The following is an 86570-nucleotide window of genomic DNA, read 5'->3' as shown; positions in this document are numbered from 1 at the left end:
AGAGAACAGCTATTCACGGAAGTTATAAAGACTTGCGTCAATCATCTTAATTGAACCGCCGTATACGGAACCGTACGTACGGTGGTGTGAGAGGACGGGAGTTAATCGCTCCCTCCTACTCGATTTTTATATGCTTTTGTGAGTTAATGTTCAAAACCATCAACGTATCTTCCATCTTTCGGAATTGCCAATTCATCGAAGTGATGAACTAATTGGGCTAATCCATTTTCCAATTCTTCACCCGACATTGGAACACCGTGTCCACATAGTGCCACTCTTGGACGAAGATAAGCGAGTTTTGTAACGCTTTCTCTTGCTAATTTCCAATTCGTTGTAAAATATTTAGGCGGGCCAGAGATTTCCTTTTCTTGTACAAAAACTTTAAACAAAGACTCTTGTTTCACCGTAACGAACGCATCACCAGCAATTAGCGCACGGTCCCGTTCACGAAAAAGAGAGATATGACCTGGTGAATGTCCCGGTGTTGGAATCCACTTCCATTCAGGTAACATCGGGATTGTTCCATTTTTCGGCAGTGCATGAACAAAAGAATCTAACTGTATTGGCTGTTTGGGAAAGTATGGTGACATTCTCGCAACGAGTCCACGATCTACCGTAGGATCTGGATTTGGATAGCTTTGTTCTCCTATTAAAAATGGGATTTCTTCTTCATGGGCATATACTGGGACATTCCAATGTTTTACTAAATCAACAATTGCGCCAACATGATCAAAATGTCCATGGGTTAAAAGAATCGCTTTTGGGCGGGCATTTTGACCGAAACGCTGCTCAGCTTCTTCAATGATTGCATTAGCTGATTTCGGCATTCCCGCATCAACTAAAACCCATTGATTGTCTTTATCTGGATCACCAATAAAGCAAACATTGACTACTTGGATTGTAAAATGATATAAATCCTCTGTAATGTTTAGCCCTACCCCACTTAATATAGAAGTGACGGGAATAAATTTATAATCATCACCATAATGTAGCTGTTCGGACATTTCATTACCCCCTTTACATATTATTGAGTATTTCCAATTATGAATTCTTTATTTGTTCAAGAACTTCATTTTGCACTCGCTATTGTCATTCATATGTATGAATTGTTTTATTAATAAAAAAACTGTAAAAATTCTTCCGTGGAAGAAGAATTTTTACAGTTTTCATTAAATATGATAATCAATTGGTTCGTAACCATCGACAAAATGCCAGTCGTAAGGTGTTTCTTGGTAAACATAGTAGTTCAACCAGTTATAGAATAATAGGTGGGCATGTGCTCTCCAACTATTTTTTGGTTTTTTTGTTGGGTCATTGTTAGGAAAATAGTTTGCTGGAATGTCTATTGGTAATCCTTTCTTTACATCACGCTCATATTCTTCGGCAAGGGTTGTTGCATCATATTCCAAGTGTCCTGTAATCATAATGTGTTTATTATCTTTTGATTGAATGATAAAAGGTCCTACTTCTTCAGAATAGCTCAACAATTGTAAATCAGGATGTTGTTGCACTTCCTCTAAGGAAACTGACGTGTATCGAGAATGAGGTGCCACAAATTCATCATTGAAACCACGAACTAAATCGTTTGTTAAGTCTGTTATAGTGTGTGAATAGATACCAGAACATTTTTTCGGCAACTCAAATTTCCCTATTCCGAAGTGATAATATAGTGCTGCTTGTGCCGCCCAACATATATAAATTATCGATGTCACATTGTCTTGTGCCCAGTCTAAAATTTCAGTTAATTCTTTCCAATAATTAACTTCTTCAAATTCCAACCGTTCTACTGGTGCCCCGGTAATGACCATTCCATCAAAACGGCGATGCTTGATTTCATCAAAAGTTTTATAAAACATCTCTAAATGGCTTTTTGACACATTTTTTGGCTCATATGAAGCTGTATTTAAAAATGTTACATTTGTTTGTAAAGGAGTGTTACCGAGTAAACGCAATAATTGTAATTCTGCTTTTTCTTTTTCAGGCATCAAGTTAAAAACCAAAATATTTAATGGTCGGATTTCCTGTGATAACGCACGGTCTTCTTCCATGACGAAAATCTTTTCATTTCTTAAAATTTCTCCAGCTGGTAAATTCTTCGGAATATTAATTGGCATTTCTCATGTCCCCCAATTCTACATTTAATTAATAAAAAACCCTCTCATTCCAGCATAGGAAATGAGAGGGTACAAACATTTCATGTACGCACTCTCTTATCTCCCAAGGCATAGCCTTGCTGGAATTAGCACCTTTCTAACAATCGTTAGAGGTTGCTGAAGCTTCATTGGGCCAAGTCCCTCCGCTTCTCTTGATAAGAAAGTTTTGAATCCTTATAAAATTAAGATAATCCTAACACATTTAATAGGGATTTGCAATATTAGGTTATTTTATTTTACTCTGCATTTTTGTTAGCCATTCCGAGCTCTCTTTCTCATTCAATTCTTGTTCTAATTGTTGATCCCAACTATTAAATAATGTATTCCATACGCGGATAAATAATTCCTTGTTTTCAGCGTTCCAAATAATGAATTCGATACAAGGGACATCATTTACTTGAGTATTTTCCATTGATAGTATGGATTTGATTTCTTGATGATCTTCTTCCAGTTCCGTCGCTTGCATGTTTTGTATTGCTTTCATCATAAAAGGTGCACTTACTGGCCCCTCTTCATTACGTATATAACGATAGATTTGTTCCGGAAAATCATCAAAGTCTAATACTTCCTCAATATCGCCTTCTACGATTTGATGATGTACAGGGCTATATAGTAGCTCTATTGCTACGGGTTCTAATTCCTCTTCAAATACTCCTAGAGAAAATTGTTTCATTCCTTTTTCGGTAAGTTGATAATAGTTATTTTCCCGTATCAACAACCCATTTTTTTGCATTTTCCGTAATAAATCTTCTATAAATAGTGGCTCTACCAGTAAAATTTCACTGAGCTGTTCAGCCCTTTCGAAAGTTGATTTTTGGCAAGAGAAAAGTAAGATTTTCATTAATATATCCATCGTCCTCTTTCGAACTGGCTGATAAGTGATTTCATACGTATGCATCGGAATACACCAAATATCCGTATGAATGATTAAAGCAGATTTTTCTTTTTCAAGCTTTTTTATTAATTGTTGCTGTATTTGATGGAGTTCCATGTTTATGTTAAGAACGTCTCCTTCGTTATTTTTCGAATACCTTGTTGTTTTTCCACTACTTCATATAGATATTGATACATTTCTTTAGTGTTCTTTGCTTTTGGTCGATTCATGAACATTTCTGAGCTGCCAATAATCATCAGTAATTCTCTTGCTCTCGATAATGCAACGTTTAACCGGCGGTAATCTTTTGCAAAACCGATTTCTCCATGTGGATTGTTTCGAACCATACTTAGTAGTATAACGTCCATTTCCATACCCTGGAATTTATCGACAGAGCCTGTCCGAATATGTAAATGGGACAAATTCAACTCTTCTATTAACAAATTAACTCGATTTACTTGCTCTCGATAGAAACTAATCACACCAACGGATTTTAAAGCATCATTTTCAAGTAAGCCTTGTTCTTTTGATTTTGCAGTTGCTTCGTTTAAATCGATTAATAGTTTCCGTATTGTTTCTAGTTCGGAAGAGTTAAATAAACTAGCGCCTTCCTTCATTCTTTCTTCAAAGTAATGTGGCTCGTTTGGTAGATCGAACCATAATAAATGTTCATGGCGTTTTACATAATTTCCATTTAATTTATGATCTCTTGCTTCATCAGAATTATCTAAACCACAATGTAAGGACTCGTTGCCGGTCCTATAAAATGGAGTGATGGTTTGCATAATCTTTTCATGCATTCTGTATTGAATTCCTAGCATTTTCTTATTTGTGCTAGGTAAATTTTTATATAGGCGTTCAAATAATGATTCTTCCAAAAGCTTCTCGAGTTCCCTTTTTTCTTCAAAAGTGTCGCTTTCTTTCATAACTACTTCCAATGTTTCTTCAAATGTATCGTCACCGATTAATGGTGGCAACTGATGGTGGTCACCGACAAGAATAATTTTTTTCCCTTTTAACATTGGAAGTAATAATTCAGGCGGTGTTGCTTTTGATACTTCATCAATAATGACGACATCAAAAATAGGATAATTGTCCATAAAATCTTTATTTGCGGAAGCAACACAAGTTGTACCAATCACATTTGCATGTTTCACATATAGTTTTCGGATTTCATCTAAATCGTGTTCAGTAGAATTATTTAGTAATGAAAACCATTCTTTTTGAATTTCCTTTGTGATTGGCAACAGTTCAATTTGTTGATGTAATTTTTCAATTTTTAATTGGAAATCCTTAATTTTTTCTTTCGTTTGTTCCAGTTCGAACTCAGGATTTTGTTTTATGAGTTGTTGCAACTGTTCAGCTTTTTTCTCTAAAACAATGCCTTGTCGATGTAATTCTTTTAATTCTTTATGTATGGTCGATAATAATTCTCCACCATTGGAAAGTTCTTTTTCAATTGTGGCAATCTCTTGATTGATTTGAGCTTTTTCATGTTCATATGTTTGATAATTGGCTTGTTGTTCAGTTAGTGAAGAAATCTTTTCATTTAATGCGTCGATGATAACTTGTAACTCGTCAATAGATGGTATGAAATCTGTGTTTTCTATTTGGAAATTCTTTAGTTCTTGATGATATTGTTGAATCAATTGTTGCAGTTGCATCTCTTTTTGGCTTAACGATTGAATATGTTGTTCGCTAAGCCCTAATTGTAGTGAATATTGTTCCGCAACTTCCATTTTTAATTTTTCAAAAACGGTTTTCGATTCTTCTGCTAATCCTTTGAATTGCAATAATAGCTCATTGACATAAAGCCTTCTGATATATAGGCCGCGTATAGAAGGAATTCCATTTTGGCGATTGATTTTTTGTTGTTTAAAAGCAAGCGCTAATTTATCTAGAAACTCATTCACTTCATGTAAAGAATATTGATGATTTGGCGGCAGCTGAACGGGCTCTATTTGAATTTTTAATGTTTTTTCATTGTATTCAATGGCTTTTTCAATCCGTTCAGAAATTTGCTTCGCGGGTTTTAATTTCAATATTTGTTGATAAATTTTGTCCATATCAAGCAGCAACTGATTAATGACAAACCCTCTTTTGATTCCATGAGTTTCAATAAATCCTTCTACTTCTTCTAATTTTTTATAAGATTGCAATTGGTTAAACGTATCGCTGAATTCCTCTTGTTTTCTTTTCAATATTGTGATTTCATCTACTACTCGTTGCCATTCAGCTTGTGCTTCATTCAATTTTTGTTCCACATGAACATAGTTGATTAAGTTTTCACTTTCTCGAATGTGTTTTTGTGCGTCTTTAATTTCTTGCTGAATTTGATTAAGACCTTTGCTTGCTATCGTTTCTTCGATTTCTCTGAGCTTTTCTGTCCGTTCGTTTAAAGAGTTTTGCAATGTTTCGATTGATTTTTCGGTTTTTTCTTTTTCTTTATTATTAGAGATAATTTGTTTCTTTAGCTCAGCAATCGACTCAAATATACCTTTTAATTCTTTCTCGGCTTCCTTTTTTCGCAAAATATCACGTTCAAGTTGAGCTACTTTTTCTGTTAGCTGTTCAATTTGCGTTTTGTAATCCTCTATTTCTTTTTGTAATAATTCTTCTTTATGCTCATGTTGGTTAATTTCCTTCGAAATGGCATCAAAGGTTTGTGTTTTCCAATATTCTGCAACATTTTCCTCAATAAATTTTTTGCCTTCTTCTTCAATGCTTTCTGTACGACCGTATCGTAAAATTCGAATATCTTTATTTGCTAGTAGTCTTCCAAGGGCATTATCAACAGCTAAATTTGATTGGGAGGCAATAAGCGTTCTTAGCCCCATTTTGACGTTTTGATAACAAATTTCAGAAATAACGGTTGTTTTACCTGTGCCAGGCGGGCCTTGAATGACAAATAAATCTTCAGCTTCTAGCGCACCCCTTACCGCTTCTCTTTGATATTTGTTTAAATTGTTATGGAATTCAATATCAAGATGGTTATTGCGTTGTGCTACGTTTGGAACATCTTCAAATAAAAAGTTTTCTAGATTAGGATTTGCGGCAAGTCCTTCTTTTAGTCGATCGAAGCCTTTTAAAAGACGATTTAACTGAGATTTTGTCGAGGCATTGCTAAAGGTGATGGAATCCGTATGAAAATCAAAAACATTTTCTTTTGCTAATTTACTTATTTGAGGAGCTAATTCAATTTCGATGGTTTGATGTTGAATATTTGTTTTGACAATTTCCCCAATTTCATTTTTTATGCCATGAACATAAGCGTTCATCCCTTTTAACGATTTCCACTCTTTATCGTGAATACCACGTACCTTTAATGAAACCGTTGAAAAGTCTGAACTGTAAGAAATGGATTGGATATTTGCCTCGATGTCATCGATGTTGGCATTTTTATATAAAACTTTTAAATAACCTTCCCAGCTTGAAATCCGTTTATTTACATAGTCGTATTTTTCTTGTGCTACAGGTAATTGAGCGATGGTTTTTATAAAGTGCTCTGAGTAAGAATGGCCATTGATTCTAGAAGGGACGAAATGGATTCGCATGCCCTTTCGTCTGTTTGTATCAACGGGTGTATGTTTACCCTTTGTTCGGAAACTTTTCGCTATAAGGCCATTTTTTATATCAAATACACAGTCTAAAATCACGACGCGTTCGTTCATTTTTTTCGATAATTTTTCATTTCGACGATTGTCAAAATAAATCGTAAGGGATAGGGATGTTTCTTCTATCGATTGTTTTTCTAAAAAAACAAAAAATGATGATTGTAAACTAAAAAAGGCATGTTCATCGGTAAAATGTTCCTTAATCGCTTCTCGGGCTGTGTTTGTTAAGACGATAAAACATTTTGTTAATTCTACAGTTTGCACCATGAACATCCCTCCTTTTTACTCACAATCGTCATTATATCAAAAATGATTCATCCAATATAGAATTATCGTTAAAAAGGAAAATGACTAGCCATAAAACTAGTCATTCATTTTATTAAGAAGTTTTTTCTTTTTTTGTTCGAGCAATTTCGTTATATTTTGAATCCCATTCAGGATCAACTTTTCGAAGTGGAACAGGTTTGAAATCGTCTTTTTTTACTAAGATATTTACAGTCGTGCCACTTGCGGCAACAGAACCATCTTCGTGTAAAATTTCATAACCATATGTAGTCCGCAATTTGTCATGTTGTTCTACCCATGTACGTACTTTAGCAATTTGTCCATATCTCATTGATTTTTTATACTGGATGGATAAATCGATGACTGGCGAAACATAACCCATTTCTTCTAATTTTGCATAGTTAAACCCTAAATCACGAATGAGTTGGGTTCTGCCCATTTCCATCCAAATAAGGTAGTTTGCGTGGTAGACAACCCCCATTTGATCGGTGTCGGCATAGCGGATTTCTACTTCTTTTTCGCTGACAAACATTTGTATCACCTCTAGTAAATTCTAATGCTTATTTTACAGCATTTTATAAAATATCTATAAAAATTAATTGTTTATTAGAATAATAATATCAAGAGAAATTCGAATCAAATGAAACTTATAAAATTTATGGTTATTACCATTTAGAACACAATAAAACCCACTTTACCCCAACTAATTGGGGTACATTTTGGGGTACTGTTATATATACAAAAAGAGCAGATGACTACATTCTAAATTATATTTAATGAAAATAATACTAAACAGAAGTCAGGTGTTTGTCTACCTGACTTCTTACATAAATAACTCGTTTTTATTTGGTTTTTCAATTTTCTTTACCTTCTTTTTAATGCCTATTTTATTTATCTTTGTGGCCTTTTCAATCATTTCATCGTTCCATCGGTTAAAATATCTATCCAACATATCAATAATAACATCAAAGATATCTCTTTTCTTCAATCACTTTCACCTTTCCACATTTTATTCAGTAACGCACTGATTTTCTTCAGTCTTTCCTCGCTCAAGTGCATTAAATCAAAAGAGAAAATAATGATGGTGATGATAATATTCTTGAAATATGAAAGGATGGATAAATGTCTGATTTTTTACTGCTGTGGTGTTTGTGGGTTCGTTAGCGGTATTTTACCGTATGGGATACAGAAATGGAATTATACGTGGATTGGATAAAATATTAGAAGATTTGAATGAGGATTAAGTCACTCAATTGAGTGACTTTATTTACTGTATTCGGATTTTCGATATGGCAAGCCAAGTAGTCTTTTAGCTTCTTCATTTACCCAATTCCGCAGAGCAATGTTTGAGTACTTTAACTCGAACTTTAATCCTCGTTCCAGAACAATATACTCGGTGAATGATTCATCCAAACGATTTTCTGATTGTATTTTTACTCCAAATTTATATAGTTGCGATTTTACAGTTTTCAAATCATTTTGTAATTCCTTTATTTTAGCGCTAATCCATTCTTCTATTGCATAATGAAGTTTTAATTTTTTTATATATTTACTATCACGCTCAAGTGTCCTGATTGTTAAATCAAGTATGATTTGCTTGTGAATTAAATTATTTGTTTCGCTGTTCATACAACTTCACGCTCGTTTCTTGTTACTGGCATTATTGCAAGAACATTGTTGATAATAAAAGTTCTAGGTGAATGTCTTGTAAAGCAATAAGCAATAAAATCATGATCAAGCACTTTCAAAATTTTAACTTTTCGCTTTGTAATTTCATTTTTCTTAGAAATATAAATAATGTCTACAAGTTGATTTCGTTCTAGGGCATTCAAGATAGATTTTTTCATCTATTCCACCTCATAAGAACATTTGTTTTGTTTATTATAGAACGAATGTTCTTATTTTAGCAACAAAAAAATTACCGCCTTCCTAAAATTTTGGAAGGCGGTTTTATGATATTCAATAAATAATTCATTTACTTTTATTATATTCATCAAGCAGTTCTATTCAAGTAAATAATTGCATAGCTAATTAACTGTGAATCTGTGTAGCTTTTAATACGTTCTTCCGTGTGATATGCAGCATTAAAGATTCCTTGTTTACAAGCTTTACGAATGAGCTCTCTTGCTTCATTGCGTGCTGTTTCAGTTAGCATATATAATTCCTCCTTCTTGCCATCCACAACTGTGGAAGATGATTTTAAGTGGTGTCCAACGTACTCCGCCAATTTTTCCGCAATCGAACGACATATTTTTTCGAAATCCCTACGGTAGATCGATACGTCCACAGTGCTATTCACAAAGCATACCTCTATGAGAATGGCAGGTTTGTTTGTATTGCGTAAAAAAGCTAATTCTTTACGCTCTTTCGCCCCGCGATTAATTAAACCACTCACATCCGATATTGCTTTACTCACTTTTGCTGCAAGTTCTTTTTGGTCATAATAAAGCACTTCAACCCCAAGCCCCTTATCTGTTCTGGTCGCTGAGTTAAAGTGCACTGATACATCAAGTTTTCGGTTTGTTTTATTATGCTGTGTCACTAAATAATTCAGATTTTGCTGTTGATTTTTGCTAGTGTTATCCTCAACATGATTCACTGTGATTCCACTGCTTCTTAATATTTCTATTACTCTTTTTACAACCTTTCGAGCTTCTGTAACTTCGTCGATTAAATCTCGTGCACCAGTGCCAACCGCCCAATGTCCGGGACTGATTGTAATCATTTTATTTCAACCCTTTCTTCTTTAATTCAGCTTCTTGTACTCGTGCTTTTTTCGTTACTACATAAGTGTTTTTCCATACACCATAAAGTACTAAAATAAAAGGCACTGCTGCCATTAACACATTCACAAAAGCGTCAATCGTAGCATCGTTAAACCAAGACAATTCAATTCCTAATGCTTGCAAAAATAAAAGGATTGCAGATAGCAACCCTCCGAATAAAGCTATATATTGTTTTAATTTGTCTGCTGACATTTTTATCATTCCTCCTAATTCGTTTTTAGCACTAATCCTAATAAAGCTAAAATTATTGCACCAATAATTGTCGTGGATGCCCAGTAAATAATTTTGTCTATTTTATCAATTCGATGGTGAGCGCTCTTTGAACTTTCATAAGCCTTTGTTGCGAGATCCTCGGCATTTTCTGCCGTCATTCGAATCCCTTTCACATCATCGACTTTCGCTTCTATTCTTCCAAGACGTTCATAAACATCTCTTACTAATTCCTCACCCATAACTACACCTCGCAAAACAAAAATAACACCGCTCGGCACGGTGTATTTCTCGTACTAGATGCAATAGAAAAAGCACCCTCGGGTGAGAGTGCTTGAAACATACATATTACCAACTAGATGTTTTAATAAATTTACTTTTAATTTCCTCAGGTAAAAAATTATCTAATTCCGCTGCGCCTTTCTTAGATAAGGTGTATGCAATAGCATAATATTTAGTGTAAAGTTCACCTAATTCTGAGGCATCAACTGGTTCTCTGCTAACGTGTAAATTTACTAATTCAATTGCAACATCATAAATGTTTCTTTGTATAGGTGTTGGTTTAACTGAAATTCGTTCAGACATACTCATCCCTCCTTTCGCCAACAAAATTCGGCGTCAGGAAGGATTTTCCTTTAATAAAATTTTGATATTTTTATAACTTATAATTTATGTCACACTTTGAGACAATTACGCTCCTAGCAATTGCGACAACATTTTCTCAATATATGTCTGTTGTGCTACTTTAGCAACAATTCTTTCTACTGTAACTGGCGGCTTTGTGCTATCACCTTCTTCAACGACAATTGTTTCAGAACTAATAGACATTTTCAGCACGTAGTCATTATAAATATACTCGCTTGTAATAATATCGATTTCTCCTGTCCCAGGATTGATTGTTTCTTGTTGTAATAAGATAGTAATAGTCTGTATTTTATTAATATCACTAAAGATAGAATCGATACTATTTAAATCATATTTGTTCTTGTCAAATACAAATTTTAATGTATCTCTATTTGCATTTTGATAAAAAGTTCGTTCGCCATCTACCTTAACAATATCTAATTCTGTCCCATCTATTAATTTAATTTTATTACTCATTTTTAATAACCTCCTATTTTTTATGGAAGATAATCCTTTTAACTTCAAATATACTAGGTTTAGTTGTTGCAGTATTATCCACGACATTACCAATAGAGAAATACCAATTTACTAAATCAGAATGATTTAGCGGCGCGTCACTATTTATAGTTATAAAGACTGCTGATATATCGTCTTCACCTGTAGGATTTAATGGATACCAATACCAACCTCTATTTTCAAAATTAGTAGATACACTTGTTATATAAAACCTGAAATGGTTGCTTCCTCCGCCATTTACTCCTCTATACTGAATCTCAATGGACTTATAATTATTCCATCTTATACCTTCTGCTAATGTAATTACTGATTGTGATTTATTTACTCCGGCGGGCAAGTTCATAATAACAGAATCAGCAGAATAATATGGTTGATAAGTATTATAACTAGAAGAATAAGATGGGTTTTGAACTAACGACTTATAAAATTGCCCATTTAAAAATATAATTTCTCCGGATTTATCTTTATCAAATACTTTTCTATTTACTCCACCTACACCCCTATGAACCTCCACGATTTCACGATTAACCCCATCTACTCCTCTATATATTTCAATTAATTCTCTATTTACTCCATTAATTCCACGATAAATAGACAATCAACTCACCACCTTACTAATACACCATATGAATAGCATCATTCGCTAATGTTCCTTGTGGTGGTGTTTGTGATACTGTAACACTTGTACCTGTATAAACAGGTCTTTGATTACCGTCAACTATTGTTTTATTCGATTTTAGAGTTAATGCATCTGCTCCATCTACTCTAAAAACTAACCCAAAATCATTAGTTGTACTAGCGTTCCAAAATAATCTTGTATCATTCTCTCTACCTGGTACGCCGAAAATTAATGCGGGTATTCCTTTATGGATTGCTAGATTTCCTGTTAATGTTCCACCTGTTTTATCTAATTTATTATTCCAATCATCTTTTTCGTTTTGGGATACATGTTTTACACTATCTGCCAAGTGCGACATAACTTTGTTATCTAACTGCGTCAAATTATCACTAACGACACCGACTTTTTCATCAACATATTTTCGGCTAGCGATTATAACCGAGGGATCCACTTTCATAGTGACAGCACTTGCATTTGTTACTTCGATAATCATTCGTAGCAACAAATCTTTGGTAGCTCCATCATCAAGGGACGGCTTATATGTTTCTGGATATTTACCAATCGCAATCAAGTCGCCAGCATCATCAAATATCCCCACTTCGCGAACTGTAAATCCACCTTGTGTTGCCGGGATATAACTTTCAATAACAATCCAATTTGGATTTTCAGAGTCAATTTCAACCGAACCAATATTACCACGCCATACTTCATTTCTTAGTTGTATATCATTTTGGGTTGGATTGTAATAAGTGCCGCCGCCATCACCAACTGCAATTTCAGTCAAGTCTACTTTTTTCCCAGTAACTTGAGCATTTGCGAGTTTTGCTAGACCCGCAGATGTTAAAATTGAATAAAAGTTTTCAGCCATCATATCTCTCCTTTCGGATAAACCTCAAGTGATTCAATAGTCTGCATTCCGGATGCCGATTTAAATTTTGCTGCTGTTTCAATTTCAGATATCATCCATGGATAAACGGTAAGTTCCTCGCCACTGCTCATTGTTAGAGCGAAATTCTCTTTAACATGAGTTGTTAAATATATCTTTATCACTTCAATCCATGAACGATTATTTTTATAAGTTTTAACAAGTCTTTCTAACAATTCAATGGTTTCTTGGTTCAGACCGCGTTGAGAGACTTCCAATATCTCAACTCTAAAATAATATGGATCTCCGTTATACTCGAACCATTCATTTATAACTCCTCGTAAATTCAACATGTCAAATATACGATTCAGTGCATATTTGGTACCGTTTTTACGATGCATTTCTATTGCATTTCTGACTACATTACATTTTTCTTCAAATGTTAAATCCTCGTAAAAATCCACATGTTTTTCATATGCCAAATAATCAATTAATTCTTCTGGTAAACCTTCAAATTCGTATTTTGCAAGTTTTTCAGCAAAGAAAAGAAACTCGTCATATAATTCTCTTACTTGAATTTCAAAAGCTTCAATTAACGCCACTACAAAATCATCCTGTTGAAGTGATTGAGGAAACAAATGAATTAAGTTACTCATCTATTAACCCCATAAAAGTAATAGTAGGATTTACGTCTTTTGCAATCTGCGTTTTTTCTAATACTGTATAATTAAGCCCTTCAACAGTGATTTTGTAGGCTCCCTTATCTCTTAAATTAGCAATTAATACTGCTGGATTTATGTCTCGTCCTAATTTTGATTTCTGCCACACTAAGTAATTGTTAAATGCCTTCTCAATTTCAAGTATTAATGAATTTGCTACAGTTTCATTACTTCTGCTTAGCCAGTATTTAACTACAGGCGAGTATTCAATTATTTCTGGTTCACTAGCAGTCAAATAATCAGTCAAAGGTCGTTTATCATCTGCAGAGCAAATTTCAATTACTTTTTCAATATGCTCTGTAGTTGGTAGTTGTCCATTTCTTAAAAGAATTGTAATATGAGTTCTTCCAGGACTTGGGGATGTGATTTCAACGTCTATGATGTCTTGACTAGCTGTTAATGCCCAATATTTATATGCTCCTTCTGGTCCTGCAACACTAAACCGCTCAGGAGCCAAGCGTATACGTTCAGCATATGAATAATCATCTTCAATATCTGCTCCGCCTGCGGTTTCAGTAATATTCATTACCGCTATTACATAAGGTAACGGGTCAACCAAGTTTGTAATCTCACCTGGTAAATAACCGTTGCCGATTGTACCCGTTTCAGTACAAACTGCATCAACAACATAAGTATTGATTCCTACGTCTACAACCTGTGTTTCTTCCGTTGCAAAATAGATATTTCCAATTGAAAAACGAGTACCTGCAGGAATAGTTAATGCTGATGGACGGCCTTCATCAAGAACAAATTGAATTTTCGTTGTTGCAGCACTTGCACCTAGTCGAGGAGTATCCATTTCGGCACCTTTATGATCTAATGCATCATCAGTTGCGTAAGATAATAAAGACTGTTTTAATGCATAATCTGCTCTATTTCGTTCAATAGCCACAAAAGCAGCTAAACCCTCAATAATTTTTCTTCGTGGATCTGCTCTTCCATATTCTTGACCAGTAGCTTCAGTCACATGAAAAAGCATTTCCTGAAGTATTTTCTCAGGGGCTTTTTCGAAAAAAATTATTTCCGGTAATCCAAACCTACTCATCTTCTTCAATCACCACCTTCGCAACGGGTTTTAACAAACCTCTTTGTGAATCTTCCGAGTCTTGTTCATAACGGATAGATTCTACTACAGCACGTGGTTCAAACGTGTGTATCGCTTCTACTATTCTCGCTTTATTGATTGCTTGAGCTCGTTGAATGGGGCCGTCTAAATCAGGAATCCAACCGAATTCTCTATCAAGGGGACATGTCATTTGATAAGTGGACAAAATAAAAGCGACGTTCTGGATTACTTCATCCGGACCCGTCGCATTAAAATTTATTGAATTTAGTATTCCGACTTCAGCTGTAATTGCCACTTAAATCACCCCTTTACAAATTTGGAATATTTGTTGTTAGCCGTAATATATTTGCCACCGCCCAAAGAATACCAACCGTTTTTCTCTCCATAAACAGTTAATGTATCGCCTTTAAAAGCATAACCCAGTACCTTATAATTCACTCCTGGTCCAGAGCGAATATGAACTGATTTTACGGTTATTATCATTTTTCCTATTGGTTTCAATGAACTATTTGAGCTAGCTATCTTTACTTGTGGTGGTTTTATCGTTTTTTTACTTGATTGAATATCACTTTTTGGGTATTCCATTAATGTTAATTCAACATCCATACTTATTACATTACCTTTATTATCTATCACTTTATGAACTTCCGTGGCTTTAGTTATTACCCAATGATTGACGGAAATAGGTTGATTTCCCCTAATGAATAATGATGTATGCCCTTTTCTTGCAAACTCCCTTAATTTGGCCATTTCTTTTTCGGGGTCTACTCCAAAGTCGGCTCTAAACTTAATTTGTAAAGTAATTTCATCTACACCTGGACCTCTAAACTCAGGTAAAGGTTTATTTTGTAGTATATCATGCGTGTCCCACCTAGGAGTTGTTTCTCTTTTAAAGTCGCTATAGGTTACATTTTTTAGATCATTAATTTCAAAGACAATACCAGCGTAACTACCAATAACGGGCATTTATTTCCCTCCTTTATTCCGATATTAAAGGAGGTCGTAGTTCATTATAAAATGTTCCTAAAATAAATCCTTCTGATTTACTTGTGTACAAACAAAGTACTGGATCATTAATTTTAGGAATCTCTACATGAGCAAGTATAGGTAACTCTGCAGACACTTTATCATCTAATTGACTAAATCTTACTCTAGCGCTATGTCGTTCTGGATAGATAGCAACTACTTCACCTACTTTAGCTAAATTCATCAATATCCCTCCAGGCATCTTCTTAAATGTAGGGTTATGTTTGATTCTCGATGTATAACTTTTGTAGCAATATACTTTCCGTTAATTCGGCCGAAGCCGATTAAATTAAATGTCATTCCAGCGTCAATGTGAATCAAACTAGTAACTGTTAAAGTGATAGTTGTTGCGTTTTTGTTCTTTTCTCTCAGTCTTTTCTTGGCCAATCTATAAGCTTCCTCATTGCTCGATACTTCTTCGTTTATATATAGAATTCTTCCTATGTTGTTCGGGACGTTTGGAGGTGTGAATGTTGCAGAATATGTTCTATTTTTTCTAGAATTACGATATTTAACTTTACAAGCAGCATAAGTATCAAACAGAGATGTTTTGAAGGCGTAATTTATAACTTTAATAGGATCCGTCGACTTACTATGTCTAATAATTGTTGCTACTGGCGGCTTTGCTTCATAATCTGCTTCATCTAAAATCACTATTGTTTTGTTTGCTAGTTTTAAACAAAGTCCGGCATCTTTACAAATTGAGTATAAATAAGATAAATCTGTTTCGCCCTCTTGTTCCCAACGATCTTTTTTAATCACTTCACTTGATTGATAATAAAGCTTCATTCCATTTGCTTTTGCAATGTCGCTGGCCACGGTTTTTAGTGTTGCTTTTTCCCACGCCCTAGACTTTTGTTGTCCACGTAAACTATTTGCTTCTGTAATTGAAAGAGCTTTGATAACAATCCTTGACGGCGGTCCGTTACCTGTTATTTCATCAATTTCAAACTCCCCTATTTTGGTTTTTAATTCTTCACGATTCCATCTTGTCTTGTATAACGTTGGCTTGATAATTGATCCTTTTCGAGGAAACCAATCATTTAACCAAAGTGCATCACGATCCTGTAATGTTATTTCTAAATTATCTATTTCGCCAGATAAATTGTCTGTATAAGTCCATCCAGTAATAAAGTTTTTAAGTTCTGCAGTAATGTCTTGGTGATTGTATTCGATGAAAAGCGATGTTCTTCTTCCAATATCAGTTGATTGATTCATAGTTCATCTTCCTCTCCTAGCCATGGAGGACGTGAAGTTGTTGATGTAGTCATCTCATCAATTTCTGGAACATTTAAAAGGACACCGCCACTAAAAATGACGGTGCCGTTATGTTTAGGATTGGCTTCGATTAGAAGCGGGAATAAATATTCGCTACCCCATAGCTTATAAGATATTAAATCCCAAGTGTCACCTTGGATAGTAGTATATGTTGAATTAGCTATTGTAGCTCACCCGCCTTTCAACACCGGAGAGGTCTATACTATTAATTCGTGATTCTAGATTATTCAGCGCTTGTGCAACACGCTGACCAGCTGTTTGAATATTCATAAGCGAATAGATCCATCCGCTTGCGTGACCAATATATGAGGCTAATAATTCCATGTTATGTGAGGCGAGTTTTGTTTTCTCCTGAAGTGGATAAAACGAGCCGTAAACCATTCCACTTGCTTGACCTGCGTACATTGTTAATATCGACATATTATTGGAAGCAAGATTCGTTTTCTCTTGCAGAGGGTAGAACGAACCGTAAATCATACCGCTTGCCTGGCCAAGATATTGAGTAAGAAGTGAAGCATTGTTAGTTGCCTTTGCAATCTCAGCATTTAATTTACTAGTGTCAATGGATGCAACTGCTTTATCAGATATTGGCGTTTGTGATGCAGATGCTTTTTGTCCACCGAATAAGTTTCCAATTTTTCCTCCTAGCCAGTCACCTCCAAGACCGCCAATAATACCTCCAACTGTTCCACCGATGACTGTTCCAACTCCAGGTATTACAGAACCTATTGCAGCACCAGCAGCCACTCCTGCTGCTGCTCCGCTTAGTCCTCCAACAGCAGAACCAACTGCTTCCGGTTTATTATCAGAAGTTAATATATCAGCACCATAACCTAAAACAGCGAGAGGTGCTAAAATCTTTCCTGCTCCCTTACCTACTTTTCCTGCCATTGATACAGCCTTCGTAATTTCTTTTTGTTTGGTAAGATTCTTATTACCCTTCAATAATTCAGTAAAGCCTTTTGGTTTTTTCTCAGTTTCTTTTACGGTTGTTGGAATAGTAGCAACAGCCTTATTGGTTTTCTCGCTAGATTTAGCTTTTGAAAAAATGTCTTTTCCTTTCCCGAACAGCCACTTGCCTCCACTAAGACCTCCTTTCATTAATAAACCACCGGTCATCATGTTAGCAGCAGCCGCCATTGCTAAGCCCCCAACAATATTTCCTTCTCCTATACTTTCAACAGAACCTTTTACTGCAGTTGTGAAAGATTTTACCCATGCTTTTCCAGCAAGCGTACCTAATTCTTTAAAAATACTATCTAAAGCTTTTCCACCATCGCCTTGCATCCATTTGTCAATTGTTTCGACAGTTTCATCCAATGCATATTCAACTTTTTCGCTAAAGTCCATACGACCATACAATTCCCAATTTTTAAGATCTTCTTGGTATTTAAGCATGGCTTCTTCAACTTCTCGATGATTCATCTCCGGTGTGATTTCAGGTTTTATTGGCTTTTCGACAACTTGGAATGGTTTTGTGATGTTATCAAGAACATTAGCAACTGCTTTGCCTGCATTTTCAATTGCAGGGAGATTGTTTTCGATTACATACGATAAACCATTGAATGTATCTTCTAATACATCTAATATTGGTGTTCCAAATGCAATTTGAGCAGATTCAATGGCTCCGAAAAATTGCTCTTTTGCTCCTGCAAAGTTTTGCTTCATTTGTCTTGCTACTCTTGCTGCTGCACCTTCACTGTTTTCGAGTTCTCTTGTCATTTCTCGAATTTTATCTGCTCCATTACTGAACAAACTTAACATTGCAGTTGAAGCTTCGGCACCAAAGATATCAGCAGCATATGCCATTTTCTGCGTATCAGATAAATCTTTTGTTGCCTCATTCCACTCTTCTGTAATATCCGCCAAACTTTTAAATTTTTTATCTGAATCGACTGCTGTTATGTTGAGTTTTTTTAATGCTTTTTCAGCAGCTGTAGGGGGTTTGGATAACCTAATCAAAGCCATTCGTAAAGATGTTCCTGCTTGTTCTCCAGCTAAGCCTTTATCCGTTAATAAACCTGTTGCAGCACTTAATTCTTCTAATGATATGCCTAGTGTGTTTGCAGCTGGAGCAGCATATTTAAAGGCATGGCCTAAATCCGATACATCTGCTGCTGATTGGATCGCAGACATTGCGATGATATCAGCAACTCTACTAGCTTCTTTTGCTTCCATTCCAAAAGAATTGATTGCAGATGTTACAACATCTGATACAGAATCTAAACTTTCACCAGATGATTCTGCTGCAGCTATTAAGCCGGGCATTGCATCAATTATTTGTCTAGCATTCATCCCTTTTGCTGCTAGTTCATCCATTCCGATAGCAACTTCTGATGCTGATAAGCTAGATGATGCTCCTAACTTAAGTGCAGTTTTACTTAATGCCTGCATTTCTGCATTCGTAGCTTCAGCTTTTGCTCCGACTTTGGCCATTTGCGCTTCAAAATCAGCTGCAGTGCTGATAGATTTTGCGAATGCAGCAGTAGCTACTGCCCCACCAGTAGCTAGAGCTATACCTGCAACCGCTTTTGTTCTATTCCATGTCTCAGTACCAAATGATTTAATGGCATTAACTCTTTTTTGTGCATTTTCTAGTTTATTTAATTCTCTTGTTAGCTTTTCAGTCTCTTCTCGAAATTGAGATTCATGAATTCTACCTTGCCTAAAATCAGCACCTAATCGATCAATTTCTCTTTGTACTTGCCGAGCTTGTTGTTGAAAGTCTGCTAGTCCTGCTGTTGCTTTCTTGAAAGCACTAGTAAACGAACTACCTATATTACCACTGATTTCAACTGTTAGTTCATGTATTTTTGACATCGTTCTCATCCTCTGCACTCAACGCTTCAGTCCAAGCCTTCAATGAAATTAAAGATTGTTTTTGCCAATATTCGAGAGAAGTGTTTGAATAAGCAGATAAATTTAAGAGCCATTTGCGAATTTCTTTTGCACCGCCTGAACCTACCATTGGATGAAAAAATTTCGAGTTTGAAGAGTAACTTCTAAAAAATCAGCTCCATGCAACCTTTTTAAATCTTCAATTTTCATATTTGCTCCAAAAGATGCAAGTTTTAATAAAACTTTTTGGTTATACAAATGATCAAAGAAACTGCCTTCTAAGCGCAATTGTTCGTCAATTTTTAAAATATCTTCTCCAGTAAAATTAGAAAAATCTAATGTAATAGAATTAATAAGCACCCCGTCGATTTCAATGGGGTGCTTGATAAGGACTGGAATGATACATTTATTTTTTTCTTCAGAATTTGTTGTTAAATCGTTTTTTTCTTTTACTCCCGTCATTCTTTCCCACTCCTTACATTCCTAACGCTTTTCTTAATTCGCTCAATTGATCTACACCATTTACTTTAAAAATGTGGTTCACTTTATCTAATTCGATTAGAACCTTACCGTTGCTTTCCAATCGATAATACATACATTCAATTTCTGTTGAGCCCTCATAAGCAGAACCTTTTGATGCTTTTCCAAATTCGTTGCTAATAACCGGTCCAATTACAACAACACGATCTGCACTAATTTTATGTGTAGAGGAAGCAATATCATAAGATTGGTTTGCTAGACGGCAATCAATTTTATGACTACCAACCTGATATAACAATGCCCTTTCTTCACCGATAGATTTCCAATTCAATTTAATCTTTGCTGATTCAAATTGCCCTAATAGAGGAGAATCGTATTCTCCTAGGATACCGGCTCCTGATACTGTATCGGATATAGCATTCAAAGTGGGCAATTCGATATCAGAAATACCGGGTGATGAATTGTTATCGTCGATATATACTCTAAAATCATTTAATTTTTCAGGTATTCTATTTTTATTCATTTTCTCACCTCATTAAGATTCAAATAATGCGTTGTAATACGTCGCATCAAATTCAATGATATTTTCAATTTCTTGCGCTGGAGCTGATTCTGCAACGTAATATCTAAACACAACTTTTCCGTTTTGTAACTGTTCAATCGGATTATCTTCTGCCAAGAAAACAATACGACCGCCTAATATCACTTCATTTGTTACTAAACTATTAATCCAGTTGTTCATTTTATCTAAGATGTTATCAATCATCCGTGGACGTATTGGTCCATCCACATCAGACCAAGTTGTTAATACAATCGTATTGCAAATCCAGTTATGCATAATTCGAGTTGGGATAAATCTGTTTGGAACATCAAGATGATCTTCTTCTGGATAAGCTGCAGTCATATTCCCCCATGCTACCCAGCCGCCAACAAAGTTTAAAATCGTTAAAATCCCTTGATTGTTAAGCTCGTTTGCAACATCGGGAGGGATAATTACTTCTTGGTATTTTCCAGCGCCTGCTTTTACTACCGCTTTGTTAATAGGTAATGTTTTGTTTGACGGGGATTCGTAAGGATATCCGCCATTTTCGGCAGCGATTTTTGAAATGCTCAAAGCAACCAAAGTAGAAATGTGATAAACCTTATTATTATAAGCCGCCATTGGCCAAGCAATAGCTTCGAATGATGATGTATAGCTATTTTCTAATTTCCAGTTTGAAACATCTGTATATTTTGGTGCTTCTGTTGTATCGGCATCAGTAATTGCAAATGCTTTAAAGTAAGTATTTACAGATGTCGCTTTCGCCCGCATTACCGCAGCGACAGTCGGATTTTCAGAGAATCCTGGGGCTAAAATTATGCCGGGTACCATTCTATGTTGTGGAAATACAAAGTTGATTAACTCTAATCCAGTAACGTCACCAGTATTAACATCGATACCGCCAATAATATCCACTTCCGCAACTAACGAAGTATCTAACACGTTGAAAGTTGCTGATAATGTTGTTGCTTCAGTATTTGTAATTAAAGCAATAATTACTTTTCCTTCGTCATCGAAAGAGGCAACATAATCTTTTCCTTGTTCAAGTTGAGTAGCATTTGCTGTGATATTTAAAGAAGATAAAATAACACCTTCTGTATCAATTTTTGCTTGTCCATCCTTAACAGTTAAGTCCTCTGATTTGCTAGTTTTATGCTTTTCTGGATCTAGTACATTCACTAATAATATTGGTGCAACTTTAAACTTATCAAATGCTGCATCAATAACTTCACATAACGTATATTTCTCCCAATCATCAGAGTAACCGAATGCTTTAACTGCATCATCATATGTGTATGCAAGCACAACTTTGTTAACGTTTTTTTCATCTGCTAAATTCACAGGAGCTGTGCCAAAATATACAGGTAAAGCAGCTGTTGCTTCTGTTGATACCGTTACTGATGGTCGTGATTCTTTCGTTCGTGAACCGTGATAAAACAATTTATTTCACCTCGCTAAAATATTTTTCTACATTCTTATAAAAAGCTGATTCTACCGAATTAGGATTCTTTAATTTTTTCTCAAAGTCAATTAGTCTTTCAGGTTCAATGAATAATGTTGTAAATGCAGGACAATTTTCTTTGTGGGCGTTATGAATTTCTGGATAACCTCCAATAAAAGAACTATATCTCGATAGTCCTTTTACAGTGGGACCTACGTAGATAAGAACGTTTTTTTCTTTGTTATTTTTGGTAGTTTTTCGCGAAGAAGTCATCCTCTATCATCCCTCCTATTTCTTGTTGTGCTGAATGCATTTTAAAATTTACATCCATTACTCCATGCCATGTTGGTTTCATTTGTTCCTCATAAATTGCAGTTTCTATTTTTCCTGTTAGTTCACCGCTACCTATAAATTTCTGACGTTTCAGTAAGAATTTTATTCGAGTCGATAAACCCACAACGTCTTTCCAGCCATTTTGTGCATCATCATTGAACGCACCAAGTAGAATACGAAAGTTTAAGATACACTTTTCTTTATCAGTATCGTCTTCTTCTCCTAGGTACCTAACAATGACAAACGGATAGTCATCAGATTCCTGTTCTTCACCACGTTTAAGGTTCTTTATTGGAGGTAAATAACCTTTATGAACAGTAACCGTTTTTTCAATACCATTTTTTGATGGAAATCTCATGTCTTTTAAGTTTTCTTGTAAAAAAGAAGCAATGGCCGAAACCATCGCTAAAGGTGTATTATCATGCATTAATTGTTACCCCCAAAGTAGCCTAGATAGTTCATGTTCTAGACGTTTGTCTAATATTTCTTGTGCTCGAGTGATAATATCATTTAAAGGTTCTTCGTGACCCATCATTTGAGCTATGGATGGACCAAAATGTCCTTGGATTGGATAACGACTTTGACCAACTCTTGTAAACACATTTACATAATTTTTCTTTGTTCGTGTAACAAAACCTGATCGGATCGGTTTTTTTGTTGAACTTTTCAACACTCTAGCATGAACCGGCATAATATCAGGAAATTTAGGTGTTACATCAAATTTTAGTAGTGGTGTGACAGGTCCGCTTGCTCGTAACTGTGCTGATAAATGACTAGCAGTAGCTTTTCGGATTTTAATTCTACGTTTAATATCAGCAGCTTTTATAATATATCGAGCTCGTATACTAACACTTGCTCTTGTCCTAGCTGCAGTGGCAGCACGGTTTATCCCTCTCCATAAAATAATTTTTGCTTCTTTTGGCGCGATTGAAAAAAGTCGTTCTAATTGTTCAGCGTGATCTACTCTAATCTGTATCAGTTTAAACACCTAGCTTTCATGCGAAGATGCAAGGATTCGAATAATCCCCATATTCTCTTCAGCTTCATCTACGTATAATTCCTCGCCGTCAAGATTAATTATGCTGTCTACTTTTGGAACAAAGTAATCTGCAGCTTTGACATAGATAATTTTTTGATGTTTATATACTTCTTGACTTGCATATAATTGTTCTCTCGGATAGCCAGTAAAATTATCGTCGTTTTTAGAATCAACAACTATTAGAGTGAGAACTTCTCCATCCAACTCATGCTCTTCTCCAAATTCATCTAAATTAAAAAAGACATTCAAATCTTCATTCACGAAGTCTTTGAACGTCTTATTATTCATCTGTATCATCCTCTAACAATTCATCAGCTTTACCTTGGTTAATAATTGCAGCAATTACTTCAGCTTTTGTTGTTGCACCGTTCAAATCAACACCGACTGCTTTTGCCGCGCGTTTTAATTCTTCGGCGTTGTATTCTTCATCTAGTGCCGCGCGAAGTTCCTCAAATTCAGTTGGCGAAATTTCAACTTTATCACCTTTGACTTGTTGCTTCTTAAGTTCCTCTTCTGGTGAAAGTACATATTCTGCAGCTTTTAAAACAACAAGTCTTTCTTCTTCACTTTTACTGAGCCCTTCAATAATTGCCCCTTTTTTATAAGTGATATCGTTGTGACGGATTGTGTGTTTTGCTCTAATCAATTAAATCGCCTCCTATAGCACTTTTGCAACAAACCAGCTATTTACTTCTTTTGGAATTGGAAGTGGCTTAGAGCTTAATTGTAAGATTTTACGTGCAGGGCGTTTTTCTGTCCAAGAATCTGGAACACGATCAGCTTCATAAGTTACTAAATCATCACCTTTAGCAATAGTAATAGCTGCATATGCCATAGTGAATTCAGCTTCTGTCGAAATTAATGCAATTGTTCCATCTGGTACAATTGGTTTTACTTTTTCTTCGATGTCATCATAATAAGTTGCTGAATATTCATAAATATCGCCTACCCCTGAAATTCTACCGATATATGTTGCCCCATTCGGTAAATTTTGAGGTTTGAATTCACCGATATTCACGTTTCTAATGTCTAATAGTTTTAAGATGTCTTCATCTTTTAAAAGGACATCTGTAACATCAGGTGAAATTACAACAACATCTGGATTTACAAAGCCTGTTTGTTGTACTGTACGTACCCAACGTTTTAGATCAGCGTATTTGTTAGATGTTGGTTCGCTCCATAAATTTTGACCAGATAATGTTTCGCGATTTGTATGATTAAAAGAAATGACATAATCTACACCATCGCCTTTTACTTGGATTTCTCCATCGAAAATAGCTTGAGCACACATTACTTCTTCACGACGTGTAATCATGTCGTCTAAATCTTGTAAATCTTTTACTAGTTTTTCAGCAGCACGTTCGTCTGGTGTTCTTGAAGAATAAATATTTTCACCCATTAGTCGTTTTTGTAAATCTGCAGCTGTAGTAATTGTTGTTGGTGCTACTAAAGGTGGTTCAAATGTTTCTGTACGGAATCCGCTGTTTTCGACAACTTTTCCGCCAATTTTTTCACTTACATATGGAGCAACTTTTGCTCTCCCTTTTTTAATATCAACATCAACTTTATTAGTAGGTGACAACTCTTTTTCCTTAAACAAAGTGTCACGAACAAATGTAGTAACACGTGGCATACGTTCCACGAATTTTAACATTGTACGAGTTTCAAATAAATCTACTGCCATTGATTATTCCTCCCCTTGCGGATCAGCCGCGATTGTATTTCTTAATGTGATTCCGATATTGCTTAAAACCTTTTTGTATTCCACTTGGTTTGCACCTTCTGGAATAATAATTTTACGCGCATTAAATTCACCGCGTACATAGCAAACTGCTTCTTTTGTTTCTCCTGCGGATGTTGCTACTGCATCAGCCATAATGCCATAAACATCCGTTACATTGCTTTCAGATGTCATAGCAACAGCTTGTCCTTCTGCATTTAATGCAAAAACCTGACCGACTGACAGTTCTTGACCTGGCGCAACTGTAATCGGTTCAGTTACCACATCCGACTGAAATCCAGCTAAAAGGTTGTCAAACTCTAAAACTCGCATATTACTTACCTCCTAACACTTTATTAATCAATGCATCTACTTCTTCATCTTTTGATTGTGGTAGTGCATTTGCTTCTACTTCATTGATTATCTGTGCATCTTCTTTAATGTTTTGCAACATCATCGATTTTTTTAATGCGTCATTTTTCAGTATTTCAACAGCTACTTCACCTGCAGTTGCACCTGTTTCGAATTTCGCCTTATTAATAATTTCTTCTGCACCAGGCACAGCAATATTTTCAATTTCTTGGATACGTTTGCGTTCCGCAGCAATTGCTTCTTCTTTCGCTTCGTTCTTAATTTGTTCAACTAATTCAGGATATTGATTTTTTAATTCCTGCAAATCCATTTTTTTATTCACTCCTTCTTTGATGTTTTGTTGGACTCCAACACTGTTCACAACAGAAATACCTTTTTCTTGGCTTGCCAACAATTCTCTCATCCGATTAATAACTTCTTCTGGCAACATACCGCCAGATAATTCGGGTATATTCATGCTTGCAACTGCTCCCACTTCACTTTCAAACATGATTTCATCGATGAAACCGGCTTCTTTTGCTTCCTGTGCAGTCATCCATGTTTCTGCATCCATTAATTGTTTTAATTCATCCACCGTTTTCCCTGTTTTAGAGATATAAGCATTCATGATTGAACGGTTCACTTTTTGCAAGAAATCACTGTTATGATTCATCACTCGATAATCGCCTTCTGCGCTATTCATTGCATTATGAATCATCAATTGCGATGTTGGAGCCATTGCAATATGGGTCCCAGCCATCGCAATCACACTGGCAGCGCTTGCTGCAACCCCAACAATTTCTACTTTGACATTGCCAGCAAATTTTTTTAATTCGGTATAGATTTCAGATGCACTAAAAACCGAACCGCCACCGCTATTGATAACAACATTTAATTCTTTGACATTGTTTCGAATAGCATTTTCAACCACTCTCGAAACTTTGGATGGACTAGTTGCTGGTATTCTGAACAAGTCATACACCCATTGGTGGCTGTCTGGAATAATTGGTCCTTTGATTTCAATCTTCATCTCCCTCTCTCACCTCCTTTTGAAGTTCTTCATATTTAGCGTCTAATCCAGATTCCCTCCGTGCCTTTTCTTCGCGAATACGAAGCAAATGATTTCTCCAGAAATCGCCTCCAGTTAATTCGACCGTTTCTTTTGTACGGGTACTAAATCCATTCTCCACACGTTTAATCGCTGCATTCACTTCTTTGAGTGGGTCCAATTGTCCTTGGCTTGGGCCGTTCCATTCAGCTTTACAGTAAGCTTTACGTATCATCGGGTCATTAAAAAAGCCAGGCGCTTGAATACGGCCTAGCAAAACAGCTTCTGTTAAGAATTCTTCATATATTGGTTGGCAAAATCTTTTTGCAATCCACTCTCGACGCATTTTGAACATTTTCCATGCTTCCAACAACGCGCCGCGAGAAGCAGAATAAGAGCTTGTAAAGTGTTTTAACAATAATTCATAAGGCAGTTCTAAAGCTGACCCAATTTGTCTACAAATTGATACAACAAACGGATCAAATGAAGCATTATTACGAGCAGGGTTAGCTGTAGTTGCTTTTTCACCTTCCCCTAAAGCAACAATAGCACCTGGCCCTAATTCATAAGATGTTTCATCATCATGATCAACTTGCTCTTGTTCTGGAATTGCGTCATCTAATGGCGGACCATCATATCCCGAGTCTTCCATTTCGATGAAAACTGTAAATAACGATGATACTAAAGCTGCCATTAATTCCGCTTCTGTGTATCGGTCAAGCTGTTTCAACGATTCTATAACCGGCGCTAATATCGGCACCCCTCTGCGTTGCTCCGGCCGTTCCGACTCCATAAGATGAAGCACATTTTGCCTTCCAGTTTTTTTACCGAATTTTTCTATACGGATCCATTCATTTCTACTTGATGAAAGCGCCAATGGATGTTGTTTGGAAATGTGATAAGCTACCACTTCACCAAACTTACCGAGTTCAACACCATTGATAATATTTGGATTGTTGCCTGGTGGGGCACAAACTCTATCTGCTTCAATTAATTGGACTCTCAAAGAATACGGATTTTGCGGATTATCTCGATAAGGCAACAAAGCAAAAACTTCCCCAGACATCAAAAATGACAGGAAAGCCAATTGCTGCAGCTCGTAAAAATCATGCATCTGCATGGCATCACACATCAAACTTTCAGACCACAACTCAAATTCTCTTTCTGCTGCCGCTTCCCACTCATCAGCTTCTTCTTCTGTTAACCCTAGAAATTCATAATCAATCTGAGCATTTAAACGTAGGCCAGCGCCAACTACATTCGTTCGAATCGTTTTTAATGACCCGGTTGCAAGAGGAGTATTCATATAAAGGTCACGGGATCGTTGGCGTAAGGTATCTAAATTATCATCAATATCCTCTTTTGTACTTCCACCTTTAAAAATCCAGCCAAGCATGGATTTTTTTCGCTTACTTGCTCCGCCGTTTGAATACCCAGAATTCAGCAATTCTAATTTTCTTCTTGCATAATTTCTTTTCAACGCTCTCTCTGGGGAAACCACCGAAATAGCTTTATCTAATAAATTCAAACCCTTTCACCTCGCTTTCTATAAATCTCTTGGCACGATCCGCGTCACTCTCCTTCTTCCTCGACCACTTTCCCGTGCTTCTGCTTTCGCTAATTCTTTTTGCCAAAACTTTATTTGTTCACGTACCTGAGATAAATTTGCTCTTTCTAGTTTTCTGTTATCAATCGAATAGCTTTGACCAGAAGCAATTGCTGCCTCAGCATCCAGCCAAATTTTCAACCTTTCTCTACATTCTTTTACTGTGAAAGCCATATTTTACAGTCCTTTCGAAATCACTCTTCTTCTCCTTTTTCTACGTCTAACAGTTTGGTTATAAACCGCTCCAGTAAGATTGTTTTTATGCAAATACTCTAAATCTGGATTTAAAATTTTCAATGCAGCCAATGCGTAGTTTCGTAAATCTAGAGGCTCGTTCCTCACGTTTGAAGAACGTTTCACCCATTCATATCTAATCAGTCCATTTACACGTTTGGGTTTTTTGTATTCTGATGTTAAGCCAATAAAATAAGCCTCGTCATAACCTTTTTCCTTATTCACTGGAAAATGGCAATAACCATGCTTTTCTGGATCTTCAATTTTTAATCTACCGTATATAATATCTTTTCCTTCGTTAACGCCAATGTGGAATAAATACGTATCTTTTTTGATTCCTACTTTACTAGGTTTCGAAATGAACGGAATTCCCGTTCCTCCCTTACCTTTTACAGCAAATATTCGTCGATATTCTCGTTCTTTACAAAAATCATAAACTTCGGACGTGTAATGCCCACCACTATCGACACACGTTGCCGATACCGTAAGTTTTACTCCTGCAGATGTATACCACTCTTTAAGCAAAAATGAATCCAATTGGTCCCAAACGGCTTGTTGACCAGGGTCACCGTAGAAAACTTTATATTCGATACCCCAACTAGTTTCACCAAGACCCCAACCAACCACTTCTACTTCCAATCGGTCATCTTGAACGTCTACACCAGCTGTTAAAACTAATACGCCATCAGGAATATCATGCTGATATTCTTCTCTTCGTTGCATTAATTTATTGTGGTCATGCTCTTGTGGCTTTTCTTCCCAGGATTCTCCCAAAGTTGTGTTTTTCCATGTTTTTAATGTTTCTGGACCTTTCCTTTTTGCTTCCTTGAATTCATGAATAATATTTTCCCAAGATTCCCAAGGTGAAGCGAAAGCATTTAAGTGAAATCCTCTTTTTCTTGCTTCTGGATTCCTTGCAATCCATTTTCCAGGCCTTGATTTCCACTCGACTTCTGTATGTAGCGATTTACAATAAATACATTCCATGCCAACTGGTTCAAATCTTATTTGTTCCCAAACATAAGGTTGAAATTTACCGCATGACGGGCACGATACGCACCACTGTTCCATTGTGCTTTCATTATACTCAGCCTCAATTCTTGAAGCCCCCTTAATAGTTGGAGTGGAAACCGAGATTTTTTTTCGATTCCAGAACGTTTTTGTCCGTTTGTGCGCTAATGATAGCGGGTCTCCCTCAGTTCCTGCGCTCAACGGAAAACGGTCAACCTCATCCGCTAATACAATTCGAACTGGTCTTGATGCTAAGCTTGCAGGTGAATTGGCACCAACTAGTGTCAAATGTCCTCCTGGAAACTTTTTTTGAAGCAAAGTGTTGTTACCATCTTTTGCTTTTGGACTGTTCACTTTTTTGGCGAGGGATGGTGTATCTCTAATCATTGGTGCAATTCTGTCTTTTGAGTAAGCCTCAGCCATTTCTAAAGTTGGTTGCATTAATAACATAGGCGACGGATCATAATCAATATGATAACCAATGATATTATTGATAATTTCTGATTTACCAACTTGTGCAGAGGACATCACAACAATTTCTTCATAATCAGGATTATTAATGGAATCCATAATTTCCCGTTGATATGGCGCTCGGTCCGTATTCCATTTACCGTGTTCCGCTGATGATTCCTTCGATAATACTCTATATTTATCTGCCCACTGAGATACGGTTAATTTAGGTGGTGGTGCTGTTAATTTTGCAATTTTTTTAAACAGAATCAGTGTGTGTTTGCGAACCATCGTCATCTTCCTCTACTTCATCATCAGCATCATCATCGGTTGCTTCAATGAACATTGACGGATCATACTCCGATAACTCTTGAAGTGCTTCATGAATATCTCTTTCAATCAACGCTTCAATGAGTTTTGGGTCACTTTTGTTAACAAGCATATTAGCTAGTTTTGTGGGTAAAGATAACATTTTTGAACGAAATGCCATAATCATATGGTTAAGCACTTTTTCAACATCTTCAGAACGGTGCATTTCATTTTTTAAATGAGCAAGCTCGATTTCTGCTTTTTCACGCTTAGCTTTTTCATGTAGCCATTTTTCATATTCTAATGATTCTGTTACGTCGTTTTCATCCATTCCCTCTGATGAAAGTTTTAAAAAATTAATGTATTTGCTGACAGTATCAATTAAATCGAATCGTCCGTGTGCTACACGACTTATCACACCCTCTTCGACCAATTGACGAACTCTGCGCTCTGTCATATTAAACATTTTTGCGATTGTTTTTGTATTAACAACAAGACCATTCACATCAGATTTAGCAGACACCTAATCACCACCATTTTTCGAATATAATATTTCGAATCGCTTAGGATGGAAGGAACCGAATTTTTACGCTTATATCTAGACCGTTTTTGGGGCTCGCGAGACCCTCAGGCTTTGTATTGCGCCAGAAGGACCCGTAATTTATTTTCTTAGAAAAATAAAAGGCGCTGCAAATATGCTTGCAACGCCTGTCGTATCTAACTTTTCCATTAATACCATATTAACATGCTTTTTCTAAAATGTTCTGCCAAAAGTCTGCCAAAAGTCTGCCACCCATTTTATCCCAATTATCAAATATTTATCATAAACTTGAATATCCACAGGATTATCGACACTATCCACTACTTTAACATATCTTATATTCTGTTAAACATCTTAATTTCGTTATAAGCTAGATAAATCAATGCTTTGATATATCTCAATTTAATGAGTTTTACATTCTGTTTTTATGTAAATGTCTTTTGTTCACTAGATTATTAAACCGTTAAAAAGTAATGAAAATACGTTTTCTACTTCCGAAAACAAGCAAAATAAAAACATCCCTATTAAGGATGTTTCGTATATCAATATTTCAATTTTGTGTATGCATCATTGATTGCGTCTTGGTTGACTCCGATGTATTTCAATGTGATATAAGGAGAGCTATGATTAAATATATCTTGCAGTAATGCTACGTCTTTTGTTTCTTGATAAATGTGATAACCAAATGTTTTTCTTAATGTGTGCGTTCCGATTTCATCTAGATCGCATTCATGTGCTGCTTCTCTTAAAATATTATATGCTTGCACCCGTGTGATCGGTTTGTTTTTACCTTGTCGGGATTTAAATAAGTATTCTTCCAAGTGTTTATCTTCTACGTATTTATCTATCAATCTTTTGAGTTTTGGAACGATTGGAATTCTTTTAGTTTTATTGTTTGTCCTTGTGTTCTGTACTTTTTGTTCGCGTACTATAATATAATTTTTTCCTTTTACATCTTTCACTTTCATCCTCAATATATCGCTTATACGAAGACCAGTGTATATCCCAAAACAAAATAACAGCTCGTTTCGTTCACTCTTTGAAGCCAAAAATGCTCTCACTTCACGGATCTTCTCAACGTCCCTAATTGGTTGAACAAAATTCATGGCTTCACTTCCTCTGGTTTAACAGCTTTTTTCTTTTCTTCGTAAACAATAATTCCAAGAAACAAAGCAAGTTTATATAAAGCGTTGCTTTTAATACGATAAAATGTACGTTCAGTTAGATGTAGTTCTCTATAAATCTCATAATTATGCTTAGGCTCTTCAACAAGGTTTGTTTTCGTAATGATTTGTCGTTCGATTTTGTTTAGACGATTAAATCCTCGGTTGAACCATTTCATAAACTTTTCATAATTTTCTTCAAAGGTGATTTTTTTAATGACTGCGATTTCAGTCTTTGATTCTTTATATTCGGAGAAATTCGGCATTTCCAAGGTGAATCTTGTGGTTAACTTTGGCATTAAATCTTCGTCAGTAGTCAACAAATACGTGCGATATTGTCTAAAAACTTTTTCAAGATTTTTTTGAGTAGCCTCACGATCTACATTGTTGAGTAATTCTTTCATGGTGATAGCCTCCTTATATTTGTCTAAATGCCCCACGATTGCGCTTATACCTTGGTCTTCGTGCACCCATTAACTCCTCAATTTCTCGTTTGCTTAACTTTTCTTTGTGTTTTCTTGGTTTGTCGTTTGTAGTTTTCTTTTTCCTTTGGTTCTTATAAAAACCTTTTTCGATTAGTTCAGACTGTAATGTTCTCATTTGTATCACTCCTTCTCGTTTGTTAAATAAAAAAGAGGACAACAAATGACTGCAGCATAAAACTGCAATCAAATGTTGTCCTCCAGATGGCTGGTAGAACTATAAAGTAATTATTTCAATATCGTATTTTGTATTAAAAAAATCTCTGTCATGAGTGACAATTTTTAAATTATTTTTATTAGCTAAAAAGCAATAATATTCGTCATTAAAGTCGTATGTATGAGGATTATCAAAAAACTTAGGAAACTCGATTTCATCAAAAGAATCGCTCAATGGAACAGAGTTTTTTAGAATTTTCTGTTCTATTATTAAATTAATATTTTCAAATATAGGTTTGTATTTTTCATTTAATCTAAAATCATTTTTATAATCCTCAATATTATTGTCTGATTTCTTTGCAATTTCGTATTCCAGTCTAGAATATCTATTAGCAATTTCTGAAATTAATAGGGAGCTTGTATATATAATACCTCCAGTTGTTTTTATTTCATGAAAAAAATCACTATATGAATCAACTAATTTTTTTCTATAATCTCCAATACTACAATATATATATAGCCAAATATTTGCATCAAAGAAAAAACGGTCGTTTTTATTTATTGAATAATTTTTAATACGATGAACTTTCACCATCATCTAGTACCTCCTTGATTAACTGCTTAAACTCCTCTTCTTCTTCTTCATTTTTTTTGACTCTTTGTATAACCTGAGTAACTAAATACATATCTAATTCGTCTAAATTTAATAATTTTAATTTTTCATTAAGTTCTTCACTAGAAAAGTTTTTGTATAAATGTCCAATTGCAACATTTAGGAAAGCAGTAGTAAGATCGGTGATTTCAGAAAAATCTAGTTCAACATAATCGTTTTGTAAAAGTGCGTTTGAAACTTCCTTAAATAATAATTCACCTTTAGATGCTGAAACAGCAATATTTGAATCAATAACTTTTTTAACACTAATTTTCATCAATATTCCTCCTAAAACCATATTTCACTAACCTCACTTTTAACTTCTTTACTCCAATCACTAACAATATTTACTATTGTTCCACCAAATTTATACTTCATTTGTTTCAAGTCTATAGAATTCATATTTTGTTCCCAATAACCATTGCCAGATACTATACTTAATACACCATTATTGTTTAATTGTTCCTTTAAAAAATAGAGTCCAATTCCTCCATCTTTCCCCGGTTTTGTAGTATTTCCAAATTCAGTTGACCAATTAATTGCTTTTTCATCAATAATCTTGTCCCCTAATTTGCTTCTGACATTTTCTCCAATAGTTTTTCCTAAGTCCACTAATGTAAATGCAACTTTTCTTTTTTTATGGAAATATTGTCCACATGCAAATACATATTCACTACTAGCATGAATTCTTGTATTTTCGAATACTTCTTGTAAACATTTTTTAAATAATTTCTTTTGCTTACTATTTAGAGGTAAATTAATCTTTGGTAATACTTCTTCGTTAAGATACTCAGTAAATCCTTCTTCATCATTAGTATTAAAAATTCTAAATGGAATAGTACTGTTGTAAGTATCGACAGTAGAACCAATTTTATACTTTTCATAAAATCCATTTTTTAGAAATATCTCTTTTATTTTCTTACCAACATTTTTTACAGATACCTTACAGTTATTATATTTTAATAATTCCACAATACTTGCCCATACTGCAACAAAGTTCGCTTCAAACCATGTAGTTCTGGTAAAATCAAAGATAATATGATTATTTTTACAACATTTTAATTCTTCGTACATTTTAGAAAAAAAGAGAAATCCTAAGTAATGATTTTCTATTCTAACTGGCATTTCATAATTGATTACTTTCAAAAATCCTCACCCTCATCCCATTTAACACGTTTTACATGCCCCTGATGCGTGATAATTTTTGTCTCAGCAAAAGGTGGAAGCTCTGCATATTTTGCTTTGCCATTTGATAAAATTATCACACAACTCTCAGGTAATTCCATTATATCAAGATTTAAGTGACCCGTATCTGAAATTTTTAACTCTTTCATTCTCATTAAAGCTTCCTCCTATGCTATAATATTAATGTGATAAATCGAAGGAAGCTTCATAAATTTGCTACGGTTTTAACCGTAGCATTTTTATATTTTGGAAGATATAAAAGTGTAACATTTATCTACTGATTTAAATACCTCGTGCAATTCATCGTTTTCTATTTCATAAAATCTTTCGTTCTTTCGAATATTGAAAGAATCAATTTTTATTTTCCAGTTTCTTGTTCCTTTGTGCTTTTTATCTTCAATTGGATTCATTACCGTTTTCTCTAATGTTTTTCCCAACAGTACAATTTTGTTACGGATTTTTCGTCTTTCCCTTTTGCTTTTCTCTGTATCTAATAAGCTTTGTAACTCGTCAATTTGCTGTAGAATTGCAACGCGTTCCTTCTTGATTTGGATTCGCTTTTTTCTTATTTGAATTTTGTTCAAGTCTGTCACCTCTTGAAAACTTGTCCTGTTTTATTCAATATATCCACAATTCACAATGGATAATTTATATCTCATTGTGTTAATTTTTGTTCGTTTCTTCGAATTGTTAGATTCAATAATCTTCTTCATTTTGGTACTTGATAAAATCTTCTGCACCTTCAAACAGTTCTTCAAATGTCTTTTCAATAGCTTCCATAATTGGACTGTCACCTGTATCTGGATTGCTACCATCTACCAATGCTTGTGCAACATATTTAGCAAATTCTTGTCTACATCCTCTTTTTACAATCGATCCATCATAGTTATTCGTACTATCTTTAAATCCTTCAACAAGGTTGCGAATTGGAATTTCGATTTTTAATTTGTCGTTAGTGACAGTTGCTTTAAAACCTAAATTTTCGAATACTGTTGGCATAAAATCCCTTCTTTCATTACATTTTTAACTTGTCCACGTTCCAAACTGGGTAATATCCATTTTGCCCACGTGCGAATCCATGAGGGTTATTCAATTGATCTTCCGTTAATTCAATACCAAATTTCTTTTTCAACATTGTTCTACTCCAATAACCATGCTCTGGTGATTCTCCAAAACCGAACAATGGTAATCCTAATACTTCAATATCCTTTTTGAAATACAAGTTCCAATGATTCTTTTTTAAGTTACGTAGCATTTTCCAACTCCTTATCTCGCATTTTCTACGTACTGCGACATTATTTATCTGAAAGCTCTTTAAATATGTCTACAAATACCCCTATAGTTTCGTATTCATCACGAGCAAGCCACTTCATTTTTCTGTCTTCTAATTCTGTAAGTTGTCTAGCAAGTGCTTTTTCTAACGATTCTTTCAGTTCCTTATAAGCAATTTCTTCATCAATAAATCTTTTATAATTTTTCATAAAAAATCCCCCTTTAATGTCGCTTTATTGTTCAAATGTGACTAACCCCAGTGTCCATTACGTTTCATGATTTCAACAACTTCATCAATATAAGTTTCATCTAAATTAATGACAATGTAGTTATTGAATGGTCTTTTTCCATCATTGATGCGGCCTTTTTCAATATGTTCAGCAACCTTATTAAATGTGTTCATGAATTCTATCTTTAATTCATCTGGTACATACTTTTGAAAATCGCGCTCATTTAGTACCGTAAATTTTCGATCAAAACCTTCTTTGATCGTGCCATCAAAAGCTGGTTCTCTTTTCTCCCAGCTTAACAACATATTCTTTACTTCTTGATTTACATGTCTGTAATTATCATTCATCGTCATCTTCCTTTCCAAAAACGTTCAATTTTCGTCGTAATACGAGCTATTTTTCGTTCACAATTTTCATCACTTTTTCCGCACCTTTTTCATTCATTTCATAAATCGCCACCTTTACATCGTTTTCCTTACAATGTTTAGCAAGAAAATTCGAAATGGCTTCTTTAAAATCGTTATCATTCGTTTGAAGCACAAACACATTTTTCATTATTTTTCCTCCCTCACATTTTTTTCAAATTAACATAATCATTGGAGTGTTCATTTATTAATAATTGAATATTTTCCATTTACAACGTCATTTACTGTTAAATAAAACATTGCTTTTTTCTCTCTCAATAGCCAACGCAAATCGTTTAAAGTAGTTAATTTGTCAATTTCTACGGACAAACCGTTCCAATGAAATTTCACTCTTTTTCCTTCTGATAAAGCCTTTTCAGCTTCATTACGAGATATGAAATTAGACAATAATTTTCCTCCTTTGTTTCTCATATTTGTTCATGTGCGCTTTATTAGTTCCTCGAATTGTTTGGCTTTTTGTCTTAGCTGATACTTTTTTAACCGTTCAGGTAATTCACTTTGAAGATATAATCGATAATGATGAGGGCAAAAATCTACATTTATACCAATTTCGATTGCACATTCGTTGCACAAAGGTAAATCACATGTTTCATGTTTACATTTTGAATTTTCACGAATAAATCTCTGATAATCTCTGTAGAAAATAATAGAGTTATCGTAACGAATGACATAATCACACAATTTTTCAGCTACCTTTACCTTACAAATAGCACATGGATTTTCAAAAATGTTTGGATCGTTCATTTACTCACCTTTTTCTAAACTGATTCCCATGCTTTTGTTATAAATCTTGTTTAATTCTTCGTCCGACAATTTACTTAAAAATTCTTCGCTATAATGGGTCATCAAACTGCAAATGAAAATCATCTCTTCGCGTTCCTCTTGCGACATTTGATTCACCCTTTTTTCTTCTCTTTAATTCGTTTTTCAATCTCTATACCGAATACCGTCAATGCTCCTAAGATAACAATGATCCAAGCTACTGGATGTAATAGTTCACTCATGCTGTTCCCTCCTACAAATGCTTACCATACTGCGTTTTACTGGTGCTTTTTTATTACGTTTCTCATTTTTCGAAGCGATGAACTAGTTAAGTCTGTAATATCTCCTGCTATTTCGAGCATAAGTTTTACCATGTATTCTTTTTCTTCTTGGGCTTGTTTTAATTTCAAGAATTCTTGAACGGGAATTAAAATGTATTCTCTAGACATTGTTCTCAACACCCAGCTTTGCTAAAATTCTTTTCCTTTCAGCTTCAAAATCAATATTTTTTTCGGTGACAGTTTCATCATCAGTTTTTTCAGTGTGTGATTCATCAACATTACGTTTGTAGAACCAATCAGGTATTTTTTCTTGATGGATTCTATTTCTGCTATTTTTTTGTTGCTTTTGAGCTTCAAATCGTTTTCTGTCAGCTTCTACATCAGCAAGTGATTTAAAGTTTTTGTTATGCCAGTTTTTAAGAATGGTTTCAACGTATTTCCAGTTTCGTACATTATTTTCTGTTGAAAGTTTCATAGCTTCTAAAACTAGTTCTTCGTTTAGATCGTCAATCCAGGCTCCAATTTTTTCAGCTACATATGGGCTCAATGTACCGAAGCCATTTTGTTCGTAAAATGAGAATGCCGATGTTTTTGCTGCTGGCTGCTCTTCTTTATCATCATCAATATTATTTATCTCTGTAGTATTCTCTGTTAGTAATCTATGTTGTAGTCTATGGTTATTGGTGTGTTCAATTTGAGCAGTCTTATTGCTCAAATTGAACAGCTCGTCTGTGCAATTTGAGCAACTCGACTGTTCATTTTGAGCAGATGGACTGTTCACTAATTTTTGGTAATCAATTCGGTACCATTTCGTTTTGTCGATTTTCAATGCGTTGTACTTGTCAGTGCTGATTAAATAACCTTGCTTTTCCAAGCTGTTAATAACTCTTCTTACAGTTGCAAGCGACCAAAAAGGAAATTCTGTTTGCCAATCCTCGTAAGTTTTGTAAAACCACTTATATCCTTCAAATTCGTGCGTTGTCTTTCCTAACCAGTAATGCGCCTGCTGCAGTACTATAGCTTCGTTCAATCCGATTTTTACAGCAAGTGACGGTAAAACCTGAAGTGGTGGTTCGTTGATCAATAAATTCATATTTGCTCCCCCCTATGGCGCAGGAATGATGCGAGTTCGATTAGTGTAGCGATTAATAAGCAGCCATTGATCGCTCATTTTTTTGCTAATCAGCCAGTTGTTTGGATTAAGTCGGAATGTTTTGACATACTTGCTTTCGTTCACTGTAAGCTTTCGACCACGCTTCATAATCTTCCCTCCCACGTTTCTATGAATCGTAATGCATCTTGTAGCTGATATTGCTTAATATCCCGATATGATCCGACTTGATATCGTTCTTTTAGTGCTGCATATAGTTCGCGAAAAAGCAGTTGTTTAGATTTAGACCCCGGTTTTTCTGAAAGTTCATATACACGTGCAGCAACAGCTTTTCGTACACGAATTTGCTCCCCGCTATGCAAAGTGACTTCGCGTAATTGTTGTTCCAACCACTCCACCTTCCTCTCGATTTCTATAAATCTTTCATACGGAATTGGCAAATGTTCTTGTCGTTGAAATTGTTTTGATGTGCTGAAATAATTGGCAATCAGTGCATTCATAGCTGTTCGTGCTTTTTCAGTTTTCAGGTGTCTCGCATGCATCCAGGCACCTTGCTCCGTCCATAAATACAAAACTGATACATATTTGAGGGTGACGTCATTTTGTCGGGAGGCTTTAAACCGTTTTAACTCTTCACCTGTCAACGCAAAGTAGTGTACGCCATGTAGAAAATTCTTTTTATTGCGTTGAAAATTCCGATTGATAATACTACTTTTCGTGTTCAGAGATTCGGCAAGTTGCGCTGTTGTCAGCACCCGAATGTCATTGTGTGCGATAATTTCCCGTTCCTGAAGCTGTTGCATACCATTCTCTCCTTTCTAGGGTGACGTCATTTTGTTACCACCCTATTTAACTAACTGCTTTCATGCTAGAAGCAAGATCAATTGCATCTTGAATTGCCTGTACTCTAATGCGTTGTTCGTTATATTTTGCTTTCGCTTCTCTGTATTCATAGTCATTGTCTGCATTCGCAACTTCTATTGCTAAATCTGTTAGTAATTCTTTTTCGTCTGAAAGAAATTGTTTTAACTTTTGGATATATGCTGTCATGTTTTTCCCTCCCTTGAATATTTGAAGAAAATCATCCATAATAAAGGTGTGAATTTTTTTAAATCGTATTTAGCAAGCCTTTTGTGCTTGCATTTTTTATGCAGTTTTTTCGACATATTCCTCGTATTCTTTTTGAGTCATCAGCGTGATAAATTTTATTCCTTTGATTTCGGCAAACGCTTCATAAGGATGCTGATCGCTCGGAAACTTTCTTACTGTGAAATCTTCAAAAATAGATAAGAATGTTTTCGTAATAAGAATATGGACTTCAGCTTTATCAACATCAACATAGATTGATAACCATTTCTTTTTCGTGATTTCTTGAAGTTCATTCACTAACTCTAAAACTTTCTCAACCACTAGATTCACCTCCATGAGTTATTTTTGGTGATAGAATCAACAATCCATCTACAACGTCGTCGCCACTGGAGCCATGATGGCCGCCGCTCGCTCTTTCGAGGTCTTGGCGAAGCTGGGCTCGGTTATAGATAGATTGCTAATCCCATCAAGCAGCCTACAAGTATAGAATTTGTGACGAGAGAAAGGTATAAGGGGAAATAAGTGACGCTAACCAACAAACTTGTAGACTGCTTGATGAGAGCGAGTATTATCTCGCTACTCAAAAAGATTTATGATATAATAAAAATTAATTCGAATTATTCTTTGTCTTACCGTTAGTCGTTCCAGCGATTGACGGTATTTTTATTTGAAACTAAATACAAAGCAATCAATCTTTGTTTTAAAGTCATATGTTTCCAAGCACGAGGCTTAATTCGCATATACTATCCCCCTTACTGTAGGCTTGAAATATAACCAGCACTTACTAATTTTCTGTAATGCTTTTGCCAAATTTCTGTATAACTTATTTTTGCTTCTGTGCAAACGACTGCTACAAAGTGGTCTAGTGCAGTAATTGCATCGACGGCTTCGATAAGCATATTTTCAACTTCTTGGCGTTCAAAAAGCTTTATTGCTTTCAAAGGCTTTGCTAAACATGTTTTTAAGATGTGTTCTAATGCTTCTTGTAGCTCCTCGATTGTTTTTTCTTTAACACTAGATCGGTGCAAATCTACATTTTCTCCGTCTAGCCAAACTGGCCCCGTCCCTGTATAAGCATTTCGAATGGTCATAGCGAACTTTGGATCGTCATATTTGGCGACGATTTTTTTGCTAATATCTTGCGGAATGGGAGCTCTTCCGTTTTCATATTTAGAAATGGTTTCTCGAACGACGCCCATGTCGAATGCAAATTGTTGCTGGGTTTTATCACCTCTAATCTCTTTCAATGCTTGTCCTACTTTGTTATGTTTCATATCTGTCCACCTTTCTCTTCAAATTGTTAATACGAATTCACATTGATTGCTAAATTGAATTCGAAATGTACCGCTAAAAACTGTAAATACTAGTAAAATATAAGTAGTATAAGAGAGAATTGATTTAACACAAGTTCTTGCATAATTTTTATAACCATTCATTCATGATGATTTCTTTTATGGCCTTTTCTGTAGGTTCACGTAACCAAATTCTTTTACCTCTCTCATAAGGTTGACGTTGATACCGTCTAATACGTGGATCGCGAAGTAAATTTTCTTCAAGCCATGTTTTGCTATATCTTGTTTCCCTCACGAGGTCATCAATATCCCAAAAAAGAGTCTTACCCTCCTCACTCATGACCTCTGTCTCGCTACGCAGTTTTCTAACCACCTTTTTCACCCCCTAGAAGGGTTTCGTCAAAATGACGTTACCCTATTTCTTATTTGAACTGAGTAGGATTTTCCTCACCCTTGTCGAATATTGACAAGAAAGGAGGTGTTTTAAATGATTTATACATTTTCAATACAAGGAAGTAGTGAAGAGCCCTATACTCTTCAATTTTCAATTACTGAAAAATCATTTAAAGCTGAATGCAATTGCCCAGCAGGATTAATGGGCACATTATGCAAACACATCATCTGGATCATCGAAGGACAAATACCTTCAAATTTAATTGATGGTGATATTTCTAAAATTGTAGAGATTTCTAAAGCTTTTCACTCATCAGAAGTTGGTGATGTGTACAACCACTATAAAGAACTTGAAAAAGAGATAGAAAAACTCAAAAAGGAATTGAAGAACCGAAAGAAACAAGTTGCTCGTTTGCTTTACGAATGATATTTCCTAAGCCGTTGTACCAGCAACGGCATATTTTACAGTTTAAATAAACCGCACGTTTCGTGTTGTTTATGAGTAAAAAATTTCCTCAATACTTTTTCCAAAGTAAGATGCAATTTTTACTTTTATTTCATCTCTAGGTATTCTTTGCCCATTTTCATACATTTGCCATGCGCTGACGCTAACACCAATGTCATTTGCAACTTTTTCTCTAGATTTATTACCTCGTAACTCAGTCAGTTTTTTTCCAATCTTTTCTTTATTCACAATAATACCACCTCCGCACGTTTCGTGTTGTTATTTATAATATAAAACACACAAAATGTGTTGTCAATGATTTTATAAAATATATTTTTCTTAACACGTTTTGTGTTAATATGGTGATAGGTGATAAAATAATGACAGAACAATTAGGAAAAAGAATTAGGTTCCTCCGCAAATCAAAAAAATTATCTCAGAAAGAATTTGGTAATTTATTTGGTTTAGCTGAAAGTACAATAGGTATGTATGAAAGAGATGAAAGAAGACCTGATTATGAATTATTGAGTAAGTTTGCTGATTATTTTGGTGTAAGTACTGATTACTTACTTGGTCGCACCGACATACCGGATCCAACACCTCACAAAGAAGTTGATAAAGAATTCCAGTCTTTTATTAACGATCCAGAACTTCAATTGTGGTATAAAGAGTTACCTCAATCGGATGAAGAGGAATTGCGAAAACTGCGTACTATTTGGGAAATGATAAAAAAAGATAAATAGACAAAAATTTTACTATCACTTTAAGACATGTCAAAATCCGACATGTCATTTATTATACAAAGATATTGTTAAAATATTCTATTTTCAGGTTATTAATTCATTATATATGTGATGGTAAAAATTATCGTTATTCAATTTATCTATTCAACACTATCTTGATTTAAATTAAATATCTAAAAATTAAACTTAAAAAATAAAATTGAGAATTTTGGATATAAAATGGAATTTAGAAAGTTCAGGAGGTGTAAAGTTTGAACTATAGAGTATACAAAATTAAAGGTAAGCATAATGAAACTAAAAGAGTTCGTACACTAAAAATTGAAGCTTTTGATGAAGAAGATGCAATAAATGAGGCACTTAATCTAGGGTTAGAAAGTATTAATTCAGTGGAAATTGTCCCTTTCGATCCGCCTACTGAAAGACAGTTAGAGTATGCAAAAAGTTTAAGTATCAAAATACCGGAAAATGCTTGTAAGACGGATGTTTCTGCATTAATCAACCGAGCTGTCAATAAGGATGGAGAACCAAACGAAGGTCTTATAGAGTTTGCGACAAACAAAAGGATTTTTTTCTCGAAATACATAGGAAAAACAGCGCTTTATAATTTGGTTTTTTATGAATTACCAGATTTAGATCGTGTTGCATTTTTTGTTTTTTCAATTTACAGATATATTTCTGATGATCGTCACGCAAATTTAGACACTCATCCATATCATGAAAAATTTTATGAATTTGCAGAATCCGTTGTGAAAGATGAACGATTTATGAAATCTATGAAAAAATACAGCGGGGCTGATTTAAAATTTTTCGGCGAATTGACAACGTCAGACGGATGGACGCACACTGGCGGTTCTGTTAATACAATTGCATTTAAAACAGCAAGAGAATTCCTAATAAAGAATCACTTGATAAATAATAGTGCACCTTATAAATCCAAACAGCTACATCATAGAACAAGTAAAACATTAATCTTAATGGATGATGAAATAGAAGAATTTCAGGCAAATGGTTTCAAAGTAGAAAAGTTCGGAGAAGTATTTAGAAACGACACTGCTAATGAGACTTACTCAACAGAAGAAATGCCAAATGATGAACGAGATACAAACTTCAAAAGCAGCGTAGTTATAGGAGCTAGCGTAGCCTTTGCAATAATGTTCTTATATAAACTCCTATTTTCTTAGTATTATTAGAATTCTTGCTTAAATCAAGCATGTCATTTCTTATACAAAACGATTGTTAAAATATTCTATATTTGGATTGCTTATTCATTAATTAACGAGGTGATGATTGTGAAAAAAGTATTAGTATCAATTTTCCTGTTAGTTTTTTTAATTACTGGTTGTAGTAATGAAAGTACAGATGTTGTGAATAATGAAGAAACAACAAAAACATCTACTACTGAGAAATTACAAGAAGAAACTTCAAACTCTAATGAAAGTATTATTAATGAAATAATAAATAATAATGATTTATCACTAACAGAAAAAGTTGAATTGATTGTAAATGATAAATTAGGTTCAACTACTAACACTGAGTTAAAAAGACTTGATGGTGTTGAAATTATTGATGACGGAAACAACGATGCATTAATTATAGTATTAAATGGTAATGATAACTTCACAACCAAAATGATAAAAAAAGGTATGTGGATTGATTCGGTTAAAATTTTAGAGCCTATTTCTCAAATAAAAGAATTAAATGAAGTTGAATTAATATCTATTTTTTGGTTTTTACCACTAACCAACACTCAAGGTAATGAAGAAAATACAATTGTTATGTCTTTTAATATAGATATAGAAACATTGAATCAGATTAATTGGGATAATTTTGTTCACAATAATATCCCCAATGTTGCAAGTAATTACTTTGAACATTCAGTGCTGCAAGAATAAAGTTATTATATCATTTAAATTTGAGAAAATTTTTATAGATTAGGAGGAATAATCTCAGAAATCAAAAAATTGAAGATTATACCAGATTGACTCAACCAGCTATGATACACAAAGCTGTCAATTAGTTAATCAACGTTGACAACTATTATTATGTGAATATTAAGTGATTGTGGGTGAAATTTCGTTTGATTGATTCAAGTAATGCTACGTCATATGTTAAGAAATTTAAAATTGGAATTACACAACCTTTTATAATAAATGATTCACAAGGGAATTCTTATGTGTGTAAAGTTTTTGAAGAAGATCACGGCCAAAAACATCTCGTTAATGAATATGTATGTTATTGTTTAGCAAAAATGCTAAATCTACCTATTCCCGATGCTAAATTAATTCACCTAAATGACGAAATAATTAACGAGAATGAAGACTTAGTAAACAGAAATATAAAATCAAAAATTGCATTTGGTAGTATTTTATTAAACGATGTAAAAACTAACTTAACACCACCGTTATTAGAATATTGTAAGAATACAGAAGTAATTCCTTCAATTATTTTATTTGATCAATTAATTTTAAATGAAGATAGAGCAACAAATGACGGAAATTTATTGTTTGATTTTAAAAAGAAGAAATTATATATTATAGACCATTCACATGTATTTGAACATGGGACTATTTGGGATGCCACAACATTAAAACAAATAATTGAATCAAAAAAACTGTTAGTTGATAATTTTAATAAAAAATACTATAGAATGTTAAACAGATATATAAATGGATATAATCCATTTAATGAATTTTTAAATAAAATTAATAATATTGGTGAAAATGTTATTACCGAAATAGTTTATTCTATTCCGAATGAATGGGATTTATCTGATAAAGATTCAAATGCATTAATTGAGTTTTTGTTACATAGGATTAATATGATTCCGGACATACTAGAAGAAATAAGTAAATATTGTCCAAGCTGGAAAGGAGGGATTTCGATTGGAAGATAAGGTATTCTTTTCTATCGCCAAATATGTTCCTGATTTACTCAGGGATGAAAAAATCAATTTTGGATTTGCATATTATTATCCATCTGAAAGAAAATTAGGTTATTTACCTTCAAAAAATGTAAACCGTATTCAATCGTTCGATGATGAACTAGATAAAGAAACCATATCTATGCTTCAGGCTGATTTAGAATATGAATTTTCAATCGACACCCTTGATAATGATGAGGATGATGAAATACTTCAAAATTTACTCATGAAGAACGATAATTCAATACTTTTGTATAAAACCAAAAATTTTGTAAACCAAATTCAATTTACAGATATTCATTCAATTATTGTAGATGAATCACTTGAAAAAACACTAAATGATTTATCAGATATTTATCTTTACTATGATCGATCTATAAAAGAAAGAAGAATGGACAAAGAAAGAATTAAAAGTTTAACAAAAAAAATAATAAAAAGTAACTTTGGTAAGGATTTCTACTCAAATATTAATGCAAATATTAACAATAAATTGTCCTTTAATAAGGAGCCTTATGATTTTAAAGTAAACATAAAAAATGAAATTAAGTATATTAAGGCTCTAAGTTTTGATTACAAAAAATATTATAAACTCTATGATGAACTAAAAATATTCCTCTTTGATTTGCAAAGAACAATAAATAATAATCATGAAATAAGTAATAAAAATTTTATTGTAGTCATTAATAATACAGATTTTGAGCAGGAATTTGAACAAATTGCTAAAGACATATTAGAAAAAGAAGTAACACTTTATACAATAGAAGAATTTAATAATGTAATTCAAAAAGAAACTGTATTTTCTTAACCCCACTTCCAATTTGTGGGGATTTATTTTATAATCAAAAAAGAACATATGTTCTAATTTGTTGTGTGTAGGAGTTGGTTTTATGTGTCAAACGTATATGGAAGATTTTGTCCACGAATTATATACAAGAATGGACATTTTAGAACCGCATCAACTGAGTTATCAGAACATTTCTACTAATTTAGGAATTAGAGTTTTGCATTGGTATGAATCAAGCCAAGCTCTTTTTTTTAACAATCAATCTTACATATTTTTAAATACTTATCTTTCGGAAGAACAAAAGTGGCAAGATTTTTGTCATGAACTTGGCCACGTATTGCTGCATGCAGGTAATCAGAAAAAACTATCTAAAGAGTTTATTAGATATCAAGAGGAAAAAGCAAACCTCTTCATGTATCATGCCTGTATCCCTTCTTTTATGCTAAAACAGCTAAAAATCTGTGATGCCACATATGAAACAATCAAAATGATTCGAGAACTTTTTTGCGTTGAAGAAAACTTTGCTAAAAAAAGATTAGAGCGATATTTAAATAACCTATTCTATCGGCATGTGGTTTATAATGAACAATTTATTTCAAATTGGCTTTAATTTAGACCGCCTAAACCTTTTCTAGGCATAGATAATCGATTTTAAGGGAGAATCTTCTACTGCCATTAAAAAGCGCCTTTTCGCGCGATTTAGGAGGTATAACCTTTGCCAAGAGTAAAGTATCACAAAACAAAAAAAGACGGTATTTATTGGTATAGGGACTCGAAAGGAAATAAAAAATATGCTTTTCGCTATAAATATTATGACCGCTTTAATAAAAGACGTGAAAAAACAAAATCTAATTTCGATTCAGAAAAAGAAGCAGAACGCGCTTTAATAGAAATTAAAGCAAATATTCTAGATGGGAATGATCGTTATGTAGAGAATGACCATTTAACAGTAGCTCAATGGATTGAAATTTGGATGGAATCAAAAAAGAACATATGGAGGCCGAATACATATGTTCATTATCTAGAAACTTATGAAAATCACTTAAAACCTCTTATTGGTCATTATAAAATAAAAAAAATAACAAGTATGACAGTGCAAAGAGAATTAGTTGATGTCCTTGTACAAAAAGGGTTAAAAAGAGTTACTATCGAGGGAATTTGTAGAACTTTAATGTCTGCTATAAATGCTGCAGTAAGCGAAGAGATTCTCCCTCGCAATCGATGTAAAAAGTTAGATTTTAGTGCTGCCCCAATTAGTACTAGAGAAAATTATTATACAGAGGAAGAATTAGCGAAGTTTTTAGAATGTGCGAAAGAAAATGATCCTTATACACGTTATACCACGTTATTTACACTTGCTATGACTGGTATGCGAAAAGGTGAATTGATGGCACTGACATGGAACGATATTGATTTTAACAAAAAAATGATTTCTATTACTAAAGCACGGACACGTTCTGGATTAGGACCACCGAAATCGGATAATGGATATCGTGTTATCCCTATGAATGAGGAATTAGCAAAACAAATAAAACGGTACAGAACTTGGTGTATTCAGAAAAAGTGGTCAAAAGGCGAAAGTTTAACTGAGTCTGATTATGTATTTATCACTACAAAGGGTGCAAGACCAATTGGGTTAACTTATATTGAAGATGCCATCGATTATATTTGTGAAAAGTATCAATTAAAAAGAATAGGGCCTCATGGTTTACGTCATACGTTTACTTCAATGTTAATAGCAAAAGGAGTGCCTGCCAAAACAGTTGCTTATTTACTAGGAGATGATATAAATACAGTCAATAAATTTTATACTCATTCTTATAAAAATGTCGAAATTGAAGCAGTTCAATTGTTAAATGAAGTTGTTGCAAAAGTTAGCGAATAACATATTTTTTGGGGTAAAATTTGGGGTACAATTCTTTATAACACTCCCCTACCCCTTGATATATCTAGCTTCCTGTTTGATATCCATCCAAATAAGGTAGTTTGCGTGGTAGACAACCCCCATTTGATCGGTGTCGGCATAGCGGATTTCTACTTCTTTTTCGCTGAAAAACATGATATCACCTCTAAAACAGTATACCTCAATGAAATAATCGTGCAAATGAGAGATGCGAGATATATCAATTTTTTCCATCTATATTTGGGGAGTTTTTTGGAAATAATACTGATACTTATACGATTTGCCTACTCTACAAAAATTGGATAGTGAGATACGATGAATATAAAGCTTCTAATGCGATATATTGGCAGCCTCTGGATAATTAAATATTATATTAAAATGAAAAAACTGATGTGAATGGACTATATCCTTCCATCAGTTTTTGTCTTAAAAACCAATTAATGTACTGATCAATTTGAGATCATTGAGAATATTTTCTTTATTGTTTTTGACATTTGTATACCAAGATTCAATGATTTCCATCGCTTTATCTTCAATTTGTTGATTTTTCTTAATTAAAGAAACAATCGTATCAATGAATTTAGTTCGCTCTTCATAAAACTTCGTACGCATTTCGAAATCTCTATTCACTTCCACCTGAAATACTTTACCAAGGCGGATGATTCCTAAATTTACATGTTGTTCAGCATAAAGGCTTGACCCAACATAAGCCAACTTTTCTTGAAACGAGACAGGTTCATCTTTAAAATAACTTGCCATTAAACTCTCTACTTCATTAGTTACAGATTTTAACTTATTAACTTGGGTTGGAGCGAGTTCTTTTGCTTGTTCAAAAATAGGTAACATTGCAAGGGTATCATCAAATAATTCCTTCACCTTTTGAATTCGTTCTGAATCATGAGGAAGGTTTAATTCATGGTGAATATTTTCAAATACATATAATCGTTGGAGATATCCTGTTAGTAAAACAATTCCGTTATACACTTTTCTAGCATCCATTGTCATATGAATCCCACTTTCATTTCAAATCTCTTTTTGAACATAACATAAAACAAATGAAAACAAAATAGTTGATTTTTATGAAAATTAATAAAATACGGATTTTTAGTTGGCGACATGAAATTGAAAGGGCCTGTCCGACAATTGTACTTTTGGACAGGCTTACTGCTTATAAGTCAATTTGCATTCCAATATATTTGGAGTAATGGAGAAAGCGACTTATGAAAAGAAGGCGTCTTGAAAAATCTCTCAAGACGCCTTCTTCTTTACCATTCAATATTTGCAATAATTCCTTCTTCATCGTGAAGATCTAAAACAATTCGGGCTGCCATTGCATCTCGATGCAATTGTTCCTCAATGTAAAGTCGAATTGCTGTAATGAAATTAACAGTGTTATAAGGTTCCATTTCGCCGTTTACATACGCTTCAGCTGTAAAACCACTAGCATCATCATACATCAACTCTACTTCCACATCTTCTGGATTGACATGTTTAAATTTAGCGTGGAATAGACAAACGGCATCAATGATCTCTTGTTCAGATAACGTTATCTTCTCCAATTTTCCGTAACCTCTTTTTCACTTTTTCGTTTAATCATGAAATAAATTTTAATGATTAAATATGCAATCAATAAAATGGCACCGAGATTAATAACTAAGCCTAAGAGATTTCCTAGTAATCCCATGTCAGCAAATAGGCTTCCAAACAATAATCCAGCAAGTCCACCGATCATAAGACCTTTCATTAATCCACCGGAAGAAAAACCACCCTTTTTCGTGGAAGAAGCTGTATTATTGTCGTTTTTATTTGTTGTTGCTTTGTTAACGCTACCATTTGTACTAGCATCATCATTTGTCATGCGGTTTTTTGTTGCACCATTATTGCCGCTAAAACCTTTTTTGCCTGATTTGTAAGATTTGGCTTCAACAGTGATGTCCCCACCATCGTGAAATACAACTGTACCAACATTAGAGAAAACTAATGCAAATGCAAGTACAATGGCTGAAAGTTTTTTCATTTTAAATCCTCCTATTTACATCTATTGATGTCATACACTACCAGTATATCAAAATCATGATTGTGAACAAACTAAATACATATTTTAATTTTATAATTACATTTTAGTATACATAATAATATTATATAAACCTAATGATTATTTCTTAATAGTTTTATTACAATAATGATAAGATTATTATTCATGCAAAGAATTGTATAAAAATTTATTGTACAATGATGTTCAAAGAGGTAATATAAAAAATAGATTTTTTGTTGTTTTAGGAGGTAGGAGAAGTTATGAGTAAAATTAGAATTGGGATTGTTGGTTACGGAAATTTAGGTCGGGGAGTAGAAGCGGCGATTCAACAAAATCCAGATATGGAATTAGTGGCGGTGTTTACGCGCCGAGATCCAAAAACAGTGGCTGTTAAATCAAATGTGAAAGTTCTTCATGTGGACGATGCACAATCTTATAAAGATGAAATCGATGTGATGATATTATGTGGTGGTTCTGCAACAGATTTGCCAGAACAGGGACCATATTTTGCTCAATATTTTAATACAATTGATAGTTTTGACACACACGCACGTATTCCTGATTATTTTGATGCTGTCAATGCTGCAGCTGAACAATCCGGAAAAGTTGCAATTATTTCAGTTGGTTGGGACCCAGGATTATTCTCTTTAAATCGCCTTCTCGGTGAAGTTGTATTACCTGTAGGAAATACATATACGTTCTGGGGAAAAGGTGTAAGCCAAGGGCATTCTGATGCAATCCGCCGAATTCAAGGTGTAAAAAATGCTGTACAATATACAATTCCTATTGATGAAGCGGTAAATCGTGTGCGCAGTGGTGAAAATCCTGAACTTTCAACACGTGAAAAACATGCTCGAGAATGTTTTGTCGTATTAGAAGAAGGAGCAGATCCTGCAAAAGTAGAGCATGAAATCAAAACAATGCCAAATTATTTTGATGAATATGATACAACTGTACACTTTATTTCTGAAGAAGAATTAAAGCAGAATCATAGCGGAATGCCTCATGGTGGATTTGTTATTCGAAGCGGTAAAAGCGACGAAGGTCATAAACAAATTATTGAATTTAGTTTGAATCTTGAAAGCAATCCGATGTTTACTTCTAGCGCTCTGGTAGCTTATGCACGTGCTGCATATCGATTAAGTCAAAATGGAGATAAAGGTGCTAAAACAGTGTTTGATATTCCATTTGGCTTACTATCTCCTAAATCTCCAGAAGATTTAAGAAAAGAACTATTATAATTCTACGATAACCAAATTTTTAATCTCTAATCATCCAACTACGATGAAGTAGTTGGATGATTTTTTGTTGAAAAACCCCTCCCCTTCTCTTTTTAGACGTGATTTTCCTACTTATCTACTTCTATTTCTGAGTTAAGATATTAGTCAACCTTTGCTCCATAATAGTCACTCTACGAAAGATAATAGTCAAAACTGTGAACATAATTGCCAACTGTAAAAAAACAGTTTCAGAAATATTGGATAATAGTCAAAATCAATCTCATAATAGTCAAACTGCTATAAATAATAGTCAACATGATGAACTTAATAGCCAATTAATTGAAATTAAATGCTGAAAGTTAAGATATTAGTCAAAGTGAAGTAATTAATAGTCAAACGTTTCGCGATAATAGTCGAATTTAACAACATATTTGCCAAAGCATCTTTCTCCAACAGTCAATTAAAAAAGCAGGTTGAACAAGTCAACCTGCTTACTAAGCTAGAAATTATTTACCAGCCAATTTATTTCTTAATACCATCTGTAGGATACCGCCATGACGGTAGTAGTCTACTTCTACTTCTGAGTCGAAACGAGCTAAAGCTTGGAATTCTTTCACTGTTCCGTCTTCAGATTTAGCAGTTACTGATAAAATTTGACGAGGTTTTACATCGTCAGTGATATTTACAGAGATCTCTTCTCTACCTGTTAAGCCAAGAGTATCTGCGTTTTCACCTGGCATGAATTGAAGTGGTAATACACCCATCATTACTAGGTTAGAACGGTGGATACGTTCATAGCTTTGTGCGATAACTGTTTTGATACCTAATAAGTAAGTACCTTTTGCAGCCCAGTCACGGCTAGATCCCATACCGTAATCGTTGCCAGCAAGAACTACTAAGCCAGTACCTTGTTCTTGATATTTCATTGCTGCATCATAAATGTATTCAACTTCGCCTGTTGGCCAGTAAGTTGTGAATCCACCTTCTGTACCAGGTGCTACTTGGTTGCGGATACGAATGTTTGCAAATGTACCACGCATCATGACTTCATGGTTACCACGGCGTGAACCGTAAGAGTTGAAGTCACGAATTGCTACACCTTTTTCTTGTAAGTATTTACCTGCAGGTGTATCTTTACCAATTGCACCAGCTGGTGAAATGTGGTCAGTTGTAATAGAGTCACCAAACTTCGCAATTACGCGTAAGCCTTTAAGCTCTTGAATTGGAGCTGGTTCTTTAGATAAACCTTGGAAGAATGGTGGGTTTTGGATATAAGTTGAATTTTCATCAAATGTGTATAGAGACTCAGTTGATGTTTCAATTGCATTCCATTTTTCGTTTGCAGTGAATACTGTTTCGTATTCTTTCTTGAATAATTCAGGTGTAACGACTTTATTTAAGATGCCGTATACTTCTTCAGATGATGGCCAGATGTCGTTGAAGTAAACATCTTTACCATCTTTGTCTTTCGCAATTGGATCTTTTTGTAGGTCGATATCTACAGTACCAGCTAAAGCATAAGCAACAACAAGTGGTGGTGATGCTAAGTAGTTAGCTTTTACTAATGGATGAACACGACCTTCGAAGTTACGGTTACCAGAAAGAACAGATGTTACAAATAAGTCTTTTGATTTAATTGCTTCTTCGATTTCTGGAAGTAATGGACCAGAGTTACCGATACATGTTGTACATCCGTAACCTACAGTGTTGAATCCGATTTGGTCAAGGTAATCTTGTAAACCAGAATCTTTTAAGTAACCTGTTACAACTTTAGAACCAGGTGCTAAAGATGTTTTTACCCATCTTGGTGGTTTAATACCAAGTTCAACCGCTTTTTTCGCAACAAGACCTGCAGCGATTAATACGTAAGGGTTTGATGTATTTGTACAAGATGTGATGGCAGCAATTGCTACAGCACCTGTAGGCATTTCTAATTCTTCGCCATCTTCAAATTTAATTGTTGAAGTTTTAGCAAATTCATCTTCTGTTAAGCCGAAACCTTGTACGCCCATTGGAGCTACAACCGCTTCACGATAACGTTTTTTCATTTCAGAAAGCGGGATTAAGTCTTGTGGACGTTTTGGACCAGAAAGGTTTGGTTCGATTTCGTCTAATTTGATTTCTAATACGTCTGTGTAAACTGGATCGAAGTTTGGATCAAAGAACATATCATTTTCTTTTAAGTATTTTTCAACAACTTGAACGTGTTCTTCATCGCGTCCAGTTAAACGCATGTAGTTTAGTGATTCATTGTCAATTGCGAAGAAACCGCAAGTTGCACCATATTCTGGAGCCATGTTAGAAATTGTTGCACGGTCTGCAAGTGGCAATGTAGCTACACCTGGACCGAAGAACTCAACGAATTTACCAACTACACCGCGTTTACGTAATACTTGAGTTACTTTTAATGCTAAGTCCGTTGCAGTAGCACCGTTTGGAAGTTTACCAGTTAATTTAACACCGATAACTTCTGGAATTGTGAAGTAAGATGGTTGACCAAGCATACCAGCTTCAGCTTCGATACCACCAACACCCCAACCAAGAACGCCAAGACCGTTAATCATTGTAGTGTGGGAGTCAGTACCAACTACTGAATCTGGGAATGCTTCGAATGTGCCATCTTCATTTTCTTTAACGTGAATAACTGGTGCTAAATACTCTAAGTTTACTTGGTGTACGATACCAGTTGCAGGTGGTACAGCACGGAAGTTATCGAATGCAGTTTGAGCCCATTTTAAGAATTTGTAACGTTCAGCATTGCGTTCAAATTCTAAATCCATGTTTGCTTGTAAAGCAGTTGGAGAACCGTATTTGTCAACTTGTACAGAGTGGTCAATTACAAGGTCAACAGGAATTTCTGGATTGATTTTTGATGGGTCTCCACCTAATTCTTTCATAGCAGAACGTAAAGAAGCTAAGTCTACTACTACTGGTACTCCAGTGAAGTCTTGTAGAACTACGCGAGAAGGTTTGAATGGTACTTCTCCTTCTGGATCTGCACCTTCTGCCCATTTTGCAAGATTATTTACGTGTTCTTCTTTGATTACATAGTCATCATATTGACGTAGAACAGATTCTAATAATACTTTGATTGAATAAGGTAGGCGTGAAACTTTTGCAATGCCTGCTTCTTCTAAAGCAGCTAAACGGTAATAATAATACGTTTTACCATTTAACTCAAAAGAAGCACGACTGTTGTGTAAGTTGCTCTTTGTCATATGTAATCCCCCTATATAAATTTTGAAAAGGCTTGCTAGTTCTTTTCTCCATGACCAATCATAACTCACTTATCTTCATAAGTAAATTACATTAAAATTATGTTTTGTCATTAGAGATTTTTATGACCCATTTGGGCAATTAAATTTTATTCCAAAAGATTCAAGAATTCAACGATGTGTATAAAAATGCTACATTCATGAATTCTATGAATATTTTGGATAATGCTAATTATAGTTTATACTTAACAATAAAAAAATTAAAGAGAGATTTTCTATTAATTATTCCCTATTTCTAGTCAGTTATTATATTGATAATTCACTTAAGATTTCATCTTTATCATTTTTGACTACTATATGAAAATGTTCGGAATCTTGGAGTTTTTCCAAATCAACATACCAAATGAAATAATCATTTACCTTATATAAATCAATTGTTTCTTTTGGTAATGTTGAAAGATTGAGCAATGTTGCTTTTTCACCATTTACGATCACTTCTACTTGTCCTTCTTTATTTATTAATCCATATAGAATTTTTCCATCAGAATGAGCGGAAGTGATTTCATTTTCATTTAAACGCTTTGGCAGCTTTGCGTATACACCGTTACCGCTTGACCATCCTTTCAAATTTTTCTTTGCTACACCCGTACCAAAATAGTTTCCATTGGACAAAAAGAAATATCGATGTTCTTTTTCTGTTTTCGGCCCTTCAATCCACTCATACTCTGCATCTTTTGGCAATGCTTCTTGCGGCGTGTCAAACCCTTCACCTGAAAATTGAATTGTAATCTGTTGGAACAAAAAGGCCAGAATTATGATTAATGCTGCAAATAATACCGCCCTTGTAAACCTGCTTCTCATGTATTTTCTTCCCTTCTTTAATTTTCATTGCGTCCTTATTTGAGAAAACCTTTAATATAAAAATTTAACATTTCATAAAATGAAGCGTACTCACCATTATGACTTAAATTTCAATACTTCTCACCACAACCCCAAATGGCTTTTATACACTTATTCAAGGAAATGACCACTTTACTCCTCTGTCCTTACTGAAGAAGGAATTAAATCCTTATACCATTTTAACGAAGACCCCTTATAACGACATCATTTTTTTACTTAGTTTCATTAAAAAAGGATTAGAATTCCAATTTTTTAGTGAGAATAGTTATATGTAAGTTTTTAGGAGGGGTTAAATGGTAATTCGTTTGTTTTACAATTTGATGTTTTCAAAATATAAAACACTAAAAGGTGCATTAGCTAAAGCGAGTAACGGTGAAGCAGTACAGCTGTTACCTAAAAAATATAAAGAATCAATTCAATTTGAAAAAGATATGACACTCATTGGTGATGGGAATGGTCAAACCGTTATTGAAGGAATGTTTATCATTCCCAAGAACGTTCGTATTACGTTTAAAAAAATGAAAGTTTCACCGACTGCCCAATTATATGTTGAGGGTGAAGCGATTTTTGAACACTGCATCATCGAAGGAAATGTGGATGTACTCATTACAGTAAACGGAGGATATTTAAAAGGTGTTAATAGCAATTTTAGAAAAGCAAAAGAAGTAGGAATCGCACTCCTAAATAATAGTAATGGTGTATTTATCAACTGCAAGTTTCATCATAATGGAAAAATGCAGCTTTTTGCAAAAAACTCAAAAGCTTTTTTAGAATCATGTGAATGTTCAAATGCTTTGAAAGGATTTTGGATCACAGATCAATCTTTTATGCAAACAAAGAAATGCCATTTGCACCATCACGCAGAAAGACAAATTTCAGTGGAAAGATCAACATACATGGATTTTAATAGTTCAATTGAACGTGGTGAAGGATTTGGAATTGTAGTCGAAGAAGCTTCAGATGTTTTTTTACATTCAACCATTCTTTACTCCCATAATGCTACTCAACTCTTTGTTGACAATAGTGTATTGAATGGAAAGCAATGCACAATTCAACATGGAAATGAATGCGGTGTCATCTTGCAAAATAGTGATGGAACACTATCCCATTGTGAGATTTCAAATCATCATAATATCAATGTTCAAGCAAGAAAAAAATCTAAAATGCAAATTGAGCGTTGTGAAATTCATTCAGGACATGAAAATGGATTATTAATAAGTAAAGAATCTATAGTCAATTGTAATGAAACGGTTATTAAAGATCATTTATCCGCTCAAGTGGCAATCACCGAAAAGTCGTTTTGTTCTATGAAAGATTGTTTAATTGTAAATGGCCGACACGTTGGAATATATGTAGAAAAAAAATCTGAGTGTATGCTCCTCCAATGTCAAATTACGCAAAACAACAATTCCGCTATTAATGTTGATCGCGGAATCATGAGAGTATACCGCTGTGAAATTTCAGAAAATAACGGAAACGGAATATTGGCAGTGACAAATTCATTGGTGGAAGTAGACGGGTGCAACTTTTATTACAACCAAATGCCCCATATTGCATGTAAATCAAAGGTAAAAATTTATTTAAGCAATTCGGATTTTCAACGTGGTAAAAGTATATTTCTGTTACATCGTTGTGAGATTTACGCAATTCACACGAAGTTTCATAATAGTATGAATGTACAAATTGAAATAAATGATCATTCCACTGCAAAATTCGAACATTGCCAAATATATAATGGAAAATCCTATGGAGTAAAGGTTTTGAAAGATTCAAACTTCTTTTTCTATCATAGTCAAATCTTCCAACATGATTTAGCTCAAATTGTTGTCAATGATAGTTCCGTTATATTGAATAATTCTGAGATTTATCAAGGGAAACGAAATGCTTTATTTATTCAAAACCACAGTGAAGTGTATATTCAAGAAAGTTTTATTTCGAAACATTTACAAGCTCAAATTTGGATTGATTACGAATCCATATTAGAGCTCATGAGTGTGCAATTAACAGATGGAGCGCATTCAGATTTACATGCGCAAAATCAATCAAAAATCTATGTAGAAAATAGCATTATTCGCAATGACAAATATCGCTATAATGTGCAAGCATTAAACAATTCAAAAATTGAAATCGTCAAAACCATCGTTGAAAATAAATACGGTGATGTGTACTATAGCGAAAATAATAGTTCCATCAATAATTCCGATTATTGATGGAATTTTTTGTTGTAGTTTAGCTAAATGTTTACTGATATATTATGAAAAATGTTCTATTTGCTGCAATTTTAGTTTTCGAAACTAGCAAACTATGAGAAAATAGTTAGTTGGAAAGGAAGAGATTCGAAAGATATGACTACTTTAGAAAAAATTACTCCAAATTATGATCCGTGGGAAAGTTATTTAGATGTTATGCAATACGGAAAACTTGTATTGTCGAATATTGAGTTTACAACAACTTATTTATGCAATATGCGCTGTGCTCATTGTGCGGTTGGATACACTTTACAAACAAAAGATCCAGATGCACTACCTCTTGAATTACTGTTAAAACGATTGGACGAAATTCCAACATTAAGGTCTTTGAGTATAACTGGCGGAGAGCCAATGCTTAGCAAAAAATCAATTCAACATTATGTGAAACCAATTTTACAATATGCCCATGAACGAGGAATTCGTACGCAAATTAATTCGAATTTAACCCTTGATTTAGAAAGATATTTGGAAATTGCGCCTTATATTGATGTGCTCCATATTTCTCACAATTGGAGTACGATTGATGAATTCGTTGAAACGGGCTTTGCGATGATGGATAGAAAACCAACTTATGAACAGAGAGCGAAATTGTTTGAACGTATGATTGAAAATGCTCGCGCTTTAAGTGAACAAGGTGTCATGGTTTCGGCGGAAACGATGTTGAACAAAAAAACGGTTCCATACATTGAACAGATTCATCATCAAGTAGTTCATGAAATGAAGTGTAAAAGGCACGAAATACACCCAATGTACCCATCCGATTTCGCTTCGTCATTAACAAGTCTTTCATTGGATGAAACACGCGATGCCATTCGCCATTTACTCGACATTCGAGATGAAAATACGTGGATGCTATTTGGTACACTTCCGTTTTATCATTGCAGTAAGAAAGAAGAAGATTTAGCATTGTTAAAACGATTAAAAGAAGCAAAAAATGTGACGTTGCGCAATGATCCGGATGGCCGTTCTCGTTTAAACGTCAATATCTTTACAGGAGACGTTATTGTCACTGATTTTGGTGACACTCCTCCTCTTGGAAATATTCAATCAGATTCATTAGTAGAAATCTTTGATAAGTGGTTGGATACACCTTTAGCAAAATCATTAAATTGCCATTGTCCAGCTGTGAAATGTTTAGGCCCTAATGTGCTTGTGAAAAACATGTATTATCCTAATGTAACATTTGAAAGTGGTTCAGCTAAGAAATAAAAATGGTGTCTAGAAAGTCGAAAGCTTTCTAGACACCATTTTACTTAATGAACATAAATCTTTGCTTCTGCGGTAGTCGAAACAAGTTTCTAATATCCTCATCGCAAATAAATTGGACTAAAGTTGCGCCACAGTTACAAAGGGACCGTCTTTTTCAGCCGACAATTTTGTGATTAATGATCGAAATTCAAAATCTGTTGAAAATCGATTGCCATCGGAATTGGAGGAATTTCGGATACTATATCTGATTCTGTTAAATTTAAAGGATAAAATGAATATTTTTCTTCAAAATCTACAGATATAGTGAGATTCTGTTCTATTGAGTCAATCGTAATATTAGATAATAATGCTTCGGTTGAAAAATCAACATTTGAAATATGATCGATTGTTGATAAAACATGATGAAGTTCTTCTTGTGAATATGGCAAAGATTCATTTTCTAATAATGGTTTCATTTCTTGCTGAAGAAATTCTTGTATTTCACGTATACATTGAAACTCATTTAATTTATTTACATATTTTTCTATATTCCTCTGCTGTTTTTTTCTGTTGCTATTTAATAAATGAGCTTTATTCATTATTTTTTCAAGTTGTTGTTGAGTTAAATCATTAATATGATCTTGGGTATTATATAAATCGTTAAGTAAATCAAGTTCAAGTCTTTTAATAGAATTATATGCATCTTTACACTTACACTGTAATTGATTCAGATGTTCTGCCTTCTTTAATAATAAATTGATTTCATTAGAATTGTCTTGAATTAATGGTTTTACAAACTTTTTACGTAAAAGCTTCTTTTCTTGTTTTTCAAAATATTGATATTCCAGCATATATTCACTATGAAGTTTTCGATATTCTCGCACTTTTTCATGATACTTTATTGCAAGTGTAACAAATAGATCAACTCTGTCGTCTTTTAAATATTTTTCAAATTCAAGAACTTGTAGTAACTGGTATAGCGTTTGAATATTTTTAAATATTTGGCTAATATGAGCATATTCTTTTTCATATTCAGATAAGATTTTTAAATCTCTTTCATAGCTTGAACGTTCTATCGTATTATTGAATGTTGCTAGATTTTTCATATAATTTGCAGCGGACAAATAAGGTTCGCGTTCCGGTATTAACTTTACTTCCCTTTCGAATAATTCAATCCACTGTTTAAATCGAAAGGCAATGTTTTTAGCCCTTTTTATGTTTTGCTTCGATAAATGGTTTATTTTAGTATGCAAGACGTTAATATGGCTATCAATATAAAGCTGCATATTATGGGATTTTTTTGCCTCCATCGCTTGTTGGATGGAAACACCAATAAATTCTTCGACGAAATCACCGTAGCGTTTTTTTTCAGATGCGATAAAATCTTCTATAATTTTGTCTTCATATTTGCTAGTGTTCAAAATAAAAAATGGCTTTTTCCCCATTTGATGAATCTTCTTTAATTGATCTAATTCTTCTTGTAATAACACTGTGTCATGATTCAATACCCAAAACACATCGTCTGCTCGCTGTATAAGCGTTTCAGATATATATAAATCCCCTTTTTGCCCTGCTTCCAACGGTGCCGAATCAATAAATATGACGTTCTTTAGTATTTCACAGTCAATATAAATCTCTATATAACTCAAATATTTTCGGAGAATATCCCCAACAAGTGTATTTGTATCAATGAATAGATGTAAATGTTTCATATCGAAATGAACAATTGTTCCATCTACAAATATTGCCTTTATTCTTTCTTTTTTTCCGTACCGAATCAAAGTATTTACATGCGTTCTGTTTCCTTCAGGCAGTATATTTCTACCAATGAGTGCATTGATTAGTGAAGTTTTTCCTGCTTTTTCCTTACCAATAAATAATACGATATATGGAGATTCAGCATCTTCAATCAGTTGTTTTAATTTATTGGAAGTATATTTTATATACGCATTTTTTTCTACTTTTGAAGAAAGTGTTTTTAATTTCTCAGTGAATCCGTTATTGGTTTTTGTTAAAAAACTATTTTTTCCAATCATCGAATCAATCCTTTATCCTTTTATATAGTATAATTATATATGGTTTCTTTTATTGGAAATTGTATCTAAAGTGAAAATAAGAAAAGATGCTCACGGTTTTTTTACAAATTAGTCATTTGAACTTATTCGTTTTTTGGAAAAACAGAAATGTTAGTATTTTTTTTTTGATAAATGTAAAAATAATATAAAGTTTTGTAGGAAAATACGCTTAGGAATTAATAGTAAAAAAGCGATAACGTTTTTTGAGAATTACATTAGAGGTGGCATCATGAAGATAAAAAATCAATCAGCAATTTTATTCGGTATGTCCATCGCATTACTAACTGGTTGTGGAAGTATGATTGAGAGTGAAGAATTAAAGTTATCGAGCAATCAACAATATAGCCCAATGCAGCTTTCTATGGAATCACAAGAAGTGTTGACGGTTCAAACGGTGGAATTTTCTAGCAAAGAAAGCGTGGCCAAATTAGGGGTTGCATTATTTGATTTTGAAACAAAGCAAGAGATTGAGCGAGGAATTGTTGACCAAAACGGAATGGTTCATTTTGAGCAAGTATTTCCCGAAGTACTTTATGATATTGTTATTTATCGCATTACGGATCATGGAGAATGGATGGAGCAATCTCGAGAAAGTATTGTATTTAATCCTTCAAAACCAATTATACAAATTGAAACGTTCAATGTTTCACCTAAAGACAGTTTAAAGGTGCCAGTGGTACTGCAAAATCCTGAATTACCAAACGGTTGTGAAATTACATCATTGACTGCCATTTTAAATTACTATGGCATCAAAATGGATAAGCTTCAAATGAATGAATATTTACCTAAATCAAAAGTATATACAAAAAATGGCGTCACATATGGGCCAGATCCAAATAAAGCTTATGCTGGGGATCCGAAAGAAAAAGATGGCGGTTATTATGTATATGCTCCACCATTGGTAGATGTTGCAAATAAAGTATTAGCAGAAAACAATTTGGAATTCCGAGCATTAGATATAACGAATGCCACGAAACAAGAACTAATTGACTATGTTAAATCTGGTGTTCCTGTATTAACATGGGTAACAATCGATTGGAAAGAACCACGCAAATTTAGTCATTGGGTAATTGAAGGAACAAATCAAAAGCATGGGGTTTATAAGAATTTACATGCAGTAGTGTTGACTGGTTATCAAAATGGAAAAGTGACGATTATGAATCCATTAACAGGTATCGAGAAAATTGATGAAAAAACATTTTTCCGTACTTATAAACAGTTAGGTTCCCATGCATTGGTAATATTGTAGCGATTGTAGCACTTTCATGAATTTTCTCATTTGAGACAAAAATTCACAAGATGAAGTTTTATGCGGTCTCTTTTTTGGAGCCGCATCATTTTTTTAAATTACACCAATAGTGAAGTTTTTTGGATGCCAACAAAACTTTCCACTTCCTTATTAATCAATATAATTAATTAGAAAAATTTTCGAGATAAAACTCCTGCATTAAAGACTGATGACAATATATAAACGGTTTAAACGAGAATATATAGTGTATTTATTAGAGCTTTTTAAGAACAATTCTCAACCGTATTTTATTACATTAAAAAGAGCGTCCGAAATGACGCCCTTTTTTAATAAATTTATTTAAATACAATTCGTTTTTCTTCATATTCTTTAATTTTATCTTCATATTTAAATGTTAAAGCAATTTCATCCCAACCATTTAACAACATTTCTTTGTAGTATGGGTCGATGTTAAAGTGGTAAACTGCTCCATCTTCCCCTGTGACAGTTTGTTCAGATAGATTTACTTCCACTATATAAGGTTTTTGGAGTCCTTTCTCCAATATTTCGTCCACTTCTACTTCTTTTAATTTAACAGGCAAAATTCCATTTTTGAAGCAGTTGTTATGGAAAATATCTGCAAAGCTTGGAGCGATAATCACTCTAAATCCGTAATCCAATATCGCCCATGGTGCGTGTTCCCGGGACGAACCACAACCAAAGTTATCCTGTGCTACTAGAATTTTTGCTTCTTTATATTCGGGTTTATTTAATACGAAGTCTGAAATTTCATTTCCATTTTCGTCGTAACGCCAATGGTAAAACAAATATTTACCAAATCCAGTACGTTCAATACGTTTTAAAAATTCCTTTGAAATGATTTGATCTGTATCAACATTTTTTCGATCCAATGGTGCTATGACACTTTTGATGATATTAATTGGCTCCATTTTTAACCCGCCTTTCAACTATGCTTCTTGTTTTTGTTTCAAATATTCTCGGACATCGACGAAACGACCTTCGATTGCAGCAGCTGCTGCCATTGCTGGACTGACTAAGTGCGTACGTGCTCCAGCTCCTTGACGCCCTTCAAAGTTTCGGTTGGAAGTGGATGCACAACGTTCTCCTGATGGAATGATGTCTTCGTTCATGCCAAGACAAGCGGAACATCCGGAATTGCGCCATTCAAAACCAGCTTCAATAAAGATTTTATCTAAGCCTTCTTCTTCAGCAGCTTTTTTCACTGAGTGAGAACCTGGAACAACGATTGCTCGAACGCCCGGTGCCACTTTCTTCCCTTTTACAATGCTCGCTGCTGTGCGCAAATCTGATAAACGGGAATTTGTACAAGAACCGATAAAGACGTGCTGAATTTCAATGGATGTAATTGGTTGCCCTTCTTCTAATCCCATATATTCTAGTGCTTTTCTTAAAGCTTGCTTATCTGTTTCGGATTCGTAATCATCTGCAGTCGGTACATTTTTTGTTACACCTGTACCCATCGATGGATTTGTACCCCAAGTTACAACCGGTTCGATTTCACTTGCATCAATTTCAAGAACTTTATCATAGGTGCATCCTGGGTCAGATGCTAAACTTAACCAGTATTCAGCTGCTTTTTCAAATTCTTCTTTCGGTGCAAAACGACGACCACGTAAATATTCAATCGTTTTTTCGTCAGGTGAGATTAATCCTGCTTTTGCTCCAGCTTCAATGGACATATTACAGATTGTCATGCGCTCTTCCATTGAAAGATTACGGATGGCTTCCCCTGTAAATTCAATAATATGACCTGTACCTAAGCCAACTCCCCATTTTGCAATAATGGCTAATATGATATCTTTTGCAGTGACACCAAAACCTAGTTTTCCATTTACACGAACTTCCAAAGTTTTTGGTTTATTTTGCCATAATGTTTGAGTTGAAAGAACATGTTCTACTTCTGAAGTACCGATACCAAATGCTAATGCGCCAAACGCACCATGTGTGGAAGTATGGGAGTCGCCGCAAACGATTGTTTTCCCTGGTTGTGTCAAACCTAGTTCAGGTCCGATTACATGAACAATTCCTTGATCTGGATGGCCGATATCAGCGAGTTGAATTCCAAATTCTTCACAGTTTTTTGCTAATGTGTTAATTTGTTTTTTCGCAATAGGGTCATTGATTGTATAAATATCTTTCGTAGGGACATTGTGATCCATCGTTGCAAAACATAAATCTGGACGACGAACTTTTCGACCAGCAAGTCTTAATCCTTCAAAGGCTTGTGGAGAAGTTACTTCATGTATTAAGTGAAGATCGATATATAATAAATCTGGTTTCCCTTCTTCTCGATGTACAACATGTGATTCCCAAACTTTTTCAATAATATTTTTCGCCATCTTAACCACCAACCTTTAAATATATGATTCCATGATGCTATCAGCTACAAAACTTGTATCGATTTCAGCGATGACTTTGTCAGTCCATTCATCAGTTGTTAAAGCATGTTCTTTATCCTTCGCTAAATCCATTGTGAAGTAACCATCTTCGAATACAGCATTTACTGCACGTTCAATCTCTGCAGCTTCTTCTTTTAAACCAAAGGAATATTGAAGCATCATTGCCACTGAAAGAATCGCTGCTGCTGGATTTGCAATACCTAAACCTGCGATTTCAGGAGCGGATCCGTGAACCGGCTCGTATAGACCAAAAGAATCTCCCCGGATGGATGCAGATGGTAGCACCCCTAATGATCCGGTAATAACAGATGCCTCATCGCTTAAAATATCTCCAAACATATTATCCGTAACAACGACATCATAATGGCTTGGATTTGTGATAAGCTTCATGGCAACGGAGTCTACTAAGTTATGTTCCACTTCAACTTCTGGATATTGATGCTTTTTCTCCTCAACCACTTCACGCCATAAACGTGATGTTTCAAGAACATTTGCTTTATCTACCGAGCAAAGTTTACCTCGTCTTAATTTTGCAAGTTCAAATGCATTATCTACAATTCGTTCAATTTCTTTACGAGTATATATACTTAAGTCACTTGCTTCTGATTCTGTACGTTTCTTTTCTCCGAAGTATATTCCCCCAGTTAATTCACGGACAATCAATAAATCAACATTATCTGCAACTTCTCTTTTCAAAGGAGATGAATCAAGTAAACTTGGAAAAGCTTTTACAGGTCGCAAATTTGCAAATAAGTCAAAGGTTTTGCGAATTTGCAATAATCCTTTTTCTGGTCTTAATTCAGGAGGATTGTTATCCCATTTCGGACCACCTACAGCACCAAGTAAAATAGCATCGCTCTGTTTACAAAGTTCAATCGTATCTTCTGGAAGTGGAGTGTTAAATTGATCAATCGCAGATCCTCCGATTGATGCATAAGCTAATTGAAAGTCATGTTTATATCTTTTCCCGATAGCTTGAAGTACCCGAACAGCTGCTGCAACGACTTCAGGACCAATACCATCACCAGGAAGAACCGTAATTTTCTTTTCCATGTTATAAAACACCTTTCTATAGAGATTTAAAGAGTAAAGGAAAACCCAATGTTTAACAAACGCCATCAAATTTTTGGTTATTTGATGGCGTACGAAATGTATGTTAATACATTACTAGATTTAATAATTTTATATTTGAGCTACATGTTTCTTTACGAAGTTTTCGTGAATGATATGTCTGTTAATTGCGTCAATAAATGCATTAGCAGTTGCTTCAAGAACGTCTTGAGCTGAGTCGCGACCTGTTGTAGTGACGTCATTATAACGAATTTTAACAACGGCATCTGCTAAAGCATCTCGTCCTTTGCTAACAGATTTTACTTGGAAATCCAATACATTTACTTTTGTATCAACTAATTGTTCAAGCGTATTAAATATCGCTTCAACTGATCCGGCTCCTGTTGCTGCAAGTGTCTTAGTTTCCCCTTCAGGAGTAGTGACAGAAGCAGTTGCCGTTGGAATATTATCTGTACCATAAGATACTTGAACGCTATTTAATTCAAATTTTGCGATATTTTCAATTGAAACGGATTGTTCAGTTAGCAATGTAATTAAATCTTCTTCCGTAATCTCTTTTTTGCGATCTGCAAGCTTTTTGAATTCTTCAAAAGCTTTATTTAATTTTTCATCCGATAATTCGAAGCCCATTTTTTCAGCTCGATCACGGAATGCAGCGCGACCAGAGTGTTTACCGAGAACAAGTGGAACTTCTCCTTCTCCAACTAATTCAGGAGATATAATTTCATACGTTTCTTTATGTTTTAACACGCCATCTTGATGAATTCCAGATTCATGGGCAAAGGCATTTTTACCAACAACCGCTTTATTTGGAGGCACTAAGAATCCTGTTAAACGACTAACTAATTGAGATGTTCTTTTTATTTCTTTTAAATTGATGCCCGTTTCAGCTTGATAATAATCATTTCGAATATGAAGGGCTACCGCAATTTCTTCTAAAGAAGCATTTCCTGCACGTTCACCAATTCCGTTAATAGTACATTCGATTTGATCTGCACCATTTTGCATTGCTGCTAATGAATTGGCAACAGCCATTCCTAAGTCATCATGACAATGGGCTGAGAATTTTACTCTCTCTGAACCTCGTACATTTTCTTTTAAATATCTGAATAATTCACCATATTCTTGAGGTGTAGCATAGCCAACTGTATCGGGAATGTTAATTGTTGTGGCGCCAGCTTCAATAACTTTTTCGATAATGCGAACTAAAAATTCACGATCAGAGCGAAAACCATCTTCTGCTGACCATTCTACAAGTGGGAAGAATTTTTTCGCATATTTTACTGCCTCTACCGCCTGTTCCACGACTTGATCAGGTGTTTTTTTCAATTTGTATTCCATATGGATTGGACTTGTTGCTAAGAATACGTGTACATGTGGCTGTTCAGCAACTTTCAATGCTTCCCAAGCACGATCGATATCATGTTGTACACAGCGAGCTAAACCTGTGACGATTGAGTTTTTTACAGTGCTTGCGATTTTGTTCACTGCATCAAAGTCACCGGGGCTAGAAGCAGGAAAACCTGCTTCTATAATCGTTACCCCAAGGCGTTCTAATTGTTTTGCAATTTCAATTTTTTCTGCGGTATTTAAGTTAATGCCAGGTGATTGTTCACCATCGCGTAAAGTTGTATCAAAAATATCAATCTTTCTCACTATTTAATCACTACCTTTCGATTTCCAGCGTTAATGAAAGGCATCATTTGACGCAACTCAGCGCCCACTTTTTCAATTTGATGCTCTTTCTCTTTTTGTTTGTATTCGTTGTATTGTGGACGACCATTTGCATTTTCTTCTAACCATTCTTTTGCAAATTTACCACTTTGAATATCTTCAAGTATTTTTTTCATGTTAGCTTTTACATCTTCGGTAATTACCCGTGGACCTGATACATAGTCACCCCATTCAGCTGTATCTGAAATTGAGTAACGCATGTTAGAGAATCCACCTTCGTAAATCAAGTCAACGATTAGTTTCATTTCATGTAAACATTCGAAATATGCACTTTCTGGTTGGTATCCAGCTTCAACTAATGTCTCAAAACCAGCTTTAATTAAGTGAGTTACCCCACCGCAAAGTACTGCTTGCTCACCGAATAAGTCAGTTTCCGTTTCTTCTTTGAACGTTGTTTCAAGAACGCCTGCACGAGCAGAACCAATTCCTTTTGCCCAAGCAAGAGCAAGATTTTTCGCATTGCCAGTAGCATCTTGATATACACCAATTAATGCTGGTACACCCGCACCTTCAGTGTAAGTACGGCGAACTAAGTGACCAGGTCCTTTTGGTGCCACTAAGAATACGTCCACATCAGCTGGAGGTACGATTTGTTGGTAGTGAATATTAAATCCATGAGCAAATACTAGTGCATTTCCTGGCTCTAAGTTTGGAGCAATTTCTGCTTCATACACTGCTTTTTGAACTTCATCTGGAAGCAAAATCATGATGACATCCGCTTCTTTTGAAGCCTCAGCAACAGTTTTTACTGCTAAGCCATCTTCTTTTGCTTGTTCTGCAGATTTACCTGGGCGAATACCTACGCGTACATCAAAACCAGATTCTTTTAAGTTTTGAGCGTGTGCATGCCCTTGAGAACCGTATCCGATTACTGCGATTTTTTTCTCTCTTAATACTGTTTCATCGATTTCGTTATGATAGTACATTTTTGTCATTTTAATTTCCCCCTAATAATTGTTAATTTTCAAAAGATTTATATTATTTCAATGTCAAAGATAGTTCTGAAAACTAACTTTGCATTGTGACGTTAAGACCACTTTATTCGCTTTATTTTAAAAGTGAAAGGGTTGGTTGATCATAGAAGTTTTGTTGTACTTCTCGTACTGTAGCAGTAACACCTGTTCGAGTTAATTCTTTGATGCCATATGGTCGAACAAGTTCGATAAAAGCATCGATTTTATCCGGATGTCCAATCACTTGATATGTGACTACATTTTTAGAGGTATCCACAATTTGAGGTCGAAATGGCTCAACAATTGCATTCATTTCCAGCCTTAAATTCGGCGGTGAAACAACTTTTACAAGTGCCAATTCGCGTAGAACAATCGCTTTGTCAGTAATGTCATTCACCTTTAAAACATCGATTTGTTTAGATAATTGTTTAATGAGCTGTTCCAGTTTGACATCATCTTCAATATTAACTACTAGCGTCATTTTTGAGATATTTGGCTGTTCTGTATGACCAACTGTAATGGATTCAATATTGAATTGTCTTTTCATTAACAATCCTGTTACGCGGTTCAGTACGCCGCTTTGATTGATAACATTTACAGTAATTACTCGTTTCAAATTCTTTTCACCCCTACCATTTCATGAAGCGCCTTACCCGATGGCACCATTGGATATACATTTTCTAATTGTTTTACTCGGCAATCAACAACCACCGGTTCATCGGAATTAATCGCTTCAGTTAAGATTTTTTCTGCTTCATCCATATTTCTAATGCAATATCCTTTTAGTCCATAGGCTTCAGCTAGTTTAACAAAGTCTGGTTGAACTGGCATTAAACTTTGTGAGTAGCGGCTTTCATAGAATAATTCTTGCCATTGACGTACCATGCCGAGCGCTGCATTGTTTATGATAATTACCTTTACTGGTAGGTTGAATTCTTTTAATAATGCAAGTTCTTGGGCTGTCATTTGGAAACCGGCATCTCCGACGATGGAGATTACTTTTTTATCCGGCTTGGCAAATTGAGCTCCAATAGCAGCTGGGAAACCGAATCCCATCGTTCCTAAGCCGCCAGATGTCACCCATTGATGGCTATGATTTTGAAGATAGTATTGAGCAGTCCACATTTGGTGTTGCCCTACATCTGTCGTAACAATAGCATCACCATTTGTAATGGTATGAATCATCTCGATTACTTGCTGTGGTAACATTTCTTTTTCATCTTCCACATACCAATATGGATACTCTGTTCTCATATTGTTTAAATAGTCAATCCAACCTGCCGTATCTGGCGCTTTAAAATCATTTTTCAATAAAGATTTCAATGCTTCTTTTGCATCAGCAACAATTGGAATGTCTGTACGAATGTTTTTGCCAATTTCAGCTGGATCGATATCGATATGAATGATTTTTGCTTTCGGAGCAAATCGTGATGTATCACCTGTTAATCGATCATCAAATCGAGAACCGATATTAATAATTAAATCTGACTCCGTGATAGCATTGTTAGCTACGACTGCACCGTGCATTCCACCCATGCCATAATTTAGCTCATGATTGCCCGGAATACTTCCTAATCCAAGTAGCGTAGTAACAACTGGAAGTTTGTATTTTTCGACAAATTCTACGAGTTCTTCACTAGCGTTCGCAAATAGTACCCCTGCTCCAACAAGAACAACTGGTTTTTTTGCTTCACTGATTGCTTGAATAGCTTTCTGAATTTGCAAATAATTCGGTTTATAAGTTGGCTGATAACCTGGCAAATAAACTTCATCTGGCACATTCGCTTTTGATTCATCAAAAATTGCGTTTGAAATATTTTTTGGCAAGTCGATGAGCACTGGCCCTTTTCTACCTGTGTTTGCAATATGAAAAGCTTCTTTTACAATTCGTGGAATGTCGTTAACATCTTGGACTTGATAATTATGTTTTGTAATTGGTGTTGTAATTCCGATAATATCCGCTTCTTGGAATGCATCAGAACCAATTACATTTGTTGCCACTTGCCCTGTAAAAATGACTAATGGAATGGAATCAATCATCGCATCGGTGATTCCTGTTACTAAATTCGTTGCACCTGGACCGCTTGTTGCGATGACAACCCCTGGTTTATTTAAAACACGCGCATATCCTTCTGCTGCGTGGATTGCTCCTTGTTCATGACGAGTTAAAATATGTCGTATCGGATTTTTATACATTGCATCATATAAATGTAAAACTGCACCACCTGGATAGCCAAAGACGATATCAACACCTTGCTCTTGCAATGCTTGAATTAAAATTTCTGCACCATTTTTAGGTTTGTTTTCAATTTTTTGCATTTCTGCTGGTGTGGCATCAATTTTTGCGTTTGTTGACGCATTCGCAGTCATTGTATATACATCCTCCTTCTAAATCTCTAAAATAAAAAAGCCTTTTTCTCCAACGCAAAAGAAGACCTTTTGCGAAGGGATGAAAAAGACTTTTCATGGTACCACCCTTTTTCGTAGCGAAATCGCTACCTCTGCGAATAGCTGTAACATCCCATCTCATTGAAGAAATAAATCTTCAACGGCAACTTAGATGGGAAAGCTATTCATTGGTAACGGTGCACGAAATAGTGCCCGGAGCTATCTAATAGCATTACGCGTTTAATAGCTCACTCCGAGGGGATGTCGGATATAGTTGTATCATCGGCTTCCACCAATACCGACTCTCTGGTAGATACAATGCTCTATATCCTTTAACCTCATCATTGAATTAAACAGTTATTTGTATATTTTTTAATGTTCATATTTATCGCAATTTTAAGAAAATTATATTTTCATAATGCCGCCTTTAGAAGCGTTTGTCACAAGTTTTGAATATCTTGCTAACCATCCGGATTTAATTTTTGGTTCAAATGGTTTTAGTTGATTACGCCGATTTTCTAATTCTTCTTCTGAAACTTTTAAGTTGATTGTTCGGTTCGGTAAATCGATTTCGATTATATCACCATTTTTAACTAAAGCAATTGGTCCACCTTCAGCTGCTTCAGGTGAAATATGCCCAATGGAAATACCACGTGATGCACCACTAAATCGTCCATCTGTAATGAGAGCAACCTTCGTTCCAAGTCCTCTGCCGACTATAGCAGAAGTTGGAGCAAGCATCTCAGGCATACCAGGACCACCTTTTGGTCCTTCATAGCGAATAACTACAACATGCCCTTCCCTTACCTTGCCTTCATCAATAGCAGCTAAAGCTTCTTCTTGAGAATCAAAAACAATTGCTTCGCCTGTAAACACTTTTATTGATGGATCAACAGCTCCTACTTTAATGACAGAGCCTTCAGGTGCTAGATTTCCATATAGAATTGATAAACCGCCAACCGGACTATATGGGTTATCTTTCGTTCGAATTACATTTGTATTTGTTATTTCATAGCCTTGAACTAGTTCACCTATTGTTTTGCCTGCAACTGTAGGACGATTTGGATGAATGCAGCCAGGGATTTTTGTTAATTCGTTTATGATGGCACTTACTCCACCAGCTTTATTGATGTCATCCATCGAAATATCGGATGCTGGCATGATTTTTGCAATATATGGAACACGTTCAGCAATTTTATTAATGTCTTCTAAGTTATAATCAATTCCCGCTTCATTAGCAATGGCTAACGTATGTAATACTGTATTTGTAGAACCGCCCATAGCCATGTCTAAAGCAAAAGCATCGTCAATTGCTTCTTTTGTAATAATATCCCGAGGACGAATATCTTCTTCAATCATGCGAATTAAATGTCTTGCTGCTTCACGAATAAGTTCTTTTCTTTGTTCACTCGTAGCAACGATTGTACCGTTGCCGGGAAGAGTAACTCCGAGCATTTCCATTAAACAGTTCATGGAATTTGCCGTAAACATTCCTGAACAAGATCCGCAAGTTGGGCAAGCATTCATTTCAATATCTTTAAATTCTTCTTCAGTCATTTGACCTGACTTATACGCACCTACTCCTTCAAATACTGAAGATAATGAAAGTTGTTTTCCTGTAGAACTTCTTCCCGCTTCCATTGGTCCACCGGAAACAAATATTGAAGGAACGTTTGTGCGAACTGCAGCCATTAACATTCCAGGCGTGATTTTGTCACAGTTTGGAATGAAAAAGACGCCATCAAACCAGTGAGCATTAATCACTGTTTCAGCAGAATCAGCAATGAGTTCACGGCTAGGTAAAGAGTAGCGCATTCCGATATGACCCATCGCAATTCCATCATCAACACCAATTGTGTTGAATTCAAATGGAATTCCTCCTGCTTCAATGATTGCCTCTTTAACTTCTTCAGCAAATTCACGTAAGTGTACGTGACCAGGAATAATATCGATGTAAGAGTTACAAACACCGATAAATGGTTTACCTAAGTCTTTAGGTTTTACTTTCCCCGTAGCATATAGCAAGCTACGGTGAGGAGCACGATCAACTCCTACTTTAATCATATCACTTCTCATACTCTCAAACGCCCCTCACAAATACTAATATTTCCAATGTAGCGATTACGGGTAATAATCATTTCTCCGACTAATGATTATAATAATTTGTTCAAGTTCTTTGGAAAAAGTGTCGGTGAAATTGTTGTCATAATAGTACATAAATGACCCTTTCGTCAACCATATTTTTTAAATTTTTTATAAAATTTCAAAAATTCAATTTTATTGCAAACGTTTTCTTTCTACGTTTTGTTGGAATTATTCTTATACTTTCATTTTTTTTCTGAATTTAATAAAATTAAAATTTTTTAGATCCAACAATTATTATTGGGAATAATAATCGGATTTCATTTTGAGTAATTCGTGAAAAGTGGTGTAAATAGAACTTCTTCAATGAAAAACAAAAAAAGACCCGACCAATAAGTTAACTTATTGGTCAGGTTTAAATAATCAAATCAATATTTTAATGTTTTTTTGCTCTTGTGGTCGTCACATCCAACTATCCCTCATCATGAAAGCGTTAGCACCAGACGAAGGGGAAGTGCCTCAAAAGACTTTTCAGACTCCTCCCTTTTCTATTAACCTATTGGAACAATCGCAAAATCGATTGCTAAATTGAAAAATACGATTGTGTGAATGATAGCAAATATAATCCCCTGTCGATCTAAATTTCTTGTCATATTCATATAGATCCACCCCATCCCCCGTTAATTTTGTCTTCTTTGTGAACATTATATGACATTTTTCATCATTTTGCAAAATATTCAAAAAATATTTTTTCGTTATTTCATTTAGACTAGTTTGTTTGCATATCTCAAAAGCATTTGAGCACACTAACATAATGAAGATGCATCATAAAAGGAGTGGAATTATTCATGAATTTTATTTGGTATTTAGTTATTGGTGGAGTAATTGGATGGCTGGCTGGGGTTATTGTCGGCAAAGATATCCCTGGTGGTATTATCGGAAATATTGTAGCCGGCATTGTTGGATCATGGATCGGTAGTGCATTTTTAGGAAACTGGGGCTGGGAAGTTTCAAACTTTTATGTATTTCCAGCTTTGATTGGATCCGTTGTATTAGTATTTATTGTAAGTTTAATCATGAAAGGGTTTAGAAAAGCGACGGATTAAAATACTGATTCACTTGTAAAATGATCATCCAATACAGGGATGATCATTTTACTATGGACCACTTTTTTAGCTTGAATTACTATTTGTGGCTGTTATCACTTCTTTTTCTAAAAGAGGACTAACACGCTCATATTGCTCATAATAATATAAAATTTTCTTCACATAATCATTGCTATGGTTATAATGATAAATCGCTTTTTCCATTTTCCCTTCCCTTACCCCGGCTTGAGATAAAAAATTGGCAGCACTAAATATTGCATCTTCAATATCAAATGGATCTGCCACCCCATCCCCGTTTGCATCAACTCCATAGCCGCCATATTTTTCTATGACTTTCGGATCGGTTTTTTCTGATTCCGGAATATTTCCCTTCCCAAGTCCATCACAAGTTGGATGACTCCATCCTACAAATGTACATGGCATAAATTGCATATGGCCTTCTGCTCCTACGGGTGAAATTAATGTGTTCATTGTTGAAAATCTCGTTTCAACTCGATGATGTGCAGCAAGTAATGTCCAAGGAACATTATATTGTTCACCGGCTTTCATATAAATTGGTATATATTCTGCTGGAATTTTTAAATCAAAGTCCTCTTGTATTTTTTCAATTTCAGTTGTTTCATTAGAATTAAATAAAGATAGTGATTTTAAATCTTCCCAAGCTAAATATGCAATGGAATATATGATTATAGATGCAGGAATGAGTAATATAATGAGGAATAGCTTCATTCCGGGGCTTATTAATGTTCTTTTCTTTTTCTTCTTTTTCGACATAATTTCCCCCTAAATCATAATGTTGTTTTTTCTCCCCTAAATAATGATTATATCCTAAAAATATAATAAAAATTAATTTTAAAAAACCATTAAAGTTTGATGAAAGTTAGAAAACAAATTTATAAATATTTAATTAATTCTATTAAATAACTAAGAAAAATCATGTTAATTTCTGAAACTATTGTTTTTAAATTTAGACCATGTTAAATTGTTAGATAACTAAAATTATTTAGTATTTTCAAGGAAAGAGTGACAGACATGACGAAAAATTCAATCGAAACAAAATTAGTTCAATTAGGAAATCAAAGTGACCCTAGAACTGGAGCTGTAAATCCCCCAATCTATCTATCTACAGCATACAAACACACCGGGATTGGAGAATCAACAGGTTATGATTATATTCGCACAAAAAATCCAACTCGGGAAATTTTAGAAAATGGAATTGCAGAATTGGAAGGTGGAGATGCAGGATTTGCCTGTAGTTCCGGAATGGCCGCTATCCAATTAATACTTTCAATATTTAAACCTGGTGATGAAATCATTTTGCCGGAAGATGTGTATGGAGGCACTTATCGTTTATTGAAATCATATAACGAGTTGTATAATATTCGACCTGTTTATTTTTCTAATGCGGAACAAGTAGAAGAGTTGATTAATGAAAAAACAAAAGCCATTTTCCTTGAAACTCCTACAAATCCACTAATGATTGAATTTGATTTAGATTACTTTAATCAAATTTGTAAAAAACATAATTTAATGTTTATTGTTGATAATACGTTCTACTCGCCTTATTTTCAACGCCCAATAGAACATGGTGCCGATATAGTAATGCATAGTGGTACAAAATATATTGCTGGACATAATGATACATTAGCTGGTCTTGTTGTTTCAAAAGGAAAAGAGTTAAGCGAAAAATTAGCATATAATCAAAATAGTATGGGTCTTGTACTTTCTCCTTTTGATAGTTGGTTAGTAATACGTGGATTAAAAACACTACATCTACGAATGAAACAACATGATGAAAACGCAAAAAGAGTCGTTAAATTTTTGAAAGAAGAACCTTTAGTAACGGATGTGTTATATACAGGTAAAGGCGGAATGCTTTCATTTAAATTACAAAAATCGGATTTAGTGAATCCTTTTTTAAAAAAAATGAAGCTGATTACTTTTGCTGAGAGTTTAGGTGGTCCAGAAAGCTTTATTACTTACCCTGCTACCCAAACACATGCTGACATTCCTTATGAAGAGCGTGTTGCTCGAGGAGTTGATGATTGTTTGCTACGTTTTTCCGTAGGTTTAGAAAATGCAGAAGATATTATTGCAGATTTAAAACAAGTATTTAATCAATTAAGAGAAGAACAATAAATTTTTGCTCAACAAAAAACCGAACTATTCAATTCTTGAAAAAATGATGCGGAATAGTTCGGTTTTCTTTATCTGTTTTGTGCGTAAGATAATTTTTCAAGAGTTTTTAATGGTTAATTTTAATTACTTCTTTTTCATGTTGTTAATTAGTGTCTCAATGTCGATTGCTATTTCATCATATGGGACAGCTTGACCGGAATTTTCCTCTTCTGAATAACCTGAATATAATTTTACAGCTACACCATTTTCATCAACCAAATAAAATGAGGAACCATGGATTACTTGATCGCCGTCTTCAGGCATTTTTACTAGAGTTTTAAACGATTTTAATGCAAATTGCTCGATGAATTTTTGATCATAACCAGTTAGTAAATGCCATTTTGATTCATCGGGTACAGTAAAGAATTTTAAATACTTCGAAAGCACTTCAGGAGTGTCTCTTGCTGGGTCTACTGAAAACCCAACGATTTTATAGTCCTCTAATCCTTTTTCTTTTAATTTTTCTTGTACGATTGACATATTTAACGTCATTGGCTGACAAATCGTGTTACAATTTGTAAAAATAAACATAGCAATCCAAGGTTGTCCCTTTAAGCTGTCTAATGTAACAGTTTCTCCTCGATGGTCAATCATCTTAAAATCTTCAATTTGGTACTCGATTGTCGGTTTAAAATTATAATTGCTACAAGCACTTAACACTATACTAACAATCAACATGATAGAAATAATAATAAAATTCCTTTTTTTTATAATCTTCATAAAGCCTCAACTCCCTTGGAATACTATGTTTATCATATAGGAAAGTAGTATAATAGTAAAAGCTTTTCCGCTTGAAAGGTTTTTAACAAATTTGTGAAATATTTTTCACTTTCTATCGTTCAAATACTTTTTCCCCATTGATGTTTTTCAATGATACGAGAACAGAATAAATGGCTTCAAGCTTAGCTTCGATTCGATGTAACAAATAAAAAGAAATGATAATAGGAAAACCAAGTTCTTGAATTAATGTGATCCATTGTTCCATCTATATAATCCCCTTTTTTAATATATTGATTAGAAAAATCGACAAAATCCAGTAAGGACTTTGCCGATTTTCATGAAAATTAAAGAATATCTGTTATCGTTTTATCAATCAGCCGTGCTTGTTTAACGCCCGCAAGTGGTGCTCCATCCAAATGAAAAACATCTTGATTAATTATCATTTGCATAGCATTGGATACATCTGTTGAAGTTAAATTTGGTTTTGGGTCGTTCAATGAGAGGGTTAAAATCTTTCCATTAGCTGCCTCAAATTTCATTTCAAGCACTGATGTCATGACATGTTACCTCCTTCATTATAAATCGATTTTTTCTGTTGTAGACAAAGTTGCATGAACGACTGGATAATTGGATAGTTGAATGAATGCTTGTACAACAGCTGCTAATTGTTCTGCTGTTACATTCGAGCGCACATTTTTGTAAGATCTAGAAGAGTAGACAACATCACCATATTCATCAATCCCCGTCTCATAAACGATTTTTAATGTTGCATTTTCAAACGTTAAGTTTGCCATTACTTATCCCCCCTTTCACTTATCCATATATCGAATTCATAAAAAAATAGAGACAACCTTAATGAAAAAATTTTTTACCTTGTTATAATGTTTTAGAGAGGAAAAAGAGGTGAACAAATTGGAAGGTTGGTTAATGTGGTTTCTCGTTTTTTGGAGTTTTGTAATGGTTGTATTAATGGCCATTGGCGGGTTTTTTATGTTCCGAAAGTTTTTAAAATCATTGCCAAAAAAGGATGGAAAATCAGATTTAGATTGGCAAGATTACTATATCAAGAAGACTCTGCATTTATGGAATGACGAATCAAAGCAATTGTTAAATGAACTTGTTAGTCCAGTTCCCGAATTATTTAGACAGCAAGCTAAGGAGTCGATTGCTGGAAAAATTGGCGAACTTGCATTAAAAGAGCATGCCAAAACCATTACGCAAGAATTAATTATTCGAGGCTATATTATTGCAACTCCAAAAAGAGATCACAAGTTTTTGCGAAAAAAATTAGCTGAAATGAATATTGATGTAACGCCTTATGAAAAATATTTTGCGGAAAGCAAAAAATGATGGATATTTAATACCCTTATTATAGTACAAACCATCAATAAACTTTGAACAAATAATGAAGTATAAAAATGAGCTGGAACCAAACTAAAAAACATCATTTTCTCAAAAGAGAAAATGATGTTTTTATTGATTTCCGTTCCGAAACGCTTTCTAAGGATCCGAAACGAGCCTTCTCGTTCTAAAGGGTCCCTTTCCTATTACTTAATTTACTAAGTTTGATTTTTCGATTTTCTTATACTGAATGAACATGGCAATGCGCCATGGCCAGAGCATGGCAAAGGCAAGTATCCAAAACATGCCCGCTAATTCTCCAGGATCAAAAGAATCGGTTAATACAATTTTTCCAGCAATTCGTATCAATAACAAGCTTACCAAAATAATAAAAAATGCTTTGGAGCGTTTCATATAAATTTCATTGTTACGAATTTCAAATTTGGAAGTTGTAATTAAAACAATAGAAAAAATAATTCCTACTATAACAGCTTCCAATATTTGAAGAGGAGGTACACGGAACTCCTCGAATATAAACATTAATGCACCCGTAGACATAGCAATGGGCGGTATAAGGATTTTTTTTGCATTAACCGGTTTCTTTTGCGAACGCAATCTCATCATCATGATGAAAGTACCCATAAATATTGCCATTAACGTACTCGCAATAATGATATAGCGAGAAGGTATTGCTTCAAACATATAATCCCTCCTCGAAGAAATTACAACTTCAACACATTTGCTTAAAAAAACTGCCTGTTAACATTCAGGCAGTACCTTCATAATAATACCACATTATTATAATTCATATGTATCTAAGACTTTATTAACAATCATTTTTAATTGTGCTGCATCGAATGGTTTGGTAATAAAATCTTTTACCCCTATTTCAAGGGCTTCAACAATCAAGCGTTGTTGTCCTAATGCGGTAACCATAATAATGTTAGCGTTTGGAAAGTTACTTAGAATTTCTCTAGATGCTTCAATACCAGACATGATGGGCATCGTCACATCCATTGTCACTAAGTCCGGTTGATGGAGGTGAAATAGTTTTACGGCTTCTTCACCGTTAGTGGCCTCTCCTACTACATCAAAACCCCATTCAACAAATAGTTTTCTTACTGTTGTTCTCATAAATAATGCGTCATCCACAATTAATACAGAAGGCATTGACAAATCTCCTTTATTTCATCAGCATTCTAGAAACCAGTGAAACCGTCAAATATAGGCGATAAAATTCTAATAATTATATTCATGCCATCGAAGAATAATAATATTCCAACAGCGATCATTACGTAGCCACCGATTTTTACAATTTTATTGCTATATTTTCGTAGCCAACCAATTCTTGAAATGAAGAATGATAGAATAAAAAACGGAATTGAAAAACCTAAAACATAAGCAATCATGTACCCCATTGCCGAATTTGGATTTGTCATAGCAAGAGCAAAAATTGCTGCCAAAATCGGTCCAGTACATGGTGTCCATCCCGCAGCAAAGGCAAGGCCAATCAATGATGAACCTAAGTAGCCTGAAGGTCTATTTTTAAATTGTATTTTTCGATCTTTCATTAAAAAGTCGATATTTAGCCATCCAACGATCATTAGTCCGAAAAGAACAATTAATATAGCACCAATTTGGCGTATTAAATCTTGATAATTAATAAAAAAGTTTTCAATTGATAATAATCTTGCACCAAAACCTAGAACGACGAAAATAATTGAAAATCCTAGTAAGAAAAAGAGCGTATGAAGAATTGCTCTTTTTTGCAGCATGCCTTTATCATTTTTAATTTCATCATAACTCATACCTGTTATGTACGATAAAAATGCGGGATACAACGGCAATGTGCATGGAGATATGAAGCTTAAAAATCCTGCACCAAAGGCAAATAATATATTAATATTTGTTGCCATCTTTGTCTCTCCTTAGCAATTGATGTTTCTATCATATCAAATGTTGCTTAAAAAGTACTAATTTAAAAATTGAAAAATTATTAACAAATAATAATACATGATGTTGATGCATCGTTAATGATTATTAATAAATAATATATGCTGAAAAAATTTTGTTTATTTATTATTATAAGAATAATTTACATCGCTTCCAAATCTTAAGTTCCATTGAGGTTCAAAACGATCGATGATCCAATTTTTCAATCGCTTCATTTCCTTTAAATCAGTTAACGGACATATTTGAAAATAAATAGTAGATTTTCTTATATGTTCAGCAATATTGGCATTAATATGACAATGAGTTGCAGTGCCATCTCGAAAGCACGACTTAGGAGAGATATTTCCAATATGTTGATTAAATCTTAATTTAAATGTATTGTTACAAATCCCTGCAAAAACTAGTTCATCGTTCTTAATCACTAAATAAACACCTTTTTTACTTAGCAAAGAATCGTTGCCTTTAACAATAAATTGGCAATAAGTTAAATCTCCATATTTATTTAAAAATTCTTTGTAAAAGAGGTCATGATTTTTTTTCATCTGATAAATAGCGATTCCAGCCGGAACATCTAAAAGTTCAGTATATTCCTTGATAACCTTTTCTTTTAAATGTTCATATCGTCTATGTTGAAGTAGTTCACGAATTGTTTTTTTATCAAACAAACGAAATAGTTCCTGAATGCCGGTTTCAATCAGTTCAATTCGAATGCGATGAAAAGGATATTCTCGATCCCCAACTTTAATGAACATGAACCAATCCCCTCCCAATAGCTAAAAAAACAAAAAAATCGAAATATTCCCAATCTACGCTTCATTATGGTAATTCGATAAAAACTAAATAATTCCTTTTACGCAAACTTACGTTTTTTTCGATTTTCCAAAACCGTAGATAAACTAAAGAGCAATATAGCTAGCCATATAAAACCGAAAGAAATCAACTCTATGTTTGTAAAGGGTTCTTTATATACAACGGTTCCCAAAATTAAAATAATAGTTGGAGAAAAGTACTGGATGAAGCCTAATATAGATTGTGGTAAAGCTTGAGCCCCTTTAGCAAATAAAATCAATGGGTAAGCAGTTACCAATCCCCCTAACATAAGAAAAACATCTGTTTTCCAATCGAATTGCAAAAATGACGTATTGTTAGTAAACATAAGAAAACCGTAATAAACTAGTGCGAAAGGTAAAATAAACAATGTTTCAATTGCTAATCCCCTTGTTGCATCGAGCTGAATTTTTTTCTTTAATGCACCGTAAACGGCAAATGAACAAGCAAGCCCCAATGCAACCCAAGGGATTTTCCCGTAACGAATTGTCATCAATGCCACTCCGATAAATGCTATAAAAACAGCTACGATTTGAGCTTTAGACAATTGCTCTTTAAAAAGGAATAGGCCAAACAATACGGTGATTAATGGATTTATATAATATCCTAAGCTTGTTTCGACTACATGTTCATTTGTTACTGCCCAAATATATAGGAACCAGTTACATGAAATGACAAAGGATGCTAGTAAAAGTAAGAAAAATGTCTTTTTTTCCTGCCATAACCATTTTAAATCTTCAATAAGTTTACTTTTTTGACCAATGATAAATATAAAAATAGTTGTAAAAATAAACGACCAAATAATACGATTTAATAATATTTCAATGCTATTGACGTGTTCTAATAACTTCCAATAAACAGGAAAGAATCCCCAAATGATATACGCTGCCATGGCACTAATCATGCCTTTTCTTTCTTCAAACATATTGATAATCAACCTTTCAATGATATGAATTAACTTACATACAAATTATAGCGATGGAAAATAATGAAGTAAATGTAATATCATACGAATACAATTCGTTATCTCGAGGGAATAGCTTATTAATAACGTTTCTGTATAGTTGATAAATTTAAAAAGTAAAAAATGACTAACTTTATTCAGTTAGTCATCGTGAAGTGTTTATTCATTTAGTGAACTAAGTGATGAAATGAAGAGCTGAATTTCATTAATTGTTTCCTTTATTTGACTTTGGAAATATTCATTTTTTGTGAAATAACTATGCACAAGTCCCTGAGCAATTCTTAATTTGACTTTTCCCCCTGAATCCTCCAATTTCTTTGCATAAGCAATCCCTTCATCTCTCAATACATCATTTTCGGCAACAATAATAAAAGCGGAGGGCAAGTTCGTCAAGTCCTTAGCTAGTAATGGAGAGACATATTGGTGATATGTTTCATCTTCATTGTTTAAATAATGTTGTTTAAACCACGCCATATCTTCTTTTAAAAGACCATATCCAACTGCAAATTCTTCATAGGATGCAGTGCTGAACGTCAAATCTGTTACAGGATATAATAATACTTGAGCATGAATTGTAGAACCTTGTAAATCTCTGTTTAATAAAGTGACGACAGTTGCTAAATTTCCTCCGGCACTATCTCCTGCTACTAAAATTTGATTGGTTCCATTCAAAAATTTTTTATTTTCAACTGTCCAAAGAAAAGCATCATAAGCATCAAAAACGGGCGTTGGAAATTTAAATTCAGGAGCTAAACGATAATTGACTGAAACCACAATTGATTTCGTTATTTCTGCTAACAATTCACAGGTTTCATTGCACGTTTCAATGCTATTTAACACCCATCCTCCTCCATGATAGTAAACAATAATTGGAAATGGCCCTTTCCCTTTCGGTGTGTAGATTCGTAACGTGATTGAATGACCATCTCTAACCGTAATTGAAACATCTTTTTTCGTTACATTGCTTAAACCCTCAGTACATTTTGTTCTTAAAAATTTTTCCCTTCTAGATCTTTCTTCAATTGGATTCATTGTGTATAACGGAACTTGGCGATTCGTTTCATTTAAATAACGGATAGTGTTTGGTAATAAGGTGGACATAGAGGATCAACCCTTTTTCCTTATATTTCTTATTGGATTACTATGATTTGATTGTACAATGAAATTCTAATTCAATCAACATAAATAGCTGAAGTATGCTGCACTATGTCATAATAATAACTTCTATCCATCAAAATTAGCAAAGAAGAAAATTTTAAACCTCTTTCAAACTAGCTCTCTAATAATAAATATAATTTTTTATTTCAAAATTTTATTTGTTCATCATAGGTATTAATCTAGTTTATTTTTTAAATCTTCCATATGTTATGGATGAATAAATAACTATTAAGGAGGTGAAAATAAATGTTTAATAGAAGACATCAACATCATCATATGAGACCGCAACCTATTTGTTGTCCACCAAATGTAATGCCAACACAAATTGCACCTGCTCAAGTTTCACCAACTCAAGAAGTTGTGAAAACGAATGTATTTAATACAATAGTTCCTCATTTCCATCCAGTGCACACAACAACAGTAAATCGACATATCTATCATCATCAACACTATTATCCAAGAACGTATTCAGAAGTGAATGAATATTATCAAACATCTCAGCAATGTGGTAGCCCTGAAAATCCTAACCCAAGGTGCTTCCCTCTACAAAGAAGATTTGGATATTAAATCCTAATAAATGACTGCACCCCTATTAAGGCAGCATAAAGCTTGCAAAGAGGTGCAGTTTTTTTATTTCATTACATCTTCTTTAACTTTTCATATTCAAGTTGAAGCTGTTCAATTCGTTTTCTACCTTCTTCGCGGCTTTGAATTGTTTCCGCTTGAATTTGTTTCGTTTCTTCAATTCCAGCCAAAATTGTTTTCCATGTATTTTCTATCGTTTCAATTTTAATACTTGGTTGGCTTGCAGTTCTAGCAATTTCCACACTGTTACGACGAATGTTTTCCGCATTTCTCAACAACATTTCATTTGTACGTTTATCTAGCTCTTGCATAGAGTCAGAAACTAATTTTTGACGTTGAATGGTTACTGCATGGATTAAACCTTGTTTAAAAATTGGGATTGTTGTTACAAATGCGGAATTAATTTTTGCAATCAAATGATTATTGCCTTGTTGCATTAAACGGATTTGCGGTGCTGCTTGGAAAGAAACTTGTTGTGCCATCTCTAAATCATAGCGCCGCTGTTCTAACAATTCGATAGCTCTCTGTAAGGATTCGAGCTCCATAATTGCTTCTTGATCACCTTCACTTGATCGCATTTCTAATTTAGAAAGTTCCGGTTTTAAATCTTCCAGTTTTACTTCGATCGCTGCGATATGTTCGCTTAAACTTTTAAAATATTCAAGGTTTTGTTCGTACATTTGTTCAAGTTCGAGCGTATTTTTTTTCATTTCCTGTTCGTATTTCGTAATTTCTTGATAAATGACATCAATTTCTTTATTCATTGTATCGTATTTCGATAATATTTTTTGAAGTTGCTCTTTTCCCTTTCCAAACAGACGAGATAGAAAACCTTTCTTCTCTTCTTTGAAATCTTCCGGATCAAAACGAGACATGATTTTATTTAAATGATTGATGAGCTCACTAGATTTTTCTAATTTACTTTGTTTGATGGAAGCAAGCATCCGATCGGAAAACTTAGAAATGGCATTGGCGGTTTCCTTCCCGAATTCTAAAACCGCTATTTGATTTTTCCAGTCTATTTTTTCAGCAAGAGTACGAACGGCTGGATCTTTTTTTAACTCAATCTGTCTTTTACGCAATTGTGACTTTTCTTCTTCTGTTACAAGCTGAGGAGGAGCTTCAACAATTTCATGTTTTTCTTGTTTCAATTTTGCATCTAAATCTTCAAATAAAGGGTTTTTCATTTCTGACATGGCTTTCCTCCGTTCTTCAATGTATGTTACTCTTTCATTTACAGTTTACACTAACTTCTACAGTAATCATACGATTAAAGAAGTAGGAAAGTTTCATTTCGTTAACCACAAAGCAATAAAAGTATCACAACTTGTTAATAGAGCTCGATGAGCCAAAAAACCACGTTCTTGATTGAACGTGGTTTACGAATGATTAACGATTGTTTTGATTATGTTTAGGATTTGGAATTGCACCAATTGTACTTACCCAACGATTGGTGTAATTAAAGAAACCTACCACAAAAGCTGCTTCTAAAATCTCATGGTCGTTAAACCCAACTTCTCGCAACAAATCTACTTCTTTTGTTGTGATTTCGTCTGGATATTTCGTTGCACGGAAAGCGTAGTCACATAATGCTCTTTGTTTTTCTGTTAATTTTGCACTGCGGTAATTATACGTTAACGTGTCTACCCAAACTGGATCGTTTGTTAGTCTTCGTAACGTATCGCTATGAGTTGTCAAGCAATAGTTACAACAGTTCACCGATGATACAACAAGACCTATCATTTCTTTATCAATTAAATCTAAATACGTATTTTTCGTATTAAACAACGAATATTTAAAATCTAAAAAAGCTTTAAATTGAATCGCATTTAACGGCAAAACTTTAAATAAGTTGTTTACTACTCCTAATTTTTCTTCTTGCTTTTTGATGTTCTCTTCAAAATATTCTTGTAATTCTGGTGGTATTTCTTCTAATTTTGGCTTTTCTAAATAAGATAATTGTTCATCATACATTCCCATATTTCTCCCCACTTTTCTACTATAAGTTACTAATTAATTCATATGAATGATGTGATTACCTCTAGAACAAGGTTTATAATGTTCCTCCTGAACCACCGTCAATATTTATGGAAGTGCCCGTTACATAAGAAGCTGCATCAGAAACAAGAAATGTAATAACTTTTGCTGCTTCTTCTGTTTCGCCAATTCTACCAAGAGGAATCGATTTTCCAATTTCTTTAGAATATTCCTCCCATGAAGAATTTGGCATTTCTCTTTTCCATTTTTCTTCAATTTGCCTACTTCGAATAAGCCCGATACATACTGTGTTAACTCGAATATTATATTTTCCTAAATCTTTACTCATTGCTTTTGTTAATGCAAACCCTGCTGAACGACTAACAGTAGTTGGAAGGCTATTTTCACTTGGAGTTTTAGCGATTGACGCAGTAACGTTTACGATTGAGCCACCATATTCCTTTAAATATGGAAGTGCATATTTTGAACAATGAATTGCACCAAACAATTTTAAATTTAAGTCAGCAACCCAAAGTTCAGTGTCTACTTCTTCAAAAGAATAGGCAGCAGAAGTACCAGCATTATTCACCAAAATATTTAATTTGCCAAATTGCTTAACAGTTTCTTCAATTAAGCGTTTACAATCCTCTTCTTTAGTAACGTCCGCAACAATGGCAAGCACTTCTTTTCCCGTTTCCTTTTTTATTATTGTTTTTGCTTCTTCCAATGACGATTTGTTTCGAGCGCATATGGCAACATTCGCTCCTTCTTTAACTAATTGAAGTGCAGTATGTAGACCAATTCCTTTACTTGCTCCTGTGACGACGGCAACTTTACCTTGTAAATTTAGTTCCATTGTTCACTCTCCTTTACTTCTATTTTGCAAAATAAGAACAAGGTATGTAAATAGATACTTTATTGAAATTTCAAAATAATCAAATGAATATTTTCTATTTATTCTTAATCTTAATTGATTAGAACTTTCTTAGAAAATCGAGTAGGAGGGAGCGATTAACTCCCGTCCTCTCACACCACCGTACGTACGGTTCCGTATACGGCGGTTCAATTAAGATGATTGACGCAAGTCTTTATAACTTCCGTGAATAGCTGTTCTCT

General features: G+C 34.4%; 107 protein-coding genes and 1 riboswitch. Of the genes, 16 read left to right on the top strand and 91 right to left on the bottom strand.

Annotated features, from left to right (window positions below; genetic code table 11):
* Positions 1 to 143: 143 nt before the first annotated feature.
* The 62 genes from HF990_RS05495 to HF990_RS05190 form a co-directional block, all read right to left on the bottom strand.
* Complete coding sequence (locus HF990_RS05495; protein WP_016838085.1) at positions 144 to 1004, bottom strand: MBL fold metallo-hydrolase; 861 nt, start codon at positions 1002 to 1004, stop codon at positions 144 to 146.
* A 165-nt stretch (positions 1005 to 1169) separates the two neighbouring features.
* Positions 1170 to 2114, bottom strand: coding sequence for a homoserine O-acetyltransferase MetA (gene metA / locus HF990_RS05490; RefSeq protein WP_016838084.1), 945 nt, complete (start codon positions 2112 to 2114; stop codon positions 1170 to 1172).
* Positions 2115 to 2207: 93 nt separating this feature from the next.
* Positions 2208 to 2315, bottom strand: a riboswitch (SAM riboswitch).
* 64 nt (positions 2316 to 2379) lie between these two features.
* Positions 2380 to 3144, bottom strand: coding sequence for a hypothetical protein (locus HF990_RS05485; protein ID WP_096551102.1), 765 nt, complete (start codon positions 3142 to 3144; stop codon positions 2380 to 2382).
* A 2-nt stretch (positions 3145 to 3146) separates the two neighbouring features.
* On the bottom strand, positions 3147 to 6908 hold the full coding sequence (locus tag HF990_RS05480) for a DEAD/DEAH box helicase (RefSeq protein ID WP_168412184.1): 3762 nt from the start codon (positions 6906 to 6908) through the stop codon (positions 3147 to 3149).
* A gap of 112 nt (positions 6909 to 7020) precedes the next feature.
* Positions 7021 to 7458: an acyl-CoA thioesterase gene (locus HF990_RS05475; protein ID WP_016838081.1), complete on the bottom strand. Its 438-nt coding sequence runs from the start codon at positions 7456 to 7458 to the stop codon at positions 7021 to 7023.
* A 291-nt stretch (positions 7459 to 7749) separates the two neighbouring features.
* Positions 7750 to 7914, bottom strand: a complete 165-nt coding sequence (locus HF990_RS05470; protein ID WP_168412183.1) for a hypothetical protein — start codon at positions 7912 to 7914, stop codon at positions 7750 to 7752.
* Between the two features lie 275 nt (positions 7915 to 8189).
* Positions 8190 to 8555 carry a hypothetical protein gene (locus HF990_RS05465; protein WP_168412182.1) on the bottom strand — a complete coding sequence of 122 codons (366 nt, stop codon included), beginning with the start codon at positions 8553 to 8555 and terminating at the stop codon, positions 8190 to 8192.
* Positions 8552 to 8773, bottom strand: coding sequence for a WYL domain-containing protein (locus tag HF990_RS05460; RefSeq protein WP_168412181.1), 222 nt, complete (start codon positions 8771 to 8773; stop codon positions 8552 to 8554). The genes HF990_RS05465 and HF990_RS05460 overlap by 4 nt, the downstream gene beginning before the upstream one ends.
* Before the next feature lie 146 nt (positions 8774 to 8919).
* Entirely contained in the window at positions 8920 to 9651 is a 732-nt protein-coding gene (locus tag HF990_RS05455) for an N-acetylmuramoyl-L-alanine amidase (protein ID WP_168412180.1), read from the bottom strand.
* A gap of 1 nt (position 9652) precedes the next feature.
* Positions 9653 to 9904, bottom strand: a complete 252-nt coding sequence (locus HF990_RS05450) for a phage holin (RefSeq protein ID WP_168412179.1) — start codon at positions 9902 to 9904, stop codon at positions 9653 to 9655.
* Between the two features lie 14 nt (positions 9905 to 9918).
* Positions 9919 to 10164 (bottom strand): hemolysin XhlA family protein, encoded by a 246-nt coding sequence (locus tag HF990_RS05445; protein ID WP_168412178.1) that lies wholly within the window; start codon positions 10162 to 10164, stop codon positions 9919 to 9921.
* 106 nt (positions 10165 to 10270) lie between these two features.
* Positions 10271 to 10507 (bottom strand): hypothetical protein, encoded by a 237-nt coding sequence (locus HF990_RS05440; protein ID WP_168412177.1) that lies wholly within the window; start codon positions 10505 to 10507, stop codon positions 10271 to 10273.
* A gap of 105 nt (positions 10508 to 10612) precedes the next feature.
* Positions 10613 to 11023 carry a ribonuclease H family protein gene (locus HF990_RS05435; protein WP_168412176.1) on the bottom strand — a complete coding sequence of 137 codons (411 nt, stop codon included), beginning with the start codon at positions 11021 to 11023 and terminating at the stop codon, positions 10613 to 10615.
* Positions 11024 to 11036: 13 nt separating this feature from the next.
* Positions 11037 to 11660, bottom strand: a complete 624-nt coding sequence (locus tag HF990_RS05430; protein WP_168412175.1) for a hypothetical protein — start codon at positions 11658 to 11660, stop codon at positions 11037 to 11039.
* A gap of 16 nt (positions 11661 to 11676) precedes the next feature.
* A complete protein-coding gene (locus tag HF990_RS05425; RefSeq protein WP_168412174.1) occupies positions 11677 to 12549 on the bottom strand; it encodes a phage tail protein in 873 nt (290 codons plus the stop codon).
* Positions 12549 to 13202, bottom strand: a complete 654-nt coding sequence (locus HF990_RS05420) for a phage tail protein I (protein WP_168412173.1) — start codon at positions 13200 to 13202, stop codon at positions 12549 to 12551. The genes HF990_RS05425 and HF990_RS05420 overlap by 1 nt, the downstream gene beginning before the upstream one ends.
* Complete coding sequence (locus HF990_RS05415) at positions 13195 to 14310, bottom strand: baseplate assembly protein (RefSeq protein ID WP_168412172.1); 1116 nt, start codon at positions 14308 to 14310, stop codon at positions 13195 to 13197. The genes HF990_RS05420 and HF990_RS05415 overlap by 8 nt, the downstream gene beginning before the upstream one ends.
* On the bottom strand, positions 14303 to 14626 hold the full coding sequence (locus HF990_RS05410; protein ID WP_168412171.1) for a GPW/gp25 family protein: 324 nt from the start codon (positions 14624 to 14626) through the stop codon (positions 14303 to 14305). The genes HF990_RS05415 and HF990_RS05410 overlap by 8 nt, the downstream gene beginning before the upstream one ends.
* Before the next feature lie 5 nt (positions 14627 to 14631).
* Positions 14632 to 15297 (bottom strand): phage tail protein, encoded by a 666-nt coding sequence (locus tag HF990_RS05405; RefSeq protein WP_168412170.1) that lies wholly within the window; start codon positions 15295 to 15297, stop codon positions 14632 to 14634.
* Positions 15298 to 15310: 13 nt separating this feature from the next.
* Positions 15311 to 15541 (bottom strand): hypothetical protein, encoded by a 231-nt coding sequence (locus HF990_RS05400; protein ID WP_168412169.1) that lies wholly within the window; start codon positions 15539 to 15541, stop codon positions 15311 to 15313.
* Positions 15541 to 16575 carry a phage late control D family protein gene (locus HF990_RS05395; RefSeq protein ID WP_168412168.1) on the bottom strand — a complete coding sequence of 345 codons (1035 nt, stop codon included), beginning with the start codon at positions 16573 to 16575 and terminating at the stop codon, positions 15541 to 15543. The genes HF990_RS05400 and HF990_RS05395 overlap by 1 nt, the downstream gene beginning before the upstream one ends.
* Complete coding sequence (locus HF990_RS05390; protein WP_311733629.1) at positions 16572 to 16775, bottom strand: tail protein X; 204 nt, start codon at positions 16773 to 16775, stop codon at positions 16572 to 16574. Before HF990_RS05390 ends, HF990_RS05395 begins: the two co-directional genes overlap by 4 nt.
* Before the next feature lie 16 nt (positions 16776 to 16791).
* The gene (locus HF990_RS05385) at positions 16792 to 19455 is read right to left on the bottom strand and encodes a phage tail tape measure protein (RefSeq protein ID WP_168412167.1); all 2664 of its coding nucleotides are present in this window, start codon (positions 19453 to 19455) and stop codon (positions 16792 to 16794) included.
* A 141-nt stretch (positions 19456 to 19596) separates the two neighbouring features.
* Positions 19597 to 19935: a hypothetical protein gene (locus HF990_RS05380; protein ID WP_168412166.1), complete on the bottom strand. Its 339-nt coding sequence runs from the start codon at positions 19933 to 19935 to the stop codon at positions 19597 to 19599.
* A 13-nt stretch (positions 19936 to 19948) separates the two neighbouring features.
* Entirely contained in the window at positions 19949 to 20476 is a 528-nt protein-coding gene (locus HF990_RS05375; RefSeq protein ID WP_168412165.1) for a phage major tail tube protein, read from the bottom strand.
* 12 nt (positions 20477 to 20488) lie between these two features.
* On the bottom strand, positions 20489 to 21934 hold the full coding sequence (locus tag HF990_RS05370) for a phage tail sheath family protein (protein WP_168412164.1): 1446 nt from the start codon (positions 21932 to 21934) through the stop codon (positions 20489 to 20491).
* Position 21935: 1 nt separating this feature from the next.
* On the bottom strand, positions 21936 to 22208 hold the full coding sequence (locus tag HF990_RS05365; protein ID WP_168412163.1) for a hypothetical protein: 273 nt from the start codon (positions 22206 to 22208) through the stop codon (positions 21936 to 21938).
* The gene (locus tag HF990_RS05360) at positions 22177 to 22695 is read right to left on the bottom strand and encodes a hypothetical protein (protein WP_168412162.1); all 519 of its coding nucleotides are present in this window, start codon (positions 22693 to 22695) and stop codon (positions 22177 to 22179) included. Before HF990_RS05360 ends, HF990_RS05365 begins: the two co-directional genes overlap by 32 nt.
* A gap of 6 nt (positions 22696 to 22701) precedes the next feature.
* The gene (locus HF990_RS05355; RefSeq protein ID WP_168412161.1) at positions 22702 to 23256 is read right to left on the bottom strand and encodes a phage tail protein; all 555 of its coding nucleotides are present in this window, start codon (positions 23254 to 23256) and stop codon (positions 22702 to 22704) included.
* Positions 23257 to 23595, bottom strand: coding sequence for a hypothetical protein (locus HF990_RS05350; protein WP_168412160.1), 339 nt, complete (start codon positions 23593 to 23595; stop codon positions 23257 to 23259).
* Positions 23588 to 23953, bottom strand: a complete 366-nt coding sequence (locus HF990_RS05345; protein WP_168412159.1) for a hypothetical protein — start codon at positions 23951 to 23953, stop codon at positions 23588 to 23590. Before HF990_RS05345 ends, HF990_RS05350 begins: the two co-directional genes overlap by 8 nt.
* 12 nt (positions 23954 to 23965) lie before the next feature.
* The gene (locus HF990_RS05340) at positions 23966 to 24991 is read right to left on the bottom strand and encodes a major capsid protein (protein WP_168412158.1); all 1026 of its coding nucleotides are present in this window, start codon (positions 24989 to 24991) and stop codon (positions 23966 to 23968) included.
* Positions 24992 to 24994: 3 nt separating this feature from the next.
* On the bottom strand, positions 24995 to 25360 hold the full coding sequence (locus HF990_RS05335) for a head decoration protein (protein WP_168412157.1): 366 nt from the start codon (positions 25358 to 25360) through the stop codon (positions 24995 to 24997).
* 1 nt (position 25361) lies between these two features.
* Positions 25362 to 26408 (bottom strand): head maturation protease, ClpP-related, encoded by a 1047-nt coding sequence (locus HF990_RS05330; protein WP_168412156.1) that lies wholly within the window; start codon positions 26406 to 26408, stop codon positions 25362 to 25364.
* Positions 26398 to 27954 (bottom strand): phage portal protein, encoded by a 1557-nt coding sequence (locus tag HF990_RS05325; RefSeq protein ID WP_168412155.1) that lies wholly within the window; start codon positions 27952 to 27954, stop codon positions 26398 to 26400. The genes HF990_RS05330 and HF990_RS05325 overlap by 11 nt, the downstream gene beginning before the upstream one ends.
* Positions 27955 to 27972: 18 nt before the next feature.
* Complete coding sequence (locus HF990_RS05320) at positions 27973 to 28206, bottom strand: DUF6148 family protein (protein WP_168412154.1); 234 nt, start codon at positions 28204 to 28206, stop codon at positions 27973 to 27975.
* A 3-nt stretch (positions 28207 to 28209) separates the two neighbouring features.
* The gene (locus tag HF990_RS05315) at positions 28210 to 30018 is read right to left on the bottom strand and encodes a phage terminase large subunit family protein (protein ID WP_168412153.1); all 1809 of its coding nucleotides are present in this window, start codon (positions 30016 to 30018) and stop codon (positions 28210 to 28212) included.
* Entirely contained in the window at positions 29987 to 30559 is a 573-nt protein-coding gene (locus HF990_RS05310; RefSeq protein WP_168412152.1) for a terminase small subunit, read from the bottom strand. Before HF990_RS05310 ends, HF990_RS05315 begins: the two co-directional genes overlap by 32 nt.
* Positions 30560 to 31119: 560 nt before the next feature.
* A complete protein-coding gene (locus HF990_RS05305; RefSeq protein WP_168412151.1) occupies positions 31120 to 31683 on the bottom strand; it encodes a site-specific integrase in 564 nt (187 codons plus the stop codon).
* The gene (locus HF990_RS05300; RefSeq protein ID WP_168412150.1) at positions 31680 to 32144 is read right to left on the bottom strand and encodes an ArpU family phage packaging/lysis transcriptional regulator; all 465 of its coding nucleotides are present in this window, start codon (positions 32142 to 32144) and stop codon (positions 31680 to 31682) included. The genes HF990_RS05305 and HF990_RS05300 overlap by 4 nt, the downstream gene beginning before the upstream one ends.
* A gap of 13 nt (positions 32145 to 32157) precedes the next feature.
* Positions 32158 to 32340, bottom strand: coding sequence for a hypothetical protein (locus tag HF990_RS05295; RefSeq protein WP_168412149.1), 183 nt, complete (start codon positions 32338 to 32340; stop codon positions 32158 to 32160).
* Positions 32341 to 32439: 99 nt separating this feature from the next.
* Positions 32440 to 32976, bottom strand: coding sequence for a PIN domain-containing protein (locus HF990_RS05290; RefSeq protein ID WP_168412148.1), 537 nt, complete (start codon positions 32974 to 32976; stop codon positions 32440 to 32442).
* Positions 32951 to 33307, bottom strand: coding sequence for an STAS-like domain-containing protein (locus tag HF990_RS05285; RefSeq protein WP_168412147.1), 357 nt, complete (start codon positions 33305 to 33307; stop codon positions 32951 to 32953). The genes HF990_RS05290 and HF990_RS05285 overlap by 26 nt, the downstream gene beginning before the upstream one ends.
* Positions 33308 to 33318: 11 nt before the next feature.
* A complete protein-coding gene (locus tag HF990_RS05280; protein WP_168412146.1) occupies positions 33319 to 34176 on the bottom strand; it encodes a hypothetical protein in 858 nt (285 codons plus the stop codon).
* Positions 34173 to 34370 (bottom strand): XtrA/YqaO family protein, encoded by a 198-nt coding sequence (locus HF990_RS05275; RefSeq protein ID WP_168412145.1) that lies wholly within the window; start codon positions 34368 to 34370, stop codon positions 34173 to 34175. Before HF990_RS05275 ends, HF990_RS05280 begins: the two co-directional genes overlap by 4 nt.
* Before the next feature lie 84 nt (positions 34371 to 34454).
* On the bottom strand, positions 34455 to 34799 hold the full coding sequence (locus HF990_RS05270) for a hypothetical protein (protein ID WP_168412144.1): 345 nt from the start codon (positions 34797 to 34799) through the stop codon (positions 34455 to 34457).
* A gap of 112 nt (positions 34800 to 34911) precedes the next feature.
* Positions 34912 to 35214, bottom strand: a complete 303-nt coding sequence (locus HF990_RS05265) for a hypothetical protein (RefSeq protein WP_168412143.1) — start codon at positions 35212 to 35214, stop codon at positions 34912 to 34914.
* A 16-nt stretch (positions 35215 to 35230) separates the two neighbouring features.
* Positions 35231 to 35470: a hypothetical protein gene (locus HF990_RS05260; RefSeq protein WP_168412142.1), complete on the bottom strand. Its 240-nt coding sequence runs from the start codon at positions 35468 to 35470 to the stop codon at positions 35231 to 35233.
* Positions 35471 to 35510: 40 nt separating this feature from the next.
* The gene (locus HF990_RS05255) at positions 35511 to 35696 is read right to left on the bottom strand and encodes a hypothetical protein (RefSeq protein ID WP_141603274.1); all 186 of its coding nucleotides are present in this window, start codon (positions 35694 to 35696) and stop codon (positions 35511 to 35513) included.
* A gap of 41 nt (positions 35697 to 35737) precedes the next feature.
* A complete protein-coding gene (locus tag HF990_RS05250) occupies positions 35738 to 36064 on the bottom strand; it encodes a hypothetical protein (protein WP_247595843.1) in 327 nt (108 codons plus the stop codon).
* A 46-nt stretch (positions 36065 to 36110) separates the two neighbouring features.
* The gene (locus HF990_RS05245; RefSeq protein WP_168412141.1) at positions 36111 to 36272 is read right to left on the bottom strand and encodes a hypothetical protein; all 162 of its coding nucleotides are present in this window, start codon (positions 36270 to 36272) and stop codon (positions 36111 to 36113) included.
* Positions 36273 to 36322: 50 nt separating this feature from the next.
* Positions 36323 to 36529: a hypothetical protein gene (locus tag HF990_RS05240; RefSeq protein WP_168412140.1), complete on the bottom strand. Its 207-nt coding sequence runs from the start codon at positions 36527 to 36529 to the stop codon at positions 36323 to 36325.
* A gap of 30 nt (positions 36530 to 36559) precedes the next feature.
* On the bottom strand, positions 36560 to 36886 hold the full coding sequence (locus HF990_RS05235; RefSeq protein ID WP_168412139.1) for a hypothetical protein: 327 nt from the start codon (positions 36884 to 36886) through the stop codon (positions 36560 to 36562).
* On the bottom strand, positions 36887 to 37033 hold the full coding sequence (locus HF990_RS05230; protein WP_184656222.1) for a BH0509 family protein: 147 nt from the start codon (positions 37031 to 37033) through the stop codon (positions 36887 to 36889).
* A gap of 149 nt (positions 37034 to 37182) precedes the next feature.
* The gene (locus HF990_RS05225; RefSeq protein WP_168412137.1) at positions 37183 to 37353 is read right to left on the bottom strand and encodes a hypothetical protein; all 171 of its coding nucleotides are present in this window, start codon (positions 37351 to 37353) and stop codon (positions 37183 to 37185) included.
* Positions 37346 to 38278, bottom strand: a complete 933-nt coding sequence (locus tag HF990_RS05220) for a DnaD domain-containing protein (RefSeq protein ID WP_168412136.1) — start codon at positions 38276 to 38278, stop codon at positions 37346 to 37348. Before HF990_RS05220 ends, HF990_RS05225 begins: the two co-directional genes overlap by 8 nt.
* Positions 38279 to 38290: 12 nt before the next feature.
* A complete protein-coding gene (locus tag HF990_RS05215) occupies positions 38291 to 38446 on the bottom strand; it encodes a DUF6906 family protein (protein ID WP_168412135.1) in 156 nt (51 codons plus the stop codon).
* The gene (locus tag HF990_RS05210) at positions 38443 to 39099 is read right to left on the bottom strand and encodes an ORF6N domain-containing protein (RefSeq protein ID WP_168412134.1); all 657 of its coding nucleotides are present in this window, start codon (positions 39097 to 39099) and stop codon (positions 38443 to 38445) included. Before HF990_RS05210 ends, HF990_RS05215 begins: the two co-directional genes overlap by 4 nt.
* Before the next feature lie 46 nt (positions 39100 to 39145).
* Entirely contained in the window at positions 39146 to 39346 is a 201-nt protein-coding gene (locus tag HF990_RS05205) for a hypothetical protein (RefSeq protein WP_168412133.1), read from the bottom strand.
* Between the two features lie 96 nt (positions 39347 to 39442).
* Positions 39443 to 39706, bottom strand: a complete 264-nt coding sequence (locus HF990_RS05200) for a hypothetical protein (protein ID WP_168412132.1) — start codon at positions 39704 to 39706, stop codon at positions 39443 to 39445.
* A gap of 431 nt (positions 39707 to 40137) precedes the next feature.
* Positions 40138 to 40659 (bottom strand): helix-turn-helix domain-containing protein, encoded by a 522-nt coding sequence (locus HF990_RS05195; RefSeq protein ID WP_168412131.1) that lies wholly within the window; start codon positions 40657 to 40659, stop codon positions 40138 to 40140.
* Between the two features lie 148 nt (positions 40660 to 40807).
* Positions 40808 to 41050 carry a hypothetical protein gene (locus tag HF990_RS05190; RefSeq protein WP_168412130.1) on the bottom strand — a complete coding sequence of 81 codons (243 nt, stop codon included), beginning with the start codon at positions 41048 to 41050 and terminating at the stop codon, positions 40808 to 40810.
* A gap of 114 nt (positions 41051 to 41164) precedes the next feature.
* Here HF990_RS05190 and HF990_RS05185 point away from each other — a divergent pair, with 114 nt between their 5' ends.
* Entirely contained in the window at positions 41165 to 41497 is a 333-nt protein-coding gene (locus tag HF990_RS05185; RefSeq protein WP_168412129.1) for an SWIM zinc finger family protein, read from the top strand.
* Positions 41498 to 41566: 69 nt separating this feature from the next.
* Here the strand turns inward: HF990_RS05185 and HF990_RS05180 are convergent, their stop codons facing one another.
* Positions 41567 to 41764: a helix-turn-helix transcriptional regulator gene (locus HF990_RS05180; protein ID WP_168412128.1), complete on the bottom strand. Its 198-nt coding sequence runs from the start codon at positions 41762 to 41764 to the stop codon at positions 41567 to 41569.
* Positions 41765 to 41895: 131 nt separating this feature from the next.
* Here HF990_RS05180 and HF990_RS05175 point away from each other — a divergent pair, with 131 nt between their 5' ends.
* The 7 genes from HF990_RS05175 to HF990_RS05145 all read left to right on the top strand — a co-directional run bounded on the left by HF990_RS05175 (position 41896) and on the right by HF990_RS05145 (position 47847).
* Positions 41896 to 42258 (top strand): helix-turn-helix domain-containing protein, encoded by a 363-nt coding sequence (locus HF990_RS05175; protein WP_168412127.1) that lies wholly within the window; start codon positions 41896 to 41898, stop codon positions 42256 to 42258.
* A 251-nt stretch (positions 42259 to 42509) separates the two neighbouring features.
* On the top strand, positions 42510 to 43439 hold the full coding sequence (locus HF990_RS05170) for a hypothetical protein (RefSeq protein WP_168412126.1): 930 nt from the start codon (positions 42510 to 42512) through the stop codon (positions 43437 to 43439).
* Between the two features lie 108 nt (positions 43440 to 43547).
* Positions 43548 to 44150 (top strand): hypothetical protein, encoded by a 603-nt coding sequence (locus HF990_RS05165; protein WP_168412125.1) that lies wholly within the window; start codon positions 43548 to 43550, stop codon positions 44148 to 44150.
* A gap of 185 nt (positions 44151 to 44335) precedes the next feature.
* Positions 44336 to 45151 carry a HipA family kinase gene (locus HF990_RS05160; RefSeq protein ID WP_168412124.1) on the top strand — a complete coding sequence of 272 codons (816 nt, stop codon included), beginning with the start codon at positions 44336 to 44338 and terminating at the stop codon, positions 45149 to 45151.
* Positions 45141 to 45983 (top strand): DUF3037 domain-containing protein, encoded by an 843-nt coding sequence (locus HF990_RS05155; protein ID WP_168412123.1) that lies wholly within the window; start codon positions 45141 to 45143, stop codon positions 45981 to 45983. Before HF990_RS05160 ends, HF990_RS05155 begins: the two co-directional genes overlap by 11 nt.
* An 82-nt stretch (positions 45984 to 46065) precedes the next feature.
* Complete coding sequence (locus tag HF990_RS05150; protein WP_168412122.1) at positions 46066 to 46572, top strand: ImmA/IrrE family metallo-endopeptidase; 507 nt, start codon at positions 46066 to 46068, stop codon at positions 46570 to 46572.
* A gap of 105 nt (positions 46573 to 46677) precedes the next feature.
* Positions 46678 to 47847 carry a site-specific integrase gene (locus tag HF990_RS05145; protein ID WP_168412121.1) on the top strand — a complete coding sequence of 390 codons (1170 nt, stop codon included), beginning with the start codon at positions 46678 to 46680 and terminating at the stop codon, positions 47845 to 47847.
* A 444-nt stretch (positions 47848 to 48291) separates the two neighbouring features.
* On the opposite strand, the gene HF990_RS05140 is transcribed toward HF990_RS05145, so the two are convergent.
* From HF990_RS05140 to HF990_RS05130, 3 genes are all read right to left on the bottom strand, one after another.
* On the bottom strand, positions 48292 to 48870 hold the full coding sequence (locus HF990_RS05140; protein WP_016838080.1) for a hypothetical protein: 579 nt from the start codon (positions 48868 to 48870) through the stop codon (positions 48292 to 48294).
* Positions 48871 to 49130: 260 nt separating this feature from the next.
* Complete coding sequence (locus HF990_RS05135; RefSeq protein WP_168412120.1) at positions 49131 to 49424, bottom strand: YxcD family protein; 294 nt, start codon at positions 49422 to 49424, stop codon at positions 49131 to 49133.
* Positions 49412 to 49882 (bottom strand): hypothetical protein, encoded by a 471-nt coding sequence (locus HF990_RS05130; protein WP_016838078.1) that lies wholly within the window; start codon positions 49880 to 49882, stop codon positions 49412 to 49414. Before HF990_RS05130 ends, HF990_RS05135 begins: the two co-directional genes overlap by 13 nt.
* 278 nt (positions 49883 to 50160) lie before the next feature.
* Here HF990_RS05130 and HF990_RS05125 point away from each other — a divergent pair, with 278 nt between their 5' ends.
* Positions 50161 to 51141, top strand: coding sequence for a diaminopimelate dehydrogenase (locus tag HF990_RS05125; RefSeq protein WP_016838077.1), 981 nt, complete (start codon positions 50161 to 50163; stop codon positions 51139 to 51141).
* Between the two features lie 485 nt (positions 51142 to 51626).
* Here the strand turns inward: HF990_RS05125 and acnA are convergent, their stop codons facing one another.
* Entirely contained in the window at positions 51627 to 54338 is a 2712-nt protein-coding gene (acnA, locus tag HF990_RS05120; protein ID WP_168412119.1) for an aconitate hydratase AcnA, read from the bottom strand.
* A 303-nt stretch (positions 54339 to 54641) separates the two neighbouring features.
* A complete protein-coding gene (locus tag HF990_RS05115) occupies positions 54642 to 55196 on the bottom strand; it encodes a hypothetical protein (RefSeq protein ID WP_168412118.1) in 555 nt (184 codons plus the stop codon).
* 332 nt (positions 55197 to 55528) lie between these two features.
* Between HF990_RS05115 and HF990_RS05110 the strand changes: the two genes are divergently transcribed.
* Positions 55529 to 57445, top strand: coding sequence for a right-handed parallel beta-helix repeat-containing protein (locus tag HF990_RS05110; RefSeq protein ID WP_016838074.1), 1917 nt, complete (start codon positions 55529 to 55531; stop codon positions 57443 to 57445).
* 135 nt (positions 57446 to 57580) lie between these two features.
* Positions 57581 to 58693, top strand: coding sequence for a radical SAM/CxCxxxxC motif protein YfkAB (gene yfkAB / locus HF990_RS05105; protein WP_016838073.1), 1113 nt, complete (start codon positions 57581 to 57583; stop codon positions 58691 to 58693).
* 173 nt (positions 58694 to 58866) lie between these two features.
* On the opposite strand, the gene HF990_RS05100 is transcribed toward yfkAB, so the two are convergent.
* On the bottom strand, positions 58867 to 60708 hold the full coding sequence (locus HF990_RS05100; protein ID WP_168412117.1) for a dynamin family protein: 1842 nt from the start codon (positions 60706 to 60708) through the stop codon (positions 58867 to 58869).
* A 268-nt stretch (positions 60709 to 60976) separates the two neighbouring features.
* Between HF990_RS05100 and HF990_RS05095 the strand changes: the two genes are divergently transcribed.
* Positions 60977 to 61996, top strand: coding sequence for a C39 family peptidase (locus tag HF990_RS05095; RefSeq protein WP_016838071.1), 1020 nt, complete (start codon positions 60977 to 60979; stop codon positions 61994 to 61996).
* Positions 61997 to 62331: 335 nt separating this feature from the next.
* Here HF990_RS05095 and leuD read toward each other — a convergent pair whose 3' ends face one another.
* From leuD to ilvD, 8 genes are all read right to left on the bottom strand, one after another.
* Positions 62332 to 62925: a 3-isopropylmalate dehydratase small subunit gene (gene leuD / locus HF990_RS05090; protein ID WP_016838070.1), complete on the bottom strand. Its 594-nt coding sequence runs from the start codon at positions 62923 to 62925 to the stop codon at positions 62332 to 62334.
* Between the two features lie 18 nt (positions 62926 to 62943).
* On the bottom strand, positions 62944 to 64356 hold the full coding sequence (gene leuC / locus HF990_RS05085) for a 3-isopropylmalate dehydratase large subunit (RefSeq protein ID WP_016838069.1): 1413 nt from the start codon (positions 64354 to 64356) through the stop codon (positions 62944 to 62946).
* Between the two features lie 15 nt (positions 64357 to 64371).
* A complete protein-coding gene (leuB, locus tag HF990_RS05080; RefSeq protein ID WP_016838068.1) occupies positions 64372 to 65469 on the bottom strand; it encodes a 3-isopropylmalate dehydrogenase in 1098 nt (365 codons plus the stop codon).
* 129 nt (positions 65470 to 65598) lie between these two features.
* Positions 65599 to 67143 carry a 2-isopropylmalate synthase gene (locus tag HF990_RS05075; protein WP_016838067.1) on the bottom strand — a complete coding sequence of 515 codons (1545 nt, stop codon included), beginning with the start codon at positions 67141 to 67143 and terminating at the stop codon, positions 65599 to 65601.
* Positions 67143 to 68156 carry a ketol-acid reductoisomerase gene (gene ilvC, locus HF990_RS05070; protein ID WP_016838066.1) on the bottom strand — a complete coding sequence of 338 codons (1014 nt, stop codon included), beginning with the start codon at positions 68154 to 68156 and terminating at the stop codon, positions 67143 to 67145. The genes HF990_RS05075 and ilvC overlap by 1 nt, the downstream gene beginning before the upstream one ends.
* Before the next feature lie 112 nt (positions 68157 to 68268).
* A complete protein-coding gene (ilvN, locus tag HF990_RS05065) occupies positions 68269 to 68790 on the bottom strand; it encodes an acetolactate synthase small subunit (protein WP_016838065.1) in 522 nt (173 codons plus the stop codon).
* Complete coding sequence (ilvB, locus tag HF990_RS05060; RefSeq protein WP_168412116.1) at positions 68787 to 70544, bottom strand: biosynthetic-type acetolactate synthase large subunit; 1758 nt, start codon at positions 70542 to 70544, stop codon at positions 68787 to 68789. Before ilvB ends, ilvN begins: the two co-directional genes overlap by 4 nt.
* A 423-nt stretch (positions 70545 to 70967) precedes the next feature.
* On the bottom strand, positions 70968 to 72638 hold the full coding sequence (ilvD, locus tag HF990_RS05055; protein WP_016838063.1) for a dihydroxy-acid dehydratase: 1671 nt from the start codon (positions 72636 to 72638) through the stop codon (positions 70968 to 70970).
* Between the two features lie 854 nt (positions 72639 to 73492).
* Between ilvD and HF990_RS05050 the strand changes: the two genes are divergently transcribed.
* On the top strand, positions 73493 to 73750 hold the full coding sequence (locus HF990_RS05050) for a GlsB/YeaQ/YmgE family stress response membrane protein (RefSeq protein ID WP_016838061.1): 258 nt from the start codon (positions 73493 to 73495) through the stop codon (positions 73748 to 73750).
* A gap of 66 nt (positions 73751 to 73816) precedes the next feature.
* On the opposite strand, the gene HF990_RS05045 is transcribed toward HF990_RS05050, so the two are convergent.
* Positions 73817 to 74524 (bottom strand): lytic transglycosylase domain-containing protein, encoded by a 708-nt coding sequence (locus HF990_RS05045; protein ID WP_168412115.1) that lies wholly within the window; start codon positions 74522 to 74524, stop codon positions 73817 to 73819.
* A gap of 258 nt (positions 74525 to 74782) precedes the next feature.
* Between HF990_RS05045 and HF990_RS05040 the strand changes: the two genes are divergently transcribed.
* Complete coding sequence (locus HF990_RS05040) at positions 74783 to 75889, top strand: methionine biosynthesis PLP-dependent protein (RefSeq protein WP_168412114.1); 1107 nt, start codon at positions 74783 to 74785, stop codon at positions 75887 to 75889.
* A gap of 123 nt (positions 75890 to 76012) precedes the next feature.
* Here HF990_RS05040 and HF990_RS05035 read toward each other — a convergent pair whose 3' ends face one another.
* From HF990_RS05035 to HF990_RS05020, 4 genes are all read right to left on the bottom strand, one after another.
* A complete protein-coding gene (locus HF990_RS05035; RefSeq protein WP_016838058.1) occupies positions 76013 to 76648 on the bottom strand; it encodes an SCO family protein in 636 nt (211 codons plus the stop codon).
* 112 nt (positions 76649 to 76760) lie between these two features.
* Entirely contained in the window at positions 76761 to 76913 is a 153-nt protein-coding gene (locus tag HF990_RS05030) for a YvrJ family protein (protein ID WP_016838057.1), read from the bottom strand.
* 79 nt (positions 76914 to 76992) lie between these two features.
* The gene (locus HF990_RS05025; RefSeq protein WP_016838056.1) at positions 76993 to 77205 is read right to left on the bottom strand and encodes a DUF2922 domain-containing protein; all 213 of its coding nucleotides are present in this window, start codon (positions 77203 to 77205) and stop codon (positions 76993 to 76995) included.
* 18 nt (positions 77206 to 77223) lie between these two features.
* The gene (locus tag HF990_RS05020; RefSeq protein WP_016838055.1) at positions 77224 to 77442 is read right to left on the bottom strand and encodes a DUF1659 domain-containing protein; all 219 of its coding nucleotides are present in this window, start codon (positions 77440 to 77442) and stop codon (positions 77224 to 77226) included.
* A 133-nt stretch (positions 77443 to 77575) separates the two neighbouring features.
* Here HF990_RS05020 and HF990_RS05015 point away from each other — a divergent pair, with 133 nt between their 5' ends.
* Complete coding sequence (locus tag HF990_RS05015) at positions 77576 to 77998, top strand: DUF2621 domain-containing protein (protein ID WP_040764545.1); 423 nt, start codon at positions 77576 to 77578, stop codon at positions 77996 to 77998.
* Between the two features lie 201 nt (positions 77999 to 78199).
* Here HF990_RS05015 and HF990_RS05010 read toward each other — a convergent pair whose 3' ends face one another.
* The 6 genes from HF990_RS05010 to HF990_RS04985 form a co-directional block, all read right to left on the bottom strand.
* Positions 78200 to 78691: a CcdC family protein gene (locus HF990_RS05010; RefSeq protein WP_016838053.1), complete on the bottom strand. Its 492-nt coding sequence runs from the start codon at positions 78689 to 78691 to the stop codon at positions 78200 to 78202.
* 96 nt (positions 78692 to 78787) lie between these two features.
* Entirely contained in the window at positions 78788 to 79159 is a 372-nt protein-coding gene (locus HF990_RS05005) for a response regulator (RefSeq protein WP_016838052.1), read from the bottom strand.
* A 29-nt stretch (positions 79160 to 79188) separates the two neighbouring features.
* Positions 79189 to 79905, bottom strand: coding sequence for a cytochrome c biogenesis CcdA family protein (locus tag HF990_RS05000; RefSeq protein WP_016838051.1), 717 nt, complete (start codon positions 79903 to 79905; stop codon positions 79189 to 79191).
* 156 nt (positions 79906 to 80061) lie between these two features.
* Entirely contained in the window at positions 80062 to 80694 is a 633-nt protein-coding gene (locus HF990_RS04995) for a GIY-YIG nuclease family protein (RefSeq protein ID WP_168412113.1), read from the bottom strand.
* A gap of 98 nt (positions 80695 to 80792) precedes the next feature.
* Positions 80793 to 81695, bottom strand: a complete 903-nt coding sequence (gene rarD, locus HF990_RS04990; RefSeq protein ID WP_096551069.1) for an EamA family transporter RarD — start codon at positions 81693 to 81695, stop codon at positions 80793 to 80795.
* A 198-nt stretch (positions 81696 to 81893) separates the two neighbouring features.
* Positions 81894 to 82835 carry an alpha/beta hydrolase gene (locus HF990_RS04985; protein WP_016838048.1) on the bottom strand — a complete coding sequence of 314 codons (942 nt, stop codon included), beginning with the start codon at positions 82833 to 82835 and terminating at the stop codon, positions 81894 to 81896.
* A gap of 303 nt (positions 82836 to 83138) precedes the next feature.
* Here HF990_RS04985 and HF990_RS04980 point away from each other — a divergent pair, with 303 nt between their 5' ends.
* Positions 83139 to 83459, top strand: coding sequence for a CotD family spore coat protein (locus HF990_RS04980; RefSeq protein WP_016838047.1), 321 nt, complete (start codon positions 83139 to 83141; stop codon positions 83457 to 83459).
* A gap of 71 nt (positions 83460 to 83530) precedes the next feature.
* Here HF990_RS04980 and HF990_RS04975 read toward each other — a convergent pair whose 3' ends face one another.
* The 3 genes from HF990_RS04975 to HF990_RS04965 all read right to left on the bottom strand — a co-directional run bounded on the left by HF990_RS04975 (position 83531) and on the right by HF990_RS04965 (position 86310).
* Positions 83531 to 84673 (bottom strand): toxic anion resistance protein, encoded by a 1143-nt coding sequence (locus tag HF990_RS04975; protein WP_016838046.1) that lies wholly within the window; start codon positions 84671 to 84673, stop codon positions 83531 to 83533.
* A gap of 193 nt (positions 84674 to 84866) precedes the next feature.
* Positions 84867 to 85451 carry a peroxidase-related enzyme gene (locus HF990_RS04970; RefSeq protein WP_232019831.1) on the bottom strand — a complete coding sequence of 195 codons (585 nt, stop codon included), beginning with the start codon at positions 85449 to 85451 and terminating at the stop codon, positions 84867 to 84869.
* Between the two features lie 79 nt (positions 85452 to 85530).
* Positions 85531 to 86310, bottom strand: a complete 780-nt coding sequence (locus HF990_RS04965; protein ID WP_168412112.1) for an SDR family NAD(P)-dependent oxidoreductase — start codon at positions 86308 to 86310, stop codon at positions 85531 to 85533.
* Between the last annotated feature and the right edge of the window lie 260 nt (positions 86311 to 86570).

Origin of the sequence: Ureibacillus thermosphaericus, assembly GCF_012396605.1 — a bacterium.
Taxonomy (GTDB): domain Bacteria; phylum Bacillota; class Bacilli; order Bacillales_A; family Planococcaceae; genus Ureibacillus; species Ureibacillus thermosphaericus.
The sequence above is the reverse complement of the archived record's forward strand: the minus strand, read 5'-3'. Positions and strand labels throughout refer to the sequence as shown.

What these genes read in the sequence shown, in the direction of transcription:
- HF990_RS05035 (WP_016838058.1), bottom strand. Translation starts at nt 76,648, where the DNA reads ATGAAGATTATAAAAAAAAGGAATTTTATTATTATTTCTATCATGTTG.
- HF990_RS05235 (WP_168412139.1), bottom strand. Translation starts at nt 36,886, where the DNA reads ATGAACGATCCAAACATTTTTGAAAATCCATGTGCTATTTGTAAGGTA.
- HF990_RS05340 (WP_168412158.1), bottom strand. Translation starts at nt 24,991, where the DNA reads ATGGCAGTAGATTTATTTGAAACTCGTACAATGTTAAAATTCGTGGAA.
- HF990_RS05375 (WP_168412165.1), bottom strand. Translation starts at nt 20,476, where the DNA reads ATGAATAAAAATAGAATACCTGAAAAATTAAATGATTTTAGAGTATAT.
- HF990_RS05215 (WP_168412135.1), bottom strand. Translation starts at nt 38,446, where the DNA reads ATGAAGCGTGGTCGAAAGCTTACAGTGAACGAAAGCAAGTATGTCAAA.
- HF990_RS05480 (WP_168412184.1), bottom strand. Translation starts at nt 6,908, where the DNA reads ATGGTGCAAACTGTAGAATTAACAAAATGTTTTATCGTCTTAACAAAC.
- HF990_RS05255 (WP_141603274.1), bottom strand. Translation starts at nt 35,696, where the DNA reads ATGAAAAATTATAAAAGATTTATTGATGAAGAAATTGCTTATAAGGAA.
- HF990_RS05405 (WP_168412170.1), bottom strand. Translation starts at nt 15,297, where the DNA reads ATGCCCGTTATTGGTAGTTACGCTGGTATTGTCTTTGAAATTAATGAT.
- HF990_RS05435 (WP_168412176.1), bottom strand. Translation starts at nt 11,023, where the DNA reads ATGAGTAATAAAATTAAATTAATAGATGGGACAGAATTAGATATTGTT.
- HF990_RS05330 (WP_168412156.1), bottom strand. Translation starts at nt 26,408, where the DNA reads ATGAAGATTGAAATCAAAGGACCAATTATTCCAGACAGCCACCAATGG.
- HF990_RS05250 (WP_247595843.1), bottom strand. Translation starts at nt 36,064, where the DNA reads ATGAATGATAATTACAGACATGTAAATCAAGAAGTAAAGAATATGTTG.
- HF990_RS05295 (WP_168412149.1), bottom strand. Translation starts at nt 32,340, where the DNA reads ATGAGAACATTACAGTCTGAACTAATCGAAAAAGGTTTTTATAAGAAC.
- HF990_RS05010 (WP_016838053.1), bottom strand. Translation starts at nt 78,691, where the DNA reads ATGTTTGAAGCAATACCTTCTCGCTATATCATTATTGCGAGTACGTTA.
- HF990_RS05130 (WP_016838078.1), bottom strand. Translation starts at nt 49,882, where the DNA reads ATGAAAAAACTTTCAGCCATTGTACTTGCATTTGCATTAGTTTTCTCT.
- HF990_RS05365 (WP_168412163.1), bottom strand. Translation starts at nt 22,208, where the DNA reads ATGACTTCTTCGCGAAAAACTACCAAAAATAACAAAGAAAAAAACGTT.
- HF990_RS05420 (WP_168412173.1), bottom strand. Translation starts at nt 13,202, where the DNA reads ATGAGTAACTTAATTCATTTGTTTCCTCAATCACTTCAACAGGATGAT.
- HF990_RS05020 (WP_016838055.1), bottom strand. Translation starts at nt 77,442, where the DNA reads ATGGCAAACTTAACGTTTGAAAATGCAACATTAAAAATCGTTTATGAG.
- HF990_RS05110 (WP_016838074.1), top strand. Translation starts at nt 55,529, where the DNA reads ATGGTAATTCGTTTGTTTTACAATTTGATGTTTTCAAAATATAAAACA.
- HF990_RS04975 (WP_016838046.1), bottom strand. Translation starts at nt 84,673, where the DNA reads ATGTCAGAAATGAAAAACCCTTTATTTGAAGATTTAGATGCAAAATTG.
- ilvD (WP_016838063.1), bottom strand. Translation starts at nt 72,638, where the DNA reads ATGAGAAGTGATATGATTAAAGTAGGAGTTGATCGTGCTCCTCACCGT.
- HF990_RS05290 (WP_168412148.1), bottom strand. Translation starts at nt 32,976, where the DNA reads ATGATGGTGAAAGTTCATCGTATTAAAAATTATTCAATAAATAAAAAC.
- HF990_RS05460 (WP_168412181.1), bottom strand. Translation starts at nt 8,773, where the DNA reads ATGAAAAAATCTATCTTGAATGCCCTAGAACGAAATCAACTTGTAGAC.
- HF990_RS05140 (WP_016838080.1), bottom strand. Translation starts at nt 48,870, where the DNA reads ATGACAATGGATGCTAGAAAAGTGTATAACGGAATTGTTTTACTAACA.
- HF990_RS05005 (WP_016838052.1), bottom strand. Translation starts at nt 79,159, where the DNA reads ATGCCTTCTGTATTAATTGTGGATGACGCATTATTTATGAGAACAACA.
- ilvC (WP_016838066.1), bottom strand. Translation starts at nt 68,156, where the DNA reads ATGACAAAAATGTACTATCATAACGAAATCGATGAAACAGTATTAAGA.
- HF990_RS05455 (WP_168412180.1), bottom strand. Translation starts at nt 9,651, where the DNA reads ATGATTACAATCAGTCCCGGACATTGGGCGGTTGGCACTGGTGCACGA.
- HF990_RS05445 (WP_168412178.1), bottom strand. Translation starts at nt 10,164, where the DNA reads ATGGGTGAGGAATTAGTAAGAGATGTTTATGAACGTCTTGGAAGAATA.
- HF990_RS05475 (WP_016838081.1), bottom strand. Translation starts at nt 7,458, where the DNA reads ATGTTTGTCAGCGAAAAAGAAGTAGAAATCCGCTATGCCGACACCGAT.
- HF990_RS05440 (WP_168412177.1), bottom strand. Translation starts at nt 10,507, where the DNA reads ATGTCTGAACGAATTTCAGTTAAACCAACACCTATACAAAGAAACATT.
- HF990_RS05150 (WP_168412122.1), top strand. Translation starts at nt 46,066, where the DNA reads ATGTGTCAAACGTATATGGAAGATTTTGTCCACGAATTATATACAAGA.
- HF990_RS05320 (WP_168412154.1), bottom strand. Translation starts at nt 28,206, where the DNA reads ATGGCTTTCACAGTAAAAGAATGTAGAGAAAGGTTGAAAATTTGGCTG.
- HF990_RS05415 (WP_168412172.1), bottom strand. Translation starts at nt 14,310, where the DNA reads ATGAGTAGGTTTGGATTACCGGAAATAATTTTTTTCGAAAAAGCCCCT.
- leuB (WP_016838068.1), bottom strand. Translation starts at nt 65,469, where the DNA reads ATGGAAAAGAAAATTACGGTTCTTCCTGGTGATGGTATTGGTCCTGAA.
- HF990_RS05225 (WP_168412137.1), bottom strand. Translation starts at nt 37,353, where the DNA reads ATGTCTAGAGAATACATTTTAATTCCCGTTCAAGAATTCTTGAAATTA.
- HF990_RS05305 (WP_168412151.1), bottom strand. Translation starts at nt 31,683, where the DNA reads ATGAATTTTGTTCAACCAATTAGGGACGTTGAGAAGATCCGTGAAGTG.
- yfkAB (WP_016838073.1), top strand. Translation starts at nt 57,581, where the DNA reads ATGACTACTTTAGAAAAAATTACTCCAAATTATGATCCGTGGGAAAGT.
- HF990_RS05260 (WP_168412142.1), bottom strand. Translation starts at nt 35,470, where the DNA reads ATGCTACGTAACTTAAAAAAGAATCATTGGAACTTGTATTTCAAAAAG.
- HF990_RS05000 (WP_016838051.1), bottom strand. Translation starts at nt 79,905, where the DNA reads ATGGCAACAAATATTAATATATTATTTGCCTTTGGTGCAGGATTTTTA.
- HF990_RS05245 (WP_168412141.1), bottom strand. Translation starts at nt 36,272, where the DNA reads ATGAAAAATGTGTTTGTGCTTCAAACGAATGATAACGATTTTAAAGAA.
- HF990_RS04985 (WP_016838048.1), bottom strand. Translation starts at nt 82,835, where the DNA reads ATGTCCACCTTATTACCAAACACTATCCGTTATTTAAATGAAACGAAT.
- leuD (WP_016838070.1), bottom strand. Translation starts at nt 62,925, where the DNA reads ATGGAGCCAATTAATATCATCAAAAGTGTCATAGCACCATTGGATCGA.
- HF990_RS05220 (WP_168412136.1), bottom strand. Translation starts at nt 38,278, where the DNA reads ATGAATTTATTGATCAACGAACCACCACTTCAGGTTTTACCGTCACTT.
- HF990_RS05465 (WP_168412182.1), bottom strand. Translation starts at nt 8,555, where the DNA reads ATGAACAGCGAAACAAATAATTTAATTCACAAGCAAATCATACTTGAT.
- HF990_RS05100 (WP_168412117.1), bottom strand. Translation starts at nt 60,708, where the DNA reads ATGATTGGAAAAAATAGTTTTTTAACAAAAACCAATAACGGATTCACT.
- HF990_RS05050 (WP_016838061.1), top strand. Translation starts at nt 73,493, where the DNA reads ATGAATTTTATTTGGTATTTAGTTATTGGTGGAGTAATTGGATGGCTG.
- HF990_RS05385 (WP_168412167.1), bottom strand. Translation starts at nt 19,455, where the DNA reads ATGTCAAAAATACATGAACTAACAGTTGAAATCAGTGGTAATATAGGT.
- HF990_RS05450 (WP_168412179.1), bottom strand. Translation starts at nt 9,904, where the DNA reads ATGTCAGCAGACAAATTAAAACAATATATAGCTTTATTCGGAGGGTTG.
- HF990_RS04965 (WP_168412112.1), bottom strand. Translation starts at nt 86,310, where the DNA reads ATGGAACTAAATTTACAAGGTAAAGTTGCCGTCGTCACAGGAGCAAGT.
- ilvB (WP_168412116.1), bottom strand. Translation starts at nt 70,544, where the DNA reads ATGACTGCGAATGCGTCAACAAACGCAAAAATTGATGCCACACCAGCA.
- HF990_RS05360 (WP_168412162.1), bottom strand. Translation starts at nt 22,695, where the DNA reads ATGCATGATAATACACCTTTAGCGATGGTTTCGGCCATTGCTTCTTTT.
- HF990_RS05275 (WP_168412145.1), bottom strand. Translation starts at nt 34,370, where the DNA reads ATGAGAATGAAAGAGTTAAAAATTTCAGATACGGGTCACTTAAATCTT.
- rarD (WP_096551069.1), bottom strand. Translation starts at nt 81,695, where the DNA reads ATGTTTGAAGAAAGAAAAGGCATGATTAGTGCCATGGCAGCGTATATC.
- HF990_RS05195 (WP_168412131.1), bottom strand. Translation starts at nt 40,659, where the DNA reads ATGAAACATAACAAAGTAGGACAAGCATTGAAAGAGATTAGAGGTGAT.
- HF990_RS04995 (WP_168412113.1), bottom strand. Translation starts at nt 80,694, where the DNA reads ATGTTCATTAAAGTTGGGGATCGAGAATATCCTTTTCATCGCATTCGA.
- HF990_RS05495 (WP_016838085.1), bottom strand. Translation starts at nt 1,004, where the DNA reads ATGTCCGAACAGCTACATTATGGTGATGATTATAAATTTATTCCCGTC.
- HF990_RS05230 (WP_184656222.1), bottom strand. Translation starts at nt 37,033, where the DNA reads ATGTCGCAAGAGGAACGCGAAGAGATGATTTTCATTTGCAGTTTGATG.
- HF990_RS05350 (WP_168412160.1), bottom strand. Translation starts at nt 23,595, where the DNA reads ATGAATAATAAGACGTTCAAAGACTTCGTGAATGAAGATTTGAATGTC.
- HF990_RS04980 (WP_016838047.1), top strand. Translation starts at nt 83,139, where the DNA reads ATGTTTAATAGAAGACATCAACATCATCATATGAGACCGCAACCTATT.
- HF990_RS05025 (WP_016838056.1), bottom strand. Translation starts at nt 77,205, where the DNA reads ATGACATCAGTGCTTGAAATGAAATTTGAGGCAGCTAATGGAAAGATT.
- acnA (WP_168412119.1), bottom strand. Translation starts at nt 54,338, where the DNA reads ATGACAAAGAGCAACTTACACAACAGTCGTGCTTCTTTTGAGTTAAAT.
- HF990_RS05400 (WP_168412169.1), bottom strand. Translation starts at nt 15,541, where the DNA reads ATGAATTTAGCTAAAGTAGGTGAAGTAGTTGCTATCTATCCAGAACGA.
- HF990_RS05265 (WP_168412143.1), bottom strand. Translation starts at nt 35,214, where the DNA reads ATGCCAACAGTATTCGAAAATTTAGGTTTTAAAGCAACTGTCACTAAC.
- HF990_RS05040 (WP_168412114.1), top strand. Translation starts at nt 74,783, where the DNA reads ATGACGAAAAATTCAATCGAAACAAAATTAGTTCAATTAGGAAATCAA.
- HF990_RS05485 (WP_096551102.1), bottom strand. Translation starts at nt 3,144, where the DNA reads ATGGAACTCCATCAAATACAGCAACAATTAATAAAAAAGCTTGAAAAA.
- leuC (WP_016838069.1), bottom strand. Translation starts at nt 64,356, where the DNA reads ATGGCGAAAAATATTATTGAAAAAGTTTGGGAATCACATGTTGTACAT.
- HF990_RS05045 (WP_168412115.1), bottom strand. Translation starts at nt 74,524, where the DNA reads ATGTCGAAAAAGAAGAAAAAGAAAAGAACATTAATAAGCCCCGGAATG.
- HF990_RS05300 (WP_168412150.1), bottom strand. Translation starts at nt 32,144, where the DNA reads ATGAAAGAATTACTCAACAATGTAGATCGTGAGGCTACTCAAAAAAAT.
- HF990_RS05125 (WP_016838077.1), top strand. Translation starts at nt 50,161, where the DNA reads ATGAGTAAAATTAGAATTGGGATTGTTGGTTACGGAAATTTAGGTCGG.
- HF990_RS05285 (WP_168412147.1), bottom strand. Translation starts at nt 33,307, where the DNA reads ATGAAAATTAGTGTTAAAAAAGTTATTGATTCAAATATTGCTGTTTCA.
- HF990_RS05315 (WP_168412153.1), bottom strand. Translation starts at nt 30,018, where the DNA reads ATGGTTCGCAAACACACACTGATTCTGTTTAAAAAAATTGCAAAATTA.
- HF990_RS05095 (WP_016838071.1), top strand. Translation starts at nt 60,977, where the DNA reads ATGAAGATAAAAAATCAATCAGCAATTTTATTCGGTATGTCCATCGCA.
- HF990_RS04970 (WP_232019831.1), bottom strand. Translation starts at nt 85,451, where the DNA reads ATGTATGATGAACAATTATCTTATTTAGAAAAGCCAAAATTAGAAGAA.
- HF990_RS05335 (WP_168412157.1), bottom strand. Translation starts at nt 25,360, where the DNA reads ATGCGAGTTTTAGAGTTTGACAACCTTTTAGCTGGATTTCAGTCGGAT.
- HF990_RS05425 (WP_168412174.1), bottom strand. Translation starts at nt 12,549, where the DNA reads ATGGCTGAAAACTTTTATTCAATTTTAACATCTGCGGGTCTAGCAAAA.
- HF990_RS05030 (WP_016838057.1), bottom strand. Translation starts at nt 76,913, where the DNA reads ATGGAACAATGGATCACATTAATTCAAGAACTTGGTTTTCCTATTATC.
- HF990_RS05115 (WP_168412118.1), bottom strand. Translation starts at nt 55,196, where the DNA reads ATGAGAAGCAGGTTTACAAGGGCGGTATTATTTGCAGCATTAATCATA.
- HF990_RS05205 (WP_168412133.1), bottom strand. Translation starts at nt 39,346, where the DNA reads ATGACAGCATATATCCAAAAGTTAAAACAATTTCTTTCAGACGAAAAA.
- HF990_RS05395 (WP_168412168.1), bottom strand. Translation starts at nt 16,575, where the DNA reads ATGAATCAATCAACTGATATTGGAAGAAGAACATCGCTTTTCATCGAA.
- HF990_RS05175 (WP_168412127.1), top strand. Translation starts at nt 41,896, where the DNA reads ATGACAGAACAATTAGGAAAAAGAATTAGGTTCCTCCGCAAATCAAAA.
- HF990_RS05210 (WP_168412134.1), bottom strand. Translation starts at nt 39,099, where the DNA reads ATGCAACAGCTTCAGGAACGGGAAATTATCGCACACAATGACATTCGG.
- HF990_RS05380 (WP_168412166.1), bottom strand. Translation starts at nt 19,935, where the DNA reads ATGACGGGAGTAAAAGAAAAAAACGATTTAACAACAAATTCTGAAGAA.
- metA (WP_016838084.1), bottom strand. Translation starts at nt 2,114, where the DNA reads ATGCCAATTAATATTCCGAAGAATTTACCAGCTGGAGAAATTTTAAGA.
- HF990_RS05015 (WP_040764545.1), top strand. Translation starts at nt 77,576, where the DNA reads ATGTGGTTTCTCGTTTTTTGGAGTTTTGTAATGGTTGTATTAATGGCC.
- HF990_RS05185 (WP_168412129.1), top strand. Translation starts at nt 41,165, where the DNA reads ATGATTTATACATTTTCAATACAAGGAAGTAGTGAAGAGCCCTATACT.